This is a genomic window from Flavobacterium orientale, assembly GCF_014638005.1.
Classification (GTDB): Bacteria; Bacteroidota; Bacteroidia; order Flavobacteriales; family Flavobacteriaceae; genus Flavobacterium; species Flavobacterium orientale.
In genome coordinates, this window is the sequence record NZ_BMFG01000001.1 from 379,763 (window position 1) to 495,105 (window position 115,343).

A 115,343-nucleotide genomic window follows, 5' to 3' on the forward strand; every position below is an offset into this window, starting at 1 on the left:
AGCAAACAAATTTGAATGTGTCAACAAGTTAGCCGTCATAAACGCACCATAGGAATGACCACCAACACCCACTTTATTTCTGTTGATGTACCCTAATTTATCTACCGCATCAATAGCAGCTTCTGCATTGGCAACCAACTGTTCGATAAAGTTATCATTCGGTTCTGTTTCACCTTCACCAACAATAGGGAAGGAGGCATCATCCAAAACAGCATAACCTCTCGTTACCCAAAACACAAACGAACCATAATACGGAAACGTAAACGAATTCGGATTCGCACTCGATTGACCTGCCGTACTCTTATCTTTAAACTCTCTTGGGTAAGCCCAAATCAATAAAGGTAGTTTCTCTTTCTTAGTTTTATCATAACCTGCCGGTAAATACAATGTCCCCGACAACTCAACGCCATCTTTACGTTTGTAGTTAATCACTTCTTTGTGTACGTTCTTCAAGCTCTCAAAAGGGTTCTTGAAATTTGTGATTTGCGTCAGTTTGTTTTTCGCTTTTATATTTCTGATATAATAGTTGGGATATTCATTTTTAGATTGAATCATCACTAAAACATCCCCTGATTTTGCATTTATAATGGAATACAAATCCTCTTTCTTATCCTTCAAATTCGATTGATATACTCTTTTTGTCTGAAGTGTTTTAAAGTTCAACTCATCGATAAAAGGAAACTGACCTTCTTTGGTAAATCCTTCTCCAATTAAGTGAGCAACATCATTTTCGATAGCAATAACATTTCGGCCAAACTCATTTCTTTTCGTTTCAAAATCTCCCGGATCGGAGTAGATATCCTGATAGTTTCTATCGGCCATCACTTTAGGCTCTTGACTCGGATTGGAAGGATTGATTAGATAAGCTTTGCTGTTTCTTGTGTCATACCACTGGTCAGAAACGATGGCTCTGGTGGCATCACCCCATTGGATTCCGGCAAAACGTTGTTGTGTTTTTACCAATGATTTTGGTGCTGCAGTAAAGGGAGCATCCCACAAGAAAACTTCATCCCTGTAGTCCACTTTTACATTTTGATCACCTTCGTCCAAAGCTTCCACATAAACAAGTGTAGCGGGTTTGTCTGCTCGCCAAGTCATACTTCTTTTTCCTTTTCGGGTAGAAGAAAATCCTTTTGGCATGATTTCAATTAAGGGCACACTATTTACTTCACGAACCAATTTTCCACTCGCATCATAAACAGACGATTGTTGAGGAAATCGATTCAGAGGAACGATATATGAAAAAGGTTTTTCAAGTGTCGTAATCATAACGTAATTACCGTCAGGTGAAAAACTCTCTCCGGCATACATAGCTGCACCTTTAAAAAGTTCCGCTTTTCCGGATAAGGAATATTTGTAAAGTTCAGACGTTACAATTGTTTCAAAATTCTTTTCATCCATCGGATTTTTTAACAAATCCTGATAGGTTCTGTTTTGCGAAACTGAACCATCTCCAACAGAAACTATTGGTCCGGTTGGAAGGTTTTTCTTCTCGTCCAATAAAGCCGGTCTGTTTTTAGGCAACACGCGAACTAGTAAATGCTCACTATCTTTAAACCAACTGTATGGACTTCCCATGTTGGCGTTTAAGTTAGCATCAGTTACTTTAGAGGCTTTTGCTGTAGCTAAATCAATAACCCAAAGTTCAACTCCGGTAGCAGTAGTATTTGAAAAAGCCATCTTTTTCTCGTCAGGCGACATCGCATAATTACTGATTTTTGGATTGTCAGGTAAACCGCTAACTTGCGTTTCAACTTTATCAGTAATCTTTCTGATTTTTACATTGTTGATGTAAGTTACAGTACTTGAAATATTCGTAATCGGGTTAATTCGAAGTCCACCCAAACGCATTTCTTCCTGACTTAATTCATCAAGTGTTTTGTAAGTGTTTCGGTAACTCAAAATCATGAGCTGTTTCTTGCTGTCCATGTTCACAGAAGGAGCACGTTCGTAATCAGCTAAATCGAGAATTTCTTTAGGTGGTTTTTGATAGGAAATGTTTTCTTGTGCAGAAACCATAAATCCTACCAACAAAAATAAGTAAAGGTTAGTTTTCATATAGTCAGTTAATTGGTTTTATTCTTGTATAACAATCAGTGAGGCTTTTACACCGGTAGCTAAATTCCAAATATTACCCATGATTTCGTTCCCGTTTTCATCAATAATTTTAAATTCAGCTGTGTTGGGTCCTGAAGTACCTTGATTTAAGGCCATGAATTCAATCTTATTAAATCCTGGTACTAAATCCACATATATTTCCTTGAAACCACCAACGAGGTGAATGTCATTGGCAATAATGTTATCATTTTGATATATTCGAACACGGTCTCCATCCACATACTCATGGTCGCGACAAAGTATTCTCAGTTTCTTGTGCTTGGTTTTGTAATCACCAAAATATTGACTTTTCTTGTAAGCTTCACTCGATTCTGAATCTTTCTCTAGCCATTTGGGATTATAAGAATGATCGGGTTTAATAAAGTTATCTTGTTGGGTCATGTCCGGCTTTTTCTCTTGAATTAAAGGCTCGGGAGTTGGGTCTTCCCCAATTTTATATTTAGGAGAAAATTTAATTCCACCATCAAAAGGGGTATTCGTTTTTGGAGCAATAGGAGAATCAACAGCTCCAAACTTTGGAGGGCGAACGGAACCATCCAGTTGAGCATAAGTGAAATGACTCAATAGAATAAAAATAAAAATGGTAAGAAGTTGACGCATTGGATTTTATTTTTTCAAAAATAAGCATAAACCGTGCTACATTTTCTTAAAGGAACGCTAATTCCTTAAAAATTTTATAAAGTTGTTATGTAGAGTTAGAAATTAGTAAATTCTAAATTTATCATAAGTTATAGCAGTATATTTTATAAGATTGTTAAATTTGTTATTCAAAAATTAATAATACTCTCACTATGTATCATTCAAAAATTTCCGGTTTAGGTTTCTATGTGCCTGAAAATGTGGTTACAAATGATGATTTGTCACAACGAATTGAAACCAATGACGAATGGATTCAAGAGCGAACCGGTATCAAAGAACGCAGACATGTTGTAAAAGGCGACGGCAATACTACTACTACCATGGGAGTTAAAGCGGCTGAAATTGCTATAGAACGTTCGGGTGTTGCTAAAGAAGACATCGATTTTGTCATCTTCGCTACCTTAAGTCCGGATTATTATTTTCCTGGTCCCGGTGTTTTAGTGCAACGTGACTTGGGTTTGCGAACTGTCGGTGCGTTGGATATCAGAAACCAATGTTCCGGTTTTGTTTATGCTTTGTCTATCGCAGATCAATATATTAAAACAGGAATGTATAAAAACATTTTGATAGTTGGTTCGGAATTGCATTCCTATGGATTGGATATGACCACAAGAGGTAGAGGTGTTTCTGTAATTTTTGGTGATGGGGCAGGAGCTGCCGTTATTTCCAGAGAGGTCGATGTGAACAAAGGGATTTTATCCACCCATTTACATTCAGAAGGACAACATGCCGAAGAACTTGCGGTTATTGCTCCGGGAATGGGTAAACGTTGGGTGACAGACATCATCAAAGACAACGACCCAAACGACGAAAGTTTTTTCCCTTATATGAACGGACAATATGTTTTTAAACATGCCGTAGTTCGATTTAGTGAAGTGATCAATGAAGGATTACAAGCCAATAATTTGAATGTTTCCGATATTAATATGTTGATTCCGCATCAAGCGAATTTGAGAATCTCACAATTTATTCAACAAAAATTTAAACTGTCAGACGATCAAGTTTATAACAACATTCAAAAATACGGAAATACTACAGCAGCTTCCATTCCGATCGCTTTAACCGAAGCTTGGGAAAAAGGTAAAATTAAATCAGGAGATTTAGTTGTTTTAGCCGCTTTTGGTAGCGGATTCACCTGGGGGAGCGTAATTATTAGATGGTAAATACTAATCACTAGTTACTAATTACTATAAAAAAGGTTGTCCATTTCAGACAACCTTTTTTTATTTTTAAAACAGCCCACCTCCTTGGGTTTCGTTTTTATCTCTTTGCTTGCGTTGCATCGCTCTGTTTTTTCCGGAGCCGAAACGGTAGTTAAATGTAACATTCAACATGCGGCTTTCCCAACGGAACTGTCCATCAACTTGATCAGGATTTTCACCATAAAAACGAGCTCTCATTTTATTGAAAAGGTCATTGTATCGCACACTAATAGAACCTTGATTGTTTAAGATATTGTATCGTACGCCTAAATCAGTACGCCACATGTCTCTACTGTTAAACTGTAAATCATCAACGGCACTGCGATACATACTAAACCAAGTGATTCTAAAATCTTTGGTCACATTAAAATCATGATTCATTCGGGCATTGAATGGCACAGATAAAACGGATTTTTCAACTAAATCTCTATCAATATTTTCTACAAAACCGGTTACGTTTCTGAAATAAGCGTCAACTCCAAAGTTAGTACTCCACCATTTTTTAAATTTTAAATTCCCCGATGTTTCAATACCATATTGAGTAGTATTACTGAAATTAGCGAAAGTCATTAACTTTTTGTTTTCGTCATACGGACTTTGGATGAAAACCTGAGTGATAGGATCATTTACAAGTCGGAAAAACACACCCGAAGTTATGGAACCAATTTTGGTAGAACGAGTATAATTTAACTCAACGGAATTGGTAAATTGAGGGGTTAAATTCGGATTACCTTCTTGGTCAATAGTTGGACTACTCCATTCTCTGATAGGATTCACTTGATTTAAGTTTGGTCTGTCAACTCTTCTCGAAAAACTCAAATTAAAATTGTCTTTTTCAGTATAAGCATACGTTAGAAAGGCGGAAGGATAAATTGTAAAGATGTAATCTTTAAATTGCCCGTCTTGATCATCAACTCTTCTAAAATTGGCTTCCACGTCAAAGCTTTCTAAACGAACTCCGGCTTGATAGCCCCATTTTCCTGATTGTTTGCCTAAGTTAACATAGGCACTTTGAATGGATCGCTTGTAATCAAAATCAGAAAAGTAAGTTAAGTCACGATCAAACTGGTTGTCAGTTCCGTCAAATCGGCTTTCTAATCCTAATTCTAATTTTGTGGTTTCAGTTATTGGATTTACAAAGTCTACATTGATGATTACATTTTTGCCAAGAGTTTCTACTTGATTGGTTTGTAATAAATTGTTATTTCCATCAAAAAATCGACTGTCTTCATCTCTATCATTTTTATTGAAATTTATTTCCGCCTCAAATGTTTTTTGAGGTTTTTCAAATTCGTGTTTATAACCTAAATTATAGACTTGATTTCTGTTAGTGTTTTTAGAATCAAACAATTGTGTTATGTCTGGATTTACGCCTGAAAAAAAGTTTACGGTGTTATTAAAAATACCAGCATTTGAATTGAAATTTTGATTGGTGAAAAAGGAAATCGTATTTTTTTCATCCAAATAATAATCTACTCCTGCTTTTACAAAGTGATTTTTATTAAAATTGTCAATATAAAAATCGGAACGATTACTTCTGTCTTCATTGGTTAAATCAATAGTATTTAAATAGCCTTCGTTTATTCTTCTTCCATGGTTCATAGAATAGGTGGTATAAAAATTGAATTTATTCACTCTGTAATTTAAATCCAAAGAAGTATTTGCTTTAGGAACTATACCAAAATTTGCTCCGGCATTTACACTTCCGTTGAAACCTAAATTGGAGTTTTTCTTCAAAATGATATTGATAATCCCACTCATTCCTTCCGGATTATATTTAGCGGATGGACTCGTAATTAACTCAATTTGCTTAATGGAGGTTGATGGTATTTGTTGTAAGGCTTGAGATGCCGACATTTGAGATGGTTTACCATCAATAAATATTTGTACATTGTCATTACCTCGTAAAGAAACCGAATTGTTTTGTGAATCAACACTAACCGAAGGAATGTTATTTAAAACATCGGAAGCTGTTGGACCGGCATTGACCAAATCGGGACCAACATTAACTACTTTTCGATCTATTTTTTGTACAAAAGTCGTGCGTTCAGCGGTTACTTCAACCTCTGTCAATTTAGTGGATTCCTCTTCTAAATAAATAGTTTTTAAATTAGTTGTCTTGTTGTCAATGGTAATTTTAGACGTATACGATTTGAAACCTATAAATTGAATTTCAAAATCATAAGTACCATTCGCAATTTTTGTGATGCTAAATTCCCCTTTGTCATCTGTAATTCCCCCCGTTACAATTTGATCATTTGATTTGATGATAATGGAAGCATAAGGAATAGGGGTGTTGGTTGTTTTATCTACCACTTTACCAGTGATTGCTCCTATATTTTCGTTTGAAGCAAATAATTGTACGCACCATAACAGGAGCACTGCGATTTTTAGTTTCATTTTTGTTCGTTTTTTGTTCCGTTAAACGGAGATTGATTGATGATTGATGATTGATGAGGCAAATGTAAAACATATTTACGTACATTGTATAACAAAGTACCTTTTTATATATTATTTAACGTTGCTTTAACATATGTTGATGCTCATAAAATAGTAGACTATAAATGTTGCGATTTGTTACAAACAAAACAAAAAAAAGCCTCCACGTGGGAGGCCATGTCAAAAAATAAAACAACTAAACTATCTTTTCAGAGAAAAGTGTGCTTTGAATTCTTTTGTACTGTTATTTTCTTCATAGGTAACAGTAAACCAATAATCGGTAGAAGGTAGCGGCTGATTGTTGAAAGTACCGTCCCATCCTGCTCCATTAGGGTATATTTGTTTTACTAATTTTCCGTATCGGTCATAAATATAGATAACGGCATTAGTTTGATCTGCTAAATCTTTAATGTTCCAAGTGTCATTAAATCCATCGCCATTTGGCGTAAAGAATTTGGGATAATTAACCACCAATACGTCTTCTGTTGTTGAACCACAACCATTTTTATCTCTTACTGTAACGGTGTGAATTCCTGAGGATACATTGTCAAAAGTTGGACTGTCTTGAAACGGACTGTTGTCTAATTGGTATTCATAATTACCGCCATTACCAACGGCATTAATTGTTATTGAGTTGGTGCTGCTAAAAGCCATACTTACCGTAAAAGTTATAGCTGCCGGTTCAGATTGTAAAACTTCAACTATAGTAGGTTCTGAAGAACAACCGGTGGCTATGTTGGTCGCTACTACAAAATACATTCCGGGAGCCGAAACAGTTAATGTGTTTCCAAATTCACCATTGATTAAGGTTTCATTAAGATACCATTCAAAATTATGGGTGTTGCTCGATAAATTAGTAGCTATTGTATAAGTACTCAATACAACTCCGGTGCCACTTTCCACACAAACATAACCATCCACAGGTGTTGGTTCCGGTAATTGATGAACGATTAAGGTTAAAGGTTTGATATCATAACATTCCGGAGCTAAAGTATTACTAACTCGTATAAATAAATTCTGTAATGTAGTGGCTGTAAATGCATTAGTATTCTCCGTTGCATCTAATAAAGTAGCATGATAACTTACCACAAACTCAGCACCATTTTGTGTGCCCAAAGCAATAGCATCCAGCGTAGTTAAATCGAACGAGGTAATACCGTCATTTACGCCATCTTCATCACAAACACGTCGGTTTCCAACAGGGATGTTGTTAACTACCGGTTGCGGTACGATTGTAATGGTAAACGCGTGTTCATCAGAACAGTTTGGGGTATAATTGCTATTGGCAAAAACATATAAGGTTTGTGATGAGGTAATAACCGTTCCGGCCGCTACCTGACCACCTGTTGCATTCGGTCCTCTGTAATACCTTCCAACTGTTAAGGCTGGTAAAGTATAACTGGAACAAGAGACAACGTCTGCCGGTTCGTCAACATTAAATATATTTAATTGAAAACTTTTTTGATCAAAACAATTAGGTGTTGTTCCTGTTTCTGCATAAACATAAATCAACTGACTTGTTGTTAATTCGGTTCCCGCTGTAAGCATAGTGCCTCCTCCGTTTGTTTCAGTATAATAATTTCCAACAGCCAGTGCTGGTAAAACATATGAATTACAAACTGAAACTGTAGCAACCGGGGCTACTATAGGAGTAGTATTGATAGTAATAGTAAATGAGCTTTCATCAACACACGAAAACGAAGGACGGATTTGGTTCTTTTTATGGATATATAAAGTTTGTGAGGTAGTAATAACAGTACCTGGTGCTACCACAGTTCCAAAACCGTCAGAACCGTTTGGTTCCGTATAATATAAATTGTTTGCTGATAGTGTAGGTAAAACATAACTGTCACACACTACGATATCATCAGAGGAGTCCGCTTGGATATCAAATACATTAACTTGAAAACTAGTTTCTGAAACACATCCGTTGCCGGTAGCATAAATATAAATTAACTGAGATTCAGTAATTACATCACCACCATTTAGTTGTTGACCGGTTCCATTCGGACCTGTATAATAGTTGCCTAGTTCTAAATCAGTTAAAATATAGGTATTACAACCATCAATATCGCCTCTTGCATCAATTTCCGGTTTTTGATTTGGATTAATTTCAAAGCTTACGCCGTGCTCACAACCATCGCCATTATTCAAATAAATAAATAAAGATTGGGCACTCACAATTTCATCGCCCGGGAACAATAGCGTTCCTGTACCATTGGGTCCGGTAAAATAGTTTCCTACAGGGATGGAAGGTAAAATATAGGCTTCACAAGCTGTCGTCACCGCAGGCACTTCTATTACCGGTAATGTGATAGTAATAGTAAAATTAAGGGTGTCTGTACAGTTAGGTTGAGATTGACTTACAGCATAGATATAAATAGTTTGGGTGGAATTAATTTCTGTTCCTGCCGGATAGGCTGTTCCTGTGCCGTTTGGCCCTGAAAAATAACCGCCTATTGGCAATTCAGGTAGTGTATAACTCACACATTCTGTTGTGGAAACCGGAGCATCTAAACCAATGAATACGGTGAAACTGTTTTCTGAAGTACAAATATCGTTGTGAGCATACACAAAAATGGTTTGTGTCGCTGTAATAGCGGTTCCTGCAGGAATACTATTTCCTGCCCCATGTGGAGCATCAAAATAATTTCCAACCGAAAGAGCCGGTAAAATATAAGCACTACAATCAAATACATTTTCAAATGTACCAATCTCAGGGTTCGGTACTATTGCAATTGAATAACCTAAACTGATTTCACAAAAAGGAGCAACTGTTGATAGGAAATAAAAATAAACGTTTTGTGTTTCAGTAATAGCTGTTCCCGGAACAAGTATACTTCCTGCACCATCAGGTTCAGAATAATAATTTCCAAAAGTTAGGGAAGGCAATAAATAGCTTCCGCAATAACTTCCACTTGAAATGGTTAAACTTTCAGGTTTTACAATAGTAACTAAAAAACTACTTTGATTCGGACAAATTGGTGCAACAGTTGAAAGTCTATAAATATAAATTCTTTTGGTTTCTGTAATTACATTTCCGGCAAACAAAGCCTGACCGGTACCATTCGGACCGGTAAAATAATTGCCGTTGCTGATCGTAGGCAATACATAACTGTCGCATACAATTACATCTTCCAAAACATCAACTATTGGTAGGGCATCCACCACAAGATTAACACTTGTTGTAGCAAAACAACTTGGGTCTGTAATGTTTTGGATTCTGATGTATAGGGTTCGGTTTAAAGAGCCAAATACAGGAAATGCTACCGGGTTTAAGCCACTATCCGCTGCGGCTTGTGTTAAGTGATAGGTGATTACATTATATTCTGACGATTGACCATTAAGAACCGTCGGATTGATCAGCGACAAATTAAAATTGGCTCGTGTTGGGTTATTTATTCTCCCACAGGCATGAAAATCTGCAGGTTGATGGGCAACCGGAGGAGGTGTAACTTGAAGCTCAAATGTTTTTACAATAAAACAAGTAGAATTGTTTTTCTGAATTCTAACATAAATGGTTTGATTTCCAGCTGAGGTATAAACAGATGGCAACGGATTGCTGTTTGAAGAAGCATCTTCAGCTGAAGTATGATAAGATACTAAAGTTCCTGTAGGTAAACCTGAAGTAACAACCGGAGTGTTGGAAGCCAAGTTAAACGTATACGAACTTTGTCCTGAATCACATCGGTAAATGTTCTTAGGATCCGGAGTTACAAATTGAGGTTGGTATTGCACAATAATTTCATCAGTGATAGTCTGACAAGGAAAAGCATTGTTGGAATAGGTAACCACATACGTTCCGGCTTGATTGATAACCAAAGAAGCTCCGGTTTCACCAGCCAAAGTGGTGCCGTTACGTTTCCATGTAAAGGTATATTCGTCAGGATTTAATCCTGTAGTTAAAGTATGTGTCGCTCCAAAACATAAACTGGAATTGGATGTGTTTGTTAAATCAGCACCTAATACATTCTGACCAATATTAAAAGCATTGGCAGATAAAAAGATAGCCGAATCTGATTGTGGATCAGCTCTATCAGCAATAACTAATTTAATTTTATAAGAAACCCCGGCAGTCAATACAGCAGAAGCATTTAATACTGTTGTCTGTCCGTTGAAATTGATGGGAGCAGTAGCTGCATTGGAACCACCATTAAAGGATCCGAAAAATTGTGGATTAACTGAAGGACAAGAGGAATTGTATAAAAAGTCTCTAATAGTAACCACAGAAATTGGCGTTGTAGTGGAGGGAACAACAGCTAAATTGGTGGTTACTCCCGTAGCTAAATTGGTAAGCAAAAATGCAAAAGCATCTGAAAATTGACATTGAAAGTTGCCATACTCTTCTGAAGCAAATAAAAAGTCAAAATCAAAATGAGGTGATAAGGCTACAAAGTCAAATTCCAAAACTGTCGCATTTACTGAATTCATAGCAATGCCGGCTGAAGCCAAGACATTTTGTAAATCGGTATCACCCGGCCAATCATTTGAACCATCGTTTAACATGCTGTTGTTGGGACCTTGTGCATTCAACACATCACCTGTTGATAGGATGACACCACTTTGTAATGGAAAATTGGGATTGGTATTTTCAAAATATCCGATTCCGTTAACGGAACCAAAGTTAGTTCCCGTGCTCCAATTAATGTTACTCACTTGTAAACAAGGTGAGTTTACTAAAACATTAGTTACTAACTCGGGTACCGTATGACTGGTTGTAGAAACAGTAATACTTTGTGAAAAACCGGCAATTGAAGCAAGTAAAAGTAGGATTAGAAGTCTAGTTTTCATTGTGAATGATTTTGGGGTGAATAACATCACATTTTTTTTTATTGTTTTGACGTGACAAATAAATGCATAAAAATCGATTAAATGCAAAAAAAGTCGATGAAATGCATAAAAATGAATTAAAAGTAATTTAAGTAGTACAAGTTTGGTGCATTTTGTCGAATTTTTTATTTTCTTTTGTCTGAAAAATCATTAATTAGTATATAGTGTTTCTAATTCGTTGGTTCTAATTCAATTATATGGGTTGAAATTTTCCCGTTCATCATTCCAAACAGAACTTTTTTACGGTTTTTCCCCAATTAATCCATTTTTAGTAAATATCTAGTCTATCCTCTATTTTCCATTCTCTATTCTCAATATTCTAAATTCCATCACTCATCTCCAACTTCAAAAACTTCAACCATTATACATTGTAAGTTTTTGACTTAATGACTATATTTGCCACCCTTAAATAGACCATTATGAATGTTTCTGATATTTTAATTGAACCAATCAAAAAAGCAATAAGCGAATTGTTTGATACAACTATTGATAAAGTTGAATTTCAAGGAACACGCAAAGATTTTGAAGGGGACATTACAGTTGTTATTTTTCCTTTATTAAAAGTGATAAAAGGAAATCCAATGGAGATTGGAAATAAAATTGGCACTTACTTGGTCAATAATGTACCCATTGTTGAAAAATTCAATGTGGTTTCCGGATTTTTAAATGTGGTTATTCACGATGCCTTTTATGTACATTTTTTAAATGAAATTCGAACAGAAGAAAACTTCGGATGTAAAACCACAAATCCCAACGAGAAAGCTGTAATGGTGGAATATTCATCACCAAACACCAACAAACCACTCCATTTGGGGCATATTAGAAATAATTTATTGGGATATTCCGTTGCAGAAATTTTAAAAGCTTCCGGTAAAAAAGTATACAAAACACAAATTATAAACGACAGAGGGATACATATTTGTAAATCAATGTTGGCTTGGAAAAATAGTAGAAGTGGAGAAACGCCGGAATCTACTGGTTTAAAAGGCGATAAGTTAGTTGGAAATTATTATGTGGCTTTCGATAAAAAATACAAATCGGAAATCACGAAGCTAATGAGTGAAGGTCAAACTGAAGAAGAGGCGAAGAAAAATGCTCCTTCTATTCTTGAAGCCCAACAAATGCTTTTAGATTGGGAAGCAGGTAAACCGGATGTAATAGAACTTTGGAAGACCATGAACCAATGGGTGTATGACGGTTTTGAAACAACATACAAAAACTTAGGAGTTGATTTTGATAGTTACTATTACGAAAGTAATACGTATTTATTAGGGAAAGAAGTGGTGCAATACGGACTTGAAAAAGGGATTTTTGAAAAAGATCCCGATGGTTCGGTTTGGATTGATTTAACTGATGATGGATTAGATAGAAAAATTGTACTTCGTTCAGACGGTACAGCTGTCTATATGACACAAGATATTGGCACAGCAATTCAACGGGTTAAAGATTTTCCCGATGTTGGCGGAATGGTGTACACCGTCGGTAACGAACAAGATTACCATTTTAAAGTGCTGTTTTTAATTCTGAAAAAATTAGGTTTTGAATGGGCTTCTCATTTATATCACTTATCCTATGGAATGGTAGAATTACCTTCCGGAAAAATGAAATCAAGAGAGGGTACTGTCGTTGATGCCGATGATTTAATGGCGGAAATGACCGAAACAGCAGCAAAGATTTCACAAGAATTAGGAAAATTAGACGGCTATTCAGAAGAAGAAAAACAACGTTTATATAAAATTATAGGATTGGGAGCTTTAAAATATTTCATGCTGAAAGTAGACCCCAAGAAAAGCATGCTCTTTAATCCCGAAGAATCTGTTGATTTTGCCGGAAATACAGGACCGTTTATTCAATACACCTATGCCAGAATTCAATCAATATTGAGAAAAGCAGATTTTGATTATGCTGACTTTAGTTCAAACATTGTATTGCATCCCAAAGAAAAAGAATTACTAAAACTGATGGCCGCTTATCCTGACCTTATTCAAAGTGCAGCACAACAACACAGTCCGGCCTTGATTGCAAATTATACCTATGAGTTGGTGAAGGAATACAACTCTTTTTATCAATCCGTACCCATCCTTCCTGAAGAAGATTTGAAACTAAAAGTATTCAGAGTACAATTGTCGCAAAAAGTGGGAGAAATTATAAAATCAGCATTTAACTTATTAGGAATTGAAGTGCCTGAACGAATGTAAAAAAAATGTTAAAATCGGAATAACAATAAAAGCAATTTAGCGTTGTTGAAGTAATAGATTTATAGAACTTATAAATAACTTAAATTTAATTACAAACAACATGAAAAAATTAATTTTGTTTCCGCTTTTATGTAGCATTTTTTTGCTTAATGTGGCTTCAATGTGCAGCAGTGATGACGACAACAATTCGTCAAACAATCCCAATATTACTGACGTAAATAATAATGTGGTTAACGGTACCTGGAAAGTGACCTTGTTTTCAGAAGATGGTGCTAACCAAACGTCAAACTATGCGGGATATGATTTTACTTTTGCAGCAAACAATGTTTTAACAGCTGTAAATAGTAGTAATACAATGACAGGATCTTGGACAACCGGAACAGACGATAGTACACCGAAAATGGTTATAAATTTTACGGTTATAAATGGTCCTTTTGAAGAGATAAGTGAAGATTGGAGGATTCTAAGCAGCTCTTCCACAAAATTAGAACTCAAACACATCAGTGGTGGAGATGGAAGTGTTGATTTACTGACTTTTCAAAAAAACTAAAACTAATTGATAGAGTATTGAAAACCATCCCTAAAAAGGATGGTTTTTTTATTCAATTAACAGAGGTACATCCCGTTCTATTTCTTAAATTTGCACTTCATAAAATCAAAACTAGAATTATGTTCAGTAATTTAAGCGATAAACTCGACAAAGCCCTTCATATATTAAAAGGTCACGGAAAAATCACCGAAGTAAACGTTGCCGATACTTTAAAAGAAGTACGTCGTGCTCTGTTAGATGCCGACGTGAACTTTAAAATCGCAAAAGACTTTACTACTACGGTGAAAGAAAAAGCAATGGGTCAAAACGTGTTAACGTCATTGCAACCGGGTCAGTTAATGGTAAAATTGGTTAAAGATGAGTTAACCGAATTAATGGGGGGAGAGGAAGTTGGTATCAACCTTTCCGGAACACCAACAGTGATTTTAATGTCAGGTTTGCAAGGTTCCGGTAAAACTACTTTTTCAGGGAAACTAGCCAACTTTTTAAAAACAAAAAAAGGAAAGAAACCGCTTTTGGTAGCTTGTGATATTTATCGTCCTGCAGCTATCAATCAGTTGCATGTGGTTGGTGATCAAATTGGCGTTGAAGTATATTCTGAACCTGAAAATAAAGATGCGGTTGCTATTGCTCAAAATGCGATAAAACATGCTAAAGCTAACGGTTTTAATGTGGTAATTGTCGATACTGCCGGTCGTTTGGCTATTGACGAACAAATGATGAATGAGATTGCTAATGTTCACAAAGCAATCACACCACACGAAACCTTGTTTGTGGTTGATTCCATGACCGGACAAGATGCCGTTAATACAGCAAAAGCTTTTAACGACAGATTGAATTTTGATGGTGTAATTTTAACCAAATTAGACGGTGATACCCGAGGTGGAGCTGCTTTAACAATCAAATCGGTTGTAAACAAACCCATAAAATTTATCGGTACCGGTGAGAAAATGGAAGCTATTGATATCTTCTATCCTTCTCGTATGGCTGATAGAATATTGGGAATGGGTGACGTAGTATCGTTAGTTGAAAGAGCTCAAGAGCAATATGATGAAGAAGAAGCTCGCAAACTGCAAAAGAAGATTGCCAAAAACGAATTTGGTTTTGATGATTTCTTATCTCAAATTCAGCAAATAAAGAAAATGGGTAACATGAAAGACTTAGTCGGAATGATTCCCGGAGCCGGAAAAGCTCTAAAAGATGTGGAGATTGAAGATGATGCTTTCAAACATATCGAAGCTATCATTCACTCGATGACACCATTAGAAAGAACAAAACCAACTGTTATTGACGGAAAACGTAAAATAAGAATTGCCAAAGGTTCAGGAACAAAAGTGGAACAAGTGAATCAATTGATGAAACAATTTGACCAAATGAGCAAAATGATGAAGATGATGCAAGGCGGTGGTGGAAAAAACCTCGCCCGAATGATGGGTGGCATGAAAGGAATGAGATAATTTTCTACAATACAGACGCGATTTATCGCGTCTTATTTTTTTGACACAACTAAAACAACAGATACATGAAATTATTAGACGGAAAGAAAGTTTCGGAAGACATCAAGAATGAAATTGCTGCTGAGGTGCAGAAAATGAAAGATAATGGTGAAAAAGTACCTCATTTAGCGGCTGTGATTGTTGGAAATGATGGAGCAAGCTTAACCTATGTTGGTAGTAAAGTAAAAGCTTGCGAACGCGTGGGGTTTGAAAGTACTTTAATCAAAATGCCGAATACCACTTCTGAAACAGAACTGCTTAAAAAAATCAAAGAATTAAACGAAGACGATACTATTGATGGTTTTATAGTGCAATTGCCATTGCCAAAACAAATCGACACTCAAGAAGTGTTGATGGCCATTGACCCAAGTAAGGACGTTGACGGTTTTCATCCGGAAAATTTCGGTAAAATGGCTTTGGATATGAGTACTTTTATTCCGGCTACTCCATTCGGTATTTTAGAATTATTAGAACGTTATGGTGTTGAAACACAAGGAAAGCATACCGTAGTGATTGGAAGAAGTCACATAGTGGGTAGACCCATGAGTATTTTGATGGGAAGAAAAGGTTTTCCGGGAAATTCAACTGTTACTTTAACACATAGTTATACCAAAAATATTTCTCAAATCACCACTCAAGCTGATATTATTATTACAGCTCTTGGTGTTCCAAATTATTTGAAAGCAGAAATGGTTAAAGATGATGCAGTAGTTATTGATGTAGGAATTACTCGAGTTGCAGATGAAACCACCGAAAAAGGATACCGCATTACTGGAGATGTTGATTTTGATTTGGTCAGTAAAAAAGCTTCTTTTATTACTCCTGTTCCCGGTGGAGTGGGACCTATGACAATTGCGATGCTTCTCAAAAATACGTTATTAGCCAGAGAGCAAAAACGATTGAAGTTAAAATAAATAAAAAACCCAAGTGATGAGCTTGGGTTTGGTTTTTTTTAATACTAAATTAATTGATATTTATAGTTCCTGTTATGTTCATCTCTACCGGAATCGCTGTAAAATCTAATAGCTTTTTGAAATTACCATTATATTGAATAGTGTAGTTATTACCTCCATTTGAAATAATTTTTACAGTACCCGTAGGAGCATTTCCGCCTATTGAATTTTGAATATCCATTGATGAAGCTGACACTCCAGAAGTCCATCCCATGCATGCTCTTTGTTGGCTTAAAAGTATTTGTTCAAAATCAGAAGTAACATCTTCATTTTCATCAATAGAAATCTGATAATCACCTGCTATGGATTGACCTGGCAACATGAACAAATCAAAGGTTACTACTCCAACATTTGTTACGCCATTAAAACCATTGATTATAATTGAAACCCGGTCATAGGTGATTTCATCTATTTCAAAGGTGTTTGACATAGCTAAATATGTGATTCCTTGCGTTGGAGGTAGTGTATATGATACACCATTAATTTTGAATGTAGTAGAGTTTTGACTAGAATCACCATCACTACTACAGGAAACCAATCCAAAAAAGGCGGTTAAAAATAGACTTGCTAAAAAATTTTTTTTCATTGTGTTGTTTTTAAATTATTTGGTCCAAAAATATACTTTCCAAATAATATACAAAAATTCTTATTGTTTTTTTTACAAGTTTAACTTTTTGATTGGTCATTCAGTGTGCCCATAACTCTATCCCAAAACACAAAATAAAAACCAAAATTATGTCTTTGATTTTTTTGATGATGAATATCGTGATTAAAGGCATTGTTAAAAATTTGATTGAAATAATTTGATTGAAATAATTTGAAACCTAAATGAATTAAAATATTATACAAAGTCATAAAAGTAAAAAAAATAAGCAAAGCATAGGGATGAACTGGAATTAAGAAAACAACAATGGGAACAAAACCTATTGAAATGATTGCTTCAATCGGATGAAATGAAAAGGATGTCCAAGGTGTTGGATTGGTTGAAATATGATGTGTTTTGTGAAAATGATACAGCCATTTATGGGAGTGCATTAATCTGTGAGACCAATAAAAATAAGTGTCATGTATTACGATAATTAATAGAATACTGATCACAAAATAGATAATTCCATATTCTTCAAGGTCAGTATATATTTTTGTAAACCCTTTTTTATACCAATATATTAAGATGCCGGTTGATAAACCATAAATAAGCATTGCACAAATTGAGAATAGTATTTCGTGCTTTAGCTGTTTGAAATTCGGAAATTTATCTTGAATTTTTAAGGCTTTTAATTTCTTGAAAAAAAGGATGTAAAACACAAAATAAGCCAAACCTGCCAAAACAAAATACCTCAAGGCAAATGTCATTGCACCGATTAACCATTGATTGATATCAGAGTAAAACAAAATTTTAAGTTTTAATTTGTGTATAATTTGGACAACCTTTTGAAATCATGTCAGTAATACAATCATCAAAATTGTCATTAAATATTGATCCTGATTTCTGATGACAAAAAGGACAGGAATTAAAATCACCGTTAGCATCCAAATAAAAACTTCTATTTCCTGAAGCATAACAACCCTGTCTTCTTTGATAATAGCCATGATAGCTTATTAAAGGGAATGATTTATTATCAGAATTATAATTCATGTTAAAGTAAAAATCATCTAACAAAGCGGTTTTTTCATTTGATAGCACTACATTTTTATCAGTATAATGGCCAACTTCTTTTGGTTCTAATAATTGAATAAAAGAAACACCCCATTCTTTTGCTAGTTTTGCATAAGAAATTAAGTTTTCGGTAGATGTAAATTCATTAGTAACACAAATACTCAAAGCAACAACTAGGTTGTTATTTATTGCATTTTTGACACCTTCTTTTGCCCAATAAAAAGCATCTTTATAACCTCTGAATGTATTATGTTTTTCCGGATCAAAATGATCTAAACTTATAAAAACTCCGGTTAATCCACCGAGGTGTAGATTTTTGGCATTTTCATCAGTTAGTTTAAAGCCAGAAGTTAACACCCAAAAATCGGTGTTTTTTTTATCACAATGTTCTAAAATTTCTAAAATAGCAGCAATACGAAGTAAGGGTTCGCCGCCGGTTAAGTGTATTTGACTTACTCCCTTTTGTTGAATTTTTGTAATGTTTGACACAATTACTTCAGTAGAAAGATTGTCTTTAGTATTTAAATTTTCCCATTCATAACAATGTTCACATCGTAACGAACATTTTTTTGTAATAGAAACATAGGCATTAATAAATTGATTTACTTTTTTTTTCATTGGAATTATCCGGTTCATTTCCGAAGCAATAAAATTTTGAAAGGAATTGCCATTCCAACCCGGAGTATAAAGCCCCCAGTAATATCGATTATTTAAATGAATTAATTTAAAAAGGCGGTGTTCGCCAATTGCTTTTCTCCTTTTTTTGTCTAATCTAAGCGGTACATAAATCCAATGCCAAGGATTTCGATAGTTTTTTATTGCAATTTTAAAAATGGTTATTCGAAATAAAATTTCAATCCATTCTTTTTTTAAGCCGGTTATTATATTTCTGCTTTTTTTAATTGAGGCAATTTGGGGTTGATTCAAAATGGATTTTGTATCATTTTGAGTTAAAACAAGCTGATTGTATTTTGGATAGTTAATCATTTAAAGTAACCATTTGCTTTTGTTTTAAATTGTTTATGAAATGTAAATATTCGTTTTTTGAATAGATAGAAAGAGCTCCATCTTGTTTAAACTTTTTTAATTGCTTCACTTTAGGTTTGCCTTTATAATCTCTGATGTATTCATAGTAACCTCTATTTTTTAGAAAGACACTTTCTTTTTCCGATGTTGAGTTGCTTTCTTTGTCGAAAGTGACAATCACTTCATTTCCAATATTGGGTTGTATCAATCTTTGTTGATCTTCAAAAAGTAATAAATTTTTAACATCAATACCTTTTTCATCTATGGCAGAACTAGGGTTGTATTTTTTCACAATCAGATTTTCATTCTGACTGAAATCAATTGCTGCATAATCAACTTCCCAAAACATGAATCCACATTCTAATTTTATTTCAACTGTATTTTTTTCTAATTCATTTAAATCCAGCGGTACAATTATGTCCCGAAATGCCATCGGACCAACCGGATATATCCGATCAATTATTTTCCATTCATCATTAATTTTTATAGAAATTGTCAGCGGAATTCCTTGATTGTTCTGCCAAGAGATGTTTTTTTCAGCAGGAATTTTACTTTGACTTTTTTGAAATTTGTTATAATAAGAACCAAAATGTTCATTAAATTTTCCATAAATCAAATCAAGCCAATAAGTGTTTTTTGTAGTTATAAGTAACTTGGCTTTAGAACTGCTGGTGGTCTTATCAAATTTTAATTCTAGTGAATTAAATTCGGAATTAGAGTCATAATTATCAAAAGAAAAGCAAATGTTGTCTTTTTTAGTAAGTGTGTTTAAATCTATGTCTCTGCTGTCATTAATTAATTGAATAGGACTTTCTTTTTTTGAAACACTGTGAAGATTTCCATTTTGATCTATAAATACATCGATGTTGCTAGTGTGATTCACAACAATTAGTTCAACTAAATCAGTGTGTTGAATTTCCATCAATTCATTTGTAATTTTAATTACAAATTCATTTGAATTAGAACTATAATTGGGAAGTTTTATAAAGTCATCTCTTTCTAAAGTTGGCAAAATAGCACCGGGATATAACTCACCCACAAACTCAAAAGTTTCTCCGTTTTTGACATAAACAAATGGACATGAACTTTTTGTAGCTGCAATGATAATTGCAATAACGGCAATAGTTCCAAACGTAAATCCTAAAACGTTTAACAATGTTCTCCCACTATCCTTATCATATACTTCTACTTTTTCAATTTGATCGTAAGGAATTGTTATTGATTTACCAACTTCAAAAGGGATTTCTTGAGAAGTATAAAAATGTACCTCATTTGTTTTTATTACTTTCTTTTTATCATACTGATAGGCACTTTTCTTCTTGGTAGGGTTGTATAATAAATGCTTTTTTGAAATAGAATCTATTTCTCCCTCAATACTTTTATTATCTTCATTTAAAACGATATTCTTTAGGTGAAAATCATTGTTGTTTGTGTGCAATACAACATATTTTTCATTTTTGTTGATGGTGTTATAGTTTTCCGAGAAATTTTCAGAACTTGTTGGAAGGTTTTTGACGTTGTAATAGGAGCATGAAATAACTAAATTTAAAAAAATAATTACTTGAAACCATGCTACAATCTGATGGTGATTTTTAATTTTTTTTATCAGATTTTGATTTGTTGATATCTTTATATTTTTCATAAAATATTATTTTAAGTTTAAATAATGTGTTAAAAATAAAAGATTCGGAGTGATTAAATTTACAAAATATAATAATTCACCATGTCAATTTAATATAAATTATATAGAAATTGCTATTTTTTCAATCAATTTTGAGAATTATATTACCTTTTTTTTGGAGTAAATTTAAAGGTTTCCGGCTTCGTATTAATTTTAGGCAGACTCGCTTCTTCCGTTTTGCTTGAAGGTTCAATCAATTGATTTAGTTCATTAATTTCAGCTTCTGATAAATCACGATATCTTCCAACCGGAATATCTAAAGAAATATTGATAATTCGAATGCGTTTTAAAGCCGTAACTTCATATCCCAAATACTCACACATTCGTCTGATTTGTCGATTTAAACCTTGCGTTAAAACAATTTTAAAAACAAATTTACTAATCTGTTCTACTTTACATTTTCGAGTAACGGTATCTAAAATCGGTACGCCATTTCCCATTCGTTGGATGAATCTATCGGTTATGGGCTTGTCAACGGTGACAATATATTCTTTTTCGTGATTGTTTCTTGCACGAAGAATTTTATTTACAATATCACCATCATTTGTCATAAAAATCAAACCTTCACTGGCTTTATCCAGCCGTCCGATTGGAAAAATTCGTTCAGGATAATTGATATAATCAACTATATTATTTCGAACTGTTTGATTGGTGGTACATTCTATGCCGGCCGGTTTGTTAAAAGCCAAATAAACAGGTTTTTCTCTGTTTTCACGAATCAGTTTGCCATCTACTCTGATTTCATCAGCTTCGCTAATTTTTGTACCCATTTCAGGAACTATTCCATTGATGGTTACTCTTCCTTCTGAAATTAATTTGTCAGCTTCTCTTCGTGAACAATACCCCGATTCGGATAAAAATTTATTGATTCGTTTTCCTGAATTTTCCATGATGGCAAAGGTAACTTTTATTCATTAATTTATGAAAATCAATTTTTTAGATTGTGTTTATAAAATTATTAAATTGCAATGATTTTAAAATCAAAAAATTAATTCCGAATTGAATGATTAGGACTGCTTTTTTTATTGTTTTATTATTTTGGATTTCTGATTCGTTTGGTCAAAATCGAAAGGGACAATTTCATTTAAACCAATCAAGTGAAACGCACGAATTATTTGTGCGATTTTCAGCTTCGGTAGATTTTTCAAACGAAGATTATAATGCTATTGCAAAAAATCATATTCCGGGTTTCGAAACCTTGCAGAATGAATTTTCCATTTCTTTAGAAAAAGGAATTTTAATGGAAGAGGAGACACTTTACCGAATGGAACAAAATGCGTTACAGCTTAATAACGACGACGGTTCGATAAAAATTTTAAAAAATATTTTAAAGGTAAACATTTCAAACCCAACCAATGAGCGACTTCTGGAACTCGCTACAAAATTGGAAGAATTATCAAACGTTGACTATTGTAGTCTCATCTCACTCGAACCCATTCGACCACCTTTTGATATTATGCCGGTTACTCCAAATTTTGAAGCAAATCAAAATTATATTGCAGCAAATCCTGGAGTAAATATGCAACATGCTTGGAATTTGGGATTAATCGGAAGCGGTATCAAAATCAGAAATGTAGAATACGGATTCAATAAAAATCATGAAGAATTCCATCAGATTAATGCTTTTTTAGCTGCAGGAATGACGGTCAATTCGAATGCTTCTGTTGATTATACAGAACATGGTACTGCTGTTTTTGGAATTGTTTATGCTCATAAAGGCAATTATGGCGTTTCCGGAATGGCACATGGAGCAACTGAAATGATTTTGTTTCCGGAGTGGCAACAAACGGGTTATAATCGAATTTTTGCGATATCACAATCCATTCAAAACTCTTCGCCTGGAGATATTATTATTTTTGAAATGCAAACCGGCGGTCAAAACGATCAATTTGTTCCGGCAGAATATAACAATGTGGTTTGGGATTTAACATTGGCCGCCTCCAATAGTGGAATTATTATAGTTGCAGCAGCCGGTAACGGAAACCAAAATTTGAATTCAGCTTTTTATCAACCTTATATGAATCGTGGCGATAGTGGTGCCATAATTGTTGGAGCAGGAACTTCAACTTTGGCTCACAATAAATTGTGGTACAGTACTCATGGCACAAGAGTAGATGTTCAAGCTTGGGGTGAAAATGTTTATACAACAGGTTATGGCGATGCTGTGGTAATTGGAAATGATTTCAACCAGCGATATACCAATTTTGCAGGAACAAGCTCTGCAACTCCAATTGTTGCCTCTTGTGCGATTGTTTTACAATCTTATCATCATTCCTTAAATGGAAACTATTTGACCGGTCCGCAAATGAGGGAATTATTAAAAGTCACAGGAATCGCTCAGGGAAATCCGGGGGCTGGTGCTATTGGTCCGATTCCAAATATGCAAACCGCTATTCAAAAGATATACGATGATTATGTGTTGTTGAATTTAGATGCGAATGAACTAACCAATTTTTCAGTTTTTCCAAATCCCGCTTCTGATAAAATTACTTTGATGGTTTCAAATGATTTGACAAAAAATGCACAAATAGAAATTTTCAATTCATTAGGTCAGAAAGTGTATCAGTCGTTAGTGCCTGATTCAAGAGAAATCAATATTTCCGGATATAATTCAGGGGTTTATTTTTTGAAGATATCTGATGGAAAATACGCAACCGTTAAAAAAATTAGTAAGCATTAGATTCGTTATCAAATAGGTAGTTATAGATTTTTTGATACATTTTTTCATCGTGCATGCTATGACCCAAACCTTGGGTTTCAATGAAAATTGCATTTTTCCAACTGCTTATAATTTTCTGACTTTCTTTAAATGATACCACATCATCTTCTGTGTCATGAGCCACAATTCCTGATATTTCAATAGTTGAAGCCATTTTTGCACCACTAAAATCGATAATTTTCAATTTGAATTTTTCTTCAAAATAGTTTTCCAATTGTTTTGAAACACGGTTGTTTAAACCTAAAATTCTTTTAAAATTAAAAATCAAAACATCCAAATCAGAAGGAGAACCTATTAAAATTAATTTTTTTATTGATTCAGGTTTGTAAAAATGTTGGTGAAATAAACAGGCAGAACCACCAATGGAATGTCCGATTATAATAGAGGGTTCAAAATGTTTCACAACTACATCGATGAAAGAAGCATATTTTGGCACATTGAATTCCACTCCATTTGATAAACCGTGAGCCGGACCGTCAAGTGCAATTAAGGTGCTCCCTGATTTTTGCAAATGATGAATCAGAGGTTCCCAACGCGAAGCATTACTTTCCCAACCATGAACTAAAATAATTTTAGTAGCATTTCCCGCCCAAACATATACCGGAAATTTGTGATTTTCTAATTCAAAAAAATCAAAAGAAGCTTGTTTTAAAATGGTAGGCAAATTTTCATTTTGTAGTCTTCCGGCTCTTGGAGTACTAAAAAATGTATAGGCAATTTCTTTGGCTTTTTTGGGATAGATATAGCTCAAAAGATTTATAAAATTGCCAATGCAAAAAATAACGACCGAATTAAAAAATTGTTTCATAAAAAAAACCCCGATTGGGGTTTTAAAGATTATATGCTTTTAAATACGCTTTCCATTTTTTCTCTTTCCTCATTGGCTAAAGCAGCATCAACTAAAATTCTACCACTATGTTCGTCAGTGATAATTTTTTTTCTGGCAGCTATTTCAACTTGGGTTTGTGGTGGAATGGTAAAGAACGATCCGGCAGAAGCTCCTCTTTCTATAGAAACAACAGCTAATCCGTTTTTAACACTGCTTCTGATTCTGTTGTAAGCAGCTAAAATTCTTTCTTCAATTTTACCCTGATATTCCGCAGAAAGGTTCATTAAAAATTCTTCTTCCTTTTGAGTTTCAGACATGATATCGCCTAATTCTGCTTTTTTGTGTTCTAAATGATTTTGTTTAGAAGAAAGTTTTTCTGTTGCTTCAGCAATTTGAACTTTCTTAAATTCAGTAGAAGCTTTCATTTCTTTAATGTGCTTTTCTGCTAACTGAATTTCTAATTCTTGGTATTCAATTTCTTTTGTTAACGAATTGAATTCTCTGTTATTTCTAACGTTTTTTTGTTGCTCAGTATATTTTTTAATACCTTCTTTATGAGCTTCAATAGCATTTTTCTTTGCTTTAATTTGCTCGTCAATAGTATCTAAATCTACTTTTAATTTCTCTGAACGCGATTTCAAACCTGCAACTTCATCTTCTAAATCTTGCACTTCAAGAGGCAATTCTCCTCTGATATTTCTAATTTCGTCTATTCGCGAATCAATTAATTGCAAATCATAGAGTGCTCTTAACTTCTCTTCTACACTCATTTCTTTAACGTTTGTCATAACTTAAAAGTACTTAACTGGATTTGTATTTTCTTCTGATAAAATGATTGCAAAATTAGGAATTTTTTTGATAAGAAAATCAACAATATAATTTTTTGTGTAACGTTCGCTTTCATAATGTCCAATATCTGCTAAAAGTAACTGATTTTCAGCTTCATAGAATTGGTGGTATTTCAAATCAGCGGTTAAAAAAGCATTGGCTCCTTGTTTTAGGGCTTCTTTTATGGCAAAACTCCCTGAACCTCCTAAAACAGCTACTTTCTTTATGTTTTTATTTAAAAAAGTACTATGTCTAATGCTTCCACATTGCATTTTTTCTTTTACCAAATGCAAAAATTCTGATTCTGAAATTGCTGTTTCCATTTCGCCAATCATCCCTAAACCAATGTTTTGATGTTTGTTTTGCAGTTCATAAATTTCATAAGCTACTTCTTCATAACAATGATTTTGAAAGAGTGCCTTTAAAATTTTTGATTCCAAATGTTTTTCAAATGTAACTTCTATTTTAATTTCTTCGTTTTCAACAAATTCAAATCGTTCGCCAATTTCCGGATTGCTGTTCTCATTTCCTAAATAGGTGCCAATGCCTTTTGAATTAAAACTACAGTCTTCGTAGTTGCCAATGGTTCCTGCTCCGGCTTCAAAAAGTGCATTTCGCAATTCAATATGATTTTCAGGAATCGTATAGGTCACCAATTTTCGAATAAATTTTTCTTTAGGGACTAATATTTTAGTGTTTTTTAAACCTAAAGCATTGCAAATAATTTTATTCACTCCTTCTTTATGATTGTCTAAAGCAGTATGAACAGCATAGATGGCAATGTCATTTTTAATGGCTTTGATGAGGACTCTTTCCACATAATTTTTTCCGGTTATTTTTTTTAAACCGGAGAATAAAATGGGGTGAAAACAAACAATAAAGTTGCATTTTTTAGAAATGGCTTCATCAACAACATTTTCTAAGGCATCGTGACAAACCAGTATTCCGGAAATTTCTTGATTTTCATTTCCGGTTAATAAACCGACATTGTCAAAATCTTCTGCATAAGCCAAAGGAGCTAACTCTTCTAAAACTTGAATAATGTGGTTGAGTTTCATTGTGGTGTAATTGATGGATTAGTTTATTTCTTTCAAAGATAAAAATTACCTACTTTCGTACTATGATTTTAATTAGAAAATTACTTTTTCCATTTGCAATTTTATATGGTTTTGTGACAGCCATTAGAAATTTTTTATATGATAAAGCAGTTTTAAAGTCATTTTCATTCGATGTCCCGGTTATTGCTGTTGGTAATTTATCTGTTGGAGGAACTGGTAAAACACCCCAAATTGAATATTTAATCAGAATGTTGCAAGAAAACTATCAAGTTGCTACTTTAAGTCGGGGTTATAAACGCAAGTCTAAAGGATTTCTCTTAGCGAATTCCAAGTCAACTGTTTCAGATTTAGGTGATGAATCGTTCCAATATCATACAAAATTCCACAATTTACAAGTAGCTGTCGATGCCGATCGGGTAAATGGAATAAGTCAATTGTTGCATCAAACTATTCCACCTCAAGTGATTTTGTTAGATGATGCTTTTCAACACCGAAGAGTTAAAGCCGGATTTTATGTTTTATTGACCGCTTTTGACGATTTATATATTGATGATTTTATGTTGCCAACCGGTAATTTAAGAGAGTACCAATCCGGTGCAAAAAGAGCTTCGGTGGTAATTGTTACCAAATGTCCCATTGATTTGTCTGAAAAACAACGACTTGAAATCGAAAAAAAATTACAAGTAAAAAGCTATCAAAAACTTTTTTTTAGTAGTATTTCCTATGATGAATTTGTGTATTCTGAAACTACAAAAAAAGCAATTAAAGAAATTAAAGAATCAGAAAAACTTTTAGTTTCAGGAATTGCAAAACCAAAACCATTTTATGATTTTGTACAAAAGGACTCCGATGAAAAATTGACTTTCAATGATCATCATGATTTTACTGAAAGTGATATTGATTCGATTCGAAATAAATCCAAAGGAAAAATTATAGTGACTACCGAAAAAGATTATATGCGGTTAAAAGGAAAATTGAAACCGGAAAAATTATTCTATTTACCAATTAAAAGCACTTTTATTCAAAACGAATTAGAATTTATAAATACAATTAAAAATTATGTGGAACAAAGTACAAGAAACCGTTAGTTATCTCAAGAAAATAACAAATTTCACACCTGAATTTGGTGTGATTTTAGGTTCAGGATTGGGTTCGTTTACTCAAGATTTAGAAATAGAATTTACGATTCCTTATGCTGAAATTCCGAATTTTCCGGTATCGACAGTTCAAGGTCACAAAGGTGCTTTGGTTTTTGGGAAAATTGGTTCCAAGAAAGTAGTAGCAATGCAAGGAAGGTTTCATTATTATGAAGGTTATGATATGCAAACGGTTACATTTCCGGTTAGAGTGATGAAATATTTGGGTGTGACCAAACTTATTGTTTCCAATGCATCCGGTGGTGTAAATGCTAATTATGTAGTGGGTGATATTGTGGTGATAAAAGATCACATCAATATGTTTCCCGATCATCCGCTACGAGGTCAAAACGACGAGCGATTCGGACCGCGATTCGTGAATATGAGCGAGCCCTATTCGTTAGACATGATTAAACAATTGAAAACAATTGCAACGCAAAATGCAATAAGTTTGAAAGACGGAATTTATTTAGGACTTCAAGGGCCCACTTTTGAAACCTTGGCAGAATATAAAATGGTAAAAATTTTAGGTGCTGATTGTGTAGGAATGTCAACCGTTCCTGAAGTTATTGTTGCCCGACATATGAATGTAGATTGTCTTGGAATTTCGGTCATTACCGATATGGGGAATGAGGAATCAATTCATGAAGTAAACCATCAAGAAGTGTTAGAAGCTGCCCGAAAAGCAGAACCTAATGTTAGAAAATTAATTAAATTATTTATAGAAAATTCGATTTAAACTAGCTTAATTGTTGCGCAATTACTTTATAAAAATTGTCGGGATTAAATGGTTTTGTAATTACATCATTCATGCCAAAAGAAAGTAACATTTCTCTATTCTCATTTAACGAAATGGCAGTTAGAGCAATTATTGGGATTGTTTTGTTGAACGTTCTGATTTTCTCAGTTGCTGTCGTTCCGTTGATTCCGGGTAAGTGAACATCCATTAAAACTAAGTCGAAATTGTTGTTTTCCACTAGCGTGATTGCCTCTTCGCCATTGTCAACAATCTCACAAATCATCTCTTTGTTTTCAACCATTTTTTTGGTAATCATCTGATTGATTTTATTGTCTTCAACAACCAATACTTTTTTATTGCTAAAAACTGCAGAATCATATTGTTTTACAACTTCAACAAACGTTTGATGTCCAATTTTAAAATCTAAAGCAAACGAAAAACTGGAGCCAACATTTACGTCGCTTTTAAGTTTGATTTCGCCACCTAATAGATTTACCAATCGTTTTACAATTGCTAAACCTAGTCCGGTTCCGCCATATTTTCTATTTATTTCAACGGAGCCTTGTGAAAAACTTTCGAAGATAGCTTCTTGATTTTCAGGCGGGATTCCAATGCCGTTGTCATTTATATCAAAATAGATTCTGGTTAAATCCTCTTCATTTGTTTCTAAAGGAATTATTTTTGCACTAACACTTACAGTTCCGTTTTTAGTAAACTTTAAAGCATTATTAATTAAATTGATAAATATTTGTGATAATTTAGTCGGGTCGCCAATTAAGTTTTCAGGAATATTCTCGTCAATATCCAATACAAAATCATTGTTGTTTTTGCTGGCTAAATCTTTAAAAGAATTTTGTAAATCTTCCAGCAATTGCTTGATGTTTACATTGATGCTCTCAATTTCAATGTTTTCACTTTCAACACGGTTAATTTCCAGTATATCATTAATGAAGTTCAACAGATAATCACCTGAAAATTTAAGCGAAGTTAAATATTGTAATTGCGATTTTTTTGGTTTTTCCTCCAGCAGTAAATGTGAAATTCCGTTGATTGCATTTAGTGGAGTTCTTAACTCATGACTAACTGTTGATAAAAATTCTGCTCTGGCTTTTGAAGCTTTTTCTGCTTTGTCTTTGGCCAATTGAAGCTCGGTATTTTTATCTTGAAGCAATTTATTTGTTTGGCTTCTAATAATATTATTCTTGTATAAGGATAAACTTAGAAGTGATAAAATTGATATTAAAGCGATACTTAACAAACTAATTAATTTAGAAAATTTTGTAGCTTTTGCTTGTGCTTTGTTTTCTTTATCTAATTGTTCTATGGTTTTAAGTCGTTCAGTTTCTTTGAAACTCATGAAACCTTCTGCACCAATTTTTTTTTGATTAATTGCTAAAATACTGTCTTTAATTAAAACGTGATTTTTTAAAAAAGTATGCGATTTTGAAAGATCTAAAACGCGTTCATATGATTCACTTAATGCTTTATAAGTATTTGATTGTACTTCTAAGTTATTGTATTTTTTTGCTAATTCGATCGCACGATTCAAATAATTTAAAGCCAAATTATTTCGAGAATTTTCTAATTCGATGGCACCTAAAAGGTAATATGCTTCAGCTTTAGTTTTAAAAGTATCTTCTGCATCACTTTTAGAAACTATAGTATTTAAAATTTTAGTAGCCAGCTGAAATTCATTTTTAGCTTTATAAACTTTTCCTTTTTGTAAATTAATTAAATCTCTTGCTCCTTCAATTTTTAATTCATTATAAATTTGTTCTGCATCTCTAAAATAGTTCTCTGCTTTTGAAAATTCTTTTTTCTCAATATAACAAACCCCAAGATTATAAAAAGAGTAAGCCATTTCTGCCGAAGGCTCTAAAGTTTGATACAAACTAATGCTTTTATTAAATGTTTCAATGGCATCAGAATAGCGTTTTAATTCTAAATAAACATTTCCCAAAAGTGAATATGCCGCAGCTTTCGCTTGAACATTGGATGATTTATCTGCTTTTTCAATTGCGTTTTGTAAATTCTCTAACGTTAAACTGTAGTTGTTGTTTTTTAAATTAAAATTGGCCAAATCCATATAATAGGAAGTGCTATCATTTATAGAATTGATTTGTGCGAAAGATGAAATTGTAACAAATAAAAAGTAGAAAAGTAATTGTTTCATACTTTAAGAATTAAACTTATGTTTTATAAAATTAATTATTTATTTGAAATAAATAGGATTAAGTCAATAATTCTTGAAGAATATCCGGTTTCGTTGTCATACCATCCAACAACTTTCACCATTTTATCAATAACAGATGTCAATTGGGCATCAAATAAACACGAATTTTTATTTCCGATAATGTCAACAGAAACGATGGGATCTTCGGTATAAGCTAAAATGCCTTTCAATTCATTATCTGAGGCATTTTTAAAAGCTAAATTCAATTCTTCAATAGTTACGTTTCTTTTTACATAACAAGTTATATCCGTTAATGAACCGTTTGCAACAGGTACTCTAATGCCGCTTCCGCCAATTTTACCATTCATTTCAGGGAAAATTTTGGTTAGTGCTTTTGCCGCTCCTGTTGTTGTTGGAACTATAGATTGTGCAGCTCCTCGAGCTCTCCTTAAATCTTTATGTGGTTGATCATGTAGACTTTGATCTGTGGTATATGAATGAACGGTTGTGATATAAGCTTGTTCAATACCACAAAGCTTATTGATGATTTGAATCATGGGTGCCGCATTGTTGGTGGTGCAGCTTGCATTGGAAATGATTGTTTCGGAACCATCTAATAATGATTCGTTCACTCCCATAACAATTGTTTTGATGAAATCATCTTCGGGTGGTGCAGAAAGAATAACTTTTTTTGCACCGGAATCTAGGTGCTTTTGAGCTTCAACTTGGGTTTTGAATTTTCCTGTTGCTTCAATTACAAAGTCAATAGAATGTTTTTTCCAATCAATTTTTTCAATATTTTTTTCTTGAAGATAGGCATATTCTTTAGCGTCAATCAGTAATTGATTATTGGTTGCAGTTACCTCAAAAGGAAAAATGCCGTGAATACTGTCGTATTTTAACAAATGTGCCATTGTTTTAGCATCGGCAATATCATTAATTGCTACAACTTCAATGGCTTCATGTTGGTGTAGCAATCGAAACACATTTCTGCCTATTCTTCCAAAACCGTTTATTGCAACTCTAATTTTTGTCATCAGAACAAAAGAGGTTTAACAAAATTAAAGGATATGTTTTTGAGCATGGTAAGAAGATCTAACCAATGCACCACTTTCCACATGACGGAAACCCATTTCTTTTCCTAAGGTTTCATATTTTTTAAATTGTTCCGGAGTGATGAATTCTTTTACCGGCAAATGCTTTTTGCTTGGTTGCAAATATTGACCAATAGTAACAATATCAACATGCACAGAGCGAAGGTCCTTCATAGTTTGGATAACTTCTTCTTCGGTTTCGCCAAGTCCTAACATGATGCCCGATTTTGTTCTGTTGATGCCTTTTTCTTTCAAATAACGAAGCACTTCCAGGCTCCGATCATATTTTGCTTGAATCCGAACTTCGCGAGTTAATCTTCTTACAGTTTCCATGTTGTGAGAGACCACTTCAGGATTGGCTTCTATAATTCGATCAATATTTTTTTCGTTTCCTTGAAAATCAGGAATTAAAGTTTCTAATGTAGTGGTTGGCTTCATTCTTCGAATGGCCCAAATAGTTTCTTGCCAAATAATGGAACCCATATCTTTCAAATCATCACGGTCAACACTTGTGATAACAGCGTGTTTGATATTCATAATTTTGATAGAACGAGCCACTTTTTCAGGTTCATCCCAATCCACCGTTTCGGGTCTTCCGGTCTTTACACCACAAAAACCACAGGAACGTGTACAAATATTACCTAAAATCATGAAAGTAGCCGTGCCTTCTCCCCAACATTCTCCCATGTTTGGACAACTTCCCGAGGTGCAAATAGTGTTCAATTTGTATTTGTCTACTAACCCTCTAAGTTCTGTATATTTTTGTCCGGTAGGTAGTTTTACCCTTAACCATTTTGGTTTTCCAATTGGTGGTTGTACGCTATCTATAACAGTATTCATAGTGCAATTTTTTGAAATGCAAAGATAAGAAAAGAAAATTATCTAATGGTGCTTTTAAAGAAGTTGAGAATCAGAAAACGATTAAAAAATTATTTTCGTTCAATAATCTCTGCTAGTAGCTTTTTGGCTCTCAAAATTTTAACTTTTACATTATTTAAAGGTTCATTCAAGTGTTCCGAAATTTCCTGATAACTCATTTCCTGAAAATAACGAAGTTGAATAACTTCTTGATAATGCGGTTTTAATTCTTTGATAAATTGCAGTAATTGGGATAGATTTTGTTCTGTAATCAACGTGTCTTCAGCCGATGGAGAACTATCTGCAATGTTGTAAGCTTGTCTGTCTTCTTGGTCTGTGATGTCTAAATTTTGTTTTGATTTCTTTTTTCTAAGCAAATCAATATGAACATTTTTTGCAATTGCAATCAGCCAAGTGTTAAATTGAAAGGAATAGTTATAATTGGCTAATTTATCAAAGGCTTTCGAAAAAGTTTCTATGGTAATGTCTTCTGCATCTGTTTCATTTTCAGTTCTTTTTAACATAAATCCATAGACTTCATTCCAATACAAGTCAAGTAGCATTGTAAAAGCTAACTGATCACCATTTTTGGCTTTTTCTATGATTGGTTTTATTTCCAATGAACCGGTTTTGAAAAAAGATTAGTAAAAAATATATTCAATTGCGTAAAAATGAGTACCAGTTCTAAAAACGGATACCAATACATAACGTCAGATTCCTTCAATTTAGAAGCGGCATATCCTAAAGAAATCCAACTAAACAAATACCTTCCAACACAAATCGAGCCAACAGCTATCCAATTGTATTGAAAAGCGAATAAAAGTAGTGCTAAAATCAGAAAAGAAATTTGACTCAGATAAAAAACTGACAATTGAAAACGGTCAAAAAACTTATAATTTGTGGCTGTTGAAATATGCCTTCTTTTTTGGGTAAACCATTCCTTGAAAGAAGTTTTGGGTTTAGAATAGGTAAAACTATTTTTTGAAAAACAAATAGTGGTATTGCTATTGTTTGAAGCTTGATTGATAAACAAATCATCATCTCCCGACCTGATTTTCATGTGGTCAATAAAACCGTTTACTCTGAAAAACTCTTCTCTTTTATAGGCTAAATTTCTACCAACTCCCATATACGGTTTTCCAATTTTTGCCCAGCCAAAATATTGAGTTGCGGTTAGTAACGTCTCAAATCGAATTAGTTTATTGATAAACGAATTGGGTATTTTTTCATATGCTCCATAACCTAAAACAATGGTTTTTTTCATGGTGAAATGCGAACTCATTTCCTGAAGCCAGTTTTCAGTTTCAGGATAACAATCAGCATCTGTAAAAACCAAATATTCGTGTTTGGCCGCTTTTATGCCTAAAGTAAGTGCAAATTTTTTGTTGCCCCAAAAAGCTTCGTTGTTTTTTACTTTGACTAATTTTATATTGGAATTATTTTTTTCAAATTCTTCAAAAATATCCAAGGTGTTATCACTTGAGGAATCATCAATCAGCACAATTTCAAACTCCGGATACTTTTGATTTAAAAGTAAAGGAATGAATTTTGAAACATTTTCTGCTTCGTTTTTTGCACAAACAATTACAGAAACAGGTATTTTTTTTGGATTTGTTTCTTTTGAATGACTAAATGAAAACCGACCAAAAACTAGTGAATAATAGACAAGTTGAATAGCCACTACACCTATAAAAATATAGAAAAGCAGGTCTAACATAATAAAAAGTACAGATTAAGAATGGGTTGGTTCTGAACAGTCTTTCATTTCGTCAGGTGATTTTCCGCAGAAACTGCAGTTTTCACCATCTTTATTTAAAAACGGACTTTGACTCGCACAAGTTCCAGCAAATTTACCGTCTTTTTTCGCCCATATTTTTATGGCAATTCCCGCAAATGCTAAGGCTAAAAGACCTATGGTTAGTAATATCAATTTCATTTTTGATGCGTTTTTTTGTTCTGCAAAGATAAAAAAAATTCAATAGTAATTTAACATGTACGAGCAGTTAAATTATGTTGACCTCTACTTCAATTGTAATACCATACGTGTCAAATACACTTTTTTGAATGTTTTGAGCAACTTCCCAAATTTCTTTGCCTGTCGCACTTCCATAATTTACTAAAACTAAAGCTTGATTTTTATGTATTCCTGCATCACCAAAACGTTTGCCTTTAAATCCGGCTTGCTCAATTAGCCAACCTGCCGGAACTTTTACTTCTGTTTCCGAAACAACATAATGCGGCATTTCAGGAAATTTTTGTTGAATTTTATCAAAATCTGTTTTTGAAATAATCGGGTTTTTAAAAAAGCTGCCGCTGTTTCCTAATTCTTTGGGATCAGGCAATTTACTTTTTCTAATAGCAATCACCGCATTACTAACATCTTTTAAAGTTGGTTTTGTGCAATTTTGTAGCTGTAATTCGGTTTCAATTGCTCCATAGGAAGTAGTCAGTTTGTGATTTCTTTTTGTCAATTTGAAAACTACCGAAGTAATAATGAATTCCTCTTTTATTTCGTTTTTAAAAATACTTTCTCTGTAACCAAACTTGCATTTTGCATTATCAAAAACTAATAATTCTTGGGTTTCGATATGAATGGCTTCACACAAAACGAAGGTGTCTTTTATCTCAACACCATAAGCTCCAATGTTTTGGATTGGAGTTGTGCCAACATTTCCGGGGATTAAGGAAAGATTTTCTAAACCGCCAAAATTGTGCTCAATAGTCCACATCACAAACTCATGCCAGTTTTCACCGGCTTGACTTTCTACCCAAACAAAATCATCGTTTTCATCAATAATCTTAATGCCTTTTAAATTGACATGAATGACCAATGCATCAATGTTTTGAGTTAATAACATATTGCTGCCTCCACCTAAAATAAATTTTTTCTTATCAGGAAAAGAAGTTAAAACTTCAACTAATTCATCTACAGAATGAACAGTAACAAATAGTTTGGCTTTGGCATCAATGCCAAAAGTGTTGTAGTTTTTTAAACAAAAATCAGAATGAATCTTCATATGAAAATGACTATTGAAAAAGCAAAAGTAAATTAATTGGAACGATTTATTTGTTTTATTCGGTTTGTAAAGCTCGATTTAAAAACTCATTTAATGGCTTCAAAACAAGTAATTTTTGAGCAATGTTTTTTGAAAACTCAGGCTCAAAAAGTGCTGAATCAGCTATCTTATGGGTTGCTGTAAAGCTTTTCATTTTTAAAAACTCAATTGCCGGATGGTCTTTTTCAAAATCTTTAGGAGCTGTTTTTAAAAGTTGACTTGGGTCACGATCTAAATCTTTAAATTCCTTTTTAAAGGTTTTGTGATTGATTATTTCTTGAAGTTCATCATAAAAAAATGCAACTTCTTTTCTGATTTTTTTCAAATCAGAGGGTTCCGGACAATATAAACCTCCGGCAATAAAACTATTTCCTTTTTCAACATGAACATAATACCCTGGTGCATTTTTTAAGTTTTGATTGGTAGAAAACCAAATTCCCATGTGTGTTTTATAAGGTGATTTGTCTTTTGAAAATCGAATATCACGGTTGATTCTAAACGTACAGTTTTTAATTTCCAAATGCTGTAAACTTTCATCTTTTGGCTTCAAATGATCCAAAATAGAGGCTATTAAACTGTGATAGTTTTTTTTGTAATTTTCATAAGATGACTTTTGTGAAAGAAACCAATCTCTATTGTTGTTCTCTTTTAAATCTTCCAAAAATTGAATGGTGCTATTTGTAATCATGTTAAAAATGTTTTAACAAAGCTACAGCAAAACAACGTACTTTTCAAAATTGAAAGCAATAAGATTTAGAAAGTAATTCGTCAAGAATTATAGTTGTATAACTATAATAGGATTTATTTAATAATAGGTATAGTTATTTTATGACGGGTTACAGGACGGGTCAAAGCCATAGATACTCCATAGATAAGCCATAGATACTCCATAGATACTCCATAGATAAGCCATCAATGGTGACAGATTTAACAAACGTTATAACAGAGCGACTGCCACTAATTCATTACTTTTTTGGAATAATTATTCGATGTAAGTCGAATTTTCATCAAAGATGAACAAATTATGACGTTTGCTTAATTTAAAATTCGAGAAGTGACTTTATTTTAGCTAATCATTTTAAAAATAGTTGAATCAAAATTATTTTAAGCGAAAGATTTTATACTCTTGATGCGTCATTTTTACGATAGATTCCGTTCGATCCGGATGAGTGTCGCTAATAAATAATTGACCAAAAGAATCGTTGTTCACCATTTCAACAATTTTGCTAACACGAAGTTCGTCCAGTTTGTCAAAAATATCATCAAAAATAAGAATGGGTTTTTCACCGCTTTGTTTTTTTAAAAAATCAAATTGAGCCAATTTTAGTGCAATCAAATAGGACTTTTGTTGACCTTGCGAACCAAATTTCTTGATAGAATGGCCTTCAATTTCAAATGATAAATCATCTTTGTGAATCCCGGAAGAGGTGAATTGCAGCAATTTGTCTTTTTGAATTGTGTCCTCAAAAAGTTTACTGAGACTGGTGTCATAAAGTTGACTTTCATAAATCAATTGCACTTTTTCGGCACCATCAGTTATGGTTTGATGATGCAATTGAAAAATAGGAGAGAAGTCGGTTATAAATTGTTTTCTTTTCTCAAAAATTGAATGAGCCAACGGTTCCAATTGTTCGTCATAAACAGCAAGAGTGTCTTTTTCAAAAGTGCGGTTTGAAGCAAAATATTTCAAAAGTGCATTTCGTTGACTTAAGATTTTTTGATATTTAATCAAATCAGCTAAATAAGAAGCATCCGATTGCGAAATAACACTGTCCATGAATTTTCTTCTGGTTTCGCTTCCTTCTGTTATTAAATCACGGTCTGCGGGAGAAATTATTACCAATGGAATAAAACCAACATGATCTGAAAATTTCTCATAAACTTTGCCGTTTCGTTTCAAAATTTTCTTTTGTCCTTTTTTTAAACTGCAAGCAATTAATTCAGAACGATCATTTTTTGTGAAATCACCTTCAATTACAAAAAACTCTTCATCGTGTTTGATGTTTTGAACAGCTTGCGGATTAAAATAGCTTTTTCCGTAAGCCAAATGATAAATTGCATCAAGAATATTGGTTTTTCCAATACCGTTTTTACCTACAAAACAATTAATAGTGTTTTCAAACTCATATTGAGCTTCAGAAAAATTTTTATAATTTACTAATGTAATTCGTTTTAAAAACAATGGGATACCAATTAAACGTTGACTTTTTTGGATTTTTGAAGTTATTATTACTGATAATTTTAGAGCTTCAAATTCCAGTGGTGCAAATTATTCAAAAATATCCAAAAAAAGGGCTTTTAAATTTCAATAAAAATTTTATTTTTGCGGCTCATTAAATTTAAAATAAATGGCAACTTATAATAAAAGAGGATTTAAAGTACCTAAACCAAAAGACATTGAAGATATTGAAAACAATGTTGATGTTGATGTACAAAACAGTACAACTGCTGAAGTTTTCAGTACGTTAGATGATAACGCATCAAAAGCGGAGGAATGGGTAGCCAAAAACCAAAAAATTATTTTTGGAGTTGTTGCTGCTATTGCATTGTTAACTGTTGGTTATTTGTTATACGGTAAGTTTGTAACTGAACCTAAAGAGATAGAAGCAGCAGAAGAAATGTTTGTTGCTCAACAAAATTATCAACAAGCGGTTGATGCTACTACAGGTCAAGATAGTTTGTTTACACTAGCATTAAACGGAGCCGATGGAAAATATGGTTTTATAAAAATTGCTGATGAGTTTTCGGGAACTGATGCCGGAAATTTAGCTAATTTCTATGCCGGAATGGCTTATTTATACACAGGAAAAAACACAGAAGCAATTGCTTATTTAGATAAATTCAGTTCTAAAGATATTGTTTTAAGTGCTTTGGCAAAAGGAGCTATTGGTGATGCATTTGCACAAAGAAATCAGTTAAAAGATGCTCTAGAATATTATGAAAAAGCAGCTCGTATGAATCCTAATGATTTAACTACGCCACGTTTTTTATATAAAGCGGGACAAACAGCTTTGACTTTAGGTCAAAAACAAGAGGCTTTAAAATATTTTACTGAAATAAAAGAAAGCTATGAAGCTGCTCCGGAAGCTAGAAATATAGATGGTCTTATTGGTCTTTCAAAATAAAGAATGGCAACAGAAAATAAAAACTTATCTCAATACGATAAAAGCACGCTCCCAAACGTTAGTCAACTTTCGTTTGGGATTGTTGTTTCTGAATGGAATGAATCCATTACAGAAGGACTTTTTAAAGGAGCTTTTGACACATTAACTGATTTTAATGTTAAACCTGAAAATATTATCAGGTGGAATGTTCCCGGAAGTTTTGAACTCATTTACGGTTGCAAAAAAATGATGGAAACCTATCCAAATTTGGCCGGGATTATTGCTATAGGAAGCGTGATAAAAGGTGAAACCCAACATTTTGATTTTGTTTGTGAAGGCGTAACACAAGGCATAAAAGATTTGAATTTAGCCGGTAAAATGCCGGTGATATTTTGTGTGCTAACAGATAATAACCTTCAGCAATCCATTGATAGAAGTGGTGGAAAGCATGGAAATAAAGGTGTTGAAGCAGCTGTTGCGGCAATCAAAATGACAGTTTTTAAATAAAAAATAGTATCCTGAATTAAAAAGTAAGCCAAATCCATTTGATTTGGCTTTTTTTATGGTTAAAAAAATTCAGATGTTAACAATTTTTAACCTAACAATATGGGCATTGTTTTTGATTTTGAGTACCTTTGAAAACAGTTATAATTATGGGAGCATTTAGCAAAAGAACAAACAAAAAATTCAGTTATCAACCTCGTTATTATCAAAGTGATAGTGAGGGGAGTCCTTTTCGTATTGAACCAAAGTTCGATAAATTCCGAAAAACAGTTGGCGATCAAGGCGGTTTGAAATCAAAGTTTATTTCTGCTTATGATGATTTTAAAACAAATTCGGATTCAAAAACAAATAAAACTATATTGATAATTATAACCATTTTATTACTCTTATTTTTATTCATAATCGATTTCGATTTATCCCTATTTACTCGTAAATAATGTCAAGTGTCATTCAATTACTTCCGGATCATGTAGCCAATCAAATTGCAGCCGGAGAGGTGGTGCAACGCCCTGCTTCAGTGGTAAAAGAATTACTTGAAAATGCCGTTGATGCAAAAGCAACGCAAATAAAGTTGGTCGTTAAAGATGCCGGAAAATCATTAATTCAAGTCATTGATAATGGTGTTGGAATGGGTGTGACTGATGCCCGACTTTGTTTTGAAAGACATGCTACCTCCAAAATTCGTCATGCCGAAGATTTATTTGCCATTCACACAAAAGGCTTTAGGGGCGAGGCTCTAGCTTCAATAGCTGCGATTGCTCATGTGGAACTTAAAACCAAACAAGAAGGAGAAGAGTTAGGGACTCATATCATAATTGAAGGAACCAAAGTAAACTCGCAAGATCCTGCGGTTGTGCCGAAAGGGACTTCTTTTTCAGTAAAAAATTTATTTTATAATATTCCTGCCCGACGCAATTTTTTAAAATCAGAAACGGTAGAATTCAGACATATAGTTGATGAATTTCAACGTGTGGTTTTGGCCCATCCGGCTATCCAATTTTCTTTGATTCACAACGGAAGTGAATTATATAATTTGACTTCATCTAATTTAAGACAGCGAATTGTTGGTGTTTTTTCGGGTAAGACAAATGAAAAATTAGTTCCCATAAGCGAAGAAACGGAGTTGGTAACGGTTCAAGGTTTTGTATCTAAACCCGAATATGCTAAAAAAAGTAGAGGAGAACAATTCTTTTTTGTAAATGATAGGTTTATCAAAAGTGGTTATTTGCATCATGCTGTGATGGCTGCTTATGAAGGTTTACTCAAAGATGGATTGCAACCTTCCTATTTTATTTATTTAAATGTACCGCCAAATAGTATTGATATAAATATTCATCCCACAAAAACCGAAATCAAGTTTGATGATGAACATGCTTTGTATGCCATTTTGCGTTCAACAGTTAAACATAGTTTGGGCATGTTTAATGTGGCACCGGTTTTAGATTTTGAACGCGATCCAAACCTTGATACGCCTTATCAAATTCAAAATAAAGAAGCTAATTATCCAACAATACAGGTAGATTCCAATTATAACCCCTTTTCTGAGGATAGTAAACCCAAAAATTTTGGACGTTCAAGTTACAGAGAACATCAAACCGATACTGCTTCTTGGGAAAGTTTGTATGTCAATTTAAAAACAGATAGTCAAGAAATTGCTTCACATAGTTTTGAAACAGATATTGTGAGCGGTTCTCTTTTTATTGAAAATGAAAATGAAATTGAAGAAACGTCAACAAGAACGTATCAAATTCAAAAAAAATATATTGTTACTCCAATCAAATCAGGATTGATTGTTATTGATCAAAAACGAGCCCATCAACGGATTTTGTATGAGCAATTTTTAAAAAATATGACGGTGGCCAATGCTTCCAGTCAAAAATTATTATTTCCTGTTTCGCTACAATTTTCTCAAAACGAAATTAATTTAATTCATGAGTTAAAAGGTGCGTTAGAAAATATGGGGTTCATTTTTGATTCCATTTCTAAAGATGTTGTTTTGATTTCAGGTATTCCAATAAATAGCAATGAAAGTCAAGTTGCTGCAATTATTGAAGCAGTTATTAATGATTTGAGCAATGGCACATCAGACCATAATTTCAGTCAAAATGACACCATCGCGAAATCTTTGGCTCGAAGTATGGCTGTGAAAAACGGCTCATTTTTAGCACAAAAAGAACAAGAAAATATAGTAAATGGTTTGTTTGCTTGCAAAGAACCGGCTACTTCTCCATTTAATAAACCTACTTTTATCACGTTATCAGTTGATGATATAGAAAAACGATTTATGTTATGATGCGAATGACCGAAACCGTAAAGCAATTATTGATTATAAACATCTTATTTTATATTGGTTCAGCGATGACTGCACCCATGTCGTATGAGTTGTTTTCGTTGTATTTTCCTTTGAATGATAAGTTTGAATGGTGGCAACCCATCACTCATATGTTTATGCACGCACAAATGCCAAATTTGATGCATATTTTCTTCAATATGTTTGGTTTAGTAATGTTTGGTTCTGCTTTGGAACATTTTTGGGGTTGGAAAAAGTTTTTGTTTTTCTATATTTCTTGTGGATTGGGTGCAGCTTTAATTCACATAGGAATGCAGTATTATGAATTTCAGAAAATAATGGAATTAGCGGCAGATTTGCAATTGTCTTCCGAAACAATTCATCGGATTATTAATGTCCCATTTATAGAAGGAAATATGTACAAAGGTGAATTATTTGATAAAAATATTAAATCAATTCTCGAACCGCTTGGCAAATATCATTTGTTGAATGAAACTAATTTTAAAGCACTTTTTGATGCTTCTATAGCTGCAGATGGAAGAGCAGTTGGAGCTTCCGGAGCTTTATATGGAATTTTAGTGGCTTTTGCGTTTATGTTTCCAAATGCCGAATTAATGTTGTTGTTTATTCCTGTTCCAATAAAAGCAAAATATTTTGTTCCCGGTTTAGTGGCTATCGATTTATATATGGGAATCACGGGTTCATCGCTGTTTGGTGGCGGTGGTATTGCTCATTTTGCTCACGTTGGTGGTGCACTTTTCGGATTTTTGATGATGTGGTATTGGAAGAAATCGCAGTTCGACAAGAATCGTTGGGATTAAACTGGAGTGATAATAAGTAATGGGTAATTGGTAAAAAGTAAGGTTTTATGAATATTTTTAACGAAATCAAGCAGCAATATACTATGGGTGGCGTAACTGAAAAGTTAATCTACTGGAATGTTGCCTTGTTTGTAATTCCTTTTGCTGTTTTGGGTATTTTATCTTTATTTGGAATCGATTTTTCTTTTTCTAAATATATTAGTTTATCCTCAAATCCGGCAGATTTGTTATGGAAACCTTGGTCAATCATTTCTTATGCTTTTTTCCACATTGGTTTTTTGCACATTATCTTCAACCTTATTATTTTGTATTTTGTTGGAAGACTTTTTTTAACATTCTTTACTCAAAAACAGCAGTTGAGTCTGTATTTGTTGGGAGGTATTTTTGCAGGGTTTATCTATATTTTAAGTTACTTATTATTTCCGGCATTGATTAATAAGAATGCCGAACTTGTTGGAGCTTCAGGAGCTGTAATGACAATTATGTTTGGTGTTGCAACTTATGCTCCTCACATGCAAGTTAGGTTGCCATTGATTGGAAATATAAAACTTTGGCACATAGCCATGTTCTATCTAATTATTGATTTAATAAGTTTATCTACAGCAAATACCGGTGGACATATTGCTCATTTGGGAGGAGCATTGTTTGGATTTTTATTCAGTAGTCAGTTAAAAAAAGGAACCGATATTACGAAATGGTTCTCAGGTTTCTTAGATTATTGCACCAATTTATTTTCAGCAAAAAAAACAACGCCGTTTAGAAAAGTACATAAAAATGAATCGTATTCAAAGCCAAAACCAGTTGTTAAAGATAAATCGCAACAACAAATTGATGAGATTTTGGATAAAATCAGCAAATCAGGTTATGAAAGTTTAACTAAAGAAGAAAAAGAATTTTTATTTAGAGCCGGAAAAGAGTAAGTTACCATACATGAAAAAATTAAGTAGGTTCAATAAGTTTATATTTATTTGCAATTTTTTTGTGTTGCTTGTGACTTTTGTCGCTTATTTTTTGCCGTTTCTTGCTCCAAGATTATTTCCTATTTTATCGGTTTTGAGTCTTTTTCTACCGCTGATTTTAATTATTAATTTGCTTTTTTTTATCTATTGGTTTTTGCAATTCAAAAGGCAGATGTTGCTTTCAGGTATTGTTTTGCTTTTGGGAATTACATTCATCAATAAGTTTTATAAACTTTATGGGAATGAAGCCGAAAGCGATAAAAGCGATCTTGTGATTATGAGTTATAATGTACGTTTGTTTAATTTGTATGATTGGATTAAAAACGAAGATGTAAGTGCCAATATTTCTGAATTTATAAAGGAAAACAATCCAGATGTGTTGTGTATTCAAGAATTTTCAAACACAAACACAATTGATTTTTCTAAATATCCTTACCAACATATTTTTATTGAAGGCAAAAACACCAAACTTGGACAAGCCATTTTTTCTAAATTTCCAATAGTTGATAGAGGTGTTTTGAATTTTCCGAATTCTACTAACAATGCTGTTTTTGTTGATTTAAGAAAAGATACCACAGTTTTTAGAGTTTACAGTATTCATCTTCAATCGATAAAAATCACTCCTGATGTTCACGAGATTGACGAAAATATACAGGAAGGTGTCACCAAGTCCAGATCAAAACGAATTTTTGCCAGAACTAGTGCTGCTTTTAGAGAACAACAAAATCAAGCTGAAATTGTAAAGAAACACAAAATGGGCTGCAGTTATCCGGTTATAATTTGTGGTGACATGAACAATAGTGCTTTTTCTTTTGTTTACAGAAGTGTTAAAGGTGATTTGAAAGATACCTTTGAAGAAGCCGGAAGTGGTTTTGGGAAAACCTATAGTTTTAAATATTATCCTGCTCGAATAGATTATATTTTTACCGACAAACAATTTGAAGTGAAAAGCCACAAAAGCTTTTCTGATTTCAAAAATTCAGATCACTTTCCGATTGTTTCTAGGGTTTCGATTATGCCAAAGGTGAATTAAATCTCTTGTCTTTTCAAATAATCTACAGCATATCTTCCTTCATTGAAAAGTAAATCAAGAATACTTAAGTTATTCAAAAATCCATTTTTTTCTTCAAAAACTTGCGTATAAAACTCAAATGTAGCTCCGTCTTTTTTGCCGTTGGCAAGACTTCTAAAATCCGAAATATCGTTTACTTCATGAAAGTATTCCACTGTTTTTTCAAATGGTATAGAAACGCCCAAACAATTGCAAACTACAGCTATTGATTCCAAATTTAAATCCATTAAGAAAGTATGTTTCTTGTTGAAAATGGGTTGAAGATCATCTTCAAAATATTCAAAAAAGGGTGAGGCTCGATAAGCCGCTTCTAACGATTTCAAATGTTGCTTTTGCCAATTGAAAGCGGTTTCCAAACGCACATCTTTTGTTTTTTGATGTGGAATAGTTGAATGTTTAATTGGGATATTCAAAAGTTGAACTCCGTTCGGACTGTGGATGTACATCCGATTTCTGTTGGTTTGTTTCTGAAAATTATCTTCCATTTCAAAAACAACAGTTTCAGCATTTATCATCGCAACAAAATGACTTATTGACGGAAAATAGGTTGGATGAAGTAAACTAGTCATAGTAATAATTAAGCAGCTTCTTTTTTCTTTTTTCTCTTGCGATAAAAATCAAAGCCAAACCATCCGGCCATAATCAATAAGAAATATTTAAAGTAAGAAACCGGTTCACCGTCACCACCAACTGTAGTGAACATTCTTTCCCATCTGATTTTGTCAAATAATTTACCCCAAGGCGTGTTTTGATCTAAACTCATCCAAATAAATACAGGTTTACCAACAATGTGATCAGCTGGAACATACCCCCAAAAACGACTGTCTTCTGAATTGTGACGGTTGTCTCCCATCATCCAATAATAATCTTGTTGAAAGGTATATGAAGTAGCGATTTCACCATTAATACTAATTTCATCACCATTTATCTTTAAATCATTTTTTTCATATTCCTTTATAATCATTTCATAAAAAGGAATCGTTTCTTTATTTAAAGCTACCGTTTTTCCGGCTTCAGGAATATAAATGGGTCCAAAATTATCTACGTTCCAGTTTTTAGTATGAGGAAATATTTGAGTATAACCTTCTTTTTCTTCAATTTTTGTGACACTTTGAACAACGGGATTGTTTCGCAATCTAGCAGCAGTTTCTTCGGTTAAGGCTTTGAAATAGAATCGAGTAGGAGAAAGTTGAGGGGCTGGATCGGTTATTTTTAATTCTTTAATTATATAGTCATAACTAAAGCCTGAACCATCTGTTACAACTTCATAGGAATATTGCAATTTTTGACGATCATGAAGCGGTAATATTTTACCATTAACATATACATCTCCATTTTTTATTTCAAGACTATCTCCGGCAATTCCAACACATCTTTTTACATAATTAGATTTTTTGTCAATTGGTTTTCTGATGCCAACACTTCTTTTGTCTCCAAAAAATTTAACGGTATCGGTTGGCCAATTAAAAACAACAATTTCATTGCGTTCAATTTTCTGTAAAGCCGGAAATCTGAAATACGGTAACTGTGGAAAATTAAAATACGATTTTTTCTTAAGCAAAGGAATGGTATCATGAACCATCGGAAAAGCTACAGCGGTTGAAGGTGTTCTGGCTCCATAATGAAATTTACTAACAAACAAAAAGTCGCCAACAAGCAAAGATTTTTCTAAGGATGAAGTCGGAATTGTATACGGTTGCATCACATAGGTGTGAACCGTTGTTGCGACTACAATGGCAAACAAAATAGAACTTATAAAATCAGCTGTTGCATTTTTTGGATGTAATGAACGTTCTTTTATATGTTGAACATCTTGTGTGTAATTGATAAAATAAATATACAAACCAAAAGTAACCACACCTAAAATGGTGTCAAGAGTTGAATTTTTTCCAAAACTTCGAAGTGTTTCCACCCAAACTACAGGAAACATAATCAGATTTATTATCGGAATAAATAATAGAAAAGTCCACCACCAAGGACGGTTTATAATTTTCATTAAAATTATGGCATTATAAACCGGAACGGCAGCTTCCCATGATTTTCTACCGGCTTTTTGATATAATTTCCAAGTTCCTAAATAATGTATAATTTGTACAATCAGAAAAAGTATAAACCATTGATATAGCGTCATTGTAGTCTTTTTTTAAGTGATTCGAATATCCAATTTGATTTCGAAGAATAATTGTATTAGTCTGTAAATTTATCTAAATGTTTCTAATTTTTGCTATTTATTTCAAACCCAAAACATCTTTCATGGTGAAAACACCTTTTTTTTCCACTAACCATTCTGCAGCAATCACTGCTCCAAAGGCAAAACCTTCTCTGTTGTGAGCAGTGTGTTTAATTTCTATAGTATCTACTTCTGAAGTATAAAAAACACTGTGAGTCCCGGGAATATTGTCAATTCGCTTTGCATCAATCAAGAGTTCATCTTCTTTTGGATTTTCTAAAGTCCAACTGTTATAAGCGGTATTATTTATAATTCCATTCGCTAAAGAAATAGCAGTTCCGCTTGGAGCATCCAATTTTTGAGTGTGATGAATTTCTTCCATCGAAACTTTATATTGATCAAATTTCGACATTAGTTGAGCTAAATGGTTGTTGAGTTCAAAAAATAAATTTACTCCCAAACTAAAATTGGAACCATAAATAAAAGCCGCATTTTTCTCTTCACAAAGTGAAACCATAGAATGATAATCTTCTAACCATCCTGTAGTTCCTGAAACAACTGGAATTCCTGCATTTAAACTGGCAGAAATATTTTCAACAGCAGCACTCGGAACACTGAAATCAATAGTTACATCGGCATTTGTTAAACCTTCAAAATTCACATCTTTTGACTTGCGTAACACAATTTCATGACCTCTTTCTAAAGCAATTCGTTCTATTACTTTACCCATTTTTCCGTAGCCTAATAATGCAATTTTCATTTAAAAGAATAATTTAGTGTGAGTCCAATGTTGTATTTATAGGTCATATCGTCTTGTCTTAAATCAGGTTTCAATGATAAATTATTGTTAACATTAAATTGAATCAAATGTGCGTCAACATTGGCGTCAACAATATTCAATACATAAATTCCTAAAGTTACCAAGAGTGATATACTTCTGTTTCTTTGAAAAGTTCGTTGAGCATTAATAATCACATTATCTGAATAAATACCAAAATATTCATCATCAGTAAAACCTTCCAATCGTCTTTTGTAGATATCCCTAAATTCGTTGTACTTTTTGTTGTTATCAGCATAAAAATAAATTCCGGTAGCCAAACCTCCGTAAACAATTGGAATTTTCCAATATTTTTTGTTGTAAGCTTGACCTAATCCGGGAAGAATAGCAGAATAAAAAGCAGCTTTTGAAGGAGCTAAAGGATCGATTGCTTTGTAAACAACAGAATCTTTTGCTATCAAAACTTCTTCTATTTCAATTTTTTGAGCAAAAACAGCTTGGTTAACAAAAACAAAGAAAAGTATAACGATTAATCCTCTCACTTACTTTTTGATTAAATTTAATATCCGTTGAAAATCCGCTTCAGATTTAAACGGAATGGTAATCTTTCCTTTTCCTTTTGCGTCAATTTTGATGTCAATTTTTGAACCTAAAACAGTGGCTATTTCTTTTTTTTCTGATTCAGAAATAATAAATGGCAAAGCAGTTTTTGAAGTGGTTTTTCCTGTTTTTGGTTTTAAATTATCTTGATAATTTTTAACTAAAGTTTCGGTTTCTCTAACAGAAAGATTTTGACTTATAATTTTATGATAAATATCCGATTGGGCATCTTCATCTTCGATTGTAATTAAAGCACGACCGTGTCCCATAGAAATAAAGCCATCTCTAATTCCGGTTTGGATAATTGGATCCAGTTTTAAAAGTCGAAGATAATTGGCAATTGTAGAGCGTTTTTTTCCAACTTTATCACTCATTTGTTCTTGAGTAAGTTGCACTTCATCAATTAATCGTTGGTAAGAAAGTGCAATTTCAATTGGATCTAAATCATGACGTTGGATGTTTTCCACCAAAGCCATAACAAGCGATTCGTTGTCATTGGCAATACGAATATAAGCCGGAATAACACTTAATCCTGCGATTTTAGAAGCTCTTAACCTTCTTTCTCCTGAAATTAATTGGTATTTATTGAATTCTAATTTTCTAACCGTAATGGGTTGAATAACGCCTAATTCTTTAATGGAAGTAGCCAATTCCTGAAGCGTTTCTTCATTAAAATTGCTTCGGGGTTGAAACGGATTTATTTCAATGGCATCAATTTCAAGCTCAATGATATTACCTACAACTTTGTCTGCATTTTTATCATTAACTGATTTAATATCATTATCCGGGTCTTTCAGTAAAGCTGATAAACCTCTTCCAAGAGCTTGTTTTTTAGCGGCTTGTGTCATAAAATCCTAACTATTTTTTTTAATAATTTCTTCAGCTAAACTCAAATAATTGTTAGCTCCTTTGCTTGTTGCATCAAAGTTAATGATACTTTCTCCAAAACTAGGTGCTTCGCTCAATTTCACATTTCGTTGTATGATGGTTTTGAAAACCATATCGTTAAAATGTTTTTGAACTTCTTCAACCACTTGATTTGACAATCGCAAACGAGAGTCATACATGGTTAACAACAATCCTTCAATGTCTAATTCGGGATTATGTAATTTTTGAACACTTTTGATGGTATTCAACAATTTTCCTAATCCTTCTAAGGCAAAGTACTCACATTGAATCGGGATAACAACACTATCTGCAGCGGTTAAAGCATTCAAAGTAAGTAGTCCTAAAGAAGGGGCACAATCAATTAAAATATAATCATATTGATCACGAACAGACTCAAGAGCCTGTTTTAACATATATTCTCTGTTTTCTTTGTCAACCAATTCAATTTCAATAGCCACCAAATCGATATGTGCCGGAATGACATCAACGTTAGGAGCCGAACAAGAAACGATTGCGGCTGATGGAGGGTGACTGTGTTCCAGAACTTGATAAGAACCAATACTCACACTATCAACATCAATTCCCAAACCGGAACTTGCATTGGCTTGAGGATCGGCGTCAATTAATAACACTTTTTTTTCTAAAACACCTAAAGAGGCCGCAAGATTAACTGTTGTAGTTGTTTTTCCTACGCCACCTTTTTGATTCGCAATTGCAATTATTTTGCCCATTGAGTAGATTAAATTTGAGCCGTAAAATTACGATTATTTATGGTTTTTTCAACTTCAAGTTGTTAACAAAAGTTAATAGTTTTACTCACAAATACTTAATTAATTTATAAAACAATTTCACTTTTTTTTATTTGTCCTTTTTTGCTTTAATCATGGCTTCTAACATGTCCCACATTTGTTCGGGAATTTGTTCAAGCAAATTAAACTGTCCGGCACCTTTTAACCATTCTCCGCCGTCAATTGTAATCACTTCCCCATTTACATAAGCAGAAAAATCGGAAACTAAATAAGCGGCAATATTTGCTAATTCCTGATGATCTCCAACACGTTTTAACGGAACTTTTTTAGCCATATCAAACTTTTCGGCCAAATCTCCAGGTAATAATCTGTCCCAAGCACCTTTTGTTGGAAATGGTCCGGGAGCGATTGCATTGCTTCTGATTCCATATTTTGCCCATTCTACCGCTAAACTTCTCGTCATAGCTAAAACACCAGCTTTTGCTGTAGCACTTGGCACTACATAAGCCGAACCAGTCCAAGCATAAGTGGTGACAATATTCAAAATTACCGAACTTTCTTGTTTGGTGTCAATCCAATGTTTTCCGAAGGCTAAGGTGCAGTTTTTGGAACCTTTCAACACAATATCGATAATGGTATCAAATGCATTTGCAGATAGTCTTTCTGTTGGCGAAATGAAATTTCCTGCTGCATTGTTTAATAAGACATCTACTTTTCCGAAAGTTTTTAAAACTTCTTGAAGCATTGCTTCCACTTGGTCATAATGCCGAACATCACATTGCAATGGTAAACATTTTCCGCCGGTTTCATTTTCTAGTTCTGTAGCAGTATTTTTTAGCTTATCTAAATCTCTGGAAGTAATGGCCACTTTGGCTCCTAATTCTAAGAAATATTTTGTCATGGCTTTACCAAGACCACTTCCACCACCGGTTACCACAATTACTTTGCCTTCTAAGGCATTATCACGAAGCATTTTTGCTGAAAAATTCATAATTATATGTTTTAGGTAAAGATACTATTTAAGGGTAATTTTTGATAAATTTTAGCATTAAACTAACAAAATTCTAAATGACAAAGTTATTAGTTCTTATAATTTTTGTAATCGTTCCGCGGCTTTAGTAATTGTTTCATCATCTTTGGCAAAGCAAAATCGGATTCTTTTCAAATCAGTTCCGTCACCATAAAAAATGGATAACGGAATTGTTGCCACGCCAAATTCGGTGACTAATCGTTTGGTAAAATCCAAATCATTTTCTTTAGAAAAATGTTTATAAGAAGCCACCTGAAAATAGGTGCCATCACAAGGCAACAATTCAAAAGGAGTGTCTTTCATTAAATTAGCAAAAAAATCTCTTTTTGATTGATATAGTTTTGAAACGGATTCAATTTCAAAACTATCCAAATACAGATTTATGGCAGCTTGCGATAAACTATTGACGCTAAAAACTAAAAATTGATGTACTTTTTTGATTTCTTTCATCAAATGTTCGGGTGCAATTACATAACCAATTTTCCATCCCGTGAGGTGCAATGTTTTACCAAAAGAAGAAGTAATAATACTTTTATCTCGTAACTTTTTACGTGTATTTACGGAGATGTGTTGGTTTTCAAAAGCGATGTATTCATAAACTTCATCACTCAAAATTAAAAGATTGGGGTAACTTTCCAGTAAGTTTTCCAATTGTATAAAATCATTTTCCTGCCACATCTTTCCTGATGGATTGTGTGGATTATTGAGAATAAGTAACCTGGTTTTATGTGAAATATGTTGAGCGATTCGTTCAAAATTTGGTGTATAATCTTCATTTAAAGAAACTCTCACCGGTTTTGCGTTGCTCAATAAAATGGGCGTTTCATAGCAATCATAGCTCGGATCTAAAATAAGCACTTCGTCACCTGAACGTACCAAAGCTTGTAAAGCTGCAAAAATTGCTTCTGTAGCACCAGCGGTAATCAAGAGTTCTGTGTTTTGATTGATAACTCTATTGTATGACTTTAATGTTAGCACGCCTATTTTTTCCATCAAAGGCGGGTAACCTGCCATTGGTGTGTATTGATGTACATCCGCTTTTGCTAAATCCATAATGATGTCAGCCATTCGTTCATCAATTGGAAAGTTTGGAAAACCCTGAGATAGATTGATCGCATTATGATCTACTGCCATTTTTGACATGATGGTAAAAATACTGGTAGTTAAATGGGGTAATTTAGACATGAAAATTAGGTTTTTTTATTTGCCTTTAAAGTGATTAACATAGTATGACTTGCTGTATAAATTTAGTAATTTTTCTTTATAAAATTTCTTTTTAAAAGGGAATAGATAACCGAATCTAAAAACTTGCCGTTCCAATATTCATTTTCTAAAAAGTGAGCTTCTTTTACAAAGCCGTTTTTTTCTACTACTTTGGCTGAAACATGGTTTTCCGGATCAATAACTGCTTCAACAGAATGAAAATTGAGCACATTGAAACCATAATCTAACACTAAATTGATAGCCTCGCTTGTAATGCCTTGGTTTTGATATTCGGGCAACAACATATAGCCGATTTCTGAACGGTAATTTTCAGGTTTGATTCGGTAATGACCAATAACACCTAATAATTTTGAATTTCCTTTTAACGTAATTGCCCAATTGATTCCGGTGTTGTTCTCAATTTTTTCAATTATCATTCCAATGTGTTCTAATGCCATTTCAGGTGAAGTAACCAACGGTCGCGGAATGAATTTCATCGTTTCCGGATTGCCGCGAAGTTCCATTATTTCATTGACATCATCAACAGTAACCGCTCGTAATAACAATCGATTGGATTCGAGTATGGGGAAGGGAGTGAAGGAGAGGTTGAGCATTTTTTTGTTTTTTTGTAAATATAAAAAAAACACCAACCTCTCAGTTAGTGTTTTTTTAGTATATTATAAGATATTAACTAATCTTCAAGTAAAACCTCCAAAATACTAATCGCTGCTTCACTAATTTTCGTTCCAGGGCCAAAAACGGCAACCGCTCCGGCATCAAACAAAAATTGGTAATCTTGTGCGGGAATTACGCCGCCTACAATGACCATAATGTCTTCGCGACCGTATTTTTTAAGTTCTTCAATCACTTGTGGCACCAAGGTTTTGTGTCCTGCAGCTAAGGAAGAGACGCCTAAAATATGTACGTCGTTTTCAACGGCTTGTTTGGCAGCTTCGGCAGGTGTTTGAAAAAGTGGGCCAATGTCTACATCAAAACCAACATCGGCATAACCGGTTGCGACCACTTTTGCTCCTCGATCGTGACCGTCTTGTCCCATTTTTGCAATCATAATGCGGGGACGACGACCGTCTTTTTTGGCAAAAGCATCGGCTAATTGTTTCGCTTTTTCAAAGCTTTCGTCATTTTTAATTTCTTTACTATACACGCCGCTAAAGGTTCTAATTTGTGCTTTATAACGTCCGAAAACTTCTTCTAAGGCATCACTGATTTCGCCAAGAGTTGCTCTGTTTCGGGCTGCTTCTACGGCTAAAGATACTAAATTTTCCTGACCTGATTTTGCAGCTTCCGTCAATTTTGCCAAACTGGCTTTTACTTTTTCCGTATCGCGAGACGCTTTTATTTGAGCCAATCGTTCCAATTGTTGTTTGCGAACCATTTCATTATCCACGTCCAAAATCATCAACGGATCTTCTTTCTCCAAACGGTATTTGTTGACGCCAACAATAATGTCTTGTCCGCTGTCAATTCTGGCTTGCTTTCGAGCTGCGGCTTCTTCAATTCGCAATTTCGGAATTCCGGCTTCAATGGCTTTAGTCATTCCACCTAATTCTTCTACTTCTTCTATTAAAGTCCACGCTTTTTGAGCAATTTCATTTGTCAAACTTTCCACATAATAACTTCCTGCCCAAGGATCAACCGTTTTACAAATTTTAGTTTCTTCCTGCAAAAAGATTTGTGTATTTCGGGCAATTCGAGCAGAGAAATCGGTGGGTAATGCAATTGCTTCATCCAAGGCATTGGTGTGCAGCGATTGTGTTCCGCCAAAGGCAGCTGCGGCTGCTTCAATACACGTTCGAGCCACATTATTAAACGGATCTTGTTCGGTTAAACTCCAACCCGAAGTCTGACAATGCGTACGCAAAGCCAATGATTTTTCATCTTTCGGATTGAATTGTTTGAGCAATTTTGCCCATAGCATTCTTCCGGCACGCATTTTAGCGATTTCCATAAAATGATTCATCCCAATTGCCCAGAAAAAAGAGAGGCGAGGAGCGAAAGTGTCAATGTCCATTCCGGCTGCTAATCCGGTTCGGATGTACTCTAAACCATCGGCTAAGGTATAAGCCAATTCAATATCTGCGGTTGCTCCGGCTTCTTGCATATGATAACCCGAAATCGAAATCGAATTGAATTTAGGCATATTTTTGCTCGTATATTCAAAAATATCGGCAATAATTTTCATCGAAGGAGTAGGCGGGTAGATGTAGGTGTTTCGCACCATAAACTCTTTCAAAATATCATTCTGAATAGTTCCCGAAAGTAAATGCGGAGCCACACCTTGTTCTTCGGCTGCTACAATATAAAAAGCCATAATCGGTAAAACCGCACCATTCATTGTCATCGAAACCGACATTTCGTCTAGAGGAATTTGGTCAAACAAAATCTTCATGTCTTCCACCGAATCGATGGCAACACCTGCTTTTCCAACATCACCCACGACACGTTCGTGATCGGAATCATAACCTCTGTGGGTTGCTAAATCAAACGCTACTGAAAGTCCTTTTTGACCAGCAGCCAAATTTCTTCGGTAAAAAGCATTACTTTCTTCGGCAGTGGAAAATCCGGCATATTGGCGAACTGTCCAAGGTCTGCGAACATACATTGTGGCATAAGGACCACGAAGATTTGGAGCAAATCCGGCACCAAATTCAATATGTTCTAACTCTTTGATTTCATCTTTAGAATAGAAGGGTTTTAATTCAATACTTTCAGCCGTTAGAAAATTATCTTTTTCTGAATTTTCTACTTTCTGAATGCTACCTTTTAATTTAATATGTTGGATGTTTTTTCTTTTCATCATAAAATGCGTATTTTTTCTAAGAAAGGATCAAAATCAACCGGGAAACCTGTTTCCAATGATAAGGCAAAACTTTTTTTGTTAAAACTGACAAAATAGACTTGCTTAAAATATTCTTGTTCTATTTCAGGCATTTTTAATACATATATTGCTTTAAAAATTTGAGCTTCTCTAGTTTCAAAAAATCGTGCTTCTTGTTTTTTAAAACTTAATCCGGTAGCATGACTAATTTCGTCATGATTTGATTTAATTTGGTTTAGAAGCATTTGAGCATCAGCTTTGTTGAATTTGAAATATTTTGTTGGTATCAAACTTAATATTGATCCGGACTCCAAGTGTTGAAATAAATAAATATCATGACCGGATAAATACAGATTTCTTAGTCTTTTATTTTCAAAACTTATTACAGTTGAATCTTCAGATTTTTCAATTAACTTTAGATAATCTGTTTTTGAAAGACTTTTAAATTCTTTTGGAAGAAAAAGTTTAATGCCTTGACTTTCAATAGGAAAAAATTTTCCAATCAGTTCCGGTTTCTGACTTTCTTTAATTATTTTTTGAGATTCTTTAACGGCTTCAACACAAGATGTCATTGATGAAACTATAAAAATTAATCCAATAAAAATTACTATTTTTTTAACCATTTTTTTCTTCTTTCAGTCGTTCTTGTTCCAATTTCTCTGCCAATCTTCTTTTAATAATCGGCGTAACCAATGTTTTTCTGGGATTATTTTTCACAAAAGGAAATAATTCTAATTCATTCGCCATTCTATCATTTTTGTTGGGATATTTATTAGTTCCTAACAATACTTCTTTTCCGGAATCAAATAAATCTTGTTCTTTTTGAGCACTTTCGTTTATTTTTCGTTGAATCGTGCCTTCAATCAATTGGGTGATCAATCCGCCATTCGCTTCAATATCTTTGAACAATTCTAATGCTTTTTCAGCTAATTGTTCGGTTAGGGTTTCAATGTAGTAGGCTCCATCAGATGGATTACTTACTTTGTCAAAATAACTTTCGTTTTTTAAAATCAATAATTGGTTACGTGCAATACGATCACCAAATTCATTGTCTTTGTGATAAATCGCATCATAAGCCAAATTGGAAATGGCATCGGCTCCACCCAAAATCGCACTCATGCATTCAGTTGTGGTGCGAAGCATGTTTACATTGTAATCGTATAATGTTTTGTTTCGTTTTGTTGGAGTGGCAATAATATGACATTCAAAATCATGATTGTATTCTTTGGCTAACGAATTAAATAGCAAACGCAAAGCTCTTAATTTTGCAATTTCAAAGAAATAATTTGTGCCAACTGCCACTTCAAAAGTAATTGGCGATGCTATAGTTTCAATTCGATTGAAATATTCATTCACATGAGCTAACGAATAAGCCAATTGCTGAACGATATTCGCTCCTGCATTTTGATACAAATCCATTTTGCAACTTAAAAAAGGAATTTCTACATCCGAAATTAATTTCAATTCACTAAAATCTTTTTCTAACGAAGAAAACCAGTTGCCATCATTGGCTAATTGACCCACAGTATCTTGTAAAACAATTATTTTGAATTGATTTTTAGTGGCAAAAGTTGTTATTTTCTTCAAAAAATCAGCAGAAAGAAATAACAAGTTAAAATAATAAATAACCTTTTCCTTAGGAAGATTTTTTAGTAATTCCTCTAATGAAATCGCTTCATTTTCAATTGTAAAACGAATGGATTCTGCTCCTCGATTTAATGAATCTAAGGCTCTTTCATTTGATTTTTTTACATCATAAACATAGATGTTTTGTGTGATTGAAAACCCGTTTGAAGTTGGAACTTCATGTTTTATTTCCGTTTCGTCAAAATGATAAAAAGGTTTCACTTTAATGCCTTCCGGACTTTCCCAAACGAGCGTTTCGTTATAGTCAGCTCCTTTTAACTCAAACTGAATTTGTTGTTTCCATTGTTTGCCGGAAACAGGATTGAAACTTGAAAATAATTTTTTTTGCATGCTGTTTTTTTTATGGCATTACTCTTTTATAGAATTCTTTTCAAATTCTATAATGTAAACATCTTCACTATCTCGCTTCATGTAATATTTTTCGCGAGCATATTTTTCTATATAATCAAGATTTTTTAAGCGTTTAATTTCTAAACAGTCTTTTTTAATTTCTTCTTGATAGTATTTTTTATTGGTTTCTAATTCATACAAATCCCGGTTTAAGATTCGATGTTCCAAATAAGAATAATTGTCTAAAAAAATCATCCATACGGCAAAAAAAATGAGAGCTAATACATATCGATTTCCAATGAATCGAAACCAAGGGTATTTCTCTTTTAAGCGTTGGATAAATTTCATAATTAAAGAATTCGTTGATTGATTACAGCACGAACAACGTCAATGGCTACGGTATTGTATTTGTCATTTGGAATAATAATATCAGCAAAAGCTTTTGTAGGCTCGATAAATTGTTGGTGCATTGGTTTTAGCGTTGTTTGGTATCGATTCAACACTTCATCCATATCTCTACCACGTTCTGCAATGTCTCGTTTTAATCGGCGGATTAATCGTTCGTCAGAATCGGCATGAACATAAACTTTTATATCAAACATGTCTCTTAATTCGGAATTGGCTAAAATCAGAATTCCTTCAACAATCATTACTTTTCTTGGATGTGTCACAATGGTATCATCCGTACGATTGTGTGTTACAAAGGAATAAACGGGTTGTTCTATCGTATTTCCTTTTTTTAATTCTTTAAGATGTTCTGTCAAAAGGTCAAAATCGATTGCTCTGGGATGGTCAAAATTAATTTTTGTACGTTCGTCATAACTTAAATTATGCGTTTCCTTGTAATAGGAATCTTGTGAAATAATTCCAACTTCAGTTTCCGGAAGTTCATTCATTATTTGGTGAACCACTGTAGTTTTTCCACTTCCTGTTCCCCCTGCAATTCCGATGATTAGCATTTTGTAAAATTGATTGTTTAGGTTCAACAAAAATAGAAATTATAAACGGAGGATGGAATTTTTTTGGTTTTTAATTTTCGGATGAATTATCATTCTTTTTTGTACGTTTCCATACCAAATAGAGCACTATAATTACTATCGGAATAATAATATAAATGATGACATCACTTTTTGAACTGAGGGATATAGTTCCTGTATCACCGGGAATTCCGGAAGGTCTTTGTGCAAAAAGTAGTGTTGCAAAAAGAATGGATAAAATCGTAATTACTTTTTTCATAGCTGTAAAATTGACTACAATTTACAAATTTTAAAATTGAAAATCAATTAATTAAGAAAAGCATAAGATTTTGAAGCAAGAGTTGCAGGATTATTTCATGATCCTGAATTAAGGAAATGTTGCTCACCAAAATCCTTTGAGCTTCGCTCTGAGTTTTTTTTTTTTTTGGTTTCAATCCTTACAAGCAAGCTTGACGGCTTTAAACCAAAAAATCCCTCCCACTTGCATGGAAAGGATTTTGGTGGTCGGGGTGGCAGGATTCGAACCTGCGGCCTCCTGCTCCCAAAGCAGGCGCGATAACCGGGCTACGCTACACCCCGCAAAAGAAAATAAATTTTCTCTCTTAGAGGGTGCAAATATAGAACTAAAATTAGTTTTACCAAATCAAATTTTCAAATAAAATACTTCTATTTGAAAATTATTAAAACTAATCAACAATTAAGAAATAATTTTTATTAAAAAGTTACATTTGCATCACAAATTTGAAAACTAGCATTATGTCTGATACAATAGAAAAAGTAAAATGTTTAATTATAGGTTCCGGTCCTGCGGGATATACGGCTGCAATATATGCAGCGAGAGCCAATATGTTTCCAGTGTTATATCAAGGAACACAACCCGGTGGTCAATTGACTACAACTAATGAAGTAGAAAATTTTCCTGGGTATCCTGACGGTGTTACCGGACCGGAGATGATGGTTCAATTGCAAGAACAAGCCAAACGTTTTGGGACGGATATTCGTGACGGCTGGGCCACTAAAGTAGATTTTTCAGGTCCTATTCACAAAGTATGGGTAAATGACACGAAAGAAATTCATTGTGAAACAGTTATTATTTCTACTGGAGCTTCAGCTAAATATTTAGGATTGCCATCGGAGCAGCATTATTTGCAAATGGGTGGTGGTGTTTCTGCTTGTGCGGTTTGTGACGGATTTTTCTACAGAAATCAAGAAGTTGTAATTGTTGGAGCAGGAGATTCGGCTTGTGAAGAAGCTCACTACTTATCTAAACTTTGCAGAAAAGTTACGATGTTGGTTAGAAGCGAAAAATTCCGTGCCTCAAAAATAATGGAAGCCAGAGTTCGCAAAACCGAAAACATTGAAATTTTATTAAATACAGAAACCGTTGAGGTTAAAGGAGACGGACAAGTGGTTAGTTCTGTTTTAGTAAAAGAAAGAACAACCGGAATTGAAACTGAAATTCCGGCTACCGGATTTTTCGTTGCTATTGGTCATAAACCAAATACTGATATTTTTGCTGATTATTTAAACCTAGATGAAACGGGATATATTCTCAATGTTCCGGGAAGAACTTTGACAAATGTTGAAGGTGTATTTGTTGCAGGTGATGCCGCAGATCATGTTTATCGTCAAGCTATTACAGCTGCCGGAACCGGTTGTATGGCCGCATTGGATGCCGAACGATATTTAGCAAGTAAAGAGTAACAAAAATCCCGGTCAAAGCCGGGATTTTTTATTTTATTTTTTTATTGATACTGGCTTCATCGCTAAATCGTTTTACTTCCAATTTGCCTTCACCAAAGAAGTTAAATTCTGATTTTCCTGATGCTTCTAAAATTAAACGAGTTGCCACATTGAGACTGCTTTTTGAAGATCCTTCTAAAATTAATGAAGCATTTTTGGCGACTAAATTTTTGCCTGTAAAGTTAGCATTGTTATCTAATCGCAATTTTATGTCTTCAACATCACCTTCAATTGCAACTGATGATTTTTGATACATATCACATTTTAGTTTGTTTGACGCAATCAATGCTTTTACAGAGGAATTTTTATTGAATTCTAAAACCGCATCTTGTGATTTTAAATTTAATTCTACTTTCGATTTATCATTGGTGATTAATGTAAAGTTGGGTATGTCCGCATTTAAAAACAATTTGGAATCATCATAACTTTTGAATGTCATTTCGTTTACTTTAACTTCTGATAAAGCAGTTAAACTTACTTTATCACGCAAAACTACCATTTTAAAATTATCGGTATATGTAATTCGTAGGCTGGTTTTTTTTGCTCCTGAAATATCTTTTGTAGTTCGTAAGCGTAAGGTGTTGTTTTTTAAATCTACTTCAATAGCATCATGTAAATTATCATCGGCTTCTACTTCTACAGCACACTTATTACCTTTAACTAAGAAAACTTCTAAATTGTCATACACTTCTAAATTGTCGAATTCTCCAATTTCAACTTGTTCAATGGATACTATTTTTGAACCTTTTATTTTTTCCTTCTTTTGACTGTAGGTTGAAGAAATAATAAAAAAGAACGCCAGTAGGATTAGCTTTTTATTCATTTTAGAATTGGATTTAAATACAAATATAAAAAAAACATCCCAACTATTAGTCAGGATGTTTGTAAGATTGCGATTAAAAGCTTTCTAATAAGTTAGATTATTTAGATTTTACACTTCCTCCGGAAGTTGCTTTTTTAATTATTGAATTGGGTTCTTTATAATATAAAATTGAACCGCCACTTGAAGCTTTTGCATTTAAACTCAAAATTGGATATACTTGAATGGAGCTTCCACTTGACGCAGTTGTGATTACGTTGTTTGTTAAAAGTTCTTTCGCTTTTATATCACTACCACTTGAAGTTGAAGCGTCTAGATTTATAGCTTTTCCGGATAAGATGATAGTACTTCCGCTACTGGCTTTACAACTTATGTTTTCAGATTCTACTTTAATATCAATTTCACTTCCGCTACTTGATTTTAAATCTAGTGTAGGGACTATTAAGTTGTTTTTACTTACGACAAAAGAGCCACTCGAAGTGCTGATTGCTTCTAATTCTTTAAAAGTAACTTTAACTTTTTTTTCTTCAGCTCTTTTTATGTTTTTTGTGGTTGTAATTTTTAATTTTCCGTTCTCAACAGAAGTTTTAATATACTCATGTAAATTTTCATCTGCTTCAATGGTTATTGCGTTTTCGTTACCTTGATAAATTTCTACATCAAGTCCTCTGCTTGCTTGAATTTTGGTAAATGATTCAGAAGTAGATCTGGTTGAAGTAATCACATTTTTATTACCACTAACAGAATGTAAACCATCAATTTTGATTTCACAAGAAGTGGCCAATAATGCTACTACAACTGAAATAACTATTTTTACAAAATTCAGAATAAATTTTATCATAATTTCTTAGTTTTTAATAATTACACCGTCTTCATTTATTTGTAATCCTTTAAAATCATTGGAGTTTCCTTCTTCGATTTGTATGCCACTTTTGTTAATTGTTACAGTTGTTGTTGTGGAATCATTTTCTTCTGATAGGTCTTCTTCTTTGCAATTCACACATTTCAATTTTTTATCTTTTACAAAATAGGTTTTGTTATCAAATCCATTTTCGAAGTTCATATCGCTACCGTACCATTCGATACTAGTGTTCAAGGTTTGATCCGGTTTAATGTAGTAGCCGTCAGGAATATACAATCTAACGGTAACACGCTGATCTCTGTATTTTTGTTTGATGTCAGTGAAAAAATAGTTGTTTAAAATTAAGGTATTATTTTCAAATAGTAGCTTATAATCTATTTTTTCTGCACGTTTTTTTGCATTGCTCAATGAATTCCCATCAGCTTTTTTATCAATGATGTAATACGGTTTGCTTTCTGACGTGTGATTGATTTGAAAACGCACGTTGTTTGAAAACATTTTTTCTTCGCCATTTTCATCTTCCACAAATGTAAAATCATATTTTCTTGAAACAGAGCTGGTGAAATTTTCATTGTTTTGAAATTTCACAAACAAGGTGTCACTTTGATTCATTTCAAAAAACTCTTTTTGTGTACTATTTGCATCAAAAGCACTTTCTGAGGCTTGACGAACTCCAAAGGTTATTAATAATGCAATTGCAATAATCCATATGGCTAACAAGCTGTATTTTGCAATATTACCAATAGATTTCATGTTTGTAATTAAAAGCTTTAAACCTAAAATCAGCAAAAAGAAAAACGGAATTCCTATGGCAAAAAAGCAAATCAAACCTAAAACCCAAACCGGAACTTCGCTTGTAATAACAGCATTCACATATTCCTGCCAAGGTTGTCCGAAAATGGTTCCAATGAAAACACTAACAATTAAACCTGCTAAAGTTGATATGGATACAATTACAATTAAAGCACCTAAAAACTTAGCAAATACATTAAAAATGGCTAAAAATATTTTGCCAATTGTTGAGCCAATTTCTTCGGCACCAGATTTAACTTGGTTTCCCATTTTTTCATAATCTGCATTTTCTACTTTTTCTGAAAACGAGGCAAATTCTTCACGAACTTTTTTTTCGATGTTTGAAAGATTAGCCGGTTCTCCGGTCATTTCTAATTTTTCAACTGTAGTAATAGCTTTTGGAATTAAAACCCAAAGTAAAATGTAAACAAAAATCATAGTTCCTGCACTAGCAAATAGCAACAATATTAAGGCTAATCGCAACCACAAAGCATCAACACCTAAATAATGACCAAATCCGGCAGCAACACCACCTAAAATGTTTTTGTCAATATCACGATATAATTTTTTTGATGTTTTTGATGAAGCGAATGATTGCGTTGGCTCACCATTTTCTTCTTCTAATCTATAGTCTTCCGGCTGACCCATAATGGCTATCATGGCATCAACATCTTTAATGGTGATTACATTTTTATCTGATTTTTTATTTTCGGTAAAAATTTCAGAGATTCGTACTTCAATGTCTTTCATTATCTCGTCCTGACCACTTGCATTGGATAAAGAACGCTTGATGGCATCGAAATAACGACTTATTTTTTGAAAAGCGTCTTCGTCTATATGAAAAAAGAGACCGCCTAAATTTATATTAACTGTTTTGTTCATGACTGTTAGTTTTGAATGGTTATTGTGTTTACAGCATTTGACAATTCACTCCAAGTGGTGTTCAATTCTGTTAAAAATTGTTTTCCTATTTCTGTAAGACCGTAATATTTTCTTGGCGGTCCTGAGGTTGATTCTTCCCAACGATAGTTGAGTAATCCGTCGTTTTTTAATCGGGTCAGAAGCGGATATACCGTGCCTTCTACCACTAACAATTTTGCTTCTTTAAGGGTGTCTAATATTTCAGATGTATAGGCTTCTTTTTCTTTGAGAACTGAAAGAATGCAAAACTCTAAAACCCCTTTTCGCATCTGGGCTTTTGTGTTTTCAATGTTCATAATTCATGTTTAAATTTTTAGTTACTATTCGTTTTTTTGATTGATGATTGTCACTCCTTAATTAATTATGACAAATTGATGATTGATGATTGATGATTGATGAATTTTTTATTTTAAAAAAGGGATAGTTATTGGGTATTTATAAACTTCGCCATTTCCAGCTTTAATAGTCCCAATTAAAATCAAAATAAACTCGGTTATTGACCAAACTATCAGAACTAATCCTGTGATAATGGCAACAGTAATTAATTTGACCGGCGTTACATCTATTCCTTGATCTTCATAATGGATTAACTCCACAATTGAATCAATGAAAAAGATTCCAAAGATTATGGCAATAATAATACTGTAGACTAATAAACTTAAATTAAAGTTTATAACCGATTTGCCATTCTCATCTACAAATTGCGATTCATTTTTTTTGCTCTGCCAAATTATTATTGGAACAATAATTCCCGCAAACGGAATTAAATATTTAGCTAATGAACTTAAATGAATAGCTACAGCGGTGTTTTTTTCGTTTTGTGTTGTCATAATTAAAAGTATATAATAATATCTTATACAAATATATGTCTAAAAGAAGGTATTGTGTTACGCATAGTACTAATATTTAACATAAAATTAACATATTGTTATTTCATAAATTAATGCTATTTTTACTCAAAATTCACTATTCATGCAGTTTACAGCCCGAAAACTAAATACTTTTTTATTTTTTAAATTACCTTCCGCTTTTTGGTGTGGAGTTCGTGTAAAGGTCATAGATAGAAGTCATTGTGTTGTCACCGTGAAACACAGATGGTTCAATCAAAACCCTTTTAAATCAATGTATTTTGCAGTTCAAGCAATGGCTGCCGAACTTACAACCGGAGCTTTGGTGATGTTACAAATTAAGAAAAGCGGCAAAAATATTTCGATGTTAGTGGCAAACAATAAAGGTAATTTTACCAAAAAAGCTACTGGAAGAATTACTTTTACTTGTAACGATGGTCATTTAATAGATGAAGCGATTCAACGAACCATTGCTACAGGTGAAGGTCAAACCTTTTGGATGAAATCAATAGGAGTAGATGAAAAAGGGGATCAAGTTTCTGAAATGAATTTTGAATGGAGCATTCGTATTAAGTAATTCACTGAGGAAAAAGAAATTAAACAATTCCCAATTAACTTTTCTTTTGAAGCTTTAGCCTTTAATTTTGTAGAAAAATAACAAAATGACACTATTAGTAACAGGTGCAACGGGATTAATTGGAAATGAAATTGTTTCATTGTTATTACAAAATGGAGAAACGGTACATTATTTAACAACTTCCAAATCGAAGATAGTAGATCAACCCAACTATAAAGGTTTTTATTGGGATCCGAAGCAAGGTATTTTGGATGAAAAATGTTTGTTTGGAGTAGAGTCCATCATCCATTTAGCCGGAGCTACTGTATCAAAAAGATGGACAAACGCTTACAAACAAGAAATTATTGAAAGCAGAATTGATACCTCTAATTTATTATTTAAAGCCTTAAAACAACATCCAAATCAAGTAAAACAAATAGTTTCGGCTTCTGCAATTGGAATTTATCAAAATAGTTTGACCACATTATATACTGAAGATTCAAAACAATTAGGTGACGATTTTTTGGCCAATGTAGTGTTGAAATGGGAGGAGAGTGTTGATAAATTCAGTCTATTACATTTAAAAGTTTGTAAATTAAGAATTGGTTTAGTTTTGTCTGATAAAGGAGGAGCTTTATCAGAAATGATAAAACCTATCAAGTTAGGATTAGGTTCTCATTTTGGTTCGGGAATGCAAATGCAATCATGGATTCATATAAAAGATCTAGCCAACCTATTTTATTTTGCCACACAAAATCAACTCGACGAAGTTTACAACGCTGTAGCTCCAAATCCGGTTTCTAATAAAGTTTTAGTAAAAACAATTGCTACTGTTCTACAAAAGCCATTGTTTTTTCCTCCTGTTCCTAAATTGGTTATGAAATTGATTTTAGGCGAAATGCATGAGCTGCTTTTTTCAAGTCAATTGGTTAGTTCCCAAAAAATAGTAGATAAAAATTTTCAATTTCAATTTCAAGAAGTAGCACCTGCACTTTCTAATTTATTGCGAAAATAAAATTTTGATTGCAATTTTAGGAGCAGTTAATCCTAAACAATTGCTAATTTTTTCAATCAAAATCAATAAGTTGAAATTTTAAAATATATTTGAAGATTATAACTAATCTATCAACTATGTTAAAAAGACTATTTTTTGTTTCAACATTATTATTTCTTTTTTCAACAACCGATGCTTTGGCTCAAAGAAAGAAAAAAGATTCAAAAAAAACTACCACCACAACTACCACCACTCCGGCAGATGCTAAAAAACCGGATGTTAAGAAACCCAAGCCTTATAATAAAGTAATTGATTCCACTGCTATTACTCAAAAAGGATTAATTGATGTCCATAAAGTAGGCGACAAATATCTTTTTGAAGTTGCTGATTCTTTGCTTGGAAAAGAAATAATGTCAATTACAAGATATTCAAAAACTCCGGCAGGAGGTGGAATATTTGGTGGAGAAGAAGTGAACAGACAAGTTATTAAGTTTGAAAAAGGTATTGGAGATAATATCTTATTACGCTCCGTAACCTATGTTATTACTACTCCAAACGAAGATTCTCCAATAACGAAAGCAGTAGAAAACTCAAGTGCCGATCCAATTATTGGTAATTTTGATGTAATGGCTTATAACAAAGATGGAAAAAACATCAAAGGCTATGTGTTTGATGTAACCCCTCTTTTTGATGCCGATTTACAGGCCTTTTCTTTGGATCCTATTAGAAAGCAACTGTTAAACATTACTGCTTTTCAAAAAGATAAATCGTTCATACAAACAATGAAATCATTTCCGGTTAATACCGAAATTCGTTCTGTAAAAACCTTTTCTACAAAACCACCACAAATTACACCTACACCAACTCCAAGAATTGGTACTAATTTCCCATCGGGATTAGATGCTGGTGTTGTTACTTTTGAGTTGAATACTTCCCTGATTTTATTACCACAGAAACCGATGAGAAAAAGAGCTTTTGACAAGCGAGTTGGTTATTTTGCAAACGGTTATAGTGTTTTTGAAGAAAACTCATTAAAGGCAGAAAGAGATGTTTTTGCTGTTCGTTGGCGTTTAGAACCAAAAAATGACGAAGATGCAGAAAAACAAAAAAGAGGCGAATTAATTGAACCAAAAAAACCTTTGGTATATTATATAGATCCTGCCACTCCTGATAAATGGAAACCTTATATAAAAGCAGGTATTGATGATTGGCAAGAAGCTTTTGAATTCGCCGGATGGAAAAATGCCATTCGTGGCGAATATTGGCCTGAAAATGATCCAACGATGAGTTTGGAAGATGCTCGTTTTTCAGTTTTAAGATATTTTGCAGCCGATATTCAAAATGCTTACGGACCAAATGTTCATGATCCAAGAACTGGAGAAATTTTAGAAAGTCATATCGGTTGGTACCACAATATTATGAGTTTGTTGCGGGATTGGTATTTGATTCAAACAGCAGCAGTTGATCCTCAAGCTCGAACCATTAAATTCAATGATAAGTTGATGGGAGAACTGATTCGATTTGTTGCCGCTCACGAAGTTGGTCACACTTTAGGTTTGCGTCATAATATGGGAGCCAGTCATGCCACTCCGGTTGAAATGTTGCGTGATAAAGAATTCCAAAAACAATTTGGACACACGTCATCCATCATGGATTATGCTCGATTTAATTATGTGGCACAGCCAGAAGATGGTGTGACTGATTTGTTTCCAAAAATTGGTGATTATGATAAATGGGCCATCAGATGGGGTTATGCGTATTTTCCGGATGCCAAAGATGAAAAGGAAGAAAAAGCATTGTTAAACACCATGACAAAAGAAGCTTACAAAGATAAACGCTTACATTTTGGTACAGAAACCAGTCCTTTTGATCCTAGATTTCAAACCGAAGATTTGGGTGATAATGCTATGAAAGCTTCGGAATATGGAATAAAAAATCTGAAAAGAATTTTACCTCAATTAATTACTTGGAGTAAGGAAGACGGTGAAGATTATTCAGAACTTGACGGACTTTATAATTCACTTACCGGACAATTTAGACGTTATATGGGTCATGTTACCAAAAATGTAGGTGGTATTTATGAAGATCCAAAAACTGCAGATATGGAAGGTGATTTGTATGAAGTTGTGCCGTCAAGTATTCAAAAAGAAGCTGTTGCGTTTTTGAACGAACAATTATTTAAAACACCGGTTTGGTTATTAGATCAAAATATTTTAAACAAAATCAAACCTGAAAGTGGTGTTGAAGCCATGAAATCATTACAAGGCGGAACTTTGAACAGTTTGTTTTCAGGTGATCGTTTGATTCGTTTGATTGAAACTTCTTCACTTAATAAAAAGAATTATACGGTAGATGAATTATTTAGTGACATCAGAAAAGGTGTTTTTTCTGAATTACGAATCAATGCTCCAATTGATGTTTATCGAAGAAATCTTCAAAAACTGTTTGTAAACAATCTTATTGAAGCTTTAGATAACGATGGAAAGAAAACCGCAATGGGATTGAACAGAAGACCAGTAAAATATAGTGAAACTGACATTCCATCAATTGCCAGAGGACAATTAACAGAATTGAAAAACCAGCTGAAATTAGGTGCAGCTTCATCCACTGACAGATTAAGTAAATTTCATTTAGCAGATTTAGTTTCAAAAATAGATACCGCTTTGAACCCAAGGTAAGTATTCAAAATAGTAAAAAAAAACGCTGATGAAAATTCAGCGTTTTTAGTTTCTAGTAAGATGAGTAAAAATTATTTTGAAGCTTTAACCGAAATTTTCAATTCGATAGCATCGTTTATGAATTTATCTCCTAAGTTATCAAAGATAGATTTTGAACCATAATTTACATTCCAATCTGTTCTGTTAATTGTAAATGTTTCTGTAGTTAACATTAAACTATCACCATCAAGAGCTAAAGTTGCAGGGAATTTTACACTTTTTGTAATTTCTTTAAGCGTTAAATTACCTTCAATTGTAGTTTGTCCGTCAACTGTATTTACAGAAGTAATTTCGAACACCCCTTCAGGATATTTATTTGTGTTGAAAAAATGATCAGCATCTTCTGGCTTTCCTAAACCTTTTAAATGGCCTTCTAAATCCTCTTTACCATCTCCGGCTGCTAAATCTAAAACAGTAATTGAAGTCATATCAATCGTAAATTTACCACTTTCAACTTTACCGTTGTTTAAATAAACCTCACCCGCAGAAATTGCAATAGTTCCATTGTGATTTCCTGTTGGTTTTGACCCAACCCATTCTATTGTAGAGTTTGCAGTATCCACAACATAACCTTTAGAGTCATCTGAAGTTGTTGCAACTTCTTGAGCGTCACCGGCTTCAGTTTTGTCGTTTTTACAAGAATTTAATGTTAGTAATCCACCAACGAAAGCGAAAATTAATAAAGATTTTTTCATAATGTATTTGATTTTTTGTTGAGTCAAAATTAAATTCTTTCAAACAAATCCTTCTTAAATTTATACTAAAATTTATTTGAACAATAGAAAATGGACTTTTTACAAAAGTGGAATTATTGTAATTCAGAAAATTTTATAATTAAAAAATCACAATATTTTGCTGACAATTTGACATTTTTAAACAAATGGCAGTACTTTTGCAATCCAAAATCAAACAATAAATGTTCAAAAAATTTTTTAAGAATATGAACCAGGAGTCTACAGAAAATATAGAAAAGGAAATCATTGAAAATGAAGCAACAATAGAGCAGAATCAAGAAAATGCAGAAGCTCCAACTGTTGAGATATCCAATGAAGAAAAGTTAGAAGAGGATTTAGCAAAAGAAAAGGATAAATTTTTACGTTTATTTGCTGAGTTTGAAAATTACAAAAAGCGTACATCCAAAGAGCGAATTGATTTATTTAAAACAGCAAATCAAGAAGTTTTACAAGCGATGCTTCCTATTTTAGATGATTTTGACCGAGCAATGATTGAAATTTCTAAAACTGACGATGAGAATTTGATTACCGGTGTCAACTTAATTCATGAAAAGCTAAAAAACACTTTAGTTTCAAAAGGATTAGAGCAAGTAGAAATAAATCCAGGGGATGATTTTAATGCAGATTTTGCAGAAGCAATCACACAAATTCCGGCTCCATCGGCTGATTTGAAAGGTAAAATTGTGGATGTAATAGAAAAAGGATACAAGTTAGGCGATAAAATAATCCGCTTTCCAAAAGTTATAATTGGAAATTAAAAGTTTATGAAAAAAGATTTTTACGAAATATTAGGCATTTCAAAAAATGCTACTGCCGAAGAAATTAAGAAAGCCTATCGCAAGAAAGCAATCGAATTTCACCCCGACAAAAACCCCGGAAATAAGGAAGCAGAAGAAAACTTCAAAAAAGCTGCTGAAGCTTATGAAGTATTGAGCGACCCAAATAAAAAAGCCAAGTATGATCAATATGGTCATGCTGCTTTTGATGGAAATGGCGGTTTTGGTGGCGGTGGCGGAATGAATATGGATGACATCTTCAGTCAATTTGGCGACATTTTTGGTGGCGGAGGATTTGGTGGTTTTGGAGGATTTGGCGGTGGCGGAGGTCAACGCAGAATGAAAGGGAGCAATCTTCGTATAAAAGTGAAACTTACTTTGGAGGAAATTGCCAATGGTGTAGAGAAAAAGGTTAAAGTAAAACGCAAGGTTCAAGCTGCAGGCGTGAGCTATAAAACTTGTGGAACTTGTAATGGTTCCGGTCAGGTTTTGCGAGTTACAAATACCATTTTGGGAAGAATGCAAACGGCAACAACTTGTCCAACTTGTGGTGGTGCGGGCCAATCTATTAGTTCCAAACCAAATAATGCCGATGCCCAAGGTATGATTTTAGAAGATGAAACCGTTTCTATCAAAATTCCTGCAGGTGTTGTTGATGGCATGCAATTGAAAGTTTCCGGAAAAGGAAATGATGCACCGGGAAATGGAATTCCGGGTGATTTGATTGTAGCTATTGAAGAAGTAGAACATGAGTTTTTAAAACGCGAAGGTGAAAACCTTCATTATGATTTATATATAAGTGTTGCAGAAGCCGCTTTAGGAGTTTCAAAAGACATTGAAGCCATTGGCGGAAAACTTAGAATAAAGCTGGATGAAGGTATACAATCAGGTAAAATCTTACGTCTAAAAGGAAAAGGAATTCCTAACATAAATTCCTATGGAAATGGCGACTTATTGGTTCATATTAATGTCTGGACACCCAAGAAATTAGACAGAGAACAAAAGGAATTTTTTGAAAAAATGCTTACTAACGAAAACTTTATTCCTAACCCTGAGAAATCAGATAAATCTTTTTTTGAAAAAGTTAAAGATATGTTTTCATAGTTTATAAAATTTTTTTACATTTGAATCATACTAGGCAACTAGTATATTCTTTTTCATAGCAATTTTTCCCATCCTTGTGTAACTATAAGGGTGGGTTTTTTTTGTAACAAATTTCTAAAACCACTACCAATTGGCTATATTTACGTTTTTATAAAAATCTATGAGTACAATTCTTCAAATAAATGATTTAGTTAAGCAATATGGAAATTTTACGGCTTTAAACAAAGTGTCTTTAAGTGTTCCAACAGGAAGTATTTATGGACTTTTAGGTCCAAATGGAGCCGGAAAAACTTCGTTAATTCGTATTATCAATCAAATTACAATGCCCGATAGTGGTAGTGTATTTCTTGATGGTGAAAAATTAAAACCCGATCACATTGCTCACATAGGTTATATGCCGGAAGAACGCGGTTTATATAAATCAATGAAAGTTGGTGAACAAGCGTTGTATTTGGCTCAATTGAAAGGTTTAAGTAAAAAAGAAGCCAAAATTCAATTGGATTATTGGTTTCAAAAATTAGAAATTGAAGGTTGGTGGGACAAAAAAATTGAAGAACTTTCAAAAGGGATGGCACAAAAAGTGCAGTTTGTTGTTACCGTTTTACACAAACCTAAATTATTAATTTTTGATGAACCTTTTTCAGGATTTGATCCCGTGAATGCCAACATTATCAAAGATGAAATTTTAGAATTACAAAAAAATGGAGCAACCATAATTTTTTCAACCCATAGAATGGAAAGTGTTGAAGAGCTTTGTGACCATATTGCATTACTTCATCAATCAAATAAATTAATTGAAGGTAAATTATCTGATGTAAAAAGACAGTTTCGAACAAACACCTATAAAGTTGGAATTTTAACTCAAGATGTAGAAGGTTTAATGGTTCAATTGACTCAAAAATATACAATTGCTCAAACTAATTTTAAATCGTTAAACGATGATTTAAAGTTTGAAGTTTCCTTGGGAGAAAGTTCACCAAATGAGCTCCTTCAGTTATTACTTCAAAAAGGTCAAGTTACCCATTTTGAAGAAAATATTCCAAGTGTAAATGACATTTTTATTAAATCAGTAAGTCAATAATTTTCAATACAGAATCAAATTATGAGTGTAGTTTCATTAATTATTAAAAGAGAATTTATTGCAAAAGTTCGCAACAAATCATTTATAGTGATGACTTTTTTAAGTCCGTTACTGTTTGTTGCTATTGCTGCTTTAGTTGGTTATTTGGCTTCAATGAAAGCCGATACCAAAAAAATTGCCATACATGATGAAAGTGGAAATTTCATTTCAGTCTTTAAAAATTCGGATGCTTATTCCTATCATGATTTATCAGCAATTGATTTGCAATTTGTAAAAGACAGCATCTTAAATACAAAATATGAAGGATTGTTATACTTTCCTAAAGTAGCTAGTTTACGTGATTATGAATCAAAAATTCAGTACATTTCTAATGAAAGTCCGAGTATGAATTTCATTGGAACTATTGAAAGTTTAATTGGAAAAAAAATCACTGAGCAAAATTACATCGTTGCCGGTTTAGATACTTTAGCTATTAAAAATTCAGTTTCAAAAGTCAGTGTCAATTTAGCAAAATCTTCCGGTGAAGAAACTGTAAAAGGTTTAAACGAAATAAAAATTGCCATTGGAGGAGCGTTTGGCTATTTGATTATGATGTTCATTATAATTTATGGAAATTTAGTAATGCGAAGCGTCATTGAAGAGAAAACCAATCGAATTATTGAAATTATTATTTCTTCAGTGAAACCCTTTCAATTGATGATGGGCAAAATCATTGGTACTTCTTTAGCCGGAATTTTACAATTTTTAATTTGGGCCATAATCGGGTTTATTTTGTTTTTTGGAATTTCTACTTATTTTGGTGTTCAAATGGGAGCCACTCCCGCACTTGATGCCGGAATGATTGAAGCCGGTCAAGCGGAAATGGGTTCAAAAATGCAACTCTACATCAAAGAATTTTTAACCTTACCAATAGGAACTTTATTGGTTTCATTTGTATTATATTTTATTGGAGGTTACTTTTTATACAGTTCATTTTATGCTGCAATTGGTGCTGCTGTTGATAATGAAACCGATTCACAACAATTTTTGTTACCTATAATTATGCCTTTGGTTTTAGGGGTCTATATTGGTTTCTTTACGGTGTTGAATGATCCACACGGAACAGTAGCGACTGTTTTTTCCATCATTCCATTAACTTCACCAATCGTGATGTTAATGCGAATTCCGTTTGGCGTTCCAATTTGGCAACTGGTTTTATCAATTGTATTGTTGTTTTCTACTTTCTTCTTGGTCGTTTGGTTTGCTTCAAAAATATACAGAGTCGGGATTTTAATGTATGGAAAGAAACCAACTTGGAGAGAATTGTTTAAATGGATGAAATATTAGCCTATGGAAATTATTGAAAAATTAAAAGACATTTTAGGACTAAGTCTAATAAAAACTGAAGATGTTAATCTGACATTAGGAGCTATTATTGCATTGATAGTAGCCTTTTTAATTACAAGTTACTTACTAAAATTTATTAGAAAAGTTATAACAAGGAATCTTCCGGATGAAGATAAAAACAAGTTTGTCAGTATTTTTCAATTTGTTCAATATTTAGTTTATCTTTTTGTTATCATGTTTACGCTCAATGCATCGGGAGTAAATATTAGTGTGTTATTAACCGCATCTGCAGCCATCTTTTTAGGATTAGGATTTGCCTTGCAACAACTTTTTCAAGATTTAATATCCGGAATTTTAATAATTTTAGATCAATCATTACGAGTGGGTGATATCATTGAAATAGATGGAAAAGTTTGTAAAGTTGAAAAAATAAGCCTTCGTTCTACCAAAGCGGTTACTAGAAATCAGCGTGTAATGGTGATTCCCAATCATAAATTTTTAACCGATATTTTGTTCAATTGGACGCAAAACAGCAACATCATTCGCGAAAATATTGAAGTTGGAGTGGCTTATGGCTCCGATACGGAATTGGTAAAACAAATCTTGATTGCTTGTGCGACTAAACATGAAAGTGTTTTAAAAATTCCTGAACCTGTTGTGATGTTTGAAGATTTTGGCGATTCGTCATTAGATTTTGCGGTTTACTTTTTTGTAGATGATGCCTTCACAGTTCCAAGAGTTAAAAGCGAACTCCGATTTGAAATTGACAAACAATTTAGAGCCAATAAAGTTTCTATTCCGTTTCCGCAACGCGATGTTCATTTATTTCAACCCAAATTTTAAAATAAAAACAGAATTATGCCAAAAATATTAATTATTGAAGACGAAGCAGCCATTCGAAGAGTGTTAATCAAAATTCTTTCGGAAGAAAATGATACGTATCAAGTAGAAGAAGCCGAAGACGGACTTTCGGGTATTGAAAAAATTAAAAATGAAGACTACGATTTAGTGCTTTGCGACATCAAAATGCCTAAAATGGATGGGGTAGAAGTGCTCGAAGCCGTTAAAAAAATTAAACCTGAAATTCCGATGGTCATGATTTCCGGTCATGGTGATTTGGAAACGGCAGTCAATACGATGCGATTGGGAGCGTTTGATTATATCTCAAAACCACCGGATTTGAATCGATTATTAAATACAGTTCGAAATGCATTAGACCGAAAACAACTGGTTGTTGAGAATAAAATTCTAAAAAAGAAAGTCAGCAAAAATTATGAGATGATTGGTCAATCACAGCCAATTAATCATATTAAAGAGATGATTGAAAAAGTGGCTCCAACAGAAGCCCGTGTTTTGATTACCGGCCCAAACGGAACAGGAAAAGAGTTGGTTGCTCATCAATTGCATGAAAAGAGTGAACGTGCTTCTTTTCCAATTGTGGAAGTGAACTGTGCGGCCATTCCTTCTGAATTAATCGAAAGTGAATTATTTGGTCATGTAAAAGGAGCCTTTACTTCTGCGGTTAAAGACCGTGCCGGAAAATTTGAAGCTGCTGATGGCGGAACGATTTTTTTGGATGAAATTGGTGATATGAGTTTAGCCGCTCAAGCGAAAGTATTGCGAGCTTTACAGGAAAATTTAGTGCAAAGAGTCGGAGCTGATAAAGACATAAAAGTAAATGTTCGTGTCATTGCTGCAACGAACAAAGATTTACAAAAAGAAATTGCAGAAGGTCGTTTTCGTGAAGATTTGTATCATCGTTTGGCGGTTATTTTAATTAAAGTTCCGGCTTTAAACGAAAGACGAGATGACATTCCGTTATTGATTGAGCATTTTGCTTATAAAATTTCAGAAGAACAAGGCAACACGGCAAAACAATTCACTACAGCTGCAATTAAATTATTGCAAGAATACGATTGGACGGGAAATATTCGCGAACTTCGCAACGTGGTAGAACGTTTGATTATTCTTGGCGGAAGTGAAATTTCGGAGAATGATGTGAAGATGTTTGCCAGTAAGTAAAAATGGTAAAAGGTAATTGGTGATAGGTGAAAAGAGATCCCATTACCCATTACCCATCACTCATCACCTTTTAAAAAATATGCAACTAAAAAAAATAAACCCAAAACTTCAGCAAGCTCTTATCGAATGCGGTTTGACTGAAGCGAATGAAATTCAACAAGAAACATTTTCTACTTTAAAAAGTGGAGCAGATGCGGTTATTCAATCGCCTGCCGGAAGTGGAAAAACAACTACTTTAGTACTTAATGTTATTCAACGATTGGAAAAAGCAGTCGGCGAAAGTACAAGAGCTTTAATTGTTGTAGAAAACCGAGATAAAGTAACCGAAATGGTTGATTTATTTGAAAAATTTGGTGACTTTTTAGATTTACGTGTCATTGGTGTTCATGAAAGAGGTGATATTGATTTTGATAAAAATCAAATTTCTTTGGGAATGGATGTCTTGATTGGAACACCCACTAAGATTAACGATATGTTTGCATCTGCCGGATTCAATATGAATACCATTAAAATATTTGTGGTGGATGATGCCGAAGTGATGTTTAGAAATCGAATGGATGCTATCATTCTTAGACTTTCATTAAGTGTAGAAAAAACACAACGGGTTTTCTTCTGTTCAACCATAACCGAAAGAGTAGAAGTTCTCGCTGATAAAATCATGATAGAACCCGTTTTTTTCGAAGCAGAATAAACCTTTTACCAATTACCTATAACCCTTAACCTTTTTAAAAATGGGCATGATGAAAATATTTTCCGGAAGTCAAATTTTAGCTTCCGCATTAAAAGAAAAAATAGAAGAAATTGGCGTAGAAGTACTCCAAAAAGATAATATTCAATCTGCTCGTTTGGGTGGTTTTGGCAACTTAGATTTAGCTGTAGAATTGTTTATTGATGAACGACACTTTGGTAAAGTAGCAGAAGTTGTGGAGAAGTTTAGGATGAGTATTTAAAATTTACTTTTGGACCTGACAGGTTTAAATTAAAAAGTAATTCCTTTGAATAGTTTCTTAAAGAACCTTAATTTCAATGGTTTAAATTTATATCACCTAAAAATCTTCAAATAATAAGCTAAAACAGAAATAAACACGCCAAAAACTCCAATAAAAGCAAACGAATACCTCAAGCTGGTCAGTTCAGCAATATGACCGATAATGGGTGGTCCCATTAAAAATCCTAAGAAACTAATTCCGGTTACAATGGTTAAAGCTTCGCTTGTTGGTAATGTTGTAATTCGTCCTGTTGTGCTGTAAACGATTGGAATGACATTCGAAACGCCAAACCCAACCATCATAAATGCAATGGTACTCGGAATCAAAAATGGAAAAGCAACAGCAGTATACAATCCCAAGGAAATAGTGATTCCACTGACAAGGAGTATTTTTTGTGCCCCGTATTTTTTAACTAAAATATCACTCAAAAATCTTCCGGAAGCCATTGTAATCATAAATGAAGTATAACCTAAAATAACCAAAGACCCGGGTGCTTTTACTACATCTTTGAAATAAACACCGCTCCAGTCAAACATAATTCCTTCACTAGCTAAACAACAAAAACCAATTACACCAAGCCAAATCAACGATTTATCCGGCATTTTGAATTTTGGTTTTGCAATATCAATTGCTTGTTGAACTGCTTTCACCTTAATTAAAAAACGATAATTGATAAAAATGATTAAACCCACAACTCCAAAAACAATAATGAAATGTTGATACGGAGAAAGTTCAAAAGCCATCATCACCAAACCAACTAACGCTCCAAAAAAACCGGCTAAACTCCATGAACCGTGAAACGAACCCATAATTGGCTTTCTGAAAATTTGTTCTGTATAAACACCTTGTGTGTTGATGGAAATATTACTGAAATTTCCGCAAACTCCAAACAAATACAACCCCAATGCTAATTGCCAAGTTTCTTCTGCCAAACCAATATTGGTTAAACAAAATGCATAAAATGGTAAGGCAAACAACAATACTTTTCTACTTCCAAAACGCGTAACTATTTTTCCTGAAAAAGGCATAGCTGTTAATTGTCCGATTGGAAGAGCAAATAGAATAGTACCTAATTCTCCTTCACTTAAATCCAAAAATGATTTTATATCCGGAATTCTACTTGCCCAAGAAGCAAAGCAAAATCCCATACCAAAATAAAAAAAAGACATCGCCAAACGAATTCTGTTCAAATAAGTTTGTTTTGCTTTCCGATAGCTTTTTTTATGCTTTTGTTGCGGAATAATCTTCCCTAGAAAACTGTAGTCAAATAAAGGCATAGGTTTATTGGCTGATTGAGACCGTAAAATTAAATAAAAAAACAAGGTCTGAGCTTGATTATGATTACATTGGCTTACTTATTATCTATTTTTCAAGAATAGTTCAAGCAATTTATCAATACCAAAAATAATTGTCTTACTAATTATCATTTTCAAACTTCAAGATTCCACAAATCGATTATATTTGCACCTTGAAAATTTGAACATTCGAAAATCCAAAAATCGATTCCGATAATTATCGGAACTAAAAATCCAACACTCTAAAATGATTACAGTAAACGATATCTCCGTTCACTTTGGCGGAACCACTTTGTTCAGCGATGTTTCTTTTGCCATCAATGAAAACGACAAAATTGCCTTGATGGGAAAAAACGGTGCCGGCAAATCGACACTTTTAAAGATAATTGCAGGAGAAAGCAAACCGTCCACCGGAAATGTTTCTGTACCAAGAGATGCCGTGGTTGCCTATTTGCCTCAGCATTTGTTAACGCAAGATGGTTCAACTGTCATGGAAGAAGCTTCAAAAGCATTTGGAGAAATCTTCAAAATGAAAGCTGAAATCGATGAAATCAATGAGCAGTTAACCATCCGAACCGATTATGAAAGTGATGATTACATGAAGTTAATTGAACGAGTTTCCGACTTGAGCGAGAAATTTTATGCCATTGAAGAGATCAATTATGAAGCCGAAGTTGAAAAAATATTAACCGGATTAGGATTCGAAAGAAGTGATTTTACCCGTCAAACTTCCGAATTTTCCGGAGGTTGGCGAATGCGAATTGAGTTAGCCAAAATCCTTCTACGCAAACCCGATTTGATTCTTCTCGATGAACCAACGAACCATATGGATATCGAAAGCATTCAATGGTTAGAAGAGTTTTTAATCAATTCAGCCAAGGCAGTTGTGGTCATTTCACACGATAGAGCTTTTGTAGATAACATCACCAATCGAACCATTGAAGTTACAATGGGACGTATTTATGACTACAAAGCAAAATACACCCATTATTTAGAACTTAGAAAAGACAGAAGAATTCATCAACAAAAAGCCTACGACGAACAGCAAAAAATGATTGCCGATAATCAAACGTTTATCGATCGTTTCAAAGGAACATTCTCTAAAACAGATGCCGTTCAATCCCGAGTAAAGATGCTTGAAAAACTTGTTTTGGTTCAAGTAGATGAAGTCGATACCTCGGCATTAAAATTGAAGTTTCCGCCAGCTATTCGTTCGGGTCAATATCCCGTAATCGTTAAAGATTTAGAAAAATCGTATGGCGATAAACTGATTTTTAAAGATGCCAACATCGTTATTGAAAGAGGCGACAAAGTTGCTTTTGTTGGTAAAAATGGCGAAGGAAAATCAACCATGATCAAAGCCATTATGAAAGAAATCGAAATCAACGGTGGAAGCGTAGAAATCGGTCACAACGCACAAATTGGTTATTTTGCTCAAAATCAAGCGTCGTTATTAGACGAAAATGCAACCATTTTTGAAACCATCGACGACATTGCCGTGGGCGACGTTCGAACGCAAATAAAAAACATACTTGGAGCTTTTATGTTCCATGGAGACGATATCACCAAAAAAGTAAAAGTGCTTTCCGGTGGCGAAAAAACCCGTTTGGCCATGATAAAATTATTGCTCGAACCAGTGAATTTGCTCATTCTTGATGAGCCGTCCAACCACTTAGATATGAAAACCAAAGATATCATTAAAGATGCGTTGCGAGATTTTGATGGTACGTTGATTCTCGTTTCACACGACCGTGATTTTCTTGATGGCTTGGCGACCAAAGTCTTTGAATTTGGCAACAAACGCGTCAAAGAACATTTTGAAGACATCAAAGGATTCTTGGCCATGAAAAAAATGGAAAACCTTCGAGAAATTGAAAAATAATTTCCGGAATTAAATTATAAAACTGTCATCATTTTTAATGTTGGCAGTTTTTTTATTGATGTAATGTCAGTTTGTAAATAGTAGATTCTAATACATCCGAATCGTTATCTTCACAAAGCAAAAATTCTAAAATGGTATCTTGTTTTCTAAAAAATGTAATACCTTCAAATTTGTGAGTATCTGAAATTTTTTGAGTAAAATTAATTTCTAAACTCTCGGGGGTTAAGCTCCCGATAATGCTTCCCATAACTTCACCATCGTCAAAAGTGGAATTTGAATTTTCTGCCGAAGCTAAAAAATAAATAGTATTTGAAACCAAAACAGCATCAGTAAAGGTAGCTGCAACACCATTAATTTTTGGCAAATCAATTTGTTGATAACGGACCTCTTTTTTTTGTTCATCCAAAATAAACACACCGTTTTTTCCTCCTTTACCATTTCCACGCTGAAAAAGTAAGGTTTTGTTTTGATGATAAACAACGCCTTCAATATTGAAATCTTCTGCCGAAATTCCCGATTTAATTTTCAAACTATCGTGTTGAATTTTAATATTTCGTTCTTTAACGGTTTCGTTTTTCAGATTATAAATATAAAGTGCGTTGCGATTTTCACTCGATCCCGAACCAAAAATATAAAGTTGATTGTTGAATAAAGTGATTGACTCAAAATCAGGTTTTTCTTTTTTGGGTATATTTTCTGAAGCATTTTCTATCAAAGCAATTTTATTAAGTTTCTCATCTTCAAAGGAATAATTGTATAAATAAGAACTACTGTCTGAGATTAAAAAAAGTTCGTTTTGAGTAAAAACTAAACCTGAAGCGGCTCCAATTCCTATAATATGTAAAAAAACTTCTAACTGAAAGTTCTGCATAATTTTTCGTATTTTGGTATAAATTTAAACATTATAATTTGTTTTACTATGAAAAGCATTAATCCGGACCAATTTAAAGTTGCGGCACCCATACATCTCAAAGACGTTCCAACCTTTTTTAATGTTGAAACCTCTGAAAAGAAAAAAGAAAAAGAAATTCAAAAAGTGCGTGAAAAGTTGAGTAAACTTCAAGACATAATGTATGCTCACAATCGCTATGGTGTTTTGATTTGCTTGCAAGGAATGGATACTGCCGGAAAAGACAGTTTGATTCGCGAAGTTTTCAAAGAAATCAATGCCAGAGGTGTTGTGGTTCACAGTTTTAAAACACCTCATTCCACAGAGTTAGAACACGATTTTTTGTGGCGGCATTATTTGGCTTTGCCCGAAAAAGGAAAGTTTTCAGTTTTTAACAGAACCCATTATGAAAATGTTTTAGTGACGCGAGTGCATCCCTATTATATTATGAATGAAAATATTCCGGGTATCGAATCGGTAGACGACATAACTCCTGAATTTTGGGAGAAAAGATTTGAAAGCATCAATGATTTTGAAAAACACATTACCAGAAATGGCGTTGTGATATTGAAGTTTTTTTTACATTTAAGCAAAGAAGAACAGCGTGAACGATTGATTCGAAGATTAGAAACCGAGAAGCACAATTGGAAATTTTCGCCCGGTGATTTGAAAGAAAGAGCTCTTTGGGATGACTACCAAAAATGTTATGAAGAAGCCATCAACAAAACCTCAAAATCACATGCTCCTTGGTACATTGTTCCTGCCGATAACAAAGAAACAGCCCGATATATTGTAGCAAAAACAATTCTTGATGAATTATCAAAAATAACAGACATCAAAGAACCTGAATTAGACGATAAAGTCAAAGAAAATATTGCCATGTATCGTGATATGTTGAAGGCTGAAAAGTAATTTTTTTTGGCCGCACAACCGGGCTTTCCGCTACAATTCCTCAAGCCAAAACACAAAAAACTAAGTCCCAAAAAGAGCTTCCTCCGGTCGCTTTTTTGAGCCAAGTTTTTTTGTGTTTTGGCTCTCCGGGATTTTCGCTGCTATCCCTGGCGGAAATCGTGCCATTAACATTTTTCAGTAGACAAGAAATTCTATAACAAAACATTATAATTCTATAAACATTTATACTTTCAGAAAACTATCTTTGTTAGGTGTTTGGTTTTTTCTAATAGAAAATTTCATCAAAAAACATCTTTAACCAAATCGGCAAATTTTGAAAAAGAATTTTAGAAAAGTACTAAAAATATTCCTTTGGATACTGGGTTCCATTGTGTTTGTTTTTTTGCTTTTGGTGATTTTGCTTCAAGTTCCTGCTGTGCAAAATTTTGTTAAAGAAAAAGCGGTTTCCTACCTTGAAGAAAAAATTCAAACCAAAGTTTCCATTGATAAAATTGAAATCGGTTTACCAAAAAACGTAATCGTAGAAGGAATCTATCTTCAAGACCAACAAAAAGATACACTTTTATATGGTGAAAAAGTATTGGTCAACATTAGTTTATTCAAACTCATCCGTAGCAAAGTTGAAATTGAAAATATTGAACTAACAGGCATCGTTTCCAACATCAATCGAAATGAAAAAGGGGAATTCAATTTTGATTACATCATCAATGCTTTCGCTACTGAAGAACCTAAAGAAGAATCAAAATCAACTGAAATTCTTTTAGATAAAATTGATTTGAATAACATTCAGTTCAGTTTCAAAGATGCGTTAACAAAAAACGATTTCAACCTTACATTAGGTCATTTTGATACAAGAGTTAAATCTTTTGATTTAGAAAATTTGGATTTTGAAGTGCCAAAAATAGTGGTTGAAAACTTAAACTTAAAGTTGAAACAAGGTGTCGGCCAAGTGCTTCAAAACACTAAAGAAGTGGCCGAAGATGCAAAAAAAGAACCCAACCTAAAATTAAGAATAGGCGAAGTCGATTTAAGAAAAATCGATATTCGTTTTGAGAATGAATCCAATTATCTGGAAACCGGATTAGCTTTTGAAAAATTACTGATCAAATTCAACGAAATTGATTTAAAAAAACAATTTATCGATATCGCTTCGTTCGATTTAAAGCAAACAAAAGCCAACCTTGTTTTTGGAAAAATTGAGGAACAAGTGACAAAAGAATCAGTAACTGAAAACACTCCCAACAATTGGAAATTGAAACTGGATAAAATTTTAATTGAAAAATTAGACTTTCAATTCGACGACGAAAAATCAATACCAATCGCAAAAGGAATCGATTATAGGCATCTTCATCTTCAAAATCTAAATCTAGATGCTTCAAAGCTAAGCTATGCCACCGAAGACATGGCTGCTACTATTCATTCGTTTCAAGTAAATGATAAAAGCGGTCTAGAAATTCAATCGTTTTCAACTGATTTCAAGATGACGCCAACCGGTATTTCACTTGAAAAATTGTTCATCAAAACACCACAAACCGAAATTAAAAATAAGTTGGTTTTAGGTTTTACATCGCTGGAATCAATGGCTGAAAACCCGAGTGAGATTGCGATAGGTGCCAAACTGTTACAAACCAAAATAGCCTTTCAAGATTTATTGCTTTTTGCTCCGCAATTGGCTCAGGATAATCCGTTTAAAAGTCATCCAAATGCTATTTTGTTATTAAATACCGAACTTTCAGGAAAAGTTGGCAATCTACAAATTCCCTTTTTTCAAATCAGCGGAATTGGTCAAACCAATGCATCACTTTCCGGAAGCATTATCGGTTTACCCGATATTGAAAAAACGTATTTTGATCTTTCAATTGATCAATTTCAGTCTACTTCCAATGATGTTTTAACGTTTGTTCCGTCAAATACAATTCCTACCAACATTCAGCTACCTTCAACTTTCAATCTAAATGGGAATTTCAAAGGATTAATCAATGATTTTGAAACCAATTTAAATTTGAAAAGTAGTTTTGGTGATGCAAAAGTGGTCGCACTTTTCGATCAATCCCAAAAAGGAAACGAAAAATATGATGCTCAAATTGATTTAACAGAATTTGATTTAGGGAAGTTGATTAAAAATGATTCCATCGGAAAGCTGACTTTAAAAGCCGATGTAAAAGGAGTTGGTTTAGAACCCAAAATCGCTTCAGCTGATGCGAATTTAGAAGTAATCAAAGCGACTTTCAATTCTTATACGTACCAAAATGTTTCATTAAAAGGAGCAATCCAAAATGGGGATTTTGAAATTACAACTGCCAGTCAAGATCCAAATATCACCTTTGACGGAATTGCTTCAGGAAGTTTTAAAACCGAATATCCAACCGGAAAATTAACGTTAAATTTAGAAATGGTCGATTTGCAAAAACTTAATTTCATGGATAAACCATTCCGATTCAAAGGAATTGTTGAAGCCGATATGGCATCGACCGACATTGATTTTTTGAATGGCGATGTTGTTTTGCATGAATTTGTTTTGGCCAACGAAAAGGAGCAATTTACATTAGACTCTATCAAAATTTCGGCAACATCAACCGCTGAAAACAATAGTATACAAGTCGAATCTCAATTTTTGGATGCCGCCATTTTAGGTAAATACAAATTATCAAAAATAGGAACATCTCTTTCAAATTCTATTCAAAAATATTATAATTCACCGGAAACTGTAACAGTAAACAATACGGAAGAACAACATTTTGCCTTTAATGTAGCCGTAAAAAACACACCAATACTGCAAAAAATAATTCCCGATTTAACCGGTTTAGAACCTATTTCTATCGATGGAAGATACAACACAGTGAATGATTCCATTGTCATGAAAGGAAAAATTCCATTGATTAAATATGGAAAAATTACAATTACAAATGCTGTAATCGATTTGAATACCCTAGAAAATGCACTAGTTTATAGCGTGATTGTGGATGATATTCAAAATGAACAATTTCAAATTCCACATACCAGTTTAACCGGAAAGGCAGAAAATAATGTAATAGAATATGCTTTACAATTGCAAGATGATAAAGGAAAGGAACGTTATTTTGTAGCCGGAACATTGGAAGCTAAAAACGGTTTAAATGAAGTGAGTTTAGATTCAGAAAAACTTGTTTTAAATTACAACGAATGGCAAATGGCGGCGGATAATCTTATTCGTTTTGGACAACAAGGCATTAATGCCTCCAACTTTGATCTTTCAAAAGGTGAAAACAAACTAACTATTCAATCGGAAACGAGTAATTTGAATGCTCCAATTGCGATTGATTTTGATAATTTTGAGATAGAAACGTTAACTAGTTTTGCTCAAAGAAGTCAGTTAGAAATGACCGGAAAAATTAATGGAAATGCCAATATTAGAAACATTAATTCAACCCCAATTTTTACTTCCGATTTAACTGTAGAAAATTTCACTTTCAAAAAAGATACAGTTGGTGATGTTAAATTAAAAGTGAATAACGAAACCGCTGCTACTTTCAACGCTGAAGTATCAATTACCAGCCAAGATAACAAAGTGGATTTGAATGGTTTTTATCGCACGAGCGACAGTAGTTTTGATATGAAATTAGCCATTGATAAATTGAATTTAAAAAGTATTCAAGGATTTACAATGGGAAATTTGACGAATGGAAAAGGTTTCTTTACAGGAAATTTCGATATTTCAGGAACAGTTGATAAGCCCAAAGTAATAGGAACATTAGACTTTAATGAAATCGGATTTAAAGTCACCTCACTTAATTCCAGTTTTAAATCCATTACTGATCAAATCAAATTTACCGGTGAATCCATCGTGTTTGACAATTTTGAAATTAAAGATGAAAAAGACAATGATTTGAATATCAATGGTAGCATTCTAACTTCAACCTATCGTGATTTTCGATTTGATTTAGCAGTTATTGCCGATAATTTTAAAGCTATAAATTCTACGGCTAAAGACAGTGATTTATATTATGGTGAATTGTATGTTGACACTAGATTAAACATTCGTGGCGACATGAATAGTCCGGTAGTGAATGGAACTTTGAGGGTAAATGAAGACACAAAATTTACGGTTGTTTTACCACAATCGGATCCTTCCATTGCTGATCGTGAAGGAATTGTGGAATTCATTGATCCAAATACGGTGAAATTATTTGATGATTCTTTAGCCTTGAGAGATTCATTAAATACAAGTTCCATTCGTGGAATTTTAGCTTCAGTTAACATCGAAATTGATAAAGAAGCTGAGTTTTCTATCATTATTGATAAAGCAAATGGAGATTTTTTAAAGTTAAAGGGCGAAGCTCAATTAAGTGGTGGAATTGATCCTTCGGGAAAAACAACTTTGACAGGAAGATATGAGTTTACTGAAGGTAGTTATGAAATGAGTTTTAATTTAATCAGACGAAAGTTTGATATAAAAAGTGGTAGTTATATACTTTGGACAGGTGAACCAACTTCGGCGAATATTAATATTACGGCAATTTATAAAACTGAAACTTCGCCTTTAGATTTGGTGAGTGATCAATTGGGAGCGGTTACAGCCGATGTTAGAAATCGTTACATGCAACGAATTCCGTTTGAAACGGAACTAATAATGACCGGAGATTTAATGAAACCTGATATTGCATTTAACATTGTGCTTCCGGAAGGAAACAACAATGTTTCAACCGACATTATAAATATGACGCAAACCAGATTGGCTCAACTTCGTCAGCAACCTGATGAAATGAACAAACAGGTTTTTGCATTACTTTTATTGAACCGTTTTGTTGGAGAAAATCCGTTTGCCTTATCAGGTGGTCCAACTGCTTCTTCGTTAGCAAGAGAGAGTGCAAGTAAAATTTTATCGCAACAACTGAACAATTTAGCCGGAGATATTATCAAAGGTTTTGAATTGGAATTTGATTTAGATTCCTCCGACGATTTTACCACCGGACAACGCGAAACCCGAACCGATTTGAATGTGGCACTTTCTAAAAAATTATTAGACGATCGCTTAAAAATTACAGTAGGAAGCAGTTTCGGATTAGAAGGACCACAACAAGAAAATCAAGATGCTTCAAATATTGCAGGCGATATTTCAGCAGAATATCAATTGTCAAAAGATGGACGTTATCGTGTCAGAGCTTATCGAAGAAACCTTTATCAAGTGGCACTTTTAGGTGAAGTGGTTGAAACCGGTGTGGCATTTATTGTCACCATTGATTATAATAAATTCAAAGAAATTTTCAGTAAGAAAAAAGAAGAGCACTCAAAAAAGTAATCCGATGAACAATTTCAAAAACATAGTTATTCTATTCACAATTGCATTTTTTGCTTCTTGTAGCAATACCCGTTTTTTGCCCGATGGTGAATTATTATACACCGGTGGAAAAGTAAAAATTGAAGGAGACAGTATTTCAAGAAATGAGAAAAAAGAATTAAAAGATCAATTAGAAGACTTACTTCGCCCCAAACCCAATTCGTCCATTTTAGGTTTAAAACCAAAATTGTATTTTTATAATCTTGCCGGCGAACCAAAAAAAGAAAAAGGATTTCGTCACTGGTTGAGAAACACAGTTGGAGAAGCACCGGTTTTGTTTAGTCAAGTGGATCGACAATATAACCAAGATGTTTTGCAGAATTATGTTGAAAACAGTGGCTATTTTAATGCTCAAACTGCTTCCGATTCTACTAGAAGAAATAAAAAAGCAAGCGTAGTTTATACGGTTACACCCAAAAAGAAATACATCATTAGAAATGTAACTTTTCCGGATGATTCTACACAATTGGCAAAAGATATTAGAGATGTAACCAGACGAAGTAGATTACGCCCAAAACAAGGCTATAGTTTAGAAACCATAAAAGAAGAGCGAATTCGTATTGATACCCGTTTAAAAGAAAAAGGATATTATTATTTTAACGCTGATTATTTATTAGTTCAAGCCGACACAACTGTGGCACCACATCAAGTAGATTTATTTTTGAAGATAAAAGAGGAAACACCTGATTTAGCTAAAAAGCAATTTCGGATAAAAGACATTGTGGTTTATCCCAATTATACCATTCAAAATGATAGTGTTCGAATTACCTCGGATTCAATCGTTAAACATAATGATTTTACTATAATCGATTCAGAGAATTTATTTAAACCTCGCATTTTTGACCGGACTTTGTATTTCAAAAAGAATGATTTGTATAACAGAACAGATCACAATTTGTCATTGAATCGTTTGGTAAGTATGGGAACTTTTAAGTTTGTGAAAAACGAATTTAAAGTAGCAGATACCACCGGGAATTATCTGAATACTTTTTATTATTTAACACCGATGCCTAAAAAATCCATTCGAACAGAATTGTTGGCTAAAACCAATTCAGCCAATTACACCGGAACGGAATTAAATATTAATTGGAGTAACAGAAATACTTTCAGAGGTGCAGAATTGTTAACTATCTCTGCCTTTGGCGGGATGGAAGTACAAGTTTCAGGACAAAATAATGGTTTCAATGTTTATCGTGTAGGAACTGAAGCCAGTTTGGTTTGGCCAAGAATTATTGCACCGTTTAAATTTGTTTCATCAAGTGGATTTGTGCCTAGAACAAAAGCAACCATTGGTTATGAATATCAAGAACGAAGAAAATTGTATGCTCTTCAAACGTTCAAAGGTTCTTTTGGTTATTTATGGAAAGAAAATGAGCGAAAAGAACACCAACTTATGGTGTCGGACATAACCTATACGAGTCCACAAAATGTCACACAATTGTATCGGGATCAAATTGATTTAAATCCGTCGTTAGAACGAATTATCGAGAAACAATTGATTTTTGGACCCACTTATTCTTACACTTATACCAACACCATGCAAAGAAGAAAAAAGAATACTTTTTACTTTAAGGGAAGTGTTGATTTTTCAGGAAATATTACCGGTTTACTTACAGGAGCCGATGTCAAAAACGATAAACAAGTTGAAATTTTTAATGTTCCATTTAGTCAATTTGTCAAAATTGAAAATGAATTTCGTCATTATTTAAAACTAGGAAAAGAATCACAATTGGCCAGCCGAATCATTGTTGGAGCCGGATTTGCATACGGAAATTCGGAAGAAATGCCATTTATTAAACAATTTTTTATTGGCGGGACTAACAGTATTCGTGCTTTCCGGGCTCGTTCTATTGGTCCGGGAACTTACGACACTTCTACAAATACAGGTGTTTTTTTACCGGATGAATCAGGTGATATGAAATTGGAATTCAATACAGAATACCGGGCTCAAATTTATAATTTCATAAAAGGTGCGGTGTTTGTTGATGCCGGAAATATTTGGTTGATGAATGACAATCCTAACAAACCGGGTGCCACGTTTTCGAAAGATTTTTTAAACGAAATTGCGGTTGGAACAGGAGTTGGACTTCGATTTGATTTTTCATTTTTAGTACTGCGAACCGACTTTGCTTTTCCTATCCGAAAACCCTATTTGCCAGACGGTCAACGTTGGGTTTTGGATGATATCAATTTTGGAAGCAGTAGCTGGCGAAAAGAAAATTTGATATTTAATTTAGCCATTGGTTATCCGTTCTAATTTCAATTTTAGCTTAATTTTAGGACATGTTCTTTGCGTTTTTATGTACTTTTAAAAAAAATAATTATGATACGACCACTTATTTTACTGCTACTTTTTACACTTTTCAGTTGTAAAGCTCAAGAAAAAGCAAATGATGTTGTTCTGCAACCCGAAGAAATAAATTATACTTTTGAAACAATAGCAACCGATATTTCCATTCCTTGGGGAATGACCTGGTTACCTGACGGATCGATGTTGGTGACTGAAAAATCAGGAGCAATTTATCACATCAAAGACAAAACAAAAACAGAAATTTCAAATGTACCAACAGTGGTTGCAAGAGGTCAAGGCGGATTGTTAGATATCACCGTTCATCCCAATTATGATAAAAACGGATGGATTTATATCACTTACTCTTCGGAAGAAGGTGAAGAAAAAGGAGCACACACTCAACTTGTTCGTGCCAAACTAGAAGGGCAAAGCTTAACTCAAATTCAAACACTTTACAAAGCAACACCAAATACAACTAGAGGTCATCATTTTGGTTCAAGAATCACTTTTGACAATGAAGGTTATCTTTATTTCACAATTGGAGATCGCGGTAATCATCCGGAAAATCCACAAGATATTACTCGCGATGCCGGGAAAGTGTATCGTTTGCATGATGATGGCAGAATTCCGGCAGACAATCCGTTTGTTGGACAAAAAGGGGCAAAAGAAGCTGTTTTTTCTTATGGTCACAGAAATCCACAAGGTATGACAAAGCATCCCGTTACCGGAAAAATTTGGACACATGAACACGGACCAAGAGGAGGCGATGAAATCAATATTATAAAAAAAGCGGCAAATTATGGTTGGCCGGTTATCACTTACGGAATTGATTATAACGGTTCAATTATTTCCAATCTAACTGAAAAAGAAGGAATGGAACAACCAATTTATTATTGGATTCCTTCTATTGCTCCGAGCGGTATGACATTTGTTACAGGTGATATTTATCCAAATTGGAAAGGACACTTATTAGTGGGTTCTTTAGTTTTTCAATATTTGGAATTGGTTAAATTAGATGGCGAAAAGGTGATTGGACGTCAAAAAATAGGAACTGATATTGGCAGATTGCGTGATGTAAAACAAGGTCCGGATGGTTACATTTATATGGCTGTGGAAGGAAAAGGAATTATCAAAATTGTACCAAAAAAATAATGAAAGGATTTTATATAGTAATTGTAACCATTGGAATTTTGATTTTTGGAGATGAAAATTCATCGTATCAACCATTAAATCAATCAAATAATGAGTTGACAAAAAGCATTCAACGCGGTAACGAAGTTTATGCCGATTTTTGCATTCAATGCCATCTTGGTAATGGGAAAGGCAGCGAAACGGTTCCGCCTTTAGCAGCTTCAGATTGGTTGTTGAATAAGCGTAAAGAAAGTATTCACGCGGTAAAATACGGTCAATCAGGTCCTATAAAAGTAAACGGAAAAAATTATAACGGCATGATGTCACCCATGGGTTTGACCGATGAGGAAGTGGCAGATGTGATGAATTATATCATGAATTCGTGGGGGAATAAACAAACCAAAATGGTAACAGTTTCAGAAGTTCAAGCGGTTAAAAAGTAATTATTGAAACTGATACGTTAGATTTATTCCGCCATAATAATTTCTCGGATTTCCCGGATAAAAATACCTTGGAAGTGCATTTCCAAAACCAACAGCATTTGGTAAAATGCTAGCGGCATATTTTTCATTCAAACTATTTTGAACTCCAAAGAAAGTTTCCATTTTTAAATTTTTCACAACCTCAAAAGAATAATTCGTTTTACAATCTAAAATTTTATATCGTTCTGTAGCGATTGAATTTTCATCGTTTAGATAAATTCCTCCAACGCTTCTAAAACTTGAAGTAAAACTAAATCCGGTTGCTGTAGTAAAATCCAGTCCGACATTCCATTGAAAATTTGCAACTCCGGGTAAGTAGTTATTTGAAAAATCATTGTCATTATCTATAAAATCAATAAATTTAAAATGATTGATTGTTCCTGAAAAAGAAGTGTTTATCTGAGCTTTATCTGATGATAACAATCGATATTTAATCAAATATTCAATCCCCTGATGTTTGCTTTTTCCTGCATTGATTCCAACATACTGATCTTCTGCAATTCGCTGTGCCACTAATAGATTTTTGATAGAAGTAGTATAAATAGCTATTTCTGTATATAATTTATTTTGCAAAAAATTTCCTTTAAAACCAATTTCATAGTTAATTCCAATTTCAGGCAAGAGTGACGTATTTATTTCTCCCTCAGGAGTTAATGTCTCGGCAACCGAAGCAAGTGAAAACCCTTTGCTAATGGAAGCATATATATTTTGTCCTTTTTTTAATTGATAAGATGTTCCAATTCTCGGAGACCATGTGGTTGGAAAATTATAGATTTCACGTTCCATTTCTTGCTGATTGAATGAATCTTTTTGTGAATAATTAGTACTATTGAATGCGATTCCTGATTCCAATTGCAGTTTTTCTGAGAGTTGCATTTCCATTTGAAAGAAAACATCAGCATAATTTCTTTTTTGAGAAATGCCACTAAATTTTTCTCCTAGAATGCTTCCTTGTCCCGGCTGCGATTGGTATAGGTTTTCAAATAATGAAAAGGAATAATTTTCTATCATAAATTCACTTCCAAGACTAAACTTTGTTGGAAATTGTAATAATTGTGTAGTAAAATTTAATTTTGATCGAATTCCGAAATTAGTGTTTTTATCCTTTAAAATATCAAACGGACGAGGTTCAAAAGCATCTTTTAAAGTTGAAAAAACACTTGTGTTCCATGTCCATTTTTTCGAAAAATCATGTTGGTATCCCAAACCTAAAAGTAATTTATCATACGATTCAAAACCTTGTGCTGCTTTCCAGTTGGATGCTGCAACTTCAGGATTGTTTTCAAAATCGGTTTCATTAATTGAACTCGGAATATAAGCTTTTAATTTTGTGGCAATTCCGATAAAATTCATAGTACCTTTTTGTGAAATTTGATATGTTCCAAATAGGTTTAAAGATTGACGGTCATAGTTACTGTTTTCTCTAAAACCGTCACTTTTTAGATGGGTATAATTGGTATATAAATTTAATTTCGAATCATTTATTCCGCCGGAAATTGTTTGTTTTTGCATACCAAAACTTCCAATTGTTGAGGTGATTTTTGCAAAAGACACAGCAGGAGTTTGTTTACCAAAAAGACTAATCACGCCGCCTAAACCGGCTCCAAAACTTGTAGAATTTGGACCTTTACTGATTTCAATTCGTTGCATTGTTTCTAATTCGATATCTTCAATGACCGATTCTCCTTCTGCAGATGTTAGCGGAATTTCTTCAAAGTATGCCTTAATTCTATTGGTGCTAAATTGCGATCGAGCTCCAATTCCTCTTATTGTTATTCTGTTGGTATTCAACGCTCCTTGTTGCATGTAAATTCCCGGAATACTATTCAAAATTGGGGTTAAAATCACACCATCATTTTGATTGATGTCTTTTTGGGTTAAAACCGAAACTGAATGGGCTGTTTTTTGAACAGAATTTTTTATTGGTGAAGCCAAAAGAATCACTTCAGAAAGAGCCGTTGTATCTTTTGAAATTTGTGCTTTTGATGAAAATGAAGCCAAAAGGATTAGAAGAATAGGTAAAAAAGGGAAAACAGTTTTTTTCAAAAAAATAGTGTTATTATATTAGTCAGTTAAAAGTAACCTTTTTTTGATGCTTTTTAAATTATGTTTTCTTAATTTTTTCTTTTAAGTATATCTTTTCAAATTACGTACTTTTGCCCTCGAAAATAAAAGAAATGAATTTCAGCACCTACACCAAAGAGTTTAATTATAACCTTAGACTGGCTTATCCCATCATTATTGGAATGTTGGGCCATACAGTTGTTGGTATTGTAGATAACGCCATGGTGGGACAATTAGGGCCAAAAGAATTAGCGGCTGTTTCATTAGGTAACAGTTTTGTTTTTATTGCAATGTCACTCGGAATTGGTTTTTCTACGGCCATAACTCCAATTGTTGCCGAAGCTGATGGTGAAAACTCCATAGAAAAGGGGAAGAGTGCTTTTCACAACGGTTTGTTTTTGTGTACATTATTAGGCGTTATTTTGTTTTTACTTATCTTTTTCTCTAAACCTATTATTAGTTTTATGGGACAGCCGGAAGAAGTGGTAAACTTAGCAAAACCCTATTTAGATATTGTTGCTTTTTCACTAATTCCGTTGATTATGTTTCAGGCTTACAAACAATTTGCCGATGGAAAAAGTGAAACAAAATATTCGATGTGGGCCACAATTTTAGGCAATATCGTCAATGTTGTAATTAATTATTTTTTAATCTTCGGAATTTGGATTTTCCCTGAACTGGGAATTGTTGGTGCCGCTATCGGAACAATTACTTCGCGAATTGTAATGCTTGGATTTATGCATTATATGATGATAAAGAAGCCAAAATTCCATCCTTATTTTGAAAAATTTAGTTGGGATGAAATCTCTAAATCGATGATAAAAAAAATCATCAATCTGGGAACACCTTCTGCTTTACAAATGTTTTTTGAAGTGGCTTTGTTTACAGGTGCCATTTGGTTGTGTGGTATTATCGGAACAACAAGTCAAGCGGCCAATCAAATTGCATTGAGTTTGGCTTCTTTGACATTTATGTTTGCCATGGGATTAAGTGTTGCAGCTATGATTCGAGTTGGTAATCAAAAAGGGTTACAAGATTATAAAAAACTACGAATTGTTGCCGTTTCCATCTTTTTATTGGCAATGCTTTTAGAAGTTTTATTTGCTTTGATATTTGTGGTTTTTCACAAGTTATTGCCTTTGCCTTTCTTAGATTTAGATCAAGCCATATATTTGAAAGATAACCTTGAAGTGGTAGCAATTGCTTCCAATTTATTGTTAGTTGCTGCATTGTTCCAAATTTCAGATGGTTTGCAAGTAGTTGTTTTGGGAGCTTTGCGTGGATTACAAGATGTAAAGATTCCAATGTATATCACTTTTGTAGCTTATTGGATTATTGGTTTTCCGATTTCAATTTATCTCGGACTTTACACTGAATTAAAAGCTGTTGGAGTTTGGTTAGGTTTATTGGCCGGGTTAACCGCTGCCGCATTGTTTTTATTTTATCGATTTAATACTATTACAAAAAAACTCATTCAACAAAATAACTAATTATGGAACTAAAACCTAAATTCGGATTTGAGCAACTTCTTTTTGGTATGAAGCAAAAAGATGTAGAAAAAGTGTATGGAAAACCGGATGTAGTTTTTAAAGATGAAGATGGCAATCAAATTGCTTTGTATTTTAAATTAAAAGCACGTTTGACATTTTATGAAGATGAAGATTTCAAATTAGGTTATTGCATAATTTCTAATCAGAATCTAACCTTATTTGACGAAAAAATTATTGGGAGACCAACTTCCGAGGTGATTTCATTTTTAACTTCAAAAGGGTTTAAAACATTTGAACAAGAAACTTTTGATAGTGTAACCAACTATTTTAATGAAGATAACTGGTTAATTATTCAATCAGAATTTGACGAAGTAATAAAAGTTGAAATGGGAGCAATTGTAAAAAATCAAGACGAATTCGACTGGAAATTTTAAATAAAAAAAACCGAAGCTATTCAAACTTCGGTTTTTTTATGAATTGTATTTGTTTTTAATCAGGTTGCGTTTCCAGCAATTCTAATTCAAAAATTAAATTGGCATCAGGAGGAATTACACCACCAAAACCTGAAGGACCATAACCTAAATTTGATGGAATAAAAATCAAATATTTATCACCAATATTCATCATATTTAAAGCTTCTAAAAACCCTGCAATTAAGCCACCTTTGCTTCCATATTGAAAAGGGAATGGTCTGTAGCCTTTAGCATTTGATTTTTGTTGATTGAATTTTCCAAATGTTTTGCTCACCTCTTCGTAGCTACTGTCAAATAACTCAGCATCTTCAAAAAACCCTGCATAATGAACATATACTTTTGTACCATCTTCCGGTTTAACACCGCTTCCTTTAGTAATGATTTTATATTGCAATCCACTTGGAGTAGTTACTGCGTCTTTCTTGCTATTAGCAAAATAAGCCAATTTAGCATCCATGTCTTTTTTGAAAGGAGCAAGGGCAATTTTTTTCTTTTCGGCATCTAACGCCGCTTTTTTTGCTTTAAATTCTGCAAAATAAGTGTCTCGAGAAGCGAATATCTTTGGAGCATCAAATTTCTTTGCTTTACTTCCTTTTCGAATGATAGTTATTGTTTCTATTACATCATCTTTCAAAGTGGCATTAACAACATCTTGGCCTTTTATTACCTTGCCAAATACAGTATGCTTACCATCTAAATGTGGTGTTGGAATATGAGTGATAAAAAATTGCGATCCGTTAGTTGCAGGACCTGAATTTGCCATTGATAAAATTCCGGGAACATCATGTTTTAAGTCGGTTATTTCATCTTCAAATTTATATCCCGGTCCACCCGAACCTGTTCCGGTTGGGTCGCCACCTTGGATCATAAAATCATTGGCATCACCATTTGTTTTAGAAATTACGCGGTGGAATTTTAACCCATCAAAATAAGGTTTTTTCTTAAATTTCTCCTCAACTTGTGGGTTTGTTCCTTCTGCAAGTGAAATAAAATTGGCTACCGTTACCGGAGTTTTTTCATATTCCAATTGAATTAAAATAACACCTCTTTTTGTTTTTATTTCTGCAAAAATACCTTCTTCATTTTGAGCAAATAAACTCAAGGTAAGAAATAGTGAAACTACTAAGACTATTTTTTTCATAACTATAAAATTAAATTATTGTGGTGCTTTTTCAAGCATTTCAATTTCAAAAATCAGGTTTGAATTTGATGGGATTGCTTCGCCCATTCCGGCTTCACCATAACCTAAATAAGATGGAATAAATAAGATAGCTTTATCATTAAGATTCATTTTTTCAGCACCTTCCAAGAATCCGGGAATCAATCCGGTTTTTTGTCCATATTCAAACGGGAAAGGTTGATAGCCATTCATATCAGCTTGACGTTGGTCAAACTTCCCGAAGGCTTTAGCTACTTCAGCAATACTGGTTTGAACCAATTCACCATTTTCTAAAAATAAAGTATAATTAAAAAATACGGTAGAACCAATAGTAGGTTTTTTTGAACTTCCTTTTTCAGTTATTTTATAAACTAATCCGGATTGTGTTTTGGATGCCGTCTTTTTTGTTTCTTCAAAGAATTTCAATTTGGCATCGATTGTTTCTTTGAATTCGGCTAAAAAAGCTTCTTTTTTGATTCGTTCTTCTTCAGCTAGTTTGCTTTGAAGTTCTGCCTCATTTTTAAAATCTTCTGTAAAAATTTTAACGGCATCAAACTTTTTAGCCACTTCACCATTTCTAATAATTGTCACCGTTTCAATGGTATCTCCTTGAACAATGCTGTTAACCACTTCCATTCCTTCAATAACATGACCAAAAACGGTATGCTTTCCATCTAAATGTGGCGTTGCAATGTGTGTGATAAAAAATTGCGAACCGTTAGTTGCAGGACCTGAATTCGCCATCGATAAAATTCCGCCTTTATCATGCAATAAGTCGGTTATTTCATCTTTAAATTTATAACCGGGGCCACCTGAGCCGTTTCCTTCAGGGTCGCCACCTTGAATCATAAAACTTGGGATTACTCTATGAAAAGTTAAACCGTTATAAAATGGTTTTCCTTTTTTTGCTTCGTCAGTAACCATGGTGTTTTTACCTTCGGCTAAAGTTATAAAATTGGCAACCGTTACAGGTGCTTTTTCATGTTCTAATTGAAGAATGATACTTCCTTTATTTGTTTTAATTTCTGCAAACAAACCATCTCCTAATTGATCATATTTAGAAGAACAAGAAACCAGTAGCGTGGAAATTAACAATCCACAGATTAATTTTAAATTCATCGTTTTTAGTTATAGTTATTCATTTTTTTTAAAATCTTTCAACAAAACTGTGCATCGCAAAGGAACATTTGGTCCTATTCGATTTTTATCACCTAAATAGCCGTAAGCTATGTGAGAAGGAAATAAAAAGGTAACTTTTTCATTTTTACGCATTAATTTTATGCCATATCTAAGTCCCATCATGATATCTTGTTCGTCAACAAAATAGGTTTGAGGTCTAAGTTCCAATTCGGTATAAATTACATTGTTGTATAAATCGTTAATTTCATAATCAAAATAAGCAACATCTCCTTTTTTTGGAGTCAATGTGTCTTTTTCGTTTCTCGTTTCATAAAAATACCAAAATCCTTTTGTGGAACTGTAGTATTTAATTTCTGGAGTACTTTTTATGATAGAATCAATAATTTTCTCTTCATTTCCAACTAACTTTTTGTTTCGTTGAACCGATTCTTTTATAAAAGTTCCACCCGATCTCGAAACAGGTCGTCGAGCTTCATTTTCTTTACAGCCTATTACTAAAAGTGTGCCAACAACAAATAAAATGGAAAATGTTTTTCGCATTAGTTTTTTAATTGAGGAATTGTGTTTATAATTTTGATAAACTTATTGATGGTGTTGGTCATGTTTTCATAGGATTTTCCACCTGCTGCATTGATATGTCCACCGCCATTAAAATTGTTTCTGGCAAATTGATTTACATCAAAATCGCCTTGTGATCTAAAAGAAATTTTAATAATATTTTCTTCTTTATTTTCAATAAAAATGGCTGTAAATATAATTCCTTTTAATGATAACCCATAATTTACAATGCCTTCTGTGTCACCTTTAACATAGTTGAATTCGTCCAATTCTTTTTGAGATAAAGTGATATAGGATGTTTTAAGCTCCGGTATGATTTTCATATTCTGAAGAGCTCTTCCTAATAATTGTAAGCTGTTGTATGAATTGTTGTCAAATAATAAATTGTGTACTTCGTAGTTTTTTACTCCTTTTTCTAAAAGTTCAGCCACAATTCGATGTGTTGCTGGAGTGGTTTTAGGAAAACGATACGAACCTGAATCTGTTGTAATTCCGGTATATAAGCAAGTGGCTACATCTAAATTAATTTTGTCTTTTGCGTCTAAAAAAAGAATAAAATTGTAAATCATTTCACAGGTTGAACCAAATGAAGTATCAGAATATGTAACTGTTGCATAATCTGATGGAGCTTCATGATGGTCTATCATGATAAATGGAGCTGAGAGTTTTTCTAAAACCTGCCCCATTTCGCCGGTTCTGTGTAGAGCATTAAAATCTAAGGTGAATAGCAACTCAGCTTCTTCTAATTTTTTTAAATTACTTTCTTTATCATTTTCATAAATCAAAACTTGTTCCGATGCAGGAAGAAATGCCAAATTGGATGGAAAATCATTGGGAGCCATCACAAAAACATCATGATTTTGTTGTTTTAAAAAATGATACAATGCTAAAGTAGATCCCATTGCATCGCCATCAGGATTGCGATGAGGAATGATAGCAATTTTTTTTGGGTTTTCCAGAAGACTTTTGGTCTGTTCAATTTGATTTTTATTCATAGGATGCGAAGTTACATTTTTTTAATAAAATGAACTCATTTCATGATAAAAAGTCCAAGCCAAACCGCTGCTAAACCAAACAGTATGCTTGAGCCAATGTAAACAAAAGCTATGGCTGTGTTTTGAGTTTGCAATAAATTAAAATTTTCAATTCCAAAAGCAGAAAAAGTAGTATAACCTCCACAAAATCCTGTGATAAATAAATATTTTAAATCAGAATTAAGTCCGTGTTTTTTTTCAAGAAACCCAACAAATAATCCAATTAAAAAACACCCTAAAATATTGGTGATGAAAGTAGCATACGGAATTATTCCCGTGTAGAATTTTTGTACAAATAGGGAAGTAGCATATCGAAATACGCTACCAATACCGCCACCTAAAAAAATAAGAAGTAAAGTCTTCATTAAATGAATTCTTGATTTAGGTTCAAAAATAATCAAAAATTAACTTTGAAATAAAAAAACCTCCTCAATCTGAGAAGGTTCTGTATTATTTCATCAATTTTTTTTTAATTGATGATTATTTTTTTAGTTATATATTGATTGTTCGATTTTACTTTCAACAAATAAAAACCTGATGGTATTGAGTTGATTTGCAATTGGTTTGCTGTTATATTTTCTTTTTGAATCACTTGCAATAATTGACCATTAATAGAAATTAATTGAATTTCATCAAGTTCGATACTACTTTCTATTGATATCGTTTGATTGTTTGATGGATTTGGGTAAACGGTAATTGCGTTTTCAAAGTTGATTTCTGGAACAGATAACGTACAGTTTGACACATTCCATATATTACAAACATAATCCGGATTGTCAACAAAAGGATTTCTGTTTCCTTGATATGCATAAATTGCATTATTTCTGTTGATTTCTTTTTGAGAAACCGGGTCGTTGATATGCCAAGAATACAGAATTCCCAAAAAAGGATCTGAAAGAACTTTGTTAGAACTGCCATCAAACATTGGATAAGAAGACCAGCTTGAAATTAAATTTTCATAACGAGTTACAAAATAAAAATAGATTCTTGCTACATCTCCTTTGAACTCATCAATAGGTTCAAAAACAACTCCACTATATCCTGCTGCAACTCCTGTATTTATATTGTTTCCTGCTTTCGAACCATTTTGAGTTGGATTTGAGATACCTGATTGAGAAATTAAGCTTTGACCAACAATTCCAAAAGGATAATTACCTCTAAATCCATTAACTCTTCCGTCAGTAGGTAATAAATGATGTGCATCACCTCTCATTGGTGAGTTTGAACTAAAAACAGATTGAGGAATGATGTGTTCTTTATTAAAACAATCACCTTCACCACTGTAATTTCCACAAGCGTTAAATAAAAAAAAATTATATGGATCAGGGCCATTAGGATTTTCAGAATAAATATCTAAAATGGTATTATCATTTTCATAATAAACATCTAAATCAGCTAAAGGGAAAAAATTATCAATTGAGTTATATCCTTGATCAGTATGATTGTTAATAATATTATAGAGTTGTGTCTTTAATGTATAACCAGTTCCTGTTGCCGAGTTATAATAACCTGCCGGAGGTTGAGCAAATGCAACTACTGTTGAAAAAACAAATAAAAAGGTAATTTTAAATTTCATAATTATTATAATTTTCGTTCTAATAAGGCCATATAAAACCCATCAAAACCAGATTCTGAGGCTAGAATTTTTTTATCTTGTACAAAGGTAAAGTTTTTTCCGTTTTCTGTTGTTAAAAAATGCTTTACTTGTTCTTGATTTTCAGAGGGTAAGACCGAACAAGTAGCATAAACTAACTTTCCGCCTGGCTTTACAATTCTGGAATAATTTTCCAAAACTTCGGCTTGAACTTTTCGGATATTGTCGATAAATTCAGGTTGTAATTTCCATTTACTGTCCGGATTTCGTTTTAAAACACCTAAACCACTACAAGGAGCATCAATTAAAACTCGGTCTGCTTTGTCGTATAATTTTTTGATCACTTTCGTAGAATCAATAATTCTGTATTCAATGTTGAAAGCACCATTTCGTTTGGCTCGAAGTTTCAATTGCTTTAATTTACTTTCATATAAATCCATTGCAATCAGCAAGCCTTTGTTTTCCATTAGCGACGCCATGTGTAATGTTTTTCCACCGGCTCCGGCACATGTATCTACCACTTTCATTCCGGGTTTTACATCTAAAAAGGCGGCAACTAATTGTGAATTAGCATCTTGTACTTCAAAAAAACCATCTTTAAACGCATCAGTCAAAAACACGTTAGCTCTTTCTTTTAAAACCAAAGCATCGGGTTGACTTTCCAAATAATCCGTTTCGATGTTTAAATCCATCAAAATGGCACGCAACTTTTGTTTGGTGGTTTTTAATGTATTTACTCGTAAAATTACTTGTGCTTGTTGGTTTTGAGCGGCAATTTCTTTAGACCAAAGTTCTTCGCCTAATTCTTTTACACCCAATTCATCCATCCAATCGGGAATAGATTCACGGTATTTTCTGATTTTGGATAATTCGTCAAAACGACCTTTGATTTTGCGTTGTGGTGTTCCTTCCAATTGTCTCCAATCCGGAATGGTGTAGCCACGTAGAACTGCCCAAACGGCAAACATTCGCCATAAATCATCACGATCATAGGGTTCTTTTACTTCGGCAATTTCGGCGTATAAACGCTTCCATCTTACAATTTCGTAGATGGTTTCTGCAACAAACTTTCTGTCAGAACTTCCCCAACGTTTGTCCTTTTTTAAAGCTCTTGCCACCACTTTATCTGCATATTCTCCTTCATTAAATATGGCATTCAACGAATCAATAGTGGTGTAAACTAAATTTCTGTGTAATCTCATTATTTTTTTAATAGCCCGCAAAGGTATTACTTATTTGTGATTTATGGGAGTAGAAGGGTTAATTTTAAGTTATTTATAAACAAAACCCAACACAAATGTGTCGGGTTCTGAATAATTAAGGTTTGAGTTGAGCTATGCTAAAACAGTTTCTAAAGTAGGTCCTGCATAAACCAAACGTTTGCCTTCTTCTGTGTTTGTATATTGTTCAAAATTTTTGATGTAACGAGCCGTTAAATCTTTAGCTTTCACTTCCCATTCTTCCTCTGTTTTATAAGTATCTCTTGGGTCCAAAATTGCTTTGTCAACATTTGGAAGTTCAACAGGAATCGTTAAATTTAAGAAGGGAATGTGTTTGGTTTCCATTTGATCTATTTCACCACTAATGATGGCATCGATGATGGCACGGGTGTTTTTCAGTGAAATTCGTTTTCCGGTTCCGTTCCAACCTGTGTTCACCAAATAGGCTTTGGCTCCGTGTTCTTTCATTTTTCCAATTAAGGTTTTAGAATACATCGTTGGATGTAAAGTTAAAAACGCTTCACCAAAGGCAGGAGAGAAGGATGGTTGTGGCTCGGTAATTCCTCGTTCTGTTCCGGCTAATTTTGATGTATAACCGCATAAGAAATGGTATTGAGCTTGGTCTTCATCTAAGATAGAAACCGGAGGCAACACCCCAAATGCATCGGCAGACAAATAAATAATTTTCTTAGCGTGACCCGCTTTAGAAGGAAGAACTATTTTGTTGATATGATAAATTGGATAAGAAACTCTTGAATTTTCGGTGATGGAATGATCGTAATAATCTACTTCGCCATACTCATTCACAACCACATTTTCTAACAAAGCATCTCGTTTAATAGCTCTCCAAATATCAGGTTCGTTTTCTTCACTTAAATCGATTACTTTGGCATAACATCCGCCTTCATAGTTAAAAACACCATTATTATCCCAACCGTGTTCATCATCACCAATTAGATAACGTTTTGGATCGGCAGACAATGTGGTTTTACCTGTTCCGGATAAACCAAAGAAAACAGCAACATCACCTTCTTCACCCACATTAGCAGAACAATGCATAGAGGCCATTCCTTTTAAAGGAAGATAATAGTTCATCATAGCAAACATTCCTTTTTTCATTTCGCCGCCATACCAGGTTCCGCCAATAATTTGAATTTTTTCTGTTAAATTGAACACCACGAAATTCTCAGAATTTAAACCGTGTTCCTTCCAATTTGGATTGGTTGTTTTTGAACCATTCATCACAATAAAATCGGGTTCACCAAAATTTTCTAATTCATAAATGGACGGTCTGATAAACATATTGGTTACAAAATGAGCTTGCCAAGCCACTTCCATTACAAAACGAACTTTTAGTCTTGTATCAGGGTTTGTTCCACAAAAAGCATCAACAACATATAGTTTTTTGGAAGTAGAAAGTTGTTTTAAAACCAATGATTTCAATTCACTATAAACTGCTTGCGTGGTAGGAAAGTTTACTTTATCATCCCAATAAATGGTGTCTTTTGTAATTTCATCTTTAACGATATATCTGTCTTTAGGAGAGCGTCCGGTAAAAATACCTGTTTTCACAGCCACTGCTCCAGTATCGGTTAGAGCACCTTTTTCATAACCTTTTCTCATGTGAGAAGTTTCGGCTTGAAACAATTCTTCGTAAGAAGGATTATAAACCACTTCATGATAGCCCGTGATGCCTAAATCATGTAATTCTCGAATGACTTTAATGTTTTTCATAATGATGGATATTTAAAGATTGTAATTTCATTTATCTATGTATCAAATTTCCGATTTATCACTCAAAATAAACCTGATAAATATCACTTTCCCTATAAATCTACGAAAACGTTTTCATTGTTAATTATTGATTTTCAAGTCATTGACAAGGCATTGATTTATCTCTATTAATTTAGCTAAAGTTTAATAAGTTAATGCATTAAAGTCCTCTAAAACTTTCGTAATTTTGCAATCGTTTAACTGATTTTCAACTACTAAATAATAATATATGAGTCAATTTGATGTGGCCATTATCGGTTCAGGACCAGGCGGTTATGTTGCAGCCATCCGTTGTGCACAATTAGGATTTAAAACTGCTATTATCGAAAAATATTCGGTTTTAGGCGGAACATGTCTAAATGTTGGTTGTATTCCTTCTAAAGCTTTGCTTGCTTCTTCCCATCATTACCACGATGCATTAGCTCACTTTGAAGAGCACGGAATCGAAGTAGGAAAAGTGAAACTTAACCTTGAAAAAATGATAGGTCGAAAACAAGCTGTGGTGGATCAAACTACCGGAGGAATCAAGTTTTTGATGGATAAAAATAAAATCACTGTTTTTGAAGGAATTGGTTCCTTTGAAGATGCTACTCACGTGAAAGTGACCAAAAACGATGGTTCTTCTGAAACGATTGAAGCAAAATATTCCATTATTGCTACGGGTTCAAAACCATCAAATTTGCCATTTATTACATTAGATAAAGAACGCGTAATTACTTCTACTGAAGCATTAAAATTAAATGAAGTTCCGAAACATTTAGTTATTATAGGTGGTGGTGTAATTGGAATTGAATTAGGTCAAGTGTACCTTCGATTAGGTGCACAAGTTTCTGTAGTGGAATTTATGGACAGAATTATTCCCGGAATGGATGCTTCATTATCTAAAGAATTGACCAAAGTGTTGAAAAAGCAAGGCATGAAATTCTACACTTCACACAAAGTAAAATCGGTTAACCGAAAAGGGAAAGCCGTTACTGTTGAAGCGGAAACGCCAAAAGGAGAAATTTTATCTTTGGAAGGCGATTATTGCTTAGTTTCTGTGGGAAGACGACCTTATACCGATGGTTTGAATGCCGATAAAGCAGGTGTAAAAGTTACCGATAGAGGTCAGATTGAAGTGAACGATCATTTGCAAACAACAGCCTCAAACATTTATGCTATTGGTGATGTGGTTCGTGGTGCGATGTTAGCTCACAAAGCTGAAGAAGAAGGCGTAATGGTTGCCGAAATTTTAGCCGGACAAAAACCGCATATTGATTATAATTTGATTCCGGGTGTGGTTTACACTTGGCCGGAGGTTGCCGCTGTCGGAAAAACAGAAGAGCAATTAAAAGAAGAAGGCGTAGCATTTAAATCAGGAAGTTTTCCATTCAAAGCACTTGGAAGGGCAAGAGCCGGTGGCGACACAGACGGATTTGTAAAAATCTTAGCCGATGCCAAAACTGATGAAGTTTTAGGTGTTCACATGATTGGTCCGCGTTGTGCCGACTTAATTGCAGAAGCCGTTACAGCAATGGAATTTAGAGCCAGTGCCGAAGATATTTCGAGAATGAGTCATGCTCATCCAACGTTTGCAGAAGCAATTAAAGAAGCGGCTTTAGCGGCTACGGATAATAGAGCTTTGCATGTGTAAACAATAATTTTTTTATAAATAAACCCCGAGAAGTTTACTTTTCGGGGTTTTTTGTGAATTCAAAAGTTTTAAATTGGAATCCAAAATTTCTTCAGTAATTTTACAAAAAAAATATTGTCTATGTCAACCATCCTTGCCTTCGCAGGAAGTAATTCCTCCACTTCAATAAATCATCAGTTAGTAACGTATTTAACTACTCAATTAAAAGAAACTTCATTTGAATTGTTCAAATTATCCGATATGGACTTGGTAATTTACAGTGAAGATGAAGAAAGAGATAATGGTTTTCCAACTTCTATAAGTCAAATTTATAAACATATTCAGGCTTCTGAAGGATTGATTATTTCTGTTAATGAGCATAACAGTAATCCGTCAGCTTTTTTTAAAAATGTGTTGGATTGGTTATCCCGATTGGATCGAAAATTTTTAGAAGGAAAGAAACTATTTTTATTGAGTTCATCAAACGGAGCTCGCGGTGGAATGGGTTCTTTGGAAGTAACTAAAAATATGCTTCCTCGCTTTGGTGCAGAAATAGTTGATACGTTTTCTTTTCCGTCATTCAAAGAAAATTTTTCTGTGGAAGAAGCAAAAATTTCCAACAATGAAATTAAAAATGAAATTTTAGAAAAGCTTCATAAATTTGAAATAGCATTAAAATAATTTTTGTCTAAAAATGCTCAGAGTAAAAAAAGTCTTTTCAATTGAAAATCCTGAAATCTTCAAACAAAAATTGTTGGTTTGGGCTAATCAGTTTAGAGAAGTTGTTTTTTTGGATACGAATAATTATCATCAAAAGTATTCCAATTATGATGCAGTTTTGGCTGTGGATGCTTTTACTTCCATCAAAACCGATTATTACAATGCTTTTGAAGATTTACATCAATACCAAACCCATACCAAAGATTGGTTGTTTGGCTATTTGTCGTATGATTTAAAAAATGATACAGAAGTTTTAAAATCTAAAAATTTCGACGGATTAGAATTTCCCGATTTGTTTTTCTTCCAACCTAAAAAGTTGTTTTTTTTGAAAGATAATCAAGTGGAATTACAGTATCTCAAATTATGCGATGATGAAATGGATGATGATTTTTCAGAAATTCTGAAAGAGGGAAGTTTGAAGATGGAAGATGGAAAAGAAATTAAAATTCAACAACGAATTTCAAAAGAAGCGTATCTCCAAAAAGTGTCAAAAATGCTTGAATACATTCATCATGGCGACATTTATGAAGCCAATTTTTGTATGGAATTTTTTGCGAAAGAAGCAACGATTGATCCCATCGAAATTTATCAAAAGCTCAACGCCATTTCGCAACCACCTTTTGCTGTTTATTTCAAGAATAATTATCAGTTTTTGCTTTCCGCTTCACCGGAACGTTATTTAAAAAAAGAAGGAACTAAAATTATTTCCCAACCCATCAAAGGAACAGCTCGACGAGTTTTTGATATTGAATTAGATGAACAATCCAAAGCAGAATTAGCACTTAATCCGAAGGAACGTGCCGAAAACATTATGATTGTTGATTTGGTTCGAAATGATTTATCTAAAACTGCCATAAAAGGTTCTGTTGAAGTGGAAGAATTATGCCAAATTTATACGTTTAAACAAGTCCATCAACTAATTTCTACAGTTATTTCTCAAGTGGAAAATACGACTTCTCCTGTTGAAATTATCAAAACTACTTTCCCGATGGGAAGCATGACCGGTGCTCCCAAAATTTCTGCAATGAAAATCATCGAAGATTTAGAAGAAACCAAACGAGGTTTATATAGCGGAGCAATCGGCTATTTTTCTCCCGATGGTAATTTCGATTTCAATGTCGTGATTCGCAGTATTTTATACAATTCTAAAAATCAATATTTGTCTTTTTCCGTGGGAAGTGCCATTACTTCCGAAGCAACTCCCGAAGGCGAATATGAAGAATGTTTATTGAAAGCGAAGGCAATGTTTGAGGTGTTGAATTAGTTATGCCCACATTATTTCATTCTCACAAAAATCCTTACTTTTGAAAATGTTTTTGAAATTCCAAAACCACATTTCGTCTCATTTTCCTTTTCTTCAAAAGGCAAAAGTTCTAATCGCAGTAAGTGGTGGTTTGGACAGTATGGTTTTGTTAGATTTAATTTCAAAAACGAGTATAGAATTTGCTGTTGCTCATTGCAATTTTCAACTTCGCAAAGACGAAAGTAATGAAGATGAAGATTTTGTGAAATCCTTTTGCCAAGAAAATTCCATTCAAGGTTTTTTTCAAAAATTTGATACCAAGCAATTTGCCGAAGACGAAAAATTATCGATTCAAGTCGCCGCCCGAAAGTTGCGATACGAATGGTTTTATGAATTGTTAGCAAGTGAAAAGTTTGATTTTGTTGCAACCGCTCATCATTTAGACGATCAACTGGAAACATTTTTAATCAATTTTTCGCGAGGAACCGGTTTAGATGGATTATGTGGAATTCCATCCCAAAATGATAAAATAATTCGTCCGTTATTGATTTTTTCCAGAGCAGAAATTGAAATTTTTGCAAAAGAAAATCAGTTGAAATGGAGAGAAGATTCCAGTAATGCTTCTGATAAATATATTCGGAATAAAATCCGTCATCACGTTGTTCCAATTTTAAAAGAATTAAATCCGAGTTTTTTAGAATCGTTTGAAAATACCATTCAAAACCTCAATCAAGCTCAATCGTTGGTAGATGATGCTTCGCGAATTGTGTATAGAAAAATAGTTCAAGATGTTGATAATCAAAAGATTATTAATCTAAATGAATTGTTGCAACTTCCTAATTATCAAGCGTATTTGTATCAATGGTTGATGCCTTTCGGATTTTCAGCTTGGCAAGACATTTATGATTTGGTGGAAGCTCAATCCGGAAAACAAATTTTTTCGGAGCATTTCAGATTAGTGAAAGATAGAGAAACACTGATTATTGAACCAAAATCGGATAAAATTTCTGATGAATATTGTATTAATATAAATCAATCAGAACTTAATTTTCCCTTAAAGTTGACGTTTTGTAACACAAGTGACATTACTATATCCGATGCAAAAACTATCTTTGTGGATGTAGATGCGTTAAAGTTTCCTTTAAAACTTCGTAAATGGCAAGAAGGTGATTATTTTTACCCTTTTGGAATGAACGGAAAAAAGAAGTTGAGTAAATTTTTTAAAGATGAAAAATTTTCCATCATTGATAAAGAAAATACATGGCTTTTATGCTCTGATAATCAAATCGTTTGGCTTGTTGGCAAACGTATGGACGACAGATTTAAAGTAACCGAAAACACACAAACTATTTTAAAAATAGAAGTAATATAATGAAGAATTTAATTTTTACACTCCTTACCCTTTTTGCTTTTACTTTTTCGCAAGCTCAAATTTTAGATCCGGTAAAATGGAAAACTTCCATTGAACAAAAATCGGAAACTGAATTTCTTTTAAAATTTGATGCTACCATTCAAAAGGATTGGCATATTTTTTCACAATTTACACCGGAAGGTGGCTCGCTTCCAACCATTTTCATTTACGAAAATTCTAAAGGTAATTATCAATTGGTAGGTAAAACAACTGAAAGTAAGTATAAAGTAAAATTTGAAGAAGTTTTTGGAGTTGATGAGTACTTGTTTGAAGGTTCTGCACAATTTCAGCAGTTAGTAAAAGTGACAAATCCTGCTTTAAAATCAATCAAAGTAGAGGTTGAATACCAGGCTTGTTTGGAACAATGTATTCAACAATTTAAGAATTTTGAATTTCAATTACCACAAAAAGAAAGTGTTATAATCACGACTCAAACAGAAGATACAATAACATCTGTAAAAGATGATATTCAAGAAAAATTGGAAAAAAAATTGGTTAAGGCCAAAAGTAATAAAGTAGAGAAAGAAGAAGAAAAGAAAGGTCTTTGGACAATATTTATCATCGCTTTTTTCTCCGGTTTTGCAGCATTATTGACTCCTTGTGTGTTTCCAATGATTCCTATGACGGTGAGTTATTTTACCAAACAAAGTAAGGACAGAGCCAAAGGAATCAAAAATGCAATTTTCTACGGACTTTCCATTATCGTCATTTATGTAACGTTGGGTTCTGCCATAACAGCAATTTTTGGTGCAGATTCCTTAAATGAATTATCAACAAGTGTTGCTTTTAATGTCATTTTCTTTGCATTACTAGTCTTTTTTGCTGCGTCATTTTTAGGAGCATTTGAAATTGTTTTACCTAATTCTTGGGCAAATAAAGTAGATCGTCAAGCGGATAGAGGCGGAATCATCGGCATCTTTTTTATGGCATTAGCGTTAGCAATTGTTTCGTTTTCATGTACCGGACCAATTGTAGGAACGTTGATTGTTGAAGCAGCATCGAAAGGCGGAATTGCTCCAATCGTTGGTATGTTAGGCTTTTCATCTGCTATTGCTTTACCATTTATGTTATTTGCTTTATTTCCGGGATGGATGAATTCCTTGCCAAAATCAGGTGGATGGTTAAACACCGTAAAAGTTTCATTAGGATTTTTAGAATTAGCTTTTGCGTTTAAATTTTTATCAAATGCCGATTTGGTTTTACAATTACATTGGTTTGAAAGGGAAACCTTTTTAGCGATTTGGATTGCTGTTTTTGGAGCTTGGGCGTTGTATTTATTTGGTAAATTATCGTTGCCACACGATAGTCCGCTTACTCATATTTCCGTAGGAAGATTATTTATGGGATTGTTTGTGTTGAGTTTCACGATTTATATGGTTCCCGGACTTTGGGGAGCACCGTTAAAGATAATTTCCGGTTTTCCTCCACCATTGCATTATAGCGAAAGTCCAAATGGTGTTGGTGGTAGCGGAAGTACATTAGAATTAGGAGCCTTACCCAAAGGAGCTCATTCCGGACCGCACGGTATAATGGCTTTTCACGATTATAAATATGGGTTGGCTTACGCAAAAGAAGTAAATAAACCTATTTTACTTGATTTTACCGGCTATGCTTGTGTGAATTGTCGTAAAATGGAAGATTATGTTTGGTCTGATCCCAAGATTCTTTCTATTTTAAAGAATGAAGTAGTTTTAATTTCTTTATATGTAGATGATAAAAAAGAATTGGCCGAAAATGAGAAGTATGTTTCTAAAGAAACAGGAAAAAAAATAAAAACCATAGGAAACAAATGGAGCGATTTTCAAATTACCAAATATAAAGCCAATGCTCAGCCGTATTATTTAATTTTGGATACGGATGGAAATACCATTTCTGATGACCCGGCAAGTTATGACCCGGACATCGATTTATATGAAAAATGGTTAAGAAGCGGAATTGACAAGTTTGTAAAATAACAGAAAGGAGCCTAAAAAGCTCCTTTTTTTTATTCCACAATTTTTTCAATGTAATCAGAATTCAAAAGTTGTAAAGCTCCCATATATCTTACTTTAAAAGATACCAAGTCACCAACAGAATAGTGATTTTCTGAATTAGAAATATCAACTACTAACATATCCGAACTTGCATCCACGATCGTGATATTTTCATCTTCAGTCTCCAAATATTGAGGTTGCATATCTAACAAACCAATGTCTAAAATGGCTCGAAGTGAAGTTCCACTCAAGTCTTCAATATTAGAAATAGAAAATGAATTTCCAGCCACATTTTCGCCTAATTCACCATCAGGAATATTCGGTTTTTGAGTGATTTCAATGATTTCGGCATATAATTTAAAAACATCGTTATGCATGTTTTCAATGGTATCTCCCGTAAATAAATCTTTACCAAAAAACAAAGCTTCACCAATTCGAAAATGATTTACGGCCATCGGTCGTGCATTCTTTAAAATCAAAGGAACCGCCACCGAAGTTCCGCCCGAAACCCAAGGAATAGAAACGTTGAATTTTGCTTCAATCAATTGTTTGTATAAACTCAATTGAATCAATTTGTCTTGCGTTGGCATTACGCCACTCAAACAATTTAAATTCGTACCAATTCCGCGAACTTCTATGTTTGGTAGTTGTAAAACTTCGCCATAAAATTGAATTAATTCTTCTCCCATCACACCTTCACGCAAATCGCCCATTTCAATCATAATGATGATTTTATGGATTTTATTTTGTCTAATCGCTTCTTCTGAAAGAAGTTTGATTGTGAAAATTTCAGTATTAAAACTCACATCGGCAAATTCAACAATTCGTTTGATGCTCAACTTTGCCGGCGGTTTGATGTAAACAGTTTGAATAGCCGGATTAAGTTTTTTTACTTTTTTTAAATTGCTGATTCTGGAATCATGAATTTCAGTTGCACCAAGAGCAATTAACTCTTTCAAGTAGATTACATTTCCGCATAATAATTTAGAAACAACACCCCATTCTATATTTCTGGATTTGAATAAATCGTCCAGAAAACTATAATTTTCTTGAAGTTTTGATCGATATAATTTGATAAATGCCATTAGATTAAAATTTTTCTGGGAATTGATTTTGAAATTCTCGTGAGTAATTCATAATTTAATTGATTACTGTTTTCGCTAAACGAAGCTACCGAAACATCAATTTTTTCTTGGCTTCCGATGAGAATTACTTCATCGCCAATTTGAATGGAAGGAATATCCGAAACATCCACCAACATCATATTCATGTTAACCGTTCCCACCACCATACATCGATGTTGATTGATGATCACTCGACCTTTATTGCTAAGCGAACGACTGTAACCGTGAGCATAACCAATTGGAATAGTAGCAATTTTCATTTTTTCTTTCGCCATAAAACTCGTTCCGTAACCAATGAATTCGCACGCATCAATTTTTTTAATACTCATCACCTGACTTTTCCACGAGATTACTCTTTTTAACGGATCAATTTTCTTCTTTTTGGAGGAAATATAACTGGCAAAAACTTCAGGACTTGGCCATAATCCATATTGCATAATTCCGATGCGAACCATATCCATTCTGGTTTCAGGAAACATAATTGAAGCGGCTGAACAAGCGGAATGTTTCATTTTCGGGATTAAATTTTTCACACAGAAATAAGCATATATTTTTTCAAATCGCTCAATTTGTTGTTTGACTCTAAAGTAATTTGACATACTTTCTGCTCCTGCAAAATGAGTGCATAATCCTTTGAATTCGATATAATTTTCTTCTTTTTTTAGAAGAGAAATTAAACTGTTTAATTCATTTTGAACAAAACCGGTTCGATTCATACCGGTCTCCACTTCAATGTGAACGATGGCTTTTTTGTTTAACTTTTTACTGATTTTAATGGCTGAGTCTATCCTTTTTTTATCAAATACAAAAAATTCAATGTCATTTTGAATAACCCATTCCATTAATTCATCCGAAACAAATCCCATAATCAAAATGGTAACTTTTTTAGGAAGTTGTTTTTTAACGAGTTGAGCTTCGGCAACATCAAAAACAGAAAAATGTGAAACACCAGATTTGTGAGCCATTGTGACAAATTCTTCAATGCCGTGACCATACGCATTTCCTTTTACAACAGAAGAAAGAATGACGTTTTTGCCATACATTTTCTTAAGAAAAAGTAAGTTATTTTGATATGAATCGGGATTAAGCTCGATAACCGAATTAGTGTGCATGATTAATTTCCTTACTGATTTGATGAAATAATTTTACGCCGGTTGAGATAATTTCATCCGGAAAATCATAATCCGAATGATGCAAAGCCGGAGAATCTTTTCCAGCTCCAAGTCCAAACATTGCTCCATTGTAAAGCTGTGTGAACAATCCAAAATCTTCACCCCAACTAAAAGGAGTATCTTTTTCAAGTACATTTAATCCTAAAATTTTTGAAGCATTTTTGATGAAATTGTTCGCATCAGCATTATTTTCATTGGCTTGAAAAGATTCTGTCCATTTAATTTTAAATTCTAATTGATACTTTTTTGCTATTTCTTCTGTCAAGTTTTCCAATTTTTTTGAAAGTCTTTCCATTTCTTTATTGGTTTGACAACGAATAGTAAAATGAACTTCACCTTTGCCTGCCGAAACTCCATATGCTTTTTCACCTAACGAAATGTAAATAGGAGTAAGGATTGAGAAGTTAGGTTTTGTTTTATCTACTTGATTTTTTTTATCAAATTGTTGAATAATTGATGCAATTGCTAATGCCGGATTAATGCCATTTTCAGGTTCGGCAGCGTGAGCAATTTTACCTTGCAATCGGATAATCATACTTTTTACAGCACACGAAAAAGTACCGTCTTTCACAACAATTTGATTTTTTGTAAAACCGGGTAAGTTGTGCAAAGCAAAAACATAATCGGGTTTGTAGTTTTTAAAATTGTCATCATTGGCTACTTTTTCTGCACCGGAACCATTTTCTTCGGCAGGTTGAAATAATAAAATTACGTTTCCTTTTTCCGGTCGTTGATGATGTAATTCGCTCGCCAATCCGCACAAAATAGCCATATGACCATCGTGTCCGCACTTATGTGAAATAGTATTTTTTACTGATTTATGTTCAAACGAATTTGTTTCTTTTATTGGTAAAGCATCCAATTCACATCGAAATAAAATTGATTTTCCTTCTTCAGCACCTTTGTAAACAGCGATAATTCCGGTTCCGCCAACATTGGTTTGCATTTCATCGGGTGGATATTGTTCGAAAAATGAAACAATTCTTTTTGCAGTTTCTATCTCTTTTCCTGACAATTCAGGATTTTTATGTAGTTCTTTTCGAAAACGAATGAGTGATTCCAGTCGTTGGTTTAAATTTTCCATAACGATTATTTGGTTAACCTCATTTCTAAATATTTGTTGGTAAAACCCAACTTTTTATACAAATGAAAAGCCGGATTATCGGGTTCAACGTGCAGTGCAATGGAACCACTAGTGGAATCAATTGCTTTTTGCATTAATTTTTTTCCGTAACCTTTTCCGCGTAGCGAATTATCAACAGCGATGTAAACCAAAATATTTTCAGGAATATAATCTTTCATACCGGTGTTGTTCAAAATAACGACACCAACAATTTTATTTTCATCCAAACCAACAACGATAGTGCCGCCTTTGGACGGATTCATCACATAGTCGATGCATTTCAAAATATCTTCGGTTTTATCGCCATATTGTTCCAAATGAGTGAATAAAAATTCAGCAATTACTTTTGGAGAATAAGTTGGATGATTTCCTGTTTGAGCGGTAATGAGTATAAATTCCATAATTCATTTCTATTAAAAATTCAAAGACAAATTGTCTTTTTTATTTTTTTTAAATTTGATTATTTATGCCGTAATTGGGATTTTCCCAAGGCAGATGAACAGTTAAAACTGTTGCTTGATTTTAAGAAGATTTCCTTTGTTGGAAATCAAAAATTTGGATTAGTAGAATGAATGAAAATATCAATGAGTTAATCCAAACAAATCAATTTGACGGTTGCAAAGGTACGAAATTAAAAAGGAATGATATTTTTTGACTAAAATCAATCAGGAATAATTACTCTGTTGGATTGTTTTTTTTAGTTAAATCAAAATTATGAAATACCAACAATTGAAGGTTGTGATTCATTCTAAAGCTAAATTCGGTATTCGATTCAATGAGTTGATTCATATAGGCTAATTGAAATGTCATGTTCTTTGTTTGATAGCCAAAACCAAGCGAAATTCTGTTTTGGTCCAATCGGAAATTGTTTTTAATTTCATGTCCGGCATTAAACAAAATTTCATCAGAAGCAACCGCAAACCAGTTACCGGGCTTGTCTGTCGTAAAGAAATAGCGTGATTGAAATAAATATCGAAATCTATAATTAAAGTTGAATTCATTTTGTAAAAAATCATCAACTATTACACCTCTAAATCTGGCTTCGTATCGTATTCTATGAAAGAAATTAAACGAATTTTTTTTGTGACTAAAAGTTGATTGTCCAAAAATACGGTGTTCAGGTCTATAGGTGTCATTTCCTTCAGAAGGATAAAACCAAGCATGAGCATAACCAAGCGTAGTTGTAGTTTTAAATTTGTTGTCAAAATGATAAGTCAATCCGGTTCTTGCAATAAAAAAACTTTCAGGAACCCAATGAAAATCATTCCAAATTGAGATTGGTTTTGAGATTTTAGTTTGCGTTAAATATCCTATCCAATATTGTCTTTTTTCAGTTGTAATTTTTTGTGAAAAAACAATTTGTGAAGTAAATAATACAATCGTGAAAATTGAAATTTTATAAAATTTCATGATTTAGTTAAAAATATTTTTTAAAAATACTTCATTTCTATCAATGAATTTGTGATATTTGTCATAGATAAATTTATACGCCATGTTAGTTAAAGTATTTGGAAGTGCCGTTTTTGGTGTGGAAGCCACAACCATTACCGTAGAAGTAAACATTGATAAAGGAGTGGGTTACCACTTGGTAGGATTACCTGATAATGCCATCAAAGAAAGCAGTTATCGCATTGCTGCAGCTCTCAAAAACAACGGATATTATTTACCCGGAAAAAAAATTACCATCAACATGGCTCCGGCCGATTTACGAAAAGAAGGTTCTGCTTATGACCTTACTTTGGCTGTTGGTATTTTGGTGGCTTCAAGTCAAATAAAAGTTGAAGAATTAGACCGTTATGTCATAATGGGTGAACTCTCATTAGATGGAGGTTTACAACCAATTAAAGGTGCTTTGTCAATTGCTATAAAAGCGAAAGAAGAAGGTTTCAAAGGATTTATTCTTCCCATTCAAAATGTAAAAGAAGCCGCTATTGTAGAAGGTTTAGATGTTTATGGTGTTGAAAATGTTTTGCAAGTCATTGATTTTTTTGAAGGAAGAGGTAATTTGCAACCCACAATTATTGATACACAAACCGAATTTTCTCGTACGCTAGAATTTCCTGAATTTGATTTTTCGGATGTAAAAGGACAAGAAAGTATTAAGAGATGTATGGAAATTGCCGCTGCAGGTGGACACAATATTATTCTCATTGGTCCGCCGGGTTCGGGGAAAACAATGCTAGCGAAAAGATTACCAAGTATTTTGCCACCTATGACAATGAAAGAAGCTTTGGAAACCACAAAGATTCATTCGGTTGCAGGAAAAACAAAAGAAGCCGGATTGATGAGTCAGCGACCGTTCCGGAGTCCGCATCACACAGCTTCAAGTGTTTCCTTAGTTGGTGGTGGTAGTTATCCACAACCTGGCGAAATTTCATTGGCACATAATGGTGTTTTATTTCTGGATGAATTGCCTGAATTCAAAAGAGAAGTTTTGGAAGTGATGCGTCAACCGTTAGAGGATAGAGAAGTGACCATCTCCAGAGCTAAATTTACAATTACATATCCTTCATCGTTTATGTTGGTTGCCAGTATGAATCCAAGTCCGGGAGGTTATTTTAATGATCCGGATGCTCCGGTGAGTTCATCTCCGGCTGAAATGCAACGCTATTTAAGTAAAATTTCAGGACCCCTATTAGATCGAATTGATATTCATATTGAAGTTAATCCGGTTCCTTTTGAAAAGTTAACTGAAAAGCAAAAAGCAGAGAGTAGTGTAGAAATTAGAAAACGGGTT

Annotated in this window: 99 protein-coding genes and 1 tRNA gene (2 of these 100 running past the window's edge); 41 read left to right on the top strand and 59 right to left on the bottom strand. The window is 33.5% G+C overall.

Annotated features, from left to right (window positions below; all coding sequences use genetic code 11):
• Both IEV15_RS01655 and IEV15_RS01660 read right to left on the bottom strand, forming a co-directional pair.
• Positions 1 to 2,058, bottom strand: partial view of a prolyl oligopeptidase family serine peptidase gene (locus IEV15_RS01655; RefSeq protein ID WP_188360751.1) — the 5' portion only. 345 nt of this gene lie to the left of the window's left edge; only the first 2,058 of its 2,403 coding nucleotides appear in the window; the start codon lies at positions 2,056 to 2,058; its stop codon lies beyond the left edge, outside the window.
• Between the two features lie 18 nt (positions 2,059 to 2,076).
• Positions 2,077 to 2,718 (bottom strand): hypothetical protein, encoded by a 642-nt coding sequence (locus IEV15_RS01660; protein ID WP_188360752.1) that lies wholly within the window; start codon positions 2,716 to 2,718, stop codon positions 2,077 to 2,079.
• A 191-nt stretch (positions 2,719 to 2,909) separates the two neighbouring features.
• Between IEV15_RS01660 and IEV15_RS01665 the strand changes: the two genes are divergently transcribed.
• Positions 2,910 to 3,920, top strand: coding sequence for a 3-oxoacyl-ACP synthase III family protein (locus IEV15_RS01665; protein WP_188360753.1), 1,011 nt, complete (start codon positions 2,910 to 2,912; stop codon positions 3,918 to 3,920).
• A 66-nt stretch (positions 3,921 to 3,986) separates the two neighbouring features.
• Here the strand turns inward: IEV15_RS01665 and IEV15_RS01670 are convergent, their stop codons facing one another.
• Entirely contained in the window at positions 3,987 to 6,359 is a 2,373-nt protein-coding gene (locus IEV15_RS01670; RefSeq protein ID WP_188360754.1) for a TonB-dependent receptor, read from the bottom strand.
• A gap of 240 nt (positions 6,360 to 6,599) precedes the next feature.
• A complete protein-coding gene (locus IEV15_RS01675; RefSeq protein ID WP_188360755.1) occupies positions 6,600 to 11,189 on the bottom strand; it encodes a T9SS type B sorting domain-containing protein in 4,590 nt (1,529 codons plus the stop codon).
• A 458-nt stretch (positions 11,190 to 11,647) separates the two neighbouring features.
• Between IEV15_RS01675 and argS the strand changes: the two genes are divergently transcribed.
• The 4 genes from argS (at position 11,648) to IEV15_RS01695 (ending at position 16,386) form a co-directional block, all read left to right on the top strand.
• Positions 11,648 to 13,426 carry an arginine--tRNA ligase gene (gene argS / locus IEV15_RS01680; RefSeq protein ID WP_188360756.1) on the top strand — a complete coding sequence of 593 codons (1,779 nt, stop codon included), beginning with the start codon at positions 11,648 to 11,650 and terminating at the stop codon, positions 13,424 to 13,426.
• Positions 13,427 to 13,526: 100 nt separating this feature from the next.
• On the top strand, positions 13,527 to 13,976 hold the full coding sequence (locus IEV15_RS01685) for a hypothetical protein (RefSeq protein WP_188360757.1): 450 nt from the start codon (positions 13,527 to 13,529) through the stop codon (positions 13,974 to 13,976).
• A gap of 119 nt (positions 13,977 to 14,095) precedes the next feature.
• Entirely contained in the window at positions 14,096 to 15,433 is a 1,338-nt protein-coding gene (gene ffh, locus IEV15_RS01690; RefSeq protein WP_188360758.1) for a signal recognition particle protein, read from the top strand.
• Between the two features lie 65 nt (positions 15,434 to 15,498).
• Entirely contained in the window at positions 15,499 to 16,386 is an 888-nt protein-coding gene (locus IEV15_RS01695; protein WP_188360759.1) for a bifunctional 5,10-methylenetetrahydrofolate dehydrogenase/5,10-methenyltetrahydrofolate cyclohydrolase, read from the top strand.
• A gap of 49 nt (positions 16,387 to 16,435) precedes the next feature.
• On the opposite strand, the gene IEV15_RS01700 is transcribed toward IEV15_RS01695, so the two are convergent.
• The 5 genes from IEV15_RS01700 to rluF all read right to left on the bottom strand — a co-directional run bounded on the left by IEV15_RS01700 (position 16,436) and on the right by rluF (position 21,679).
• Positions 16,436 to 17,011, bottom strand: a complete 576-nt coding sequence (locus IEV15_RS01700; RefSeq protein WP_188360760.1) for a hypothetical protein — start codon at positions 17,009 to 17,011, stop codon at positions 16,436 to 16,438.
• An 80-nt stretch (positions 17,012 to 17,091) separates the two neighbouring features.
• Positions 17,092 to 17,817 (bottom strand): sterol desaturase family protein, encoded by a 726-nt coding sequence (locus IEV15_RS01705; protein WP_188360761.1) that lies wholly within the window; start codon positions 17,815 to 17,817, stop codon positions 17,092 to 17,094.
• A gap of 4 nt (positions 17,818 to 17,821) precedes the next feature.
• Complete coding sequence (locus IEV15_RS01710; RefSeq protein WP_188360762.1) at positions 17,822 to 19,069, bottom strand: radical SAM protein; 1,248 nt, start codon at positions 19,067 to 19,069, stop codon at positions 17,822 to 17,824.
• Complete coding sequence (locus IEV15_RS01715) at positions 19,062 to 20,750, bottom strand: hypothetical protein (RefSeq protein WP_188360763.1); 1,689 nt, start codon at positions 20,748 to 20,750, stop codon at positions 19,062 to 19,064. Before IEV15_RS01715 ends, IEV15_RS01710 begins: the two co-directional genes overlap by 8 nt.
• 143 nt (positions 20,751 to 20,893) lie before the next feature.
• Entirely contained in the window at positions 20,894 to 21,679 is a 786-nt protein-coding gene (rluF, locus tag IEV15_RS01720) for a 23S rRNA pseudouridine(2604) synthase RluF (protein ID WP_188360764.1), read from the bottom strand.
• A gap of 113 nt (positions 21,680 to 21,792) precedes the next feature.
• Between rluF and IEV15_RS01725 the strand changes: the two genes are divergently transcribed.
• A complete protein-coding gene (locus IEV15_RS01725) occupies positions 21,793 to 23,469 on the top strand; it encodes a S8/S53 family peptidase (RefSeq protein ID WP_188360765.1) in 1,677 nt (558 codons plus the stop codon).
• Here the strand turns inward: IEV15_RS01725 and IEV15_RS01730 are convergent.
• The 3 genes from IEV15_RS01730 to IEV15_RS01740 are packed head-to-tail and all read right to left on the bottom strand — an operon-like array spanning position 23,456 to position 26,223.
• Positions 23,456 to 24,316 carry an alpha/beta hydrolase gene (locus IEV15_RS01730; RefSeq protein ID WP_188360766.1) on the bottom strand — a complete coding sequence of 287 codons (861 nt, stop codon included), beginning with the start codon at positions 24,314 to 24,316 and terminating at the stop codon, positions 23,456 to 23,458. The two genes, IEV15_RS01725 and IEV15_RS01730, sit on opposite strands and share 14 nt — an antisense overlap.
• Before the next feature lie 29 nt (positions 24,317 to 24,345).
• The gene (locus tag IEV15_RS01735) at positions 24,346 to 25,125 is read right to left on the bottom strand and encodes a zinc ribbon domain-containing protein (protein WP_188360767.1); all 780 of its coding nucleotides are present in this window, start codon (positions 25,123 to 25,125) and stop codon (positions 24,346 to 24,348) included.
• Between the two features lie 3 nt (positions 25,126 to 25,128).
• Positions 25,129 to 26,223: a Nif3-like dinuclear metal center hexameric protein gene (locus IEV15_RS01740; RefSeq protein WP_188360768.1), complete on the bottom strand. Its 1,095-nt coding sequence runs from the start codon at positions 26,221 to 26,223 to the stop codon at positions 25,129 to 25,131.
• Between the two features lie 62 nt (positions 26,224 to 26,285).
• Here IEV15_RS01740 and lpxK point away from each other — a divergent pair, with 62 nt between their 5' ends.
• Together lpxK and IEV15_RS01750 are read left to right on the top strand one after the other, a co-directional pair.
• Positions 26,286 to 27,311 carry a tetraacyldisaccharide 4'-kinase gene (gene lpxK, locus IEV15_RS01745; RefSeq protein WP_188360769.1) on the top strand — a complete coding sequence of 342 codons (1,026 nt, stop codon included), beginning with the start codon at positions 26,286 to 26,288 and terminating at the stop codon, positions 27,309 to 27,311.
• Positions 27,283 to 28,098: a purine-nucleoside phosphorylase gene (locus IEV15_RS01750; protein ID WP_188360770.1), complete on the top strand. Its 816-nt coding sequence runs from the start codon at positions 27,283 to 27,285 to the stop codon at positions 28,096 to 28,098. The genes lpxK and IEV15_RS01750 overlap by 29 nt, the downstream gene beginning before the upstream one ends.
• Before the next feature lies 1 nt (position 28,099).
• Here the strand turns inward: IEV15_RS01750 and IEV15_RS01755 are convergent, their stop codons facing one another.
• From IEV15_RS01755 to recF, 9 genes are all read right to left on the bottom strand, one after another.
• Positions 28,100 to 30,271 (bottom strand): ATP-binding protein, encoded by a 2,172-nt coding sequence (locus IEV15_RS01755; protein WP_188360771.1) that lies wholly within the window; start codon positions 30,269 to 30,271, stop codon positions 28,100 to 28,102.
• A gap of 35 nt (positions 30,272 to 30,306) precedes the next feature.
• Positions 30,307 to 31,308 (bottom strand): type I glyceraldehyde-3-phosphate dehydrogenase, encoded by a 1,002-nt coding sequence (gene gap / locus IEV15_RS01760; protein ID WP_188360772.1) that lies wholly within the window; start codon positions 31,306 to 31,308, stop codon positions 30,307 to 30,309.
• 24 nt (positions 31,309 to 31,332) lie between these two features.
• A complete protein-coding gene (gene lipA, locus IEV15_RS01765; protein ID WP_188360773.1) occupies positions 31,333 to 32,205 on the bottom strand; it encodes a lipoyl synthase in 873 nt (290 codons plus the stop codon).
• 89 nt (positions 32,206 to 32,294) lie between these two features.
• Positions 32,295 to 32,843, bottom strand: a complete 549-nt coding sequence (locus IEV15_RS01770) for an RNA polymerase sigma factor (protein ID WP_188360774.1) — start codon at positions 32,841 to 32,843, stop codon at positions 32,295 to 32,297.
• The gene (locus tag IEV15_RS01775; protein ID WP_188360775.1) at positions 32,834 to 33,940 is read right to left on the bottom strand and encodes a glycosyltransferase; all 1,107 of its coding nucleotides are present in this window, start codon (positions 33,938 to 33,940) and stop codon (positions 32,834 to 32,836) included. The genes IEV15_RS01770 and IEV15_RS01775 overlap by 10 nt, the downstream gene beginning before the upstream one ends.
• Before the next feature lie 15 nt (positions 33,941 to 33,955).
• Positions 33,956 to 34,159 carry a membrane or secreted protein gene (locus tag IEV15_RS01780; RefSeq protein WP_188360776.1) on the bottom strand — a complete coding sequence of 68 codons (204 nt, stop codon included), beginning with the start codon at positions 34,157 to 34,159 and terminating at the stop codon, positions 33,956 to 33,958.
• 67 nt (positions 34,160 to 34,226) lie between these two features.
• Complete coding sequence (murB, locus tag IEV15_RS01785; RefSeq protein ID WP_188360777.1) at positions 34,227 to 35,240, bottom strand: UDP-N-acetylmuramate dehydrogenase; 1,014 nt, start codon at positions 35,238 to 35,240, stop codon at positions 34,227 to 34,229.
• A 55-nt stretch (positions 35,241 to 35,295) separates the two neighbouring features.
• Positions 35,296 to 35,967, bottom strand: coding sequence for a DUF2461 domain-containing protein (locus IEV15_RS01790; protein ID WP_188360778.1), 672 nt, complete (start codon positions 35,965 to 35,967; stop codon positions 35,296 to 35,298).
• Between the two features lie 411 nt (positions 35,968 to 36,378).
• Positions 36,379 to 37,461, bottom strand: a complete 1,083-nt coding sequence (gene recF / locus IEV15_RS01795; RefSeq protein ID WP_188360779.1) for a DNA replication/repair protein RecF — start codon at positions 37,459 to 37,461, stop codon at positions 36,379 to 36,381.
• Between the two features lie 166 nt (positions 37,462 to 37,627).
• Here recF and IEV15_RS01800 point away from each other — a divergent pair, with 166 nt between their 5' ends.
• The 7 genes from IEV15_RS01800 (at position 37,628) to IEV15_RS01830 (ending at position 43,990) form a co-directional block, all read left to right on the top strand.
• On the top strand, positions 37,628 to 38,404 hold the full coding sequence (locus IEV15_RS01800; protein ID WP_188360780.1) for a tetratricopeptide repeat protein: 777 nt from the start codon (positions 37,628 to 37,630) through the stop codon (positions 38,402 to 38,404).
• Between the two features lie 3 nt (positions 38,405 to 38,407).
• The gene (gene ribH, locus IEV15_RS01805; RefSeq protein WP_188360781.1) at positions 38,408 to 38,890 is read left to right on the top strand and encodes a 6,7-dimethyl-8-ribityllumazine synthase; all 483 of its coding nucleotides are present in this window, start codon (positions 38,408 to 38,410) and stop codon (positions 38,888 to 38,890) included.
• A 146-nt stretch (positions 38,891 to 39,036) separates the two neighbouring features.
• Positions 39,037 to 39,324: a riboflavin synthase subunit beta gene (locus IEV15_RS01810; RefSeq protein ID WP_188360782.1), complete on the top strand. Its 288-nt coding sequence runs from the start codon at positions 39,037 to 39,039 to the stop codon at positions 39,322 to 39,324.
• Positions 39,324 to 41,180: a DNA mismatch repair endonuclease MutL gene (gene mutL / locus IEV15_RS01815; protein ID WP_188360783.1), complete on the top strand. Its 1,857-nt coding sequence runs from the start codon at positions 39,324 to 39,326 to the stop codon at positions 41,178 to 41,180. Before IEV15_RS01810 ends, mutL begins: the two co-directional genes overlap by 1 nt.
• Complete coding sequence (locus IEV15_RS01820; protein WP_188360784.1) at positions 41,177 to 41,998, top strand: rhomboid family intramembrane serine protease; 822 nt, start codon at positions 41,177 to 41,179, stop codon at positions 41,996 to 41,998. The genes mutL and IEV15_RS01820 overlap by 4 nt, the downstream gene beginning before the upstream one ends.
• Before the next feature lie 47 nt (positions 41,999 to 42,045).
• Complete coding sequence (locus IEV15_RS01825; protein ID WP_188360785.1) at positions 42,046 to 42,918, top strand: rhomboid family intramembrane serine protease; 873 nt, start codon at positions 42,046 to 42,048, stop codon at positions 42,916 to 42,918.
• A gap of 10 nt (positions 42,919 to 42,928) precedes the next feature.
• Complete coding sequence (locus tag IEV15_RS01830; protein ID WP_188360786.1) at positions 42,929 to 43,990, top strand: endonuclease/exonuclease/phosphatase family protein; 1,062 nt, start codon at positions 42,929 to 42,931, stop codon at positions 43,988 to 43,990.
• On the opposite strand, the gene IEV15_RS01835 is transcribed toward IEV15_RS01830, so the two are convergent.
• The 16 genes from IEV15_RS01835 to IEV15_RS01910 form a co-directional block, all read right to left on the bottom strand.
• Complete coding sequence (locus IEV15_RS01835) at positions 43,987 to 44,598, bottom strand: WbqC family protein (RefSeq protein WP_188360787.1); 612 nt, start codon at positions 44,596 to 44,598, stop codon at positions 43,987 to 43,989. The two genes, IEV15_RS01830 and IEV15_RS01835, sit on opposite strands and share 4 nt — an antisense overlap.
• An 8-nt stretch (positions 44,599 to 44,606) precedes the next feature.
• The gene (gene lepB, locus IEV15_RS01840; RefSeq protein WP_188360788.1) at positions 44,607 to 46,160 is read right to left on the bottom strand and encodes a signal peptidase I; all 1,554 of its coding nucleotides are present in this window, start codon (positions 46,158 to 46,160) and stop codon (positions 44,607 to 44,609) included.
• Positions 46,161 to 46,257: 97 nt separating this feature from the next.
• Entirely contained in the window at positions 46,258 to 46,959 is a 702-nt protein-coding gene (gene dapB, locus IEV15_RS01845; RefSeq protein WP_188360789.1) for a 4-hydroxy-tetrahydrodipicolinate reductase, read from the bottom strand.
• Positions 46,956 to 47,519: a DUF5683 domain-containing protein gene (locus tag IEV15_RS01850; RefSeq protein ID WP_188360790.1), complete on the bottom strand. Its 564-nt coding sequence runs from the start codon at positions 47,517 to 47,519 to the stop codon at positions 46,956 to 46,958. Before IEV15_RS01850 ends, dapB begins: the two co-directional genes overlap by 4 nt.
• Positions 47,520 to 48,425 carry a ParB/RepB/Spo0J family partition protein gene (locus IEV15_RS01855; RefSeq protein ID WP_188360791.1) on the bottom strand — a complete coding sequence of 302 codons (906 nt, stop codon included), beginning with the start codon at positions 48,423 to 48,425 and terminating at the stop codon, positions 47,520 to 47,522. It lies immediately after the preceding gene.
• Positions 48,426 to 48,431: 6 nt separating this feature from the next.
• On the bottom strand, positions 48,432 to 49,196 hold the full coding sequence (locus tag IEV15_RS01860) for a ParA family protein (RefSeq protein ID WP_188360792.1): 765 nt from the start codon (positions 49,194 to 49,196) through the stop codon (positions 48,432 to 48,434).
• 127 nt (positions 49,197 to 49,323) lie between these two features.
• On the bottom strand, positions 49,324 to 50,205 hold the full coding sequence (locus IEV15_RS01865) for an SDR family oxidoreductase (protein ID WP_188360793.1): 882 nt from the start codon (positions 50,203 to 50,205) through the stop codon (positions 49,324 to 49,326).
• 96 nt (positions 50,206 to 50,301) lie between these two features.
• Positions 50,302 to 51,429, bottom strand: a complete 1,128-nt coding sequence (locus tag IEV15_RS01870; RefSeq protein WP_188360794.1) for a methionine aminotransferase — start codon at positions 51,427 to 51,429, stop codon at positions 50,302 to 50,304.
• Between the two features lie 62 nt (positions 51,430 to 51,491).
• Positions 51,492 to 52,061, bottom strand: coding sequence for a GNAT family N-acetyltransferase (locus IEV15_RS01875; RefSeq protein ID WP_188360795.1), 570 nt, complete (start codon positions 52,059 to 52,061; stop codon positions 51,492 to 51,494).
• Positions 52,062 to 52,138: 77 nt separating this feature from the next.
• A complete protein-coding gene (gene scpA / locus IEV15_RS01880; protein WP_188360926.1) occupies positions 52,139 to 54,265 on the bottom strand; it encodes a methylmalonyl-CoA mutase in 2,127 nt (708 codons plus the stop codon).
• Entirely contained in the window at positions 54,265 to 54,909 is a 645-nt protein-coding gene (locus IEV15_RS01885; protein ID WP_188360796.1) for a hypothetical protein, read from the bottom strand. Before IEV15_RS01885 ends, scpA begins: the two co-directional genes overlap by 1 nt.
• Positions 54,902 to 56,263, bottom strand: coding sequence for a methylmalonyl-CoA mutase subunit beta (locus tag IEV15_RS01890; RefSeq protein WP_188360797.1), 1,362 nt, complete (start codon positions 56,261 to 56,263; stop codon positions 54,902 to 54,904). The genes IEV15_RS01885 and IEV15_RS01890 overlap by 8 nt, the downstream gene beginning before the upstream one ends.
• Before the next feature lie 18 nt (positions 56,264 to 56,281).
• Positions 56,282 to 56,611 (bottom strand): FtsB family cell division protein, encoded by a 330-nt coding sequence (locus IEV15_RS01895; protein ID WP_188360798.1) that lies wholly within the window; start codon positions 56,609 to 56,611, stop codon positions 56,282 to 56,284.
• A gap of 2 nt (positions 56,612 to 56,613) precedes the next feature.
• Positions 56,614 to 57,222 (bottom strand): uridine kinase, encoded by a 609-nt coding sequence (gene udk, locus IEV15_RS01900; RefSeq protein WP_188360799.1) that lies wholly within the window; start codon positions 57,220 to 57,222, stop codon positions 56,614 to 56,616.
• 70 nt (positions 57,223 to 57,292) lie between these two features.
• Positions 57,293 to 57,499, bottom strand: coding sequence for an adenylosuccinate synthetase (locus IEV15_RS01905; RefSeq protein ID WP_229734073.1), 207 nt, complete (start codon positions 57,497 to 57,499; stop codon positions 57,293 to 57,295).
• 242 nt (positions 57,500 to 57,741) lie between these two features.
• Positions 57,742 to 57,819 (bottom strand) — tRNA-Pro (locus IEV15_RS01910).
• A 177-nt stretch (positions 57,820 to 57,996) separates the two neighbouring features.
• On the opposite strand from IEV15_RS01910, the gene trxB reads away from it, so the two are divergent.
• Positions 57,997 to 58,944: a thioredoxin-disulfide reductase gene (gene trxB / locus IEV15_RS01915; protein ID WP_188360800.1), complete on the top strand. Its 948-nt coding sequence runs from the start codon at positions 57,997 to 57,999 to the stop codon at positions 58,942 to 58,944.
• A gap of 28 nt (positions 58,945 to 58,972) precedes the next feature.
• On the opposite strand, the gene IEV15_RS01920 is transcribed toward trxB, so the two are convergent.
• From IEV15_RS01920 to IEV15_RS01940, 5 genes are all read right to left on the bottom strand, one after another.
• Positions 58,973 to 59,806, bottom strand: a complete 834-nt coding sequence (locus tag IEV15_RS01920) for a GIN domain-containing protein (protein ID WP_188360801.1) — start codon at positions 59,804 to 59,806, stop codon at positions 58,973 to 58,975.
• Between the two features lie 97 nt (positions 59,807 to 59,903).
• Complete coding sequence (locus tag IEV15_RS01925; protein ID WP_188360802.1) at positions 59,904 to 60,644, bottom strand: head GIN domain-containing protein; 741 nt, start codon at positions 60,642 to 60,644, stop codon at positions 59,904 to 59,906.
• Positions 60,645 to 60,650: 6 nt separating this feature from the next.
• Positions 60,651 to 62,339: a PspC domain-containing protein gene (locus IEV15_RS01930; RefSeq protein ID WP_188360803.1), complete on the bottom strand. Its 1,689-nt coding sequence runs from the start codon at positions 62,337 to 62,339 to the stop codon at positions 60,651 to 60,653.
• A 5-nt stretch (positions 62,340 to 62,344) separates the two neighbouring features.
• Positions 62,345 to 62,674, bottom strand: coding sequence for a PadR family transcriptional regulator (locus IEV15_RS01935; RefSeq protein WP_188360804.1), 330 nt, complete (start codon positions 62,672 to 62,674; stop codon positions 62,345 to 62,347).
• A 108-nt stretch (positions 62,675 to 62,782) separates the two neighbouring features.
• Positions 62,783 to 63,208: a DUF4870 domain-containing protein gene (locus tag IEV15_RS01940; RefSeq protein ID WP_188360805.1), complete on the bottom strand. Its 426-nt coding sequence runs from the start codon at positions 63,206 to 63,208 to the stop codon at positions 62,783 to 62,785.
• 142 nt (positions 63,209 to 63,350) lie between these two features.
• Here IEV15_RS01940 and IEV15_RS01945 point away from each other — a divergent pair, with 142 nt between their 5' ends.
• The 3 genes from IEV15_RS01945 to IEV15_RS01955 all read left to right on the top strand — a co-directional run bounded on the left by IEV15_RS01945 (position 63,351) and on the right by IEV15_RS01955 (position 67,454).
• On the top strand, positions 63,351 to 63,803 hold the full coding sequence (locus tag IEV15_RS01945) for a DUF4442 domain-containing protein (RefSeq protein ID WP_188360806.1): 453 nt from the start codon (positions 63,351 to 63,353) through the stop codon (positions 63,801 to 63,803).
• An 85-nt stretch (positions 63,804 to 63,888) separates the two neighbouring features.
• Positions 63,889 to 64,797, top strand: coding sequence for a TIGR01777 family oxidoreductase (locus IEV15_RS01950; RefSeq protein ID WP_188360807.1), 909 nt, complete (start codon positions 63,889 to 63,891; stop codon positions 64,795 to 64,797).
• A 116-nt stretch (positions 64,798 to 64,913) separates the two neighbouring features.
• Positions 64,914 to 67,454 carry a zinc-dependent metalloprotease gene (locus tag IEV15_RS01955; RefSeq protein ID WP_188360808.1) on the top strand — a complete coding sequence of 847 codons (2,541 nt, stop codon included), beginning with the start codon at positions 64,914 to 64,916 and terminating at the stop codon, positions 67,452 to 67,454.
• A gap of 71 nt (positions 67,455 to 67,525) precedes the next feature.
• Here the strand turns inward: IEV15_RS01955 and IEV15_RS01960 are convergent, their stop codons facing one another.
• Complete coding sequence (locus IEV15_RS01960) at positions 67,526 to 68,188, bottom strand: YceI family protein (RefSeq protein WP_188360809.1); 663 nt, start codon at positions 68,186 to 68,188, stop codon at positions 67,526 to 67,528.
• Between the two features lie 245 nt (positions 68,189 to 68,433).
• On the opposite strand from IEV15_RS01960, the gene IEV15_RS01965 reads away from it, so the two are divergent.
• The 8 genes from IEV15_RS01965 to IEV15_RS02000 all read left to right on the top strand — a co-directional run bounded on the left by IEV15_RS01965 (position 68,434) and on the right by IEV15_RS02000 (position 75,486).
• Positions 68,434 to 68,985: a nucleotide exchange factor GrpE gene (locus IEV15_RS01965; protein ID WP_373282133.1), complete on the top strand. Its 552-nt coding sequence runs from the start codon at positions 68,434 to 68,436 to the stop codon at positions 68,983 to 68,985.
• Positions 68,986 to 68,991: 6 nt separating this feature from the next.
• On the top strand, positions 68,992 to 70,107 hold the full coding sequence (dnaJ, locus tag IEV15_RS01970; RefSeq protein WP_188360811.1) for a molecular chaperone DnaJ: 1,116 nt from the start codon (positions 68,992 to 68,994) through the stop codon (positions 70,105 to 70,107).
• Between the two features lie 160 nt (positions 70,108 to 70,267).
• Positions 70,268 to 71,188 (top strand): ABC transporter ATP-binding protein, encoded by a 921-nt coding sequence (locus IEV15_RS01975; RefSeq protein WP_188360812.1) that lies wholly within the window; start codon positions 70,268 to 70,270, stop codon positions 71,186 to 71,188.
• 21 nt (positions 71,189 to 71,209) lie between these two features.
• Complete coding sequence (locus IEV15_RS01980) at positions 71,210 to 72,514, top strand: ABC transporter permease (protein ID WP_188360813.1); 1,305 nt, start codon at positions 71,210 to 71,212, stop codon at positions 72,512 to 72,514.
• A 3-nt stretch (positions 72,515 to 72,517) separates the two neighbouring features.
• Positions 72,518 to 73,357 (top strand): mechanosensitive ion channel family protein, encoded by an 840-nt coding sequence (locus IEV15_RS01985; RefSeq protein ID WP_188360814.1) that lies wholly within the window; start codon positions 72,518 to 72,520, stop codon positions 73,355 to 73,357.
• Positions 73,358 to 73,372: 15 nt separating this feature from the next.
• A complete protein-coding gene (locus IEV15_RS01990) occupies positions 73,373 to 74,536 on the top strand; it encodes a sigma-54-dependent transcriptional regulator (protein ID WP_188360815.1) in 1,164 nt (387 codons plus the stop codon).
• 79 nt (positions 74,537 to 74,615) lie between these two features.
• Positions 74,616 to 75,227 (top strand): DEAD/DEAH box helicase, encoded by a 612-nt coding sequence (locus IEV15_RS01995; RefSeq protein WP_188360816.1) that lies wholly within the window; start codon positions 74,616 to 74,618, stop codon positions 75,225 to 75,227.
• A 40-nt stretch (positions 75,228 to 75,267) separates the two neighbouring features.
• Positions 75,268 to 75,486, top strand: coding sequence for a putative signal transducing protein (locus tag IEV15_RS02000; RefSeq protein WP_188360817.1), 219 nt, complete (start codon positions 75,268 to 75,270; stop codon positions 75,484 to 75,486).
• 92 nt (positions 75,487 to 75,578) lie between these two features.
• Here the strand turns inward: IEV15_RS02000 and IEV15_RS02005 are convergent, their stop codons facing one another.
• On the bottom strand, positions 75,579 to 76,802 hold the full coding sequence (locus tag IEV15_RS02005; protein WP_188360818.1) for an MFS transporter: 1,224 nt from the start codon (positions 76,800 to 76,802) through the stop codon (positions 75,579 to 75,581).
• Between the two features lie 265 nt (positions 76,803 to 77,067).
• On the opposite strand from IEV15_RS02005, the gene IEV15_RS02010 reads away from it, so the two are divergent.
• Positions 77,068 to 78,702 carry an ABC-F family ATP-binding cassette domain-containing protein gene (locus tag IEV15_RS02010; protein ID WP_188360819.1) on the top strand — a complete coding sequence of 545 codons (1,635 nt, stop codon included), beginning with the start codon at positions 77,068 to 77,070 and terminating at the stop codon, positions 78,700 to 78,702.
• A gap of 52 nt (positions 78,703 to 78,754) precedes the next feature.
• On the opposite strand, the gene IEV15_RS02015 is transcribed toward IEV15_RS02010, so the two are convergent.
• Complete coding sequence (locus tag IEV15_RS02015; protein WP_188360820.1) at positions 78,755 to 79,573, bottom strand: DUF6929 family protein; 819 nt, start codon at positions 79,571 to 79,573, stop codon at positions 78,755 to 78,757.
• A gap of 48 nt (positions 79,574 to 79,621) precedes the next feature.
• Here IEV15_RS02015 and IEV15_RS02020 point away from each other — a divergent pair, with 48 nt between their 5' ends.
• From IEV15_RS02020 to IEV15_RS02040, 5 genes are all read left to right on the top strand, one after another.
• On the top strand, positions 79,622 to 80,503 hold the full coding sequence (locus tag IEV15_RS02020; protein WP_188360821.1) for a PPK2 family polyphosphate kinase: 882 nt from the start codon (positions 79,622 to 79,624) through the stop codon (positions 80,501 to 80,503).
• 313 nt (positions 80,504 to 80,816) lie between these two features.
• On the top strand, positions 80,817 to 85,781 hold the full coding sequence (locus IEV15_RS02025) for a translocation/assembly module TamB domain-containing protein (RefSeq protein WP_188360822.1): 4,965 nt from the start codon (positions 80,817 to 80,819) through the stop codon (positions 85,779 to 85,781).
• A gap of 4 nt (positions 85,782 to 85,785) precedes the next feature.
• Complete coding sequence (tamL, locus tag IEV15_RS02030; RefSeq protein WP_188360823.1) at positions 85,786 to 88,077, top strand: translocation and assembly module lipoprotein TamL; 2,292 nt, start codon at positions 85,786 to 85,788, stop codon at positions 88,075 to 88,077.
• A gap of 66 nt (positions 88,078 to 88,143) precedes the next feature.
• Entirely contained in the window at positions 88,144 to 89,262 is a 1,119-nt protein-coding gene (locus tag IEV15_RS02035) for a PQQ-dependent sugar dehydrogenase (protein ID WP_188360824.1), read from the top strand.
• Positions 89,262 to 89,684: a c-type cytochrome gene (locus tag IEV15_RS02040; protein ID WP_188360825.1), complete on the top strand. Its 423-nt coding sequence runs from the start codon at positions 89,262 to 89,264 to the stop codon at positions 89,682 to 89,684. The genes IEV15_RS02035 and IEV15_RS02040 overlap by 1 nt, the downstream gene beginning before the upstream one ends.
• Here IEV15_RS02040 and IEV15_RS02045 read toward each other — a convergent pair whose 3' ends face one another.
• Entirely contained in the window at positions 89,685 to 91,769 is a 2,085-nt protein-coding gene (locus IEV15_RS02045; protein WP_229734074.1) for a TonB-dependent receptor family protein, read from the bottom strand. It abuts the gene before it with no gap.
• Positions 91,770 to 91,900: 131 nt separating this feature from the next.
• Here IEV15_RS02045 and IEV15_RS02050 point away from each other — a divergent pair, with 131 nt between their 5' ends.
• Positions 91,901 to 93,277: an MATE family efflux transporter gene (locus IEV15_RS02050; protein WP_188360826.1), complete on the top strand. Its 1,377-nt coding sequence runs from the start codon at positions 91,901 to 91,903 to the stop codon at positions 93,275 to 93,277.
• A gap of 2 nt (positions 93,278 to 93,279) precedes the next feature.
• Positions 93,280 to 93,711, top strand: a complete 432-nt coding sequence (locus tag IEV15_RS02055) for a hypothetical protein (protein ID WP_188360827.1) — start codon at positions 93,280 to 93,282, stop codon at positions 93,709 to 93,711.
• Between the two features lie 55 nt (positions 93,712 to 93,766).
• Here IEV15_RS02055 and IEV15_RS02060 read toward each other — a convergent pair whose 3' ends face one another.
• From IEV15_RS02060 to pckA, 8 genes are all read right to left on the bottom strand, one after another.
• Positions 93,767 to 94,891 (bottom strand): peptidylprolyl isomerase, encoded by a 1,125-nt coding sequence (locus IEV15_RS02060; RefSeq protein WP_188360828.1) that lies wholly within the window; start codon positions 94,889 to 94,891, stop codon positions 93,767 to 93,769.
• A 15-nt stretch (positions 94,892 to 94,906) separates the two neighbouring features.
• Positions 94,907 to 96,028 carry a peptidylprolyl isomerase gene (locus tag IEV15_RS02065; protein ID WP_188360829.1) on the bottom strand — a complete coding sequence of 374 codons (1,122 nt, stop codon included), beginning with the start codon at positions 96,026 to 96,028 and terminating at the stop codon, positions 94,907 to 94,909.
• Positions 96,029 to 96,043: 15 nt separating this feature from the next.
• Positions 96,044 to 96,589 (bottom strand): gliding motility-associated peptidyl-prolyl isomerase GldI, encoded by a 546-nt coding sequence (gldI, locus tag IEV15_RS02070; protein ID WP_188360830.1) that lies wholly within the window; start codon positions 96,587 to 96,589, stop codon positions 96,044 to 96,046.
• On the bottom strand, positions 96,589 to 97,602 hold the full coding sequence (locus IEV15_RS02075; protein WP_188360831.1) for a DHH family phosphoesterase: 1,014 nt from the start codon (positions 97,600 to 97,602) through the stop codon (positions 96,589 to 96,591). The genes gldI and IEV15_RS02075 overlap by 1 nt, the downstream gene beginning before the upstream one ends.
• A gap of 35 nt (positions 97,603 to 97,637) precedes the next feature.
• Positions 97,638 to 98,006: a fluoride efflux transporter CrcB gene (crcB, locus tag IEV15_RS02080; protein ID WP_188360832.1), complete on the bottom strand. Its 369-nt coding sequence runs from the start codon at positions 98,004 to 98,006 to the stop codon at positions 97,638 to 97,640.
• 104 nt (positions 98,007 to 98,110) lie between these two features.
• Positions 98,111 to 99,217: an endonuclease gene (locus IEV15_RS02085; protein ID WP_188360833.1), complete on the bottom strand. Its 1,107-nt coding sequence runs from the start codon at positions 99,215 to 99,217 to the stop codon at positions 98,111 to 98,113.
• A gap of 5 nt (positions 99,218 to 99,222) precedes the next feature.
• Positions 99,223 to 100,437, bottom strand: a complete 1,215-nt coding sequence (locus IEV15_RS02090; RefSeq protein WP_188360834.1) for an RsmB/NOP family class I SAM-dependent RNA methyltransferase — start codon at positions 100,435 to 100,437, stop codon at positions 99,223 to 99,225.
• Positions 100,438 to 100,569: 132 nt separating this feature from the next.
• The gene (gene pckA, locus IEV15_RS02095; RefSeq protein ID WP_188360835.1) at positions 100,570 to 102,189 is read right to left on the bottom strand and encodes a phosphoenolpyruvate carboxykinase (ATP); all 1,620 of its coding nucleotides are present in this window, start codon (positions 102,187 to 102,189) and stop codon (positions 100,570 to 100,572) included.
• A 268-nt stretch (positions 102,190 to 102,457) separates the two neighbouring features.
• On the opposite strand from pckA, the gene lpdA reads away from it, so the two are divergent.
• From lpdA to IEV15_RS02120, 5 genes are all read left to right on the top strand, one after another.
• The gene (gene lpdA, locus IEV15_RS02100; protein ID WP_188360836.1) at positions 102,458 to 103,861 is read left to right on the top strand and encodes a dihydrolipoyl dehydrogenase; all 1,404 of its coding nucleotides are present in this window, start codon (positions 102,458 to 102,460) and stop codon (positions 103,859 to 103,861) included.
• A 120-nt stretch (positions 103,862 to 103,981) separates the two neighbouring features.
• Positions 103,982 to 104,521 carry an NADPH-dependent FMN reductase gene (locus tag IEV15_RS02105; protein WP_188360837.1) on the top strand — a complete coding sequence of 180 codons (540 nt, stop codon included), beginning with the start codon at positions 103,982 to 103,984 and terminating at the stop codon, positions 104,519 to 104,521.
• A gap of 13 nt (positions 104,522 to 104,534) precedes the next feature.
• Complete coding sequence (locus IEV15_RS02110) at positions 104,535 to 105,824, top strand: anthranilate synthase component I family protein (RefSeq protein WP_188360838.1); 1,290 nt, start codon at positions 104,535 to 104,537, stop codon at positions 105,822 to 105,824.
• Between the two features lie 46 nt (positions 105,825 to 105,870).
• Positions 105,871 to 107,175: a tRNA lysidine(34) synthetase TilS gene (tilS, locus tag IEV15_RS02115; RefSeq protein WP_188360839.1), complete on the top strand. Its 1,305-nt coding sequence runs from the start codon at positions 105,871 to 105,873 to the stop codon at positions 107,173 to 107,175.
• Positions 107,175 to 109,169 (top strand): protein-disulfide reductase DsbD family protein, encoded by a 1,995-nt coding sequence (locus IEV15_RS02120; RefSeq protein WP_188360840.1) that lies wholly within the window; start codon positions 107,175 to 107,177, stop codon positions 109,167 to 109,169. Before tilS ends, IEV15_RS02120 begins: the two co-directional genes overlap by 1 nt.
• Positions 109,170 to 109,198: 29 nt before the next feature.
• Here IEV15_RS02120 and IEV15_RS02125 read toward each other — a convergent pair whose 3' ends face one another.
• The 5 genes from IEV15_RS02125 to IEV15_RS02145 form a co-directional block, all read right to left on the bottom strand.
• On the bottom strand, positions 109,199 to 110,272 hold the full coding sequence (locus IEV15_RS02125) for an alanine/ornithine racemase family PLP-dependent enzyme (RefSeq protein WP_188360841.1): 1,074 nt from the start codon (positions 110,270 to 110,272) through the stop codon (positions 109,199 to 109,201).
• Entirely contained in the window at positions 110,272 to 111,423 is a 1,152-nt protein-coding gene (gene alr, locus IEV15_RS02130) for an alanine racemase (RefSeq protein ID WP_188360842.1), read from the bottom strand. The genes IEV15_RS02125 and alr overlap by 1 nt, the downstream gene beginning before the upstream one ends.
• The gene (locus IEV15_RS02135) at positions 111,413 to 112,567 is read right to left on the bottom strand and encodes an amidohydrolase (protein WP_188360843.1); all 1,155 of its coding nucleotides are present in this window, start codon (positions 112,565 to 112,567) and stop codon (positions 111,413 to 111,415) included. Before IEV15_RS02135 ends, alr begins: the two co-directional genes overlap by 11 nt.
• A 5-nt stretch (positions 112,568 to 112,572) precedes the next feature.
• A complete protein-coding gene (locus tag IEV15_RS02140; RefSeq protein ID WP_188360844.1) occupies positions 112,573 to 113,007 on the bottom strand; it encodes a GNAT family N-acetyltransferase in 435 nt (144 codons plus the stop codon).
• A gap of 274 nt (positions 113,008 to 113,281) precedes the next feature.
• On the bottom strand, positions 113,282 to 114,016 hold the full coding sequence (locus IEV15_RS02145; RefSeq protein ID WP_188360845.1) for a DUF2490 domain-containing protein: 735 nt from the start codon (positions 114,014 to 114,016) through the stop codon (positions 113,282 to 113,284).
• 82 nt (positions 114,017 to 114,098) lie between these two features.
• On the opposite strand from IEV15_RS02145, the gene IEV15_RS02150 reads away from it, so the two are divergent.
• On the top strand, positions 114,099 to 115,343 hold the 5' portion of the coding sequence (locus IEV15_RS02150) for a YifB family Mg chelatase-like AAA ATPase (protein WP_188360846.1). It continues 291 nt past the right edge of the window; only the first 1,245 of its 1,536 coding nucleotides appear in the window; it begins with the start codon at positions 114,099 to 114,101; the stop codon falls past the right edge of the window.

Bases quoted from the DNA above. Each gene is read 5' to 3' on its own strand.
- IEV15_RS01660 (WP_188360752.1), bottom strand. From the start codon at position 2,718: ATGCGTCAACTTCTTACCATTTTTATTTTTATTCTATTGAGTCATTTC.
- IEV15_RS01665 (WP_188360753.1), top strand. From the start codon at position 2,910: ATGTATCATTCAAAAATTTCCGGTTTAGGTTTCTATGTGCCTGAAAAT.
- IEV15_RS01670 (WP_188360754.1), bottom strand. From the start codon at position 6,359: ATGAAACTAAAAATCGCAGTGCTCCTGTTATGGTGCGTACAATTATTT.
- IEV15_RS01675 (WP_188360755.1), bottom strand. From the start codon at position 11,189: ATGAAAACTAGACTTCTAATCCTACTTTTACTTGCTTCAATTGCCGGT.
- argS (WP_188360756.1), top strand. From the start codon at position 11,648: ATGAATGTTTCTGATATTTTAATTGAACCAATCAAAAAAGCAATAAGC.
- IEV15_RS01685 (WP_188360757.1), top strand. From the start codon at position 13,527: ATGAAAAAATTAATTTTGTTTCCGCTTTTATGTAGCATTTTTTTGCTT.
- ffh (WP_188360758.1), top strand. From the start codon at position 14,096: ATGTTCAGTAATTTAAGCGATAAACTCGACAAAGCCCTTCATATATTA.
- IEV15_RS01695 (WP_188360759.1), top strand. From the start codon at position 15,499: ATGAAATTATTAGACGGAAAGAAAGTTTCGGAAGACATCAAGAATGAA.
- IEV15_RS01700 (WP_188360760.1), bottom strand. From the start codon at position 17,011: ATGAAAAAAAATTTTTTAGCAAGTCTATTTTTAACCGCCTTTTTTGGA.
- IEV15_RS01710 (WP_188360762.1), bottom strand. From the start codon at position 19,069: ATGATTAACTATCCAAAATACAATCAGCTTGTTTTAACTCAAAATGAT.
- IEV15_RS01715 (WP_188360763.1), bottom strand. From the start codon at position 20,750: ATGAAAAATATAAAGATATCAACAAATCAAAATCTGATAAAAAAAATT.
- rluF (WP_188360764.1), bottom strand. From the start codon at position 21,679: ATGGAAAATTCAGGAAAACGAATCAATAAATTTTTATCCGAATCGGGG.
- IEV15_RS01725 (WP_188360765.1), top strand. From the start codon at position 21,793: ATGATTAGGACTGCTTTTTTTATTGTTTTATTATTTTGGATTTCTGAT.
- IEV15_RS01730 (WP_188360766.1), bottom strand. From the start codon at position 24,316: ATGAAACAATTTTTTAATTCGGTCGTTATTTTTTGCATTGGCAATTTT.
- IEV15_RS01735 (WP_188360767.1), bottom strand. From the start codon at position 25,125: ATGACAAACGTTAAAGAAATGAGTGTAGAAGAGAAGTTAAGAGCACTC.
- IEV15_RS01740 (WP_188360768.1), bottom strand. From the start codon at position 26,223: ATGAAACTCAACCACATTATTCAAGTTTTAGAAGAGTTAGCTCCTTTG.
- lpxK (WP_188360769.1), top strand. From the start codon at position 26,286: ATGATTTTAATTAGAAAATTACTTTTTCCATTTGCAATTTTATATGGT.
- IEV15_RS01750 (WP_188360770.1), top strand. From the start codon at position 27,283: ATGTGGAACAAAGTACAAGAAACCGTTAGTTATCTCAAGAAAATAACA.
- IEV15_RS01755 (WP_188360771.1), bottom strand. From the start codon at position 30,271: ATGAAACAATTACTTTTCTACTTTTTATTTGTTACAATTTCATCTTTC.
- gap (WP_188360772.1), bottom strand. From the start codon at position 31,308: ATGACAAAAATTAGAGTTGCAATAAACGGTTTTGGAAGAATAGGCAGA.
- lipA (WP_188360773.1), bottom strand. From the start codon at position 32,205: ATGAATACTGTTATAGATAGCGTACAACCACCAATTGGAAAACCAAAA.
- IEV15_RS01775 (WP_188360775.1), bottom strand. From the start codon at position 33,940: ATGTTAGACCTGCTTTTCTATATTTTTATAGGTGTAGTGGCTATTCAA.
- IEV15_RS01780 (WP_188360776.1), bottom strand. From the start codon at position 34,159: ATGAAATTGATATTACTAACCATAGGTCTTTTAGCCTTAGCATTTGCG.
- murB (WP_188360777.1), bottom strand. From the start codon at position 35,240: ATGAAGATTCATTCTGATTTTTGTTTAAAAAACTACAACACTTTTGGC.
- IEV15_RS01790 (WP_188360778.1), bottom strand. From the start codon at position 35,967: ATGATTACAAATAGCACCATTCAATTTTTGGAAGATTTAAAAGAGAAC.
- IEV15_RS01800 (WP_188360780.1), top strand. From the start codon at position 37,628: ATGGCAACTTATAATAAAAGAGGATTTAAAGTACCTAAACCAAAAGAC.
- ribH (WP_188360781.1), top strand. From the start codon at position 38,408: ATGGCAACAGAAAATAAAAACTTATCTCAATACGATAAAAGCACGCTC.
- IEV15_RS01810 (WP_188360782.1), top strand. From the start codon at position 39,037: ATGGGAGCATTTAGCAAAAGAACAAACAAAAAATTCAGTTATCAACCT.
- mutL (WP_188360783.1), top strand. From the start codon at position 39,324: ATGTCAAGTGTCATTCAATTACTTCCGGATCATGTAGCCAATCAAATT.
- IEV15_RS01820 (WP_188360784.1), top strand. From the start codon at position 41,177: ATGATGCGAATGACCGAAACCGTAAAGCAATTATTGATTATAAACATC.
- IEV15_RS01825 (WP_188360785.1), top strand. From the start codon at position 42,046: ATGAATATTTTTAACGAAATCAAGCAGCAATATACTATGGGTGGCGTA.
- IEV15_RS01830 (WP_188360786.1), top strand. From the start codon at position 42,929: ATGAAAAAATTAAGTAGGTTCAATAAGTTTATATTTATTTGCAATTTT.
- IEV15_RS01835 (WP_188360787.1), bottom strand. From the start codon at position 44,598: ATGACTAGTTTACTTCATCCAACCTATTTTCCGTCAATAAGTCATTTT.
- lepB (WP_188360788.1), bottom strand. From the start codon at position 46,160: ATGACGCTATATCAATGGTTTATACTTTTTCTGATTGTACAAATTATA.
- dapB (WP_188360789.1), bottom strand. From the start codon at position 46,959: ATGAAAATTGCATTATTAGGCTACGGAAAAATGGGTAAAGTAATAGAA.
- IEV15_RS01855 (WP_188360791.1), bottom strand. From the start codon at position 48,425: ATGACACAAGCCGCTAAAAAACAAGCTCTTGGAAGAGGTTTATCAGCT.
- IEV15_RS01860 (WP_188360792.1), bottom strand. From the start codon at position 49,196: ATGGGCAAAATAATTGCAATTGCGAATCAAAAAGGTGGCGTAGGAAAA.
- IEV15_RS01865 (WP_188360793.1), bottom strand. From the start codon at position 50,205: ATGAATTTTTCAGCAAAAATGCTTCGTGATAATGCCTTAGAAGGCAAA.
- IEV15_RS01870 (WP_188360794.1), bottom strand. From the start codon at position 51,429: ATGTCTAAATTACCCCATTTAACTACCAGTATTTTTACCATCATGTCA.
- IEV15_RS01875 (WP_188360795.1), bottom strand. From the start codon at position 52,061: ATGCTCAACCTCTCCTTCACTCCCTTCCCCATACTCGAATCCAATCGA.
- scpA (WP_188360926.1), bottom strand. From the start codon at position 54,265: ATGAAAAGAAAAAACATCCAACATATTAAATTAAAAGGTAGCATTCAG.
- IEV15_RS01885 (WP_188360796.1), bottom strand. From the start codon at position 54,909: ATGGTTAAAAAAATAGTAATTTTTATTGGATTAATTTTTATAGTTTCA.
- IEV15_RS01890 (WP_188360797.1), bottom strand. From the start codon at position 56,263: ATGCAAAAAAAATTATTTTCAAGTTTCAATCCTGTTTCCGGCAAACAA.
- IEV15_RS01895 (WP_188360798.1), bottom strand. From the start codon at position 56,611: ATGAAATTTATCCAACGCTTAAAAGAGAAATACCCTTGGTTTCGATTC.
- udk (WP_188360799.1), bottom strand. From the start codon at position 57,222: ATGCTAATCATCGGAATTGCAGGGGGAACAGGAAGTGGAAAAACTACA.
- IEV15_RS01905 (WP_229734073.1), bottom strand. From the start codon at position 57,499: ATGAAAAAAGTAATTACGATTTTATCCATTCTTTTTGCAACACTACTT.
- trxB (WP_188360800.1), top strand. From the start codon at position 57,997: ATGTCTGATACAATAGAAAAAGTAAAATGTTTAATTATAGGTTCCGGT.
- IEV15_RS01920 (WP_188360801.1), bottom strand. From the start codon at position 59,806: ATGAATAAAAAGCTAATCCTACTGGCGTTCTTTTTTATTATTTCTTCA.
- IEV15_RS01925 (WP_188360802.1), bottom strand. From the start codon at position 60,644: ATGATAAAATTTATTCTGAATTTTGTAAAAATAGTTATTTCAGTTGTA.
- IEV15_RS01930 (WP_188360803.1), bottom strand. From the start codon at position 62,339: ATGAACAAAACAGTTAATATAAATTTAGGCGGTCTCTTTTTTCATATA.
- IEV15_RS01935 (WP_188360804.1), bottom strand. From the start codon at position 62,674: ATGAACATTGAAAACACAAAAGCCCAGATGCGAAAAGGGGTTTTAGAG.
- IEV15_RS01940 (WP_188360805.1), bottom strand. From the start codon at position 63,208: ATGACAACACAAAACGAAAAAAACACCGCTGTAGCTATTCATTTAAGT.
- IEV15_RS01945 (WP_188360806.1), top strand. From the start codon at position 63,351: ATGCAGTTTACAGCCCGAAAACTAAATACTTTTTTATTTTTTAAATTA.
- IEV15_RS01950 (WP_188360807.1), top strand. From the start codon at position 63,889: ATGACACTATTAGTAACAGGTGCAACGGGATTAATTGGAAATGAAATT.
- IEV15_RS01955 (WP_188360808.1), top strand. From the start codon at position 64,914: ATGTTAAAAAGACTATTTTTTGTTTCAACATTATTATTTCTTTTTTCA.
- IEV15_RS01960 (WP_188360809.1), bottom strand. From the start codon at position 68,188: ATGAAAAAATCTTTATTAATTTTCGCTTTCGTTGGTGGATTACTAACA.
- IEV15_RS01965 (WP_373282133.1), top strand. From the start codon at position 68,434: ATGAACCAGGAGTCTACAGAAAATATAGAAAAGGAAATCATTGAAAAT.
- dnaJ (WP_188360811.1), top strand. From the start codon at position 68,992: ATGAAAAAAGATTTTTACGAAATATTAGGCATTTCAAAAAATGCTACT.
- IEV15_RS01975 (WP_188360812.1), top strand. From the start codon at position 70,268: ATGAGTACAATTCTTCAAATAAATGATTTAGTTAAGCAATATGGAAAT.
- IEV15_RS01980 (WP_188360813.1), top strand. From the start codon at position 71,210: ATGAGTGTAGTTTCATTAATTATTAAAAGAGAATTTATTGCAAAAGTT.
- IEV15_RS01985 (WP_188360814.1), top strand. From the start codon at position 72,518: ATGGAAATTATTGAAAAATTAAAAGACATTTTAGGACTAAGTCTAATA.
- IEV15_RS01990 (WP_188360815.1), top strand. From the start codon at position 73,373: ATGCCAAAAATATTAATTATTGAAGACGAAGCAGCCATTCGAAGAGTG.
- IEV15_RS01995 (WP_188360816.1), top strand. From the start codon at position 74,616: ATGCAACTAAAAAAAATAAACCCAAAACTTCAGCAAGCTCTTATCGAA.
- IEV15_RS02000 (WP_188360817.1), top strand. From the start codon at position 75,268: ATGGGCATGATGAAAATATTTTCCGGAAGTCAAATTTTAGCTTCCGCA.
- IEV15_RS02005 (WP_188360818.1), bottom strand. From the start codon at position 76,802: ATGCCTTTATTTGACTACAGTTTTCTAGGGAAGATTATTCCGCAACAA.
- IEV15_RS02010 (WP_188360819.1), top strand. From the start codon at position 77,068: ATGATTACAGTAAACGATATCTCCGTTCACTTTGGCGGAACCACTTTG.
- IEV15_RS02015 (WP_188360820.1), bottom strand. From the start codon at position 79,573: ATGCAGAACTTTCAGTTAGAAGTTTTTTTACATATTATAGGAATTGGA.
- IEV15_RS02020 (WP_188360821.1), top strand. From the start codon at position 79,622: ATGAAAAGCATTAATCCGGACCAATTTAAAGTTGCGGCACCCATACAT.
- tamL (WP_188360823.1), top strand. From the start codon at position 85,786: ATGAACAATTTCAAAAACATAGTTATTCTATTCACAATTGCATTTTTT.
- IEV15_RS02035 (WP_188360824.1), top strand. From the start codon at position 88,144: ATGATACGACCACTTATTTTACTGCTACTTTTTACACTTTTCAGTTGT.
- IEV15_RS02040 (WP_188360825.1), top strand. From the start codon at position 89,262: ATGAAAGGATTTTATATAGTAATTGTAACCATTGGAATTTTGATTTTT.
- IEV15_RS02050 (WP_188360826.1), top strand. From the start codon at position 91,901: ATGAATTTCAGCACCTACACCAAAGAGTTTAATTATAACCTTAGACTG.
- IEV15_RS02055 (WP_188360827.1), top strand. From the start codon at position 93,280: ATGGAACTAAAACCTAAATTCGGATTTGAGCAACTTCTTTTTGGTATG.
- IEV15_RS02060 (WP_188360828.1), bottom strand. From the start codon at position 94,891: ATGAAAAAAATAGTCTTAGTAGTTTCACTATTTCTTACCTTGAGTTTA.
- IEV15_RS02065 (WP_188360829.1), bottom strand. From the start codon at position 96,028: ATGAATTTAAAATTAATCTGTGGATTGTTAATTTCCACGCTACTGGTT.
- gldI (WP_188360830.1), bottom strand. From the start codon at position 96,589: ATGCGAAAAACATTTTCCATTTTATTTGTTGTTGGCACACTTTTAGTA.
- IEV15_RS02075 (WP_188360831.1), bottom strand. From the start codon at position 97,602: ATGAATAAAAATCAAATTGAACAGACCAAAAGTCTTCTGGAAAACCCA.
- crcB (WP_188360832.1), bottom strand. From the start codon at position 98,006: ATGAAGACTTTACTTCTTATTTTTTTAGGTGGCGGTATTGGTAGCGTA.
- IEV15_RS02085 (WP_188360833.1), bottom strand. From the start codon at position 99,217: ATGAAATTTAAAATTACCTTTTTATTTGTTTTTTCAACAGTAGTTGCA.
- IEV15_RS02090 (WP_188360834.1), bottom strand. From the start codon at position 100,437: ATGAGATTACACAGAAATTTAGTTTACACCACTATTGATTCGTTGAAT.
- pckA (WP_188360835.1), bottom strand. From the start codon at position 102,189: ATGAAAAACATTAAAGTCATTCGAGAATTACATGATTTAGGCATCACG.
- lpdA (WP_188360836.1), top strand. From the start codon at position 102,458: ATGAGTCAATTTGATGTGGCCATTATCGGTTCAGGACCAGGCGGTTAT.
- IEV15_RS02105 (WP_188360837.1), top strand. From the start codon at position 103,982: ATGTCAACCATCCTTGCCTTCGCAGGAAGTAATTCCTCCACTTCAATA.
- IEV15_RS02110 (WP_188360838.1), top strand. From the start codon at position 104,535: ATGCTCAGAGTAAAAAAAGTCTTTTCAATTGAAAATCCTGAAATCTTC.
- tilS (WP_188360839.1), top strand. From the start codon at position 105,871: ATGTTTTTGAAATTCCAAAACCACATTTCGTCTCATTTTCCTTTTCTT.
- IEV15_RS02120 (WP_188360840.1), top strand. From the start codon at position 107,175: ATGAAGAATTTAATTTTTACACTCCTTACCCTTTTTGCTTTTACTTTT.
- IEV15_RS02125 (WP_188360841.1), bottom strand. From the start codon at position 110,272: ATGGCATTTATCAAATTATATCGATCAAAACTTCAAGAAAATTATAGT.
- alr (WP_188360842.1), bottom strand. From the start codon at position 111,423: ATGCACACTAATTCGGTTATCGAGCTTAATCCCGATTCATATCAAAAT.
- IEV15_RS02135 (WP_188360843.1), bottom strand. From the start codon at position 112,567: ATGGAAAATTTAAACCAACGACTGGAATCACTCATTCGTTTTCGAAAA.
- IEV15_RS02140 (WP_188360844.1), bottom strand. From the start codon at position 113,007: ATGGAATTTATACTCATTACCGCTCAAACAGGAAATCATCCAACTTAT.
- IEV15_RS02145 (WP_188360845.1), bottom strand. From the start codon at position 114,016: ATGAAATTTTATAAAATTTCAATTTTCACGATTGTATTATTTACTTCA.